The following is a 115,343-nucleotide window of genomic DNA, read 5'->3' as shown; positions in this document are numbered from 1 at the left end:
TGCAGTGAATGTTGTTATTACCGGTATTGGTCTGTGGACAGCTCTGGGGGAGAGCGCGATCGCCACATGGCGGCGCTACTGTCAAGGAAAAACGGCACTCATCGCCACGCCTAAAGGACTGGTGGGTGCAACGACCTTACCGATTGAGAAAATTATTGCTGCGACGACAACTCAAGCGCTCAACGACGCAAAATTAACGGTTCCCCTAGGCGATGCTGGAGTGGTGGTTGGCTCCAGTCGGGGCTTTCAAGCACAGTGGGAAACGTGGTTACGGCAGCCTTCTCTATCGCGAGAAACATGGTTACAAACCTTGCCAGCAACTGTCTCGCAGCAGGTAGCACAAATTGCAGGCATTCAGGGGATAGTGCTCAACCCCACAGCCGCCTGTGCCACGGGAATGTGGGCGATCGCCCAAGGGGCATTACTCATTGAGCAGAACCAGTGTGATCTGGTGTTGGCGGGAGGGGTCGAGTCCGCCGTCTCCCCCTTGACCTTGGCGGGATTTCGGCAGTTGGGGGTATTGGCTCAGGAGCGTGCGGCCCCCTTCGATCGCCAGCGGCAGGGATTTGGCTTAGCGGCCGGCGGTGCTATTGTCGTCCTAGAATCTGAGGCACGGGCGCGATCGCGAGGCATTGACCCCTATGCCCGAATTGCTGGAGTGGGTCTCAGTGCTGATGCCGAGCATATGGCTGCCCCCAGTGTCCACCAAACCGGTGCTTTCCTAGCCATTCAAAAGGCCTTGGCTCAGGCGGGGCTAACACCGCCACAGATCGACTGTATCCATAGTCACGGTACGGGCACACAGCGTAACGATGCCGCCGAAGCCACTTGGATGCAAACCCTTTTTGGTCAAGGGGTTGCGGTCACCAGTCACAAAGGGGCCCTTGGGCATACCCTAGGTGCTGCTGGCGCGATCGCGATCGCCCTCTCTTGCTTATCCTTACGGGAGCAGCAGATTCCTCCCTGTGTTGGCTGTGAGACTCCCGACTTTGACTTGGACATTGTCCAACAGACGCGTTCTGCCCCTCTAGAGCACATTCTCTGCTGTAGTTACGGCTTTGGGGGGCAAAATGCCGCGATTGTCCTCGCCCCTCCCTAGGAGGCAGTGACCACCCTTGGTTGAGCCACCCCAAACTTTTCCATGATCGTTTTAGCCATTTGTGGGGGTGTGAGTCCTAAGTCAGCCTTTGATTCTTCGGGACTAGCGTGCTCAACCAAGATATCCGGTACTCCTAAACGTAACACCGGCACCAAAATATCCGCCTCTTGGAGTACCTCGAGTACCGCCGAGCCAAAGCCCCCCATCAGGCAGCCTTCTTCTAAGGTGACCACGCGGCCAATTTGTTTCGCCAAAGGCAGAATCAACTCAGTATCTAGCGGTTTGGCAAAGCGGGCATTGATCACTGCGGCACTCATGCCGTGTTCCTTGAGGATTTCTGCCACTTGCATCGCCGGATAGACCATTGAGCCGTAGGCCACCAAGAGAATCTCTTCACCGGGGCGCAGGAGTTCCCCTTTGCCGATTTCGAGGGGTTCCCAGCCTTCCTCCATGAGGGCGACACCATAGCCATTGCCCCGGGGATAGCGTAGGGCGATCGGGCCATCGGTGTAGTTGATGCCCGTTACAATCATGCGTTGCAATTCCGCCTCATCCTTGGGTGCCATCAGCACCATATTGGGTAGGCAGCGCAAATAGGCAATGTCGTACATCCCTTGGTGGGTCGGGCCATCAGCACCGACAATCCCCGCCCGATCCATGCAGAAGAAGACGGGTAGCTTTTGGATGCAGACATCGTGAACAATTTGGTCGTAGGCGCGCTGCAAGAAGGTGGAGTAAATCGCCGCTACGGGGCGCATTCCTTGGGTGGCCATGCCGGCGGCCATTGTTACGGCGTGCTGCTCGGCAATGCCGACATCAATGTATTGGTTGGGCACCCGTTTTTGGAGGATATCTAGCCCTGTACCCGTGGCCATCGCCGCTGTAATGCCAACAATGCGCGGATCGTTTTCTGCGAGTTTAGTCAGGGTTTCGCCAAAGACTTTGGAGTAGCTGGGGGGCTTGGGTTTGCTGGAGGGTTTGGCCTTACCAGTGACGAGATCAAAGGGGTTTTGTGCATGGTAGCCCACTTGGTCTTTCTCGGCGATCGCGTAGCCTTTGCCCTTAACCGTTGCCACGTGAACCAAGACAGGACCGGAAATCGTATGGGCATGTTGGAATGTGGTAATGAGTTCTTCCAAATTGTGGCCATCCACCGGACCAACGTAAGTAAAGCCCAGTTCCTCAAAGACGGCGCCCACCTTAGGAACCGCAAGGCGTTTCATGCCCTCCTTGATGCGCTGCATCTCTGGGGTTAGGTTTTCACCAAAGAAGGGGATATGTTTGAACTGCTCTTCGAGGTTATCAGTAATAAATTGCACCTGCGGCGAGAGGCGGATTTTATTCAGATAGCGGGGAATCGCGCCCACATTGGGGGAAATGGACATCTCATTGTCGTTCAGCACCACCATCAGGTTGGTGTGGGGCAAGTGGCCGGCGTGGTTAATCGCTTCTAGCGCCATCCCCCCAGTTAAAGCACCATCACCAATAATGGCCACGACTTTGAACTTCTCTCCCTTGAGATCGCGGGCGATCGCCATCCCTAAGGCCGCGGAAATACTGGTGGAGGCATGACCGGCACCAAAGTGATCAAAGGGGCTTTCGCGGAGGTTGAGATAGCCAGCAATTCCTCCCTTTTGCCGCAGGGTATGGAAGTTGTTGTAGCGACCCGTCAACATTTTGTGGGGGTAGGCTTGGTGCCCCACATCCCAGACCACACGATCTCTGTCTAAGTCAAGGGTTTGGTAGAGTGCGAGGGTGAGTTCGACAACCCCCAAGCCCGGTCCAAGGTGTCCTCCCGTGGCCGCCACCGTTTCCAAATGTTTGTCGCGGATTTGGGCGGCAATTTGACTCAATTGGGCAATGGACAACCCATGCAACTGGTTGGGATGGGTGAGTTCACTTAAGTGCATAGAAACCCGACCTCGCAAGATACCTAGGAGCGATAGCCTACCGCTGACCACAGAAAAACTATCTGTTGACTGATTCTAGCAAAGTCCCCCACCGAAGTTGGGTATTATTTCGCCCCTAGACGCGGTGAAAAGCCGCAATAATCCCGAAACAGTTGATCATAAATTTCTAACGCTGTTTCATAGAGTTCGCTCAATTCACGAATTTCTTCCGTGGATTCATTGGTGTAATTTTCCACCAACCAAATCACCCATTGGTAAAATCGCTCCCGACCCCACTGTTGCCAATAGTTGGCGAGAATTCCCCGCGCAAGGTCAGTTCCCAACCGTTTGGGGTAACCGTGGCTTGTGGCCAAGTCTTGGAGATCCCCTAGGAAGCGTTCGGTCATCGCACTGAGGTGACTCAGGGACATCTGAGCACATTGACAAGCCCGCTCAAAGGCGGCGTTGGTCTCTAGGGAACTGGGCTTGACCGTTTCAGCCATCAAGCGACCATGACTATCTACCTGACGCTCGACAGCGCAGTGGGGAACTTTAGTGAGGGGGTAGCCTTCACAGGCGAGATACACCCGAAAGTTTTTCTCTAAACGATCCACTTCTTCGGGACTGAGGTGGATGTCGAGTTCAAGCAGGAGTTGACCAAAGGTACGCTCATCAGTGGTGGTGGTGGTTTGCGAGTAGGTCATCGCGAAGTCCCTCACAGGTCGTCAAAAGATTATCCTGTGATGTTTTTTCCGTTATGCACCTCAGCCAAGAAGGCAGCCTACAAAGCTCCCAACACCGTGTTCTCGAAAGTCATTAGTTCATCGCGGTGTCCCTCTAGGGTGACTTGGGTACCGATCGCATGGGGTTGCAAAGAGAGTTTGACGGTTTCGAGCCGTTGGGCACCTCGCCAATAGAACCACGGGGCAATGGGCGTCAGGCCAATCAGACCAAAGGCCAGAATGCCGCGATCGGGAAAGAGAACGGTCAACACAAGGGCGATCGCTGTGGCACCGGAGACGGCAAGGCCAAAAAGCAATGCGGCCAAAAAGGGACTAGCGGCAACATTTCCCTGAAACGTCACTTCACTGCCATCAGCACTGACGGTATGCAGGCGGTAGCCCCGCTGCTGGAAATACTGCTTGAGGCGGGGAGCAAGTTCAGCAATGGGCTGGGCAATGAGCCATTCTTTGGTTTCAATGCGTTCTTTGGTGGAAGCACGAATAAAAAACACAAATCCGACGGCCAAGAGACTCGTGAGTAAGAGAGTGGAAGGATAAATTAAATCGCTGGACATGGAGGTTAGGTAAATGGACTGTTTGTCTCTTATTGTCAAGGATTTATGGGGGTCTGCAAAGAGATATTGCACCGCGATCGCCCCTTGGGGTTCTGCGGAATACTAAACCCTAGCCATTGTTGTTGTGTTGCTCCATGATGCGGTCTCACACGTCTCCCCGCGATATTCGGGCACCCCGCTGCCGTCGGATGTGGTTACGCTCAGAAACGGCCTTTGCCCTGCTGCTATTGACCAGTGACCTCGTGGGGTTGGTGTTGGCTTGGAAGTTGGGCTTACAACTCAATCGCTTCTATGCGCCGTTGCCCCCTGATTTAGCAGCGTGGTACTGGCTGGGATTGCCCAGTGTCTTTTGGCTCTTTGCCACTGGTCTATTGTTTTTGATTGCTGTGAGTGGGCTGTATCACCCGCGCGGCCATTGGAAAAATTATCTGCGCCTTGCTAAGGTACTGAGCTTGGGCTATTTGTTGGCACTGGCGATCGCCTACTTCTATGATCCCAAGGTAGATTTGCCTCGCTCACTGTTTTTTAGTGCTTGGGGTCTCAGTGTGGTTTTCGCCGTGATCTTGCGCTTAGCCGTGAGTCTGGCGTTTAAAATTTGCACCCTACGGCAACCGATTCGCGCTTTTCTGGTGGCGCCCCCGGAGCGACAGGAGCATCTCAGCAGCCTACTAGAGCAACGCTCGAACTATAAGATTGTCGGCAGGGCGATCGCCACCATGGCCAATGAACCGGAAACCCTGACCGAGATTCTCAACTGTCAAGCCCAAGAGGTGATTGTAGAAGGCCTCCCCCCAGCCCATCTCGCTTCAGCCCTCTATTGGCAGCTACGCCAACATGGCATTGCCCTACGGTTGATCCCCTCCAGCTTGGAAATGCTCTACCGCCGCGGCACCCCGGAAATTGTGGCGGCTTTGCCCACCCTGCGGGTAGATATGACGTATCTCAATGGTTGGGAATATCGGCTGAAGCGCTATTTGGACGTGATTTTGGCACTCTTTGGCATCGTGGTGCTGGCACCCCTCTTTATCGTGGTGGCGATCGCCATCAAACTCACCTCCCCAGGGCCTGTCTTTTTCCGCCAAGAGCGGGTAGGACTCCACGGCCAAGTCTTTCAGATGTGGAAATTTCGCACCATGCGAGCCGATGCCCCGCAACTCCAAGCGCAGTTGGAAACACAAAATGAATCCGCCGATGGCATTCTCTTCAAGGTCAAAAACGACCCCCGCTGCACGCGCCTCGGCAGTTTCCTGCGCAAGACCAGCATTGATGAACTGCCGCAACTGTTTAATGTCCTCTGGGGAGACATGAGCTTAGTGGGGCCGCGTCCGCTACCCCTGCGGGATGTTGCCCGTTTTCATTCTTGGCACCATATTCGCCATCAGGTGATGCCAGGGATTACCGGGCTGTGGCAAATTTCTGGCCGCTCTGAGATTGGCAACTTTGATGAAGCGGCACGCCTTGACCTCTACTACATTGACAATTGGTCGCTCAATCTGGATTTGGAAATTTTAGTGGAGACGGTGCGTATTGTGCTTTTTGGCAGTGGGGCGTACTAGGTGCGGCAACAATTGGCTGGCAAATAACTGTTCCACCTGTTGAGCTGAGAGGGGGCGGGCAAAGAAATAACCTTGGCCATAGTTGCAGCCAAGCGCCTGAAGAACGCGATACTGATCGCGTGTTTCAATACCCTCCGCCACCACCTTCAACCGCAAAGAATGCGCCAGCATGAGAATCGTGTGCACAATTGTCGCCGAAGATTCCTCATTGTTGAGAGCGGAAATAAACGTGCGATCAATTTTTAGTGTGTCAATGGGAAAACGGTGCAAATAACTCAGGGAAGAATATCCTGTACCAAAGTCGTCCATATACACGCCAATGCCCATGGCGCGAATTTCCTCAAGGGTGGCGATCGCCACCTCCTTGTTGTCAATCAAGATGCCCTCGGTCACCTCAAGGCGCAGTCGCTCAGCGGGAAATTCTGTTTCTGACAAAATTGATCTTAAGTTGAGCAGCAGATCCGCTTGCTGGAAATGACGACCGCTGAGGTTGACACTAATGCTTAAACCGCGACTGCGGGGAAACACCTTTGACCAGCGTTGCATTTGCCGACAGGCTTCTGCCATCACCCACCAACTAATGGGTAGGATCAGACCCGTTTCTTCGGCGACAGTCATGAATTCACTAGGGGAGACGATTCCCCGTTCGGGATGTTGCCAGCGCAGCAGCGTTTCAAAGCCGACAATATTGAGCGTTGATAGATCAACAATCGGTTGATAGTACACCAAAAATTCATCGCGCTCTGCCGCCCGTCGCAGATCAGTTTCCATTTGCATCAGGGCAATGCTCTGGGCACGCATCGTCATGCTAAAGACTTCATAGCGAGCTTTGCCCAAGGATTTCGCGCGGTACATGGCGGTATCCGCATCTCGCAATAAGTCCTCAGCCGTTTTGCTTTCCTCGCTGGGGAAGGCAATGCCAATACTGGCACTGGTAAAGACTTCATGCCCCTCAAGGAGAAAGGGACGGCTCAGAGCCACTAGCACTCGTTCTGCCACTTCGATCGCTTGGGCGGGAGTCGTTAACTCCTCCAAGAGAATGGCAAATTCATCACCCCCAAGGCGGGCGATCGTGTCCTCAGCGCGGGTACAGGCCGTCAGTCGCTGGCCAATGCCAATCAGGAGTTGATCCCCAGCTAAGTGCCCCAAGCTATCGTTGATCACCTTAAAGCGATCCACATCTAAAAACAGCACCGCAAAGAGGGAGTTGGGACGTCGCACGCGGCGGGTAATGGCCTGCGTCAGCCGATCCATAAAGAGCACCCGGTTGGGTAGCCCCGTCATGGCATCGTGCAGCGCATCGTGGAGAATTTGCTCCTGAATCAAGTGGTACTCTGTGACATCGGTCATCGAACCGGCCATGCGATAGGGCTGCCCCTCTTCATTGCGCAGGGCTTTGCCTCGCGATCGCATCCAACGGTAACTGCCATCGGCGTGTTTAATCCGAAACTCACACTCAAAATGGGGACGGGTACTGAGAAGATGCTCCTTCATGCTCTGGCGTAGCTGCTCTAGGTCATCGGGGTGGACACGCCGCCACCATTCCTCGATGGTGGGTTGTAGGGTACCGGGGGTTTCGCCAACCAGCAGTTCCCAGCGGGGAGAATAATACATCGAGCGATCGCTAATTTGCCAATCCCAAAGGCCATCATTGGCGCCCTCAGCTGCCAGAGCATAGCGTTCTTCACTAATGCGCAGGGCGAGTTCAGAACGTTTGCGTTCAGTAATATCGGTAATGTAGCAGCGAATTAATTGGCTCTCCCGCAGCAGATGGATTGTCACTTCGTAGGTGCGATCGCCAACGTTGATTTCTTCAACAGAAAATCGCTTTTCCTGCAACGACCAGCTTTTGAGGCGCGATAGCAGCGGATGCTGCACATCTGGTTCCCCAAGATCGGGAAATTCCTGAATGGCCGCTGGGTTGAGATAGGTAATTTGGCCATTGGGAGCCAGTTCAATGATCGGATAGGGACTTAACTCTGGAAAAGAGGACAACCGCAGCAGTTGGATTTCGGTCACCTCAGACATTTCACTGCTGACGAAGGCACCCCCCAAAGAGGCCACGTCTTGATCTGAGATACTTGATGCTTCGAGGGCGCGGGTGTAGCGATTGAACCCGGAGTCAGAAATATTGGCGATCGCGTGGTAGCGGGCACGCACATCACCCCCAAAGACGATCAAATCCTTATGCTGGAGAATGTGGGATTGACAGGGCTTGCCATTGACCGTCAGACCATTGACACTGCGCTTCCCTTGTAGATCGCCATCAATGAGGCGAAAGAAAAAATTACCACTGCTGGGATCCAAAACCCGTAGCAAAACAGCGTGCTGACGGGAAACCATTGGCGACTTAAGAACAATCGTATTACTGGGATGTCGCCCAATTGTATAGGTACTGGCTTCCAAGGGAATGGTACGCCGACCCTCTTGATCCTCAATAACGAGAAGATGGCGCCACTTCTTCGGCGGATCAGACTTCACATCAATCGCCTCGGCAAATTCTCATGACGGAACGGTTTTCACTAGAAACTCCCCAATCAAGCCGGTATTGATGAAGAGACTCACTTGCTATTCTAGGACGTGAGATTTTATTCTGTTTACAGAAAATTTACTGGGTTGCAGTGCAGTCTTTATCCTGACAATACTTGGAATAAGTTAAGCATTTCTTAACAGTGTAATGTAATTTTCATGGGTGGCAGTCTTTTTCACATCGATGGAACACACTTAAAACTGTGAAAGCTGCTCTGGGAGAGGATGATATCCCCCTCACATATCCCATAATTTAGAAAACAGTTATATGTTGGCTTCATCCTATCGGATTATTTTTATTCTTTTTCTCTCGATGGCTGTCTGGCTCCAAAGACGCCGTCCAGTGGGGCGATCGCTTTGCCTTGGACTCGTAGTGGCTCTCCTGCTATGGTTGATCCCACCCCCTTTGGCAGCAGCCATGACCCCCAAGCACTACACTGAGCTGACATTTCCCCCCTTACCGGAAATTCAAGTGCCGGCCTATGAACGCCGTCAGTTGGCCAATGGGATGGTGGTCTATCTCCTAGAGGATCACGAGTGGCCCTTGGTGCGAGGCACCTTAATCTTTCGGGCAGGTAGTCGTTGGGATCCGCCGGCTCAGGTGGGTTTGGCAGAAGTCAGTGGCGACCTGATTCGCACGGGTGGCACCCAAGTTCATCGTGCCGCTGAAATTGACCAATGGCTTGAGGATCGAGCAGCAGCCATTGAATCGGGTGTCGGCAAAAGTTTAGGGCGGATTAATTTCAACAGCCTCAAGGAACACAGTGAAGCGGTTCTAAGCCAACTAGCGGAGATGCTCCAAGCGCCAGCAGTAGAACCAGAGCGATTTGAACTGGCGATTCGGCGGCGGCAAGGGATCATTCAACGCCGCGATGATCAACCCAATGCCCAAGCAGAACGGGAATTTTACAAGCTGATCTACGGTGCTGAGAGTCCCTATGCCCGCACCCAAGAGTTAGAGACCCTTGCCAAGATCACACCGGCGGATGTGCAGCAGTTTTACCGCAGGTACCTCGCTCCCTCCCGCTGTATTTTGGGCTTGGTGGGCGACTTTGATGCCTCGCAAATGGGCGATCGCCTTGAAGCAATTTTTGGCTCATGGCAAGATCCACCGAATTTACCTCCTTTGCCCCCCTTACCTAGGGTAACAGTTGATACGTCGCCAACAACGGTGGTGATTAATCGCCCCCATCTCTCCCAAAGCTATATCTACACGGGGCAATTGGGGGGGACGCTCAAAGATCCGGACGTGTTTAACTTCTATGTTCTCAATGGGGTTCTCAATGGCTTTGGTGGGCGTCTTTTCAATGAAGTGCGATCGCGCCAGGGCTTGGCCTATAGTGTTTATGCCGCTTGGAGTCCCGAATTTGACTATCCGGGGGTGTTTTATGGCGTTGGCCAAACGCAAACAGAAACCACAGCCAAGTTTCTCAGCGCCCTACGGCAGGAAATCCAGCGACTGCAACAGGAACCCGTTAGTGCCGCAGAACTGAACTACGCCAAAGACAGTATTCTCAACTCCTTTGTCTTTAATTTTCGCGATCGCCTGCAAATTCTCAATCGTCTCCTGCGCTACGAATACTACGATTTGCCCAAGGATTTTATCTTCCGCTATCAGCGAGCCGTTAAAGCCGCAACGGCAGCAGATCTGCAACGGGTGGCACAAACCCGCCTAAAACCAGAACAGTGGCGTACCCTGATTGTGGGCGATCGCATCCCCTGCCCTACGACAAATTGCCAGCAACGACAATCTCAATCCTAAGAGCAAGATGAGCTTTCGCATTCAGAATATTGCGCGGCTGTGCCAAATCAAGCAATCATCGTTAGACTAGCGATACAGACCTTTTCCAAAATCAAGTAACAAGTTGTGAGGAAACCCTATGTCAGCTTTGCGTCTCGCTCTTTTAGTCAGCCCTACCTTTTTGGGATCCGTCCTGAGCTTGGTCGCATTGATTGCACCTGCCCATGCCCAACTCAGTACCCCCATTCCCGTGCCACCTCCAGAAAGCAGTGAGTGTGTCACTAATCCCCACCAGAAGTTTCAACTGGTCTGTACTCGCCTAGGCGCTCAGGAAACAAAACTGCAAGCCAGTCGTGATAATGGTTCGCTGCCCCCTCCTGTACTAGAGTTTACTGAGGAAGAAAGTAATACCGCGATCGCGCTATTTGGCTGTGATTGTCCCCTGTGTCTAAATGCCTTACGGCAAATGCGTGGCCAGCCTCCCCTCAATCAATTGGGTTAATACTGGATACAAGGGAGTAGGATCCAAGTATGAGCCGCTGGATTAACCTGCTTGCCCTGCTCCCTAATACCATCCTCACGATTTTAGTCATCCCTCGCCCCACAAGCGAGAAGTGAGGTTGAGAACCGTAGGGTCAGCGTCGGGAGGATGTCACACAATCCCAATTTGGGTCTGTTGATCATTCCACATTTTCCATTTTTCGTAGATGCGGCGTAATGTGCCGTCCTTCTTGAGGATGTCGATGGCTTGATCAACTTCTGTTTTGAGGGTTTCTCCTTTGGGGTTGTTCTTATTAAAGGCAATCACATAGTTATTCAAAAAGATCGGGACACCAATTGGACGCAGGCTATTGTTCACTGTGCCCCCCGGACCGGCGCCAAGAACATAGTAGGCAACAATCGGATAGTCTAGCATCACGGCATCAATCCGCCCTTGGGCGAGATCATCAAAGGGCAGGTTGCCATCGTAGGCACGGGTTTTAATGTTTTTGTCCCTTTCAAGAATTTCTTGGGCTTTGTAGCCAATGCCAGTGCCGACAGTCATGCCAGCCAGATTGGCCAGTGTGACTTCACTCGTGGCAGTGTATTGCTCAAAACGGGGGTCATTGGCTCGGACAACGATCTGTTGGCCATAGCGATAGTAGGGCTGGGAAAAGAGTTGGGTGCGATCGCGATCGGTGGTGATCTCCCAACCGTTAAGAATCATGTCAAAGCGATTGGCGGCAAGGGCAGCGGACAGTTGATCGTAGGCAGTGGCAACGAATACGGCATTGACCCCCATTAGTTGGGCGATCGCGTCGGCAATTTCCACCTCAAAGCCAATCAACTTACCGGGATCAACTGGGTCGTAAAAAACGTAGGGAGCACCACTAATCGCCTCAGCCCCCCAAGCCAATGTACCGGGATTGAGGAGACCTTTGCTGGAGACAGTGCCCGTAGTTGACGTTCCAGAGGTCGAATCGACATTGCCGGCACAGGCCGTGAGTAGGGTTTTACTCCCTGTGGCGATCGCGATTGCCCCCATCCCCTGTGCCACACGGCGCAAAAACGTACGACGGTGCAGTCCCATAGCGCTCTCCTCACATCAGGTTGATCTTGAATTTAGAGTTATCAATTGATCAACTTTGACTCAGTTTAGTTTCTATCGCTACCGCTGCCAAGACTACGACGTTTTGTTACTGTTTGGAAGGCGTAAATAATATCTCCTTCCTGCCATTGTTGAAAATCATCCAAGCGCACACCACATTCGTAGCCCGCCGCAACTTCGCGGACATCGTCCTTCAGGCGTTTTAGCGAACTCAAGATGCCTGTGTGAATGACGCTTTGCTGGCGCAGCACCCGTACTTTGCAGTTGCGCACGAGCTTGCCATTGAGGACATAACAACCGGCCACAGCTCCTTTGCTGAGGGGGAAGATAGCTCGCACTTCGGCTTGACCCAGTTCTTCCTCGACCAGTTCGGGTTCCAGCATCCCCTCCATTGCCCCTTGAATATCATCGAGGAGCTTATAGATGATGTTGTATTCGCGGACATCAACATTGTGCTGCTCAGCCGCTTGGCGTGCCCCTGAGGCAAGGGTCGTATTAAAGCCAATGATGACGGCACTACTGGCGGCGGCAAGGTCAACATCGGTTTCAGTAATTTCGCCGGGGGCAGCCAACAAGACTCGCAACTGTACTTGATCTTGGGGCAGTTGGTTGAGGGCCGCCAAAATCGCCTCGACGGAACCTTGAACGTCGGCTTTGAGAATGAGATTGAGTTCCTTGAGTTCCCCTTCGCGGGCTTGACTGGACAACGAGGTAAGGGAGACCCGCCGGGCGGCTGCGGCTTGGGCAAGGCGGGATTGGCGTTGAGCGGCGGCTCGCTCCTCCACAAGGGCACGGGCGGCTTTTTCATCGCTGAGGACTTCAAATTCATCCCCGGCAGCAGGGACATCCGCCAGACCCAAGACTTCGACAGCAAAGGAGGGGGTTGCTGCCTCGACACGCTGCCCGCGATCGTCAATCATGGCGCGAACCCGACCAAAACAGGCACCTGCCACCAGAATATCGCCGACCCGCAGGGTACCGTTTTGTACCAGCAATGTGGCCACAGGTCCCCGTGCCCGATCCAAGTGGGCTTCAATGACGGTGCCTTTGGCAGGGCGATCGGGATTGGCGTAGAGATCCTCCACCTCAGCCACCAGCAGGATCATTTCTAGGAGCGTATCGAGATTTTGCTGTTGCAGGGCACTGACGGGAACCATAATCGTGTCGCCCCCCCACTCTTCGGGCACCAAGCCGTATTCGGTGAGTTCCTGCTTGACCCGCTCCGGTTGGGCAGACTCTTTGTCAATTTTGTTAATGGCGACAATGATCGGCACTTTAGCTGCTTTGGCGTGGCTAATGGCTTCAATGGTTTGAGGTTGCACCCCATCATCGGCAGCAACCACGAGAACAGCAATATCGGTGACCCGTGCCCCCCGTGCCCGCATGGCGGTAAAGGCTTCGTGACCGGGGGTATCGAGAAAGACGACCTGATGTTTTTCGCCGTTGTGTTCGACATCCACGTGGTAGGCGCCAATGTGTTGGGTGATGCCGCCTGCTTCCCCTTGGGCCACTTTGGCATTGCGAATGGCATCGAGAAGGCTGGTTTTGCCATGATCCACGTGACCCATAATCGTGACTACGGGTGGACGCCGTTGCAGGTGATCGAGGTCGCTCGACTCCAGCATTTCGGTGACTTTTGTGGCCTCGGCTTTCTGCTGTGCCGTTTCCACCGTAATCCCCAATTCCTTGGCCACGAGTTCAATTGTTTCCACCTCAAGGGTTTGGTTGATGGTGGCGGCAATTCCCTTAAAGAAGAGAATTTTAATGATTTCCGCTTCGGGGCGACGCACTAAACTGGCCAACTCCTGCACTGACATCGGGCCTTCAATCGTAATGTGATCGGGCGGTGGTGCTTCGGCTGGCTCTTCGTGACGGCGATCGCGATGGCGGGGTTGTTTTTTCTCGCTGCTTTTTTCGGTTTTCGCCGCTGGTGTAACGGGGCGGGCGGGACGAGGCGCCTTGGGCTTGGGTGGCCGTTGCAGCGATTGGCTGACATCAACGGTTACTTGGTGTGCCCCGACCAAACGGCTGGTAAGTTCTAGTTCTTCCTCTTCGTCAATGACTTCTTCACGCAACTTGACGACGCGGGAGGATTTCCGTTTGTTCTCCTCATCATCAAAGTCTTTGTGACGGTGGCGGTCTTTGATGACTTTGCTAACGGACTTGTCATCGAGTACCTCAACGGTTTCGGTGACGGGCTTGGGTGGATTTGGTGCCCGCAGGACTGGCGCAACGGGTTTGGGTGGCGGTTGTAGCTCTGGTAAAGCTGGCTTGGGCGCCATTTCCGGGGGCTTGACGGGTGCCGGGGGAACTGCCCGCTGGACAATTTCAATGCGATCTTGACTGCTGGGTTTCGCAGGAGCGATCGCCACCTTTTCTTTTTTGGGGGGTTCCTTTAGCTCTTTGCGGGGCGGGGGAGCCGCAGCGACTTTTTCCGCTTTCTTGGTGGGGCGGGCGGGCGGGGGGACTAAAGTAGGCGCTGGACGCGGTGGTGTCGGTTCGGGTTTTGCGGGAGGTGTAGGGGGTTTGGGCGCCACAGGTTCCACTGGCTTGGTGGCAACCGGCGCAGGGGGTGTGGGTCGCGCAGGGGGCTGCGGTGCTTGGGGACGAGCGGGAGGTTGTTGTAATTGAGGCTTGGGCGCTTCTGGTGTCTCAGAGCGGGGTTGAGTGTGGACAGCAACAATTTGCTGCGTTTTTGGAGGGGCTGCGGCTTTCTTCACAGGAGGAGGTGTTTTTGAAACTTTACGGGGAGAGGCACTATGGGGTTGATAGGTTTTGGCAGCTTCGCGAATGCGATCGGCATCGGCATCGGAAATTGTGCTGCTGTGACTTTTATAGGCAATTCCCAACTGTTCACAGATCGCCAATAAATCTCGATTATCTAGGTTGAGTTCTTTTGATAGGTCATAAATGCGAACTTTACCAATGCTCATGCTGTCTCTCAAAGGCTCTGAAATCTCTACAAAGGGGCAAACGGTAGGGCGATCGCGATCGCTCAAGTAAAGGCTACCGTCAAGGTGGAATTAATGGGTTTTAAGGGATGGGTTGGGGCAACTCACTCAACAACAATCTCAAGAGTCGGGGCTAAAAAAATAGAAGTATCCCTATTATTAACGATTTTGGTAGGGATTGATCAGGGCAACAGCCCCAAGGGGGGATCAATTTCAATTCTGCGGGCTGCTAGATCAACCAGCGGCACGATGGCTGGCACAAAAGGAATATACACTGATCGGCGGGCTTCTTGCGCTGGGTCGAGTAACTGCACTTCTAGTAGGTCATTGCCGGCATTGACCAAGCCCACCACTTCGCCAACTCGCTCACCGTGGTGATACACGGCGAGTCCAATCAAGTCCATGAGGTGGTATTCATTTGCAGCAAGGGGTGGGCGATCGCTGGCGGGGACTAAAATTTCTGCCCCCTTGAGTGCCTCCGCTGCGGTGCGATCGCTGACTTCGGCAAAGGTAACCACAAACTGTTCGACACGGGGTAAAAATCGCCCGCGCACAAGGGTAACCGCATAGGGTTGGGGCTGCCGGGGCGATCGCAACCAACGAGAACCCGCTACGGTAAAGCGTTCGGGAAAATCACTAAAGGGCTTGACCTTCACCTCCCCCCGCAGGCCGTGGGCACCGACAATTTGGCCGATACAGAGCCATTCACTTGTCTCAGGGAAGGGGGTCACCATAGGCCGTCCAAGCCAACTTGAGTAAACCGTTCATAATTGCTGTGGCAACGCTCACGCCCCCCTTGCAACCCTTAATGGAGATGTGGGGCACCCAAGACTTTTGCAGGCGATCCAAAATGGGGGGGAGAAAATTGGGGGCAGCGTCAATAATTAAGGCAGGGCGAATTTCCTGAGCCTCCACTAAAGTCAGGAGAGGTTCTAGGGCTGAATGATCACTACTGAGGACAAAAATAGCCGTGGGATGGCGTCGTGCCAAGGTTTCTATGCCAAAAGCAATGCGGGACTTTTCCTGCTGCGGACGGGTGAAGGTTTCTGCCCCACAGTAAATGGGATTGCCAAAGGTGTTTTGGGTGTAGGAGAGCACCCCCACCTGCACCATCGTCACATCCACCACAATCGGGGTATGAGCGGCAAGGGCAGCCACACCGGATTGCAGGGCCTGCTCTGAATAGACAATCAAATTCAGATATTCTAAATCCCCCGTCGCATAAATCACACGGCGCGTAATATCGTACTGTGCTGGACTCAGGTTGTGCCCGGCCAGCAACTGGTCAATAACCCGTAGTTGTGCAACGTCAGACTGGTGCCATTCCATCAAAGGTGCCGCAAGGGAGCTAGGGAATAATCAATATAGCAACAAAGTTTTCCCCCCACTAGACGCGGGGTAGGCGTGACACCCTCTAGTGTACGGGGCGATCGCCCGATTTCATGCATGGTGTGGCGATCCACGATTTCAGCGAGACTGGTATGCTGGAAACAGCGTCCTTGAACTTGTGCCACTGTGTCTCAGATTCTCTGTCCTGTCCCGGCAGATCAACGACCGATCAACGAATATCGTGACCTCAAAGCCTCTTGGTTTTTTGAATGGTCGAGTTGGCCGCGGCCACGCTTTCAACGGCGTTTGCTACTGCTGTGGGGGATGGCTTGGCTAGTCAGTGGACCGGTGGCGATCGCCAGCTTTTCTCTGAAAGAGGCACCCCTACATGTTTTCTTCGCTGGGGCGCTAGGAGCAAACTTCCTGCTGTTGCTGATTCTTTTGCGCCTTGTACTCGGTTGGGCCTACGTGGGCGATCGCCTGCACCGTCCCACCGTCATTTATGAGGAAACAGGCTGGTACGACGGTCAGGAGTGGCAAAAACCCGAAGCTGAATTGGCTCAAGATCGCCTGATCTATACCTACGAGTTGCGCCCGATTTTACAACGGTTACAGGTAACCCTTTTGGCGCTCGTGATCTTTTCTTTGGGACTGACCCTTGCTTGGGCACTCCTGTAGCTGCTGCTGATATTGTTGCTCATTGACCTGCATGACCGAACCTATGTCCAAACGCACCCAAGCCCCTCTCCTCGATGTTTGCTTACTGCGGGAAGGGATTGTTGAGTCGCGCCACCATGCCCATGCCGTGGTCTGTGACGCCCGGGGGCGAATTCTTGCCCTTGCAGGAAACGCTGAAACCGCTGCTTTTATCCGCTCTGCCCTCAAGCCCTTTCAAGCCTTGGCAGTGACCACCACGGGAACGATGGAGCGGTTTGACTTGAGCGATCGCGACCTCGCGATTATCTGTAGCTCTCACCAAGGTCGTATTGAGCAAGTGCGCCAAGTCTTTAACATCCTCTGGCGTGCCGATGTGGATCCCACCGCCTTGCAATGTCCCGTTCCCCCCGGCCGCCAAGGGGCACTGCAGCACAACTGTTCGGGTAAACATGCGGGGATGCTAGCGGTTTGTCAACAGCGTAATTGGCCATTGGCAAGTTATCTGCACAAAAATCACCCCGTTCAGGCTCTGATCCTCTCTAAGGTGGCGGAACTACTGAAGATGCCCGCCGCAGAATTTATCTGTGCCCACGACGACTGTGGGGCGCCCACGTATTTGATGCAACTGGTGCAGATGGCTACCCTTTACGGCCAACTGGCCTCGGGCAATGACTGGGCAATGGAGCGCGTCGTTCGTGCCATGACCCACCACCCTGATTTTGTTGCCGGTCCCGGTGCCTTTGATAGCGAGCTGATGCGCCTCACGGAGGGGGAAATCCTCAGTAAGTCCGGAGCTGAGGGGATTCAGTGTGTGGGTCGTGTGGGCGAAGGGATGGGATTGGCGATTAAGGTGAGTGATGGTGCGAAGCGTGCTAAGTATGCCGTTGCCATTCAACTGTTGAAGCAACTGGGCTGGATTACTCCCAGTGTGGCGGAAGCCTTGGGGGAGCAGTTTCTGATTCCCAACCAATTTACCCGTCTCGAGGTGAATGGTGAACTGACCTTTGCCTAGGGGGCTAGATTCTAGCCTGAATAGGCTCTCCCTTGGGTTATGATTTGTATTCAATTTTAGTGAGCACGGAGGCTGTTGTGGCTGTCACAGCAAATGTCGGAACCATCTTTCCTGTGGTGTGGGCGGGCAATCGCGTGCAGTTAATTGACCAAACCCGCTTGCCAGAACAGTATGAACTCAAGGACATCACCACCGCAGCGGAGATGGCCACCGCCATTCGGACGATGATTGTACGGGGTGCGCCAGCGATTGGTGTGGCAGCAGCTTTTGGTATGGTCTTAGGGGCACGGGAATACACAGGGAGCGATCGCGAGGGCTTCTTGGCTCACCTAGAGAATGTCGCTTCCGAATTGCGGCAAACCCGCCCCACGGCAGTGAATTTATTTTGGGCCATCGATCGCATGCTTGGGGCAGCCCAGCAAGCCACAGCCAGCCTTGAGGAACTCCAGCAGCACCTTCTTGAAACCGCCCAAACCATTGCCCGTGAAGATGTGCAAACCTGTCAAGCCATTGGTGAAAACGGCCTTAGTGTCCTGCCGAAAACACCCGAGAAGTTGCGCTTGCTTACCCACTGCAATGCCGGTGCCCTAGCGACAGCAGGCTATGGAACAGCGTTAGGGGTGGTGCGTGCGGCTTGGGCGGCGGGTCGCTTGGAGCGAGTCTATGCCGATGAAACTCGTCCTCGTCTTCAGGGAGCGAAATTAACCGCTTGGGAATGTGTGCAAGAGGGCATTCCTGTCACCCTGCTGGCGGATACGATGGCGGCGCACTGTATGCAGCGGGGGATGATTGATGCGGTGGTGGTGGGCGCCGATCGCATTGCCCTGAATGGGGACACCGCCAACAAAATTGGTACCTATAGTGTGGCTCTTGCCGCCAAAGCCCACAACATTCCCTTCTTTGTCGCTGCCCCCCTTTCTACAATTGATACTAAAATTGCCACTGGGGCGGAAATTCCCATTGAGGAGCGCCACCCCCAAGAAATTTATCAGGTGGGGTTTAGCCGCATTACACCCGCTGGGGTAGATTTTTACAACCCTGCCTTTGATGTCACCCCTGCCCATTTAATTAGTGGCATTATTACAGAGCTAGGGGTTTTTGCTCCCGCTGACCTTGCACGGGGTATTGGTGCAGCAGCAGGTTAACGGCGGCAGACTGCACGGGCAATATCACCCGCTATCGTACCGGGAGGATAGCTTTTGGTTCCCGTCCAATCCCAACCGTAATCATCACTCTTAACATCGTAGGGATTACAGGATGCTGTTGCCCGATGCCAGTAATCGTCGCCAAGGGTCGAGAGGCTAAAATCCACTTGGATAATGCCATTCCTATTTCTATAAAAGCGACGGGAATCCATATCCACAGTGTAAACACGGCCTTTACTGTCGCGAGCCACTTCCACTTCCATTTCTGCGAAACTAGGCGGGGCGATCGCCAGACTGAGGCTCAACGTTGCTGCCCCCACAAGGGCAACAGGTGTCCGAAACATGGTCAGAAACCTCTTTCTTTGGTAATACGATCGTAGCAATTGTGCTAGAACATCGTTATTCTTAGTTCAAAAAGCTTTATAGAAAAAATAGAAAAAATGATTTCCTCACCATCCTCTTTAAGTACAACCGACCTCAACGCCCTTGCTGAACGGATCCGTATCGCGGCTGAGCGAGCCAATGGAAATGTCCATGACCTGTTGGCATTGCTGCGGCTTTTAGAGCAATTGCATCGTGAAATTTGTAACAATCAGTTTCAAGCGGCCTTGCCCACCAACCGCCAAGCGCTCTATAAACTACTGCGGGATATTGAAACCAATGGCGGCTGGCCCTACATTCCCCGCAAACGCCTAGAGTCTTTTTTGGGGGCAATTCAAGAGGAATCGGATAGTCATGAATGTTGAACGCTGGCTGATCCGCCAAGAGCCGCAGTGGCTAGAGCTAGAACACCTCCTCAACCGTGCTGAGACAGAGGGGATTCAAGCGCTATCGGCAACGGAGATTTGCCGCCTCAGTCAGTTGTACCGCTTGGTTAGTGCGGATTTAGCGCGGGCAAAAACTCGCCGCTTGGGCAGTAGCATCGTCAACTATTTGCAGGGTCTCACCTTGCGGAGTTATAGCCAAGTCTATCAGGGTGAGCGCTCCCAAGATTGGCGCCAAGTTTGGTGGTTTTTCCAGCGGGGCTTCCCAGCGGTTGTCCAGCAAACATGGGTCTATACGGCCTTTGCCTTGGGGGTATTTCTGGTGGCGGCGGCGATCTCTTGGTGGTATGCGTGGAGCGATCGCCAATTTTTGGAGCTGGTGGTGCCCTCAGACATTCTGTCCCTCGTGGAAGAGGAGGGCAAGCTCTGGATGGGATCGATCGTGGGGGTTGAACCCCTAGCCTCCAGTGCCATTATGACCAATAACCTGAGTGTGGCTTTTACAATGCTAGCGGGCGGCATCCTAGGGGGACTAGGAACCCTCTATATCCTCTGGAATAACGGTCTGCATATCGGGGCGATCGCTGCCTTGGTGGCGCAAAACAACCTAGGGTATCCCTTTTGGGCGTTTGTCAGTTCCCATGGTGCTTTGGAGCTGCCTGCAATTTTTCTAGCCGGCGCTGCGGGTCTGTTGTTGGGGCAAGCGATTCTCTTGCCGGGGCGTTACCGTCGCCTGAGCGCACTCAAACGCAATGGCGCTTTGGCAGCACAACTGATGTTTGGCATTGTTCCCCTCTTGGTGATTGCGGGCATTATCGAGGGCTTCTGGTCGCCCAATCCCCTGATTCCCAACAGTGTGAAATATTTGTCTGGCCTAGGGTTGTTTGCGGCTTTAGGCTTTTATTTGGCTTGGCCGCTAGAGCGATCGCCCACGGGTGAGGGAAAATAGAAGGATGCTTTATTGACGTTTAGGCCGATCGCGAGAACACTATGGCAGAAAACTGGCGCAGTCGCATCATTACAGAAGGCGTTCAACGCACCCCCAACCGAGCCATGCTGCGAGCCGTGGGCTTTGGCGATGACGATTTCAACAAGCCGATTGTTGGGGTGGCCAGTGCCCACAGTACGATTACCCCTTGCAATATGGGGATTGCCGCCCTTGCCAGTCGCGCCGAAGCAGGCATTCGCGCAGCGGGGGGGATGCCGCAGTTGTTTGGCACAATTACGGTCAGCGATGGTATTTCCATGGGCACGGAGGGGATGAAATACTCCTTGGTCTCGCGGGATGTGATTGCTGATTCAATTGAAACCGCCTGTAATGCCCAAAGTATGGATGGGGTGCTGGCGATCGGTGGCTGCGACAAAAATATGCCCGGCGCGATGATTGCCATGGCACGGATGAACATTCCTGCCATTTTTGTCTATGGGGGCACGATTAAGCCCGGTCATTGGCAGGGTCAAGACCTGACGGTTGTTAGCGCCTTTGAAGCCGTGGGTCAGTTTAGTGCCGGCAAAATGGATGAGGCGACGCTCCATGCGATTGAACACCATGCCTGTCCGGGGGCGGGTTCCTGCGGCGGGATGTTCACGGCCAACACAATGTCCTCAGCCTTTGAAGCCATGGGCATGAGCCTGATGTACTCCTCAACAATGACAGCGGAGGATGCTGAAAAAGCCGACAATACAGAGTTAGCGGGCAAGGTGCTGGTGGAGGCGATTCGTAAGAATATTCGACCCCGCGATATTATCACCCGCAAATCCATTGAAAATGCCCTCAGTGTGATTATGGCGATCGGTGGCTCGACAAATGCCGTGCTGCACTTTCTGGCGATCGCCCACAGTGCCGAGGTTCCCCTCACCATTGATGACTTTGAAACCATTCGCCAGCGGGTGCCCGTTCTCTGCGATCTCAAGCCCTCGGGTAAATACGTGACTGCGGATCTACATCGGGCAGGGGGCATTCCCCAAGTAATGAAAATGCTCCTCAATGCTGGCTTGCTCCACGGGGATTGCCTCACGATTACGGGGGAAACCATTGCCGAGCGGCTGCGGGATGTGCCCAATACCCCCGACCCCAACCAAGAGGTGATTCGTCCGTTTGACAAGCCTCTCTACGCCACTGGCCACCTGACCATTCTCAAGGGTAATTTAGCCAGTGAGGGGGCTGTGGCCAAAATCTCCGGCGTGAAAAATCCCCAAATTACTGGGCCGGCCCGCGTCTTTGACTCCGAGGAAGCCTGTCTTGATGCCATTCTTGCCGGCAAGATCAACCCCGGCGATGTCATTGTCATTCGCTATGAAGGCCCTGTGGGTGGTCCGGGGATGCGAGAAATGCTGGCTCCCACCTCTGCCATTATTGGTGCCGGTTTAGGGGATAGTGTCGGCCTCATTACCGATGGTCGCTTCTCTGGTGGAACCTATGGCATGGTTGTGGGTCACGTGGCTCCGGAGGCGGCAGTGGGTGGGACGATCGCCCTTGTGGAGGAGGGAGACTCGATCACCATTGATGCCCATCAGCGGCTGCTGCAACTGAATGTCAGTGAGGAAGAACTGGCAGCGCGGCGGGCTAAATGGCAGCCCCCGGCACCTCGCTATACCCGTGGGGTATTGGCCAAGTATGCTAAGCTAGTGTCTTCTAGTAGTCTGGGGGCGGTGACTGATCGCTTTGTTTAGAGGTGGCTAATTCCTGCAAAAAGGCCTCGATACCAGCGCGATCGCTTGTTTGGCGCGGATAAACCATAGGCGGGCGTTGCAGTGTAATCAGCTTCACCCCCAGCTCACGGGCAATCGCCTGTTTGATCTGCTCACTCTCGGTACCCGAGGCCTTGGTCACCACCGTTGTAATCTGCCACTGTTGCCAGAGGGCGCGCTCTAACTCTCGCGATACGGGGGGGAAAATGGCAATTAAGCGCTGGCGATCGAACCCCGCCGCCAAGGCAGCCTCCAGTGCGCTTGTTGTGGGCAAAATCCGTGCAAAGAGGGTAGCCTGACGCTGGAGGGGCACAAAAGCTGCCAAATGTTTGACTCCTAGGGTCAGCAACACCCGCTCACCCATGAGGAGATTCCCTTGCAGCAGTGTTGGCAAATCAGTATAGATGCCAAGAACTGGCGGAAATGCTGGGCGTTCAAAGCGCAGGTAGGGCAAGCCAAATTCTTGGCTGATGGCAATGGCAAGGGCAGAGATTGCCACCGCAAAGGGATGGGACGCATCCACTACGGCTCGAATCGAATGTTGCTCGATAAACTCACGGGCACGCTCAGGGGTCAAGCGCTCGATATGGCAACTCAACAACGGATGCGCGTCATAAAGATGGCAGGCCGCCGCTGTGGTCACGCTCACCCAGCAGGGAAACCCTTGGCAGACAATTAATTGGGCAATCCAGCGACTCTCTTGGGTGCCGCCAATCAGCCAAATCGCCCCAGTCACCTAGCCCAGCAGTGCGCGGCGAAAGTTTTCCCGATAGGACTTATTCATGAGCAGCGGTAGCCACAGCACGCTGAGGACAAAGCGCGATTGTGTGTAGTACGTGCGGTGAAACCCTTGCCAAAAGCGCAGGGCAATTAAGAAGTAGAGAACAATTGCACCAAGACCAAGGAGTTCCATAAACACATTGGTGAATCTGAACTACCACTTCCACATTACTGGATTCTCCGAATCAAGGGTGGCGATGACTGGCTGGCTAATTTCATCGAGCATGGCCAAAATCGACTCATCCAAGTGGAGGTCAGCCGCTTTGATATTTTCTAGCACCTGCTCTGGATGGCGGGCACCAACAATGGCACAGGTTTGCGGTTGATGGAGTAGCCACGCCAAGGCTAAATTCCCTATCGTTGTGCCCAAGCTGGTGGCAATGGGCTTCATCAGTTCAATGGCTTCAAGGGCACGGGCGTAAGTTTCCCCCTGAAAAAGTTGGTTTTTGGCGCGGTTATCTTCGGGATCGAACTGGTGGCCGGGGCCAAAGCGACCCGTGAGTAACCCTTGAGCCAGAGAGGAGTAGGCCAAAACCGTAATCTCATGCTCAATACAGAAGGGGATGAGTTCTGTTTCTGCCCAACGCCAAAAGAGGGAATAGGGGGGCTGGACACTCTCAATGCGTCCGTACTGCATCGCCTCCGCCAGTTGAGCACGGGAAAAGTTGGAGACCCCAATGGCACGGATTTTGCCCGCCACTTGCAACTCCACCATTGCCTGCATGGTTTCCTCGATGGGCACGATTTCCGAGCCAAAGGAACCGGCGGGCCAGTGAATTTGGTAGAGGTCAATGTAATCAGTGTTCAGGTTGCGCAGCGATCGCTCGCAGGCGGCAATCACCTCCTTGTAGCGCAAGTGATTGGCAAAGACCTTCGTCGCATAGACACAGCGATCGCGCAAGTCTCCCACGGCGGCGGCCATAATCCGCTCTGAATGACCATCCCCATAGACCTCAGCCGTATCAATGGTGGTCATCCCTGCTTCGACAGCGGTACGAATCGTGCGAATGGACTCCTCATCTTCAATACCGACCCACCAGCGTTTGCCTGCTTGCCAAGTGCCAAGAATCAGCGGTGTAATTTGAATCTCTGTGCGGCCGAGGGGGCGAGTTTGCATAAGAAATCCCCATAAAGGAACCACTAACGAGGCACTGTGGGCGACTTGACAATGGGGCGGACAACAATGCGGTTGCGTTCTTGGCGTTTAGCATCGTAAAGCGCCTGATCCGCTGCGTTAAAAAGCTCTAAGGGAGAATCACTGCCCCCCGGAATCAGGGCTGCCACCCCAAAGCTGAGACTCACACAATGACTCGCTGAAGAATATTCATGGACAATGTACCGTGCCTGCATAGCCTCCTGCAACTGCCGTGCTACCAATTCAGCACCACCAATGTCTGTAAATGTCAATTTTTGTAACAAACCAAGAAGAGTACTGTTGTGCTGCCATAGGTTTTAATGCGTTGCTGCTGCCAGCCGATCGCTAGGATCGCCTCTAAATCTGGTGGATTTTTGGTGCGACACTCAACAGCAATTTCCCCCTTAGGGCTGAGACGCTTCTCCTGCCAAAGCAACTGGAGAACGGGTAGATATAAATCACCATTGTAGGGGGGGTCAAAGTAAATAAAGTCAAACTGCGGAATAGGGACTTGCGGCAATTTCTGGCGTACATCTCCCCGCAAAACCAGCGTGTGCTGATGGGGTTGGGCAACGGCTGACCAGTTGTCACGAATGACTTGGCAGGCTTGGGGAGACTGCTCAATACCCACTACCCACTGGGCACCCCGCAGCAGGGCTTCCGCTCCCATGGCACCGGTACCAGCACACAAATCCAGCCAGCAACATCCTTGGAGGCGACCCTGCCAGATATTGAAAATGGCTTGGCGGACTTTGGCACTGGTGGGTCGCGTACTGTGACCCGGCAGCGTTTTGAGCGATCGCTGGCCAGAAATTCGCAAAGGCATATTCTTTAACGTAACAGTTTTCGCCCAAAATAAAAAGCCCCGGGAGTCTTGCCGTGTTTCGACCCCGAGACTTTTGTTTGCGAATCACTCCTCACTACCTAAAAGATACTCTGAGTCCTTGGGCACTCCTATAGCGGCACATGACACTTTCTCAAGCGGCACCCTTTTGGCTTTAGGCTGCGGGTGTTGACTGCATTGTCGTGGTTCCTTTGGTTTGGGCAAGCCTGCCAATTTCCTGATCAATAAAGAAGAGTCCTTGCCCCTCCGTGCCAATCAGTTCAATTTTGTCAAGGATACTCTTGAACAAAAACTCTTCTTGGTGCTGCTCGGCCACATACCACTGCAAAAATTGCAACGTCGCATAGTCAGGCTCCGTATCCGCTAACTGCACTAACTCATTAATTTTGTGAGTCACAAACTGTTCATGCTCATAAACTTTACTGAACATCTCCTTCAGGGACTGAAATGTGTGTGGGGGAGCTTCCATACCGCCTAGGATTGCCAAGGCGCCGGTTTCATGCATGTAGTTCAAAAGCCGCCGCATGTGTGCCATTTCTTCATCAGCATGTTGACTAAGGAAGGCCGCACAACCCTCAAGGGCTTTGTGGGCACACCAAGAACTCATCTGCAAGTAGAGATGTGCTGAATAAATCTCAAGGTTGATTTGCTCATTGAGCCGGTTGGTCATTGCTTGGGATAGCATTGTTGATTCTCCATTCGTAAAGTTCAAGAGGGTAAGAGCCACACTGATAACAGCCGCCACAGTGGCTAGGGATGATTTTTTTCACCCGTCCTTTGCGGATGAGTTGGCTAAGGATCAGTTCAATCATCGCTGGCGGTACCTGAAAATGGGCAACCAATTCTTCCAAGGAAACCACGTGGTGCTTCTGAATATAGTCCTGTAGTTGTAAGAGCATAATCATGTCCCCTGTGGCGAGGAAAACCGCTGGCGATCGCCCCAATATTTCAAGGCCATGATTACCATCCCCATCACTGCCCCTAGAGCCAGTAACCAAATCAACGAGAACATCGGATGCGCCGCAAAGGTCATGAGTTGGTAGTAAGCAGTGGCGACCCAGTAGGCCAATCCCGTTGTCCAAGCCGCTACAAAGATGGTCCAGCCCAAATTGGTTTCTCGATAGACGGCGGCAGTGGCCGATACACAGGGAAAGTAGAGCAAAACAAAGAGCAGGAAGGCGATCGCTGCCGTTGTCGTGCCAAACCGTTGTGCCATCTGGCCAAATGTTGTGTAGTGCACGCTCTGAAGTTCAGCCGCTGCTTCGGGGTTATCTGCCTCTTGCAACACATGGAACCCTAAAGGATCAAGCACCCGTTGTCCCAGCTCACTGAGATTTTTGGGAATGCTGAGCACTGCTTCCTGCAATCCCCCCCAAACTGAAAAGGGTTCTTCTGGTGTATCCCCGGCTTCAGTGCTTTGAGCTTCTTGGCGAGCTAACTCTGTATAGAGGGCATCCATCGTTCCCACCATCACTTCCTTGGCAAAGATCCCCGTAAAGAGTCCCACGGTTGCTGGCCAGTTGTCGGACTGAATCCCCATTGGCGAGAAAATCGGCGTAATTTGGCGACTAAAGGCGCTCAAAATCGATTGAGTACTATCCTTTTGGCCAAAGCGACCATCGGTGCCGACAGAGTTGAGCAGTCCGAGGATGACGACAAGGACAACAATCATCTTGCCTGCTCGACTAAGAAAGGTTTTTAGCCGCTCCCAAGCCCGCAGCAGTACCCCTCTGAAGGTGGGTAAACGGTAGGGGGGCAACTCCATTACAAACGGAGCAATCTCTCCTTGAAAGAGGGTGCGCTTCATCAAGAATCCTGTGAAGATGGCTGCGGCAATTCCCACCACATAAAGCAAAAACACGATATTTTGGCCGTTGCGGGGGAAGAAAGCAGCAACAAACAGGGCATAGACCGGTAGGCGGGCACCACAGGACATAAAGGGATTCATCAAAATCGTCATCAGGCGATCGCGCCGATTCTCGAGTGTGCGGGTGGCCATAATGCCGGGGATATTGCAGCCAAAGGAAACCATCATCGGTACAAAGGACTTACCGGGTAAGCCCAGCCAGCGCATCAACCGATCCATGACAAAGGCCGCCCGTGCTAAATAACCAGAATCTTCAAGAAGTGTGAGAAAAATAAAGAGCAAGCCAATTTGAGGAATAAATGTTGCCGTTGTTTGGATACCGCCCCCCACCCCCTCTGCCAGAAGACCAATGAGCCAACCGGGGGCATTGAATGTTTCCAGCACTTGGGTTGGCCAACCCACAACCAGCGTTCCGACACCAATATCAAAAAAGTCAATAAAGGCACCCCCCACATTAATTGAGATGAGAAACATCAAGTACATGACGGCCAAGAAAATGGGAATTCCCAACCAGCGGTTGAGTACAATGCGGTCAATGCGATCGGAGACTGTTGTTGTCAGGCGATCGCCCTGTTCCAGAACCTCAGCCATTAGGTGCTGAATCCAGCCATAGCGACTATCGGCAATCACAAGGTCTATGTCTTCTCCTAGGGTCTGGTGAATCCGCTCTCGCCATTGGCGTAGTGGTGCTACAACATCATTGGGAACTGATTCAATATATTGCAGCCAAGCCAAGGCCTGTGCCCGATTTTTGAGGCCTTGAGTCAGCAAATCAGCAATAGCCTCTTCAATCACAGGGGGTTGGGGCACACTAACGCTGGAAACAGGTGGTGCTGCCAAGGCGGTGCGAATAGTTTGCCGCAGTTGAGCAAAATGCTGTTGTTGTTTGGCACAAAAAGGCAGCACCGGCAGACCTAAGCGCTGGCTCAAGGCTGGGATATCCATCTTGATTTTGGCGGCACGAGCCACATCCATCATGTTGAGGACAAGGATGAAGGGGACTCCTAGATCAAGCAATTGCGATGTGAGGTAAAAATTGCGCTCTAAGTTAGCGGCATCCAGAATATTCACTACCAAGTCATATTCCCCCGCCAATAGAAACTTGCGGGCAATCTGCTCGTCTAAGCCAGTGCTATCCTCGGCATCGAGGGCATAGACCCCCGGTAGATCCACAACTTGGACAGTGATGTCGCGATCGCGATAGCGGCCTTCCTTGCGCTCAACAGTAACTCCTGGCCAGTTTCCCACCCGCTGATTTGCCCCCGTAAGACCATTGAAAATTGTTGTTTTGCCACAATTTGGGTTACCAATTAACGCAATTGTTGCTGCCATGTCACACTCCTTTGCTAGAGCAGATGGACTTTGAGAGCATCAGCTTCATCCTTACGCAAGCTCAAATGAAAGCCTCGCACCTTAATATCTGTGGGATCACCCAAGGGGGCATGGCGGACAACCTCAACTTCGGTGCCGGGGGTTAAACCCATGGCTAATAATTTGCGTTTGTAACTGGGGGTCGTAGGGGCATAGCCGATAATGCGCAGGCGAGCACCAATGGGGGCACTGCGTAGGTTTACAGCTGCCAATTCCAGCTCTTTGAGCAAGATGTTTTGGGCTAGCTCGTGGTTCACACAAAACCGCTTTGAGTCAAGAGCCACCATGACTGCCCCGCGATCGCCCCGATGGAGGATGCTAATTATTGCCCCCGGTGCCAAGCCCATCCCCAACAGTTGCTGGGTATTGCTGCACATTAATTTCATAATGCAGTAGCGATCGCCCACCTTAGCTTCAGCAAGGGAAATCAGATTAGACATGCCTCGTCTCCATCGCTGTCTTCGAGAATGGGGGTCGGCGATATAAGTAAAGGGTGGCCACAAAAGTGATGACATATTGCATTTAATGATTTTTTGAAAGCTAGTTATTGCATATGATTCTCAATTTATAGCACAGCTTTGCAGTGGCATCGTGACTTTAGCAAGTCTTAACCTATCTCCAATCATCCTAAGAGCTGGGTCTATTTGAAAGTTTTGGTGTGAATTTTGTCTTAAGTGAGATATTGAGACTTACAGCAATTCTTTTCATGAGATACTTAATCTCATAAGAGATATCATAAAAGACTAGCTTGAATGGACGGGCAAAACTGCTGCAATGTCACCTCAGCGTTATGGCACGGGGATGAAAAACAAATGAACATGAACAGGCAAGCGAGGTCAGAGCTTCTGATTTTCAAGTAGCGTTTGAACTCATTGGGTTTTTCAGGTCAGTGGGGTAAGGTGTCATCCCCCGTTCCCAGCGCTTTGGCAGCAACGATTAAATCGTAGTAATCGGTGTACCACACCTGCGGATCGTCCATGTCGGGAAAAAGCCGAGCGTTGCCAATCAGGTAAAGAAGAGCGACTAGGATAGTTTTTCTGGTGCGGTAGAGCTGTCTCGGCGGGCAATGTTCTGCTGTGAGCAGATGAACAAGACGAATCAGGGCAAACACGCGACTTAAGGTGATCTCGAAGTCTGACCGTACTTGAGAGGGGGATGTTCTTCTCCTTAAGGTTTACAGTTGCCATCCCCAGAGACAAGCGTTGGTATCGAACCCTTGGAAAACCGCTCTACTGGACGGGTTCGGTTTGACCGATTGTGGGTGCCGCAATAAAGCAGATTCCTAAAACTGTCTCTTAGTGGGAGTTTTCAGTGCCCTAGTTTGGATGTTGGACTAAAATTGGCCTAAATTTCCTTGCCCTGTAACCCCCACATTTCCATTGAGGAAAAAGCCAGCAGATGCTATCTTAGATAAGTTATCGGGATGTAGCGCAGCTTGGTAGCGCACTTCGTTCGGGACGAAGGGGTCGCAGGTTCAAATCCTGTCATCCCGATTGGTCAGCCTTCAACTGTTAAGATAGGTAATACATACCCTAGGATTGTGTTGTGCTATGACCTCGGCTGCATCCTCAGTTGCCCGTTCTGACTTAGCAGAATTGCGTCGTCTCAAGTCTCTCTTGCCACCAGAGCTGCAAAGCTGGGTGATGATTGAACCAGCTAGTGGGGTGAATCCTCCCCTCATTACCTGTGAAGAAATTGGCAAGGATGAGGTGGAGATTCAAATTGATTTAGCCCGTTGGGATCAATTGGCCAAGGATCAGCGCAATCTCCTCTTTTGGCATGAGGTCGCCCGCATTCAAAATGACACGATTCCCCGCGATGGCTGGGAGATGGCAGCACTGGCGATTGGTTTAGGGGGTGCTGTGGGAGAACTCTGGGTGCAGGATGGCCTGTTGCTGCTGCTTGCCCTTGGGCTGTGTGGCTTTTCGGGCTGGCGGCTCTACCAGCGCAATAATGGTGAAAAGGTTCTCAAGGAAGCCATTGCTGCTGATGAGCGGGCGATCGCCCTTGCGACTCGTTTTGGCTATGAACTCCCCAACGCCTACAAAAGCCTTGGCAGTGCCCTCAAGCTCTTGATTGAGCAAGCCCCCAATCGCCGTCAACGCAAACGCTATGAACTGCGTCTGCAAGCACTGAAAAAGAGCGCAGCTAAAGCAAAAGCGCGCATGCAGGCCATGCAAAACGACACCCCAGCAGAATCTTAATCATGGCTCGCCTAAAACGCCAACTGCTGCTACCAACCCTCATTCTCCTATGGACAGTGGCCAGTCTAGGGTTTATGGCGCAGTGGGATTTACATCCTGTCCTGCGGTATTATGGCTGGGTCTTCACGGCGCAAGTTGCCTTTTTGATTTTCTTTGCGCCAGCGATCGCGCGACAGCTTAGGGGTACCAAACGTTCCCCAAAAAATGAAAGCCTGCCTTAAATTCATAAAAAACCCTCGATCGCTCTGACCGAGGGCAGCACCTATGGCTCAAGAGGGGAACTATTGCAATTAATTTTCAAGAGCTGGGTTCAGAAAATTTTCTAATTGCCTGAAATTAAATCCCATGGCGCGCAGGGCATGCCAAAGGTGACCCTGTAGGAAGAAAAAGGCAAGGAAGAAGTGGGCATTGGCCAACCAAGCCCGCGGGGTATGCTGCCCAAGGGGCAAGTCAATCGTGTCGGCAAAATAGGGAGCAACTCCCAGTTTCACTTCTAGGGGTGGCCCATAAAACTCTACGGGATAGGCGAGGGTATTCACCGCACAAAAATAGGCCGCTACAAATCCGGCGAGGGCAATGCCGCCAAGGGAGTAGGAAAGGATAGCTTCAGCATTAAACATCAGCACTTTTCGCGCCCAAGTCAGCGGTGGTACCAAAATATGCCAAATGCCCCCTCCAATGAGCAAAAGGGCGACGTAGATATGCCCGCCCACAAGGTCTTCCAAATTGTTAATACTGGCGAAGTGGGTTTGATAGCCATAGATGACAAAGGGATCCAAGGTGGGCTGGGTGACAAGGCGTACCGTTTGCAAATTGGCATCGTACAACCCGCCCCAGATTGTTGCTTTGAGCACCAGTAGCAGGGCACCGAACCCCAAGAAGAGCAAATGGTGTCCCAAAATGATTCCCAGTTGCTTTGGATCATCCCAGCGGAAGTGGAAACGGCGCGCCCGGCCACTGGCAGTACTCAGATCCTGAGGGGCACGAAAGGTATGAAAGAGTGCACCGGCACCCAGCACGGCTGAGGAAATGAGATGCACTGTGCCAATGACAAAGTAGGGGTACAAATCCACAACTTTACCGCCCTCGCCAATGCCAAACCCTAAGGTCGCCAGATGGGGCAGCAAAATCAAGCCCTGTTCCCCCATGGGTAGATCGGGTTTGTATTGGGAAATTTCGTAGAGCGTAAAGGCACCCGCCCAAAATACAGTTAGCGCTGCTTGCGCCACATGGGCGGCAATGAATAGGCCTGAGAGGTTCACAAATCGGGCATTGCCTGCCCACCAGTCGTACTTGACATTGGCTTGGCCATAGGTTTGTAAACCTGCACCTGTTGGTGGTGGTGTAGTCACAGAGGTTGGGGATTCACTGGCGATCGCCATACATTCCTCCTTCGATAAACGCATAATATCGACGCTGAACTTATTGAGGATAAATCTCAATAAAGCCTAGGCCTACTATAGCATCACTGTTGAGAATTATTAGCATCTGACAAGGATAAAATGTAAAGATATGTAACTACCCTCCAGCGGCAATCTGTATCTCCGAGAACTTGAGCAAGATCAAGCCAAGGCAGTAGGGTAATAGCAATAGGCTGTTGGCGGGCAATTATGGCCATTTTGCTTTATCACGACGACGTGGCAACGGCAGCAACGTTGGTCTCCATTTTGACCACTGCGGATCATCGGGTGGATGTCGTTGCTCGCTCTGAAGACCTCTGGGGACTATTGGCCAGTAGTCGCTATCACCTATTGATTGTGGATGAGTCCCATTTAGGCACGGCAGTTGAGGCCTTTTGCCAGCAGGTGCGCGATCGCGGGTTTCAGGAACCCATTTTGATCCTGACGCGCAAGGATTGGCCAACCCAGCCAGAAACCCAAGTGATTTATTACCACTACCCCTGCTCGCCCGCTGCCCTTCTTGAAATTGTCCAGCAACTCCTCAGCGCGATCGCCACCTCCAAACCTGACAATCATAACGACTCAGGCCTGCCCCTTGTCCTGCACATTGACAACGACGCCGAGTTAATTCGCTCCCTTGAGGAGCACTCCGTTGATGGTGGGTTCCGCTACGTCGCTATGGATAGCTGGCCGCTGGTCAACACCTTACTTGAGGAATGCTGGCCCAATGCTGTCATTCTCAATCCTGAAGTGATGCCTGATGAGGTAACCACCCGCGAGTTCTTGCAGCAGTTGCGGCAACATCGTCCCTCCATCCCCGCCCTAGTATTTACTGCCCGTGACACCTGGCGCGATCGCCTCGCCGCCATTCGCCTTGGCTCACGGATCACCTTGAGTAAGCCTGTTGATCTTGAGCGACTCTTGCAGACTCTCGAACAGTTACTGCAACCTCAAGAAATGACCTCCGCTAGTATCCTGACCGTGGATGATGACGCCGTCACCCTAGCCATCTTGAAACGGCTCTTGGAACCCTGGGGAATGAGTGTCACCTCCCTTCAGGATCCCGATCAATTTTGGGATGTCCTAGAGGCCACCAACCCCGAATTGGTCATTCTCGATGTCCAGATGCCCGGTATTAACGGCCTAGAACTCTGCCAAGTGGTGCGCAATGATCCCCACTGGAACCAGCTGCCAATTCTCTTTCTCACCGCAACCACCGATCCAGCCCTCGTCACCCAACTCTTTGCCGCTGGCGCCGATGATTTTGTTAGCAAGCCAATTGTCGGCCCTGAGCTAATGACGCGGATCATCAATCGCCTAGAGCGTACTCGCCTCCTGAAACGCTTGGCAGAGGTAGATCCCCTCACGGGATTGAGCAATCGTCGTAAAGCCACAGAAGAGATTGAACGCTTTTTGACCCTTGCCAACCGCCAACAACAAACCCTTTGCATTGCTGTTTTAGATTTAGACCATTTCAAACGTATTAATGACACCTATGGCCATGACGTTGGGGATCAGGTATTGGTAACCACTGCCCGCATGCTGCGACAGTCCCTACGGATGGAAGATGTGGTTGCTCGCTGGGGTGGCGAAGAATTTTTAATTGCCCTCTATGATATTTCCCTTGATGTGGCCAAACACCGCCTTGCCATCTGTTTACAGCGATTGCGGAATCACGCCTTCCACGCCCCCAACCATGACAGCTTCAAGGTGAGTTTTAGTGCCGGCATCAGTCAGTTTCCCACCCATGGACAGAGTTTACTGCAACTAGTGAAGATAGCGGATGACGCCCTCTATGCCGCTAAGGCAGCAGGACGTTCTCAGATTGTCATCGCACCAAAAGAGGCTGCCCCAGAATTTGCCAACGCTTCCTCCCCAGAGGAATAAGCTATCCTAAAGGAGCACACTCATTCTTAGTAAGACTTGGCGTCAGCACCGTTAACTGCTCTGAATGTATGAACCTTGAGGCGTCCCCTGCGCAAAATGCCACGATTTTACTGGTGGATGACGACCCTAATCTTGTCCTCTTGGTCAAGGATTACCTTGAGATGCAGGGGTATCGTGTACTGACGGCAGCCCATGGCAACGAAGGTCTGGCAATTCTGCAGCAGCAGACGCCCGACTTAATTATTTGTGATGTGATGATGCCCCAGATGGATGGCTATAGCTTTGTCAGTGCAGTGCGACAACAAACACACCTCAGTTGGTTACCGGTGCTCTTTCTCTCGGCCAAGGGGCAAACCCACGATCGCATTAAGGGGCTGCAAACGGGGGGGGATGTTTACTTGGTCAAGCCCTTTGAACCGGATGAACTCTTAGCCCAAATCCAAGCCCTCCTCAAACAAACCGCTCGCCTACGGGAAGCCCAAGGACTGCAATCGCCGCCTGTGCCCACCCCACCCCCCGGTGTCGAACTCACCCCCACAGAAACGCGAATTCTCCAATACGTCGCTCGGGGCATGTCGAATCGTGAAATTGCTGCTGAGCTACACGTGAGTCAGCGCACGGTGGAAAGCCACGTCAGCAATATGCTGGGGAAAACAGGCTGCCACAATCGTACTGAATTGGCTCGCTGGGCGATCGATTACCATTACGTGTAACATACTCTCGACGATCGCGGGGCTTCCCGCCTAGTCGCTAAACCCATATCACCGCTGCATGTGTTCTGCCAATAGGGCTTGGGCGCGGGGTTTATAGAGCAGATAGAAGAGTGCCTCCATATAGCGCATCATGTCTTCGCGGTTTTCTTGGGAAGAGAAGTTCCAGAAGCCGTAAATCTTGGCGAGGGAGAGCAGGCGTGTGCAGTGAATTTTCCAAGTGTAGGTGCTGTAGACCCGCTGGATACCCGCTTTGGAAATTCGTTGCCACTGCTGCGGATCGCGATCGCAAGCCTCTATAAAGCGGAGGATAGTCTCCGCCATTTCTTCTAGGTGGGTTGGGTTGATATAAAAACCATTCACCCCATCTTGGATAATTTCCAGAGGGCCACCAAAGCGGGTACCAAAGGTGGGCAGACCACTGATCATGGCTTCCAAAATCGTCAGGCCAAAAGCTTCAAACAACGCCGGCTGGACAAAAATCCCTTGGCGATCGGCAATGATGCGGTAAATTTCCCCCGAATCTGCTTTCGGTAAACGAATCCCCAGCCAGCGAATTTTGCCATGGAGATTGTACTCGTGGATGATTTGATAGAGCTTCTCAATTTCGGCGATTTCCTCGCGATCGCTGGAGTCTTCGGTACGCAATTTCCCTGCCACCAAAATTAAATTACACCGCTCTTGCAGTGCTTTGCTGCGGCCAAAGGCCTCTGCCAATCCTGTGAGGTTTTTAATCCGATCCAACCGTGCCATCGAAAAGAGAGGGCGTTTTTCGGGATACTCTAAGTAACCATAGATCTGCTGCGGATCCTCAAGGGTAAAGAGCAGTTCCTCCAACCGCTGGCGATCGCCCTCTAGCCGCTCCGTGTAGTGGTAGTAGGGAAAGTAAACCTGTTCATTCACCCCCGGTGGCACCACATTAAATTTCGGGCTAAAGAGTTCAATGCCATTCACCACATGGTACAGGTCAGGCATCGTAAAGGATTGATAGGACTCGTACTGGCCAATACTGTCGGGTGTGCCCACAATCTCTTGGTAGGTGCTGCTGATGATAAAGTTGGCAGCATTCATGGCAATCAGATCCGCCGTAAATTGCATCGAGAAGTGATATTTATCCTCTAAGTCCTGCCAGTAGAGGTTACTAAAGAGGTATTTAGATTTCTCGAGGGCATGGGCAATGTTGCATTGGGTCACCTTCATTCGCCGCGCCAGCAAAAAAGCCACCAAGTTGCCATCGGAATAGTTACCAATAATTAAATCGGGCACATGGCCAAATTCCGCCCGCAACTCCCGCTCCGCGTCAATGGCAAAGGTTTCCAAATAGGGCCAGATTTCAAAGCGAGAAATCCAGTTTTGGGTCACCTTGGGATTAAATTCCCGAAACGGCACCCGCAGGATCCAAGCGTTGTTGGTGCCGTAGATTTTCTCTAGGCGTTGGTTGCACAGCGTTCCTTCGGCATTGGGAATCAGGCGAGTCAGGACAATAATTTTAGGCCGTGCCTCCAGTACCCCCAGCCCTGCCAGTTCTAAATCCTCCCGCATTTGTTTTTCAAGGCTTTTCACTTGATCGAGGATATAGACCACCTGCCCGCCGGTGTCGGGTCGCCCCAGCACCCCCTCCTGGCCAAACCAGCCGTGGGGAGAAATGAGGGCAATGCGAAAGAGCATCGGAATCCGCGAGACAAAGGCCTCTAGCACTTGGTGATCGGGCGAATCCAAGAGTTGATCTAAAATTTCTAGGGTGTCGCGTACCCGTGCCGCCGTATTGCCCCAACCCGGTTCAAAGCCCAGATTTTGGAGTTCAAAGCGAAACTCACTGTAGGCCTCGTCGGAGGCGCGATCGCTCAAGGCCACAAGAGCTTGCTTCACCTGTTCTGAGAGGTGCTGAGGAGAGCGAATCCGCTCATTAATCAGGAGTTGATAGCCGTTGTAGCGGTGAATTTGCAAAAAGTTAAAGAGGTTCTGCTGCCACTGGCGCGGATCTTGGAAAAGTTTACTAGATAAGTAACGGTTGAGAAATTCCACCCCCTTACCGATATTCTTGGCATCACGGATGATCGGCGAGTAGTCATAGAAGGGCTGGACATCAATTTCAAAAACATCCCCCTCGTTGGGATGGTACCGATTCACTAGGCGATCGCGCAGATCCAGTAGCTCTGGAATCGTCATCGGCACGATCGTCAAATCCTCCACCAGCAGCCGACATACCTCCTGCTGGGCAATCCGTGGCCGAATAATCCAACACAGACTTTCGTTGTCAACAATGATCTCTTGGGTATAGAACACCAGCTTGCTGAGGCGGGATTCGAAGGGTGTGGGGACAGGGCGATCGAGGTCGCGACAGTAATCTGCAAAGGCGCCCAAAATATCATTGCGCAGGAGATAGCGTTTTTCCCCTAGTTGCAGGATGCGTGAAAATTGGCGCAGATCGGCACGTTCATCACTTTCAACAACGGATTCGAGGAGGACAGAGGTCATCGGCAAACTCACAACACGGCTTTTACCTGAGACGGCACAGCGGCTCAAGTCGTTTCTATTCTAGGTTTCTCCCTGAATGGGGTCAATTTTGCGCTAGCGATCGCCGGATTTGGCCATAGTTCCAAAAACCAAACCACAACGACAGCAACAATAGCGCACCTGTCAATCCCAGCAGTGGCACAAGGCCAAAATTACGGATCAAAATCGGTGCTGCCGCCGTAAATAAGCCACCGCCGACAATTGGCTCAAAGAGAATTTGCTTGTAGGCAAAACTTTCCAAGGCGCCCGATTGGTTGTGGGGATCCACCATACGAATCAGCAATAGCCCAGTAGATGTCACCCCCATCGATTGCCCCATGTCGCCAATTCCCCGCTCAAACCAGAACATGGGCAAAATTCGCGGCGCTAAATAGAGCATGACAAAGAGATTCCAAGCAATTCCCCCCACACTCAAGAGGAGAAAGGGAATGAGATTTTCACCAATGGCGGCTAAAGAGAGGGTGGCCAAGGCGGTAATAATCGTCACATCCAAGGCGACACCGCCAATACGGTTAATCAGTGGCCGGCTAATCAGGTACTGTTTGCGCCAACGGGTCAGGATGAGCTGCACAATAATGCCACCGATCAGCGCCAAGGGAAATAGGGGCACATAGGCCATGAGCTTCAAACCCGTTTGTCCCCAAGTGAGACGCTCTAGGAGTCGCAGCGCTTCAAGAATCACCCAGCCCACAATAATCGCCAAACCCACAAAACAGAAATTTAATGACAAAGGATCAATGAGTAACTCCCGCAGCAGTTGTCGCCGCCGTTGCCGTGTTTCTAGGTCATCGTGGGGATGAGGGTCGAGATTCTCCTCGGTTTCAGAGTCCACCAAGGGTTTGATCTGCAAGCGCCCTGTGCGCCGTGCCCAGTTGATCAGTGCTACTCCAAAAACCACCCCAGAGACTAAGCCCACAGTGGCCAAGCCCAAGGCCATATCAGCCCCAGCGGTAAAGTTTAACTCCCTAAAGGTATCGGCCATGCCGGCGGCAGTGCCATGCCCCCCCTCAAAGCTGATCTCAATCAGGGCACCAGCAATTGGATCCATGCCAAAGACAGGAGTGAGAACGAGCAACGTCAGCAGCAGCCCCACCACGTATTGCCCCCAAGCCAAAATCTGACCAAAGGCGACCTGCGGCGAAGCTTTCTGCCAAATTTCCCGAGGGCTAGGGATGATCTCCCCTAGAAATAGACAGGCAAAAACTATGTTGATGAAAATGCTGGGGGACTGCTGCCAAACTTCGAGGATGTCTTCGGCAAAAAGGCCGTTCCCTAAACCGGAGTTGGCAGCAATTTGACTGGCGATCGCCCCCAGCACACTAGGGCCAAGAATGAGTCCCAAAACGCCCGCAATCACTGAACTGGGCATATAGAGCGATCGCATCAGTACCCAACGCTGCCGCACGATTCGCCCCAAGAGTAGCAAAACACCAATAAAAATAAACGCCCAGAAAACCGTAATCAGCCTAAACATCCGCCATGCCAACTCTGAAGATTGTCGTGATCATAGAGCCTGCAACCGTAGGACTCAACCCCTTGCCAGTCTGTGGCTGCGCAACCAATCCAAAATCAGGCCATTGACGCGATCGGGCTGCTCATCGTGGGGGCAGTGACCGGTTTGATCTAGCTCCACCACTTGCATTCTTGGCTGTGCCTGTTGAAACCGTTGACTTAGCGCAGGCGGGATGAAGCGATCCTGTTTGCCCCAGATCAGCAATAGGGGTTGGGACACCGTTTTGAGCATCGTTTTAGCACTGGGGCCAAAGTCTGTACGACTCATGGCGCGGGTTATTTGCACAAAGGCGCGATCGCTACCATCGTCATAGGCAGGCGTGAGCAGGATTTCCAATAATTCATCATCCACACAATCAGGGTTGGCGTAGGCCAATTGTGCCCAACGCTTGACAATGAAGGGACGGCGAATCGCGTAAAAAAGGGTGCGCAGCAGCCAAGGAGCCGTAAAAATCTGTTCAATTCCGCTCACAAGGGGGGCGATCGCCCTCGGAATCAACTCCTCGCGCACCGCTGGATCCGGCAGACTCAGCATCACCACCCCTGCCGCCATCTGCGGATAGCGATAAGCACAGGTCAGGGCAATCAACGCCCCAATGGAGTTGCCAACAATCACCGCTGGCTGCCCGACAATCTTCTGCCAAAAGGCATGAACCTGAGCCGCCCAAAACTCAGCCCCATAGGCCGCAATGGGCTTTTCTGCTGCCCCCAACCCCATCAAATCAAGGGCATAGGTCGGCTGATGCTCTCCCAAGAGCCGCAAATTGTATCGCCAGTGCCCTAGAGAAGCCCCAAAGCCGTGGAGCAAGATCACTGGAGACCCCCCATGAGCGGGTCGCCAAAAACTATAGCGACTCTGCCATCCCCGCCAGCACCACTCCCGCTCGACGCCATAACGATAGGGGTCTACCAGTTGTCTCATGCACCTATTCGTCCAATAATGACTTCTATCTTAGTTATGAAGTTTTGCAACAGGTTCATCCAGCCCCAAAAAGGAGTTCGACCTTGAGTCCATCAGCAACAGTACAGACAAAGGATGCGATCGCCCCCCACGGCGGTATCCTCGTCAATCGGATTCTCTCCCCCGAACAAAAACAGGCGTGGCTCGCCCGTGCCGATCAATTGCCCCGCATTACCCTCGATGAACGCGCTGTCTCCGATTTAGAACTCATCGCCATTGGTGGCTTTAGTCCCCTGACCGGCTTTATGGGACAGGCCGACTACGAGCGGGTCGTTGAAGAAATGTACCTTGCCAATGGGTTGCCTTGGTCAGTTCCCATTACCCTCTCCGTCAGTGCGGAGGTGGCGGCTCCCCTAGAAATTGGCCAAACCATTCGCCTCGATAACGCAGCCGGTCAGTTTTTGGGAATTCTTGAACTCACCGAAAAATATACCTATGACAAACGCCGTGAGGCGCGCTGTGTCTATCGCACCGAAGATGACAAACACCCCGGTGTCAAGGTGGTCTATGAACAGGGAGAAGTCAACCTTGCAGGCCCGATTTGGCTCCTAGAGCGGCATCCCCATCCCCAATTTCCCAACTACTGCATTGATCCGGTGGATTCCCGTACCCTCTTCCGTGAAAAAGGTTGGCGCACGATCGTCGGTTTCCAGACCCGCAACCCGATCCACCGCGCCCATGAATATATCCAAAAATGTGCCCTTGAAATCGTCGATGGTCTCTTTTTGCATCCCCTCGTAGGTGCCACCAAGGAGGATGACATTCCCGCCGATGTGCGGATGCGCTGCTATGAAATCATGCTCGAGCACTACTTCCCCAAAGATCGGGTGATTCTGGCCATTAATCCGGCAGCGATGCGCTATGCAGGGCCACGGGAAGCCATTTTCCATGCCCTCGTCCGCAAGAACTACGGCTGTACCCATTTCATTGTTGGTCGCGATCACGCTGGTGTGGGGGACTACTACGGCACCTACGACGCCCAACATATCTTCGATGAATTTGATCCAGCGGCCTTGGGGATTATTCCCTTGAAATTTGAGCATGCCTTCTACTGCACCCGCACCCAGTCTATGGCCACCAGTAAAACCAGTCCCAGCAAACCCGAAGAGCGCATTCACCTCTCAGGGACAAAGGTACGGGAAATGCTGCGCCGGGGCGAATTGCCACCTCCAGAGTTTTCGCGTCCAGAAGTAGCAGCAGAACTGGCACGCGCCATGCGACAACCGCAACTCACGCCATAGCCTAAACATAAAACGAGGGGGTCAAGCTGACGGCAGCAAGACCCCTAACGAAGTTAGCAATGACGAAGTAACTCAACAACTAACGTGGACAAAACGTGGTTTTAGCTGGCGATCCAAACCCCCACTAGGCGATCTCAACCGATCAAGCTTGGAGCATGGACACTAGGTAATGAATTGCTGTCAACGTTGACGACCTTGGATACTGGGAGGTTACCTAGCTTTGCCTTAACTCCCATGGACGACAGGATGGGGACTTCGGCAGTAACCACACAAACGATAAGGCTGGATAAAGCGAGAAGACAACTATACAACGGTGAAGCTCAAAGGATTGGTTTTGATATTACTCGCAAGACAGGAGTGAGATTTATCTTGGAGTAACTTTGCTTTATCCCGAACTCAAGGACTGGGAGGCACAAGCCTTAAGTTCACTCTTATCGTTAACCTTTCTTTCTGTGCCTACTTTTAAGTTAGCATAGGCCTTTGGGAATGCTCAAATGTTAACGGAAAATTCAATATCTGAAATATTCCTTAACTGATTCTGAAATATGTCGTTAGATTCAGTGGTTGCAACCTTTTGGTGGTATCCTTAGCGCTGAGCGTTATCTCTAGGTTTTAACAGTTTGGGCGATCGCCCCAAGCTCATAAAAAAAACTAAAAAAACTGCACCAGCCCCCTAATTGCCGCTATGGCGGAGCTGATGCGGAAGGAATACTAGTTATTTTTACCTGTAAAGTCTCTACAGGGATTCTGCTTGCGGAAGACAGTAACTAACTCTTACGGGAGGGCGTTCCCGTGAAGGGCTGTGCTCCTGTAGAAGGATAGTGATCATTGCGAGGGGTGAAGATGCGCCCAAATGCCTCCATCAAAAAGACCATCATACTTTGCAGTTTCTCACGTAGTGCTTTTAACATAGGTCAACTCCTAAAGAAAGCGATTTAGGCTTCAGCCTTTGGCTTAATGATTGAACACCGCAGGAAAAACTTGAAACTTGCTCTCCCGAAGCAACGGAATCGGACTTCGCCTCAAGATCATTAGGTACAGCCCTTTTCACATGAATGGAACACACTCAAAACAAGTAAGGCTCCTATGTAAGGCTCCTATAGAGGAGGTTCATTTCCCCTTATGCAGCCCGTACTTAGAAAAGGGCTGTAAAGGCTGTACTTTTAGTATAAAAAATCAGACCAGTTACCTGAGAGGGTTTGAGACAATTTTTTATATGCTGAATAAGAAAGTTATTCATTTGTGAAATTTTGCTCTGAATGATATCACACCCATGACATTTATTCCCCCTCTTTCTGATCTTTCACTGCGGGCACAGGTGGCGCAGATGGTGGTTGTACGAGCCAGTGGCTACCTCTACGACAGCCAGATTCAGTATCCCGCTTGGGAGCCGCCCCAAAACACCTTAAAACACTGGATTAAAGACTGGGGAGTTGGTGGGGTGATTCTCTTGGGGGGCAGTGCCGTCGAAGTGGCAGAACGCTGTCGGCAACTCCAATCTTGGGCCACGATTCCACTGTTACTAGCGGCGGATATTGAGGAGGGGGTTGGTCAACGCTTCAGTGGTGCCACACAATTTCCCCCGCCAGCAGCTTTAGGTGCCATTGCCCAAAAGAACCAAAAACGGGCGGTTGACCTTGCAAAGGAAATGGGGGCATACACCGCAGCCGAAGCTTTAGCCATTGGCTTGAATTGGGTTCTCGCCCCGGTGGTGGACGTGAATAATAATCCCGCAAACCCAGTGATTAACGTGCGTGCCTTTGGCGAGGAGCCAGACATTGTGAGTACCCTTGCAACCGCGTTTATTCAAGGGGCACGTGCCTATCCAGTGCTCACAACGGCAAAGCACTTTCCCGGCCATGGGGATACAGCCACGGATTCGCATTTGGAACTGCCCGTGATTCCCCACGATCGCGATCGCCTGCAAGCCATTGAATGGCCGCCCTTTGTTGCTGCCATTGCCGCCGGGGTGGATACCGTCATGAGCGCCCATGTCCACCTACCCACCTTGGATGCCGAGCGACCCGCCACCCTGTCTCCCCCGATTCTCACGGGAATCCTGCGCCAAGAGATGGGGTTTAAGGGTCTAATTGTGACCGATGCTTTGGTCATGGGGGCGATCGCCAACACCTACGGTACCGCCGAAGCTGCCGTCAAAGCCGTAGAAGCAGGTGCCGATATTCTGCTCATGCCCTTGGATCCGCCGGCAGCCATTGAAGCGGTGGTTGCCGCCGTTGAGTCAGGGCGGATTCCTCCTGAGCGCATTCAGGCCGCTGTAGCCCGCATTCAAGCCGCGAAGGCTCGCCTTCAGCCTCTAGCATTACAGTTGGACTATTTCCAAACGACACCAGCCGTTGAGGTGGCCACCACCATTGCCCAAGACAGTCTCGAGCGGGCTGGCCAAGCCTTGCAACCTGTGCCCTTAGGGGTGAATTGTCTGATCGTGGATGATGCTCTACACGCTAGCTTTTTGAACCGTACTTGTCCCGCATTGACACTGCCCCCCACTTGGGGCTTTGACCAACGGGTGGTGATTGATCAGCAAACGCCCCTCACCATGATTGAGGGCTTCCCCAAGGCACCGACCTTAGTGCAGGTGTTTAGTCGTGGCAATCCCTTCCGAGGCAAAGCGGGTTTAAGTGCGCCAGCGATCGCCACCCTCGAACGACTGCAAGCCCAAAATCAACTGGCGGGTCTGGTGGTCTATGGCAGTCCCTACGCCTACCGCGAAATTGCCCAGCATCTGCACTCCGACGTGCCCCGCGTTTTTAGCTATGGGCACTACAGCATCGCCCAAGGTCTGGCTCTAGCGTACTTGCTAAAGGTTTCTTGATCTTTTGCGAGGGAATCGATAGGGAACCCCTATACTCTCTGTACGTCCCTAGAGATACCCCCATAGAGCTTGGTCTTTCATCACCATGATTCAGTTTCCCACTGCGGTTGGCTTGGCAACGCTCTACACAGTCACCACAACGCTGGCGATCGCCCCCCTGAGTTTCGCCGCCCCTCAGTCTTGGCTCGATCAACCGCCGCGCAACTGGAATCCCAACCTTCCTATCCTAGATATTCCCCCACGGGGCAATCCTGATCCCAGTGAGTTGAACCGCTGTCGCAGCACCCTACGTTCTCCCCAATCCATGGCCGATCGCCTGATCCAACAGCGAGGCTGGTATCTCGTGGGCACCCCGATTCGCCATCAGAATGTGGAAATTATTCTTGGCAATAGTCGCTTTGATGGCATGTGTCGCCCGATGGGGTATCAGGCCTTTGTTTTTTCCGGAGGACGTTACTTGGGAACGCTATCGCCGAATCTCATGGATTCCCGCGCTGATGGCTCATTCCTAGGCGAGGTCAAGTTCCAAAACGATGGCACCTTCACCGCAGACTTTGCCCGCTACACGCCCAATGATCCCCTCTGTTGCCCCAGTCGCATCAGTACTGTCACCTATCGCCTCGCAGGGGGACTCCTACCCCTGCCGCGCTTGGTGCCTGTGGCGGTTTCCACACAAGCAACAGCAAATAACCCTCCCTCCCAACCCCCAGAACTGAGCCTCAGCGGTCAACGCTGGCGTCTCAGACGCATTGGCAATCAAGCCGTGCCAGTGGATACCGCCTTTATTGAGTTTGATAGTGCTAACCGCCGTGCCAATGGTTTTACGGGCTGTAATAGCTTTAATGGTGGCTACACCGCCAACGGCCCGCGTCTGCTTTTTGCCCCCTTAGCCACCACCCAACGCCTCTGCGGCCAAGAACCCCTTCAGAGTGTGGAAACCCAGATGCTACAGGGGCTAAGTCGCACCAATCGCTACCGCGTTCAAGGAAATACGCTGCAACTCTTTGAGGGCAATCGCCTGCTATTGACCTTTGAAGCGGGTGCGACGGAAAGTCCCCTCAGTGGCCGCTGGCAACTGCAGCGCCTAGCCAATATGCCGATGCCACCGCGCAATCCCATGAATACGGCGTTTATTGAGTTTGATAGCAATGCCCAGCGAGCAACGGGCTTTAGTGGCTGCAATAACTTTAACGGTGGTTACAGCGTCAATGGCCAGCAATTGCGGTTTTCGGCAGTGGCGACAACGCGGCGCGCCTGTATTGGCCAACGGGCACAAAGGATGGAGATGTCGTTTTTACAGACCCTTGAGCAAACGAACCGCTACCGCATTGAGGGAAATACATTGACGTTCTATGATGGCGATCGCCCCCTTGCGATGTTCCAGCGAACACCCTAGGGAAGATCTGCAATCTTAGTGACTTTTCATGACTGAGAAACCTCGTCCCCGCAAAAAAAACCGACCGATCGCGACCCGCCCTCCTCGCCCCCAGCGACGCACCCCAGCTCAACCAATTCGGAAAGCACCCCCAACTGCCGAGGATGCCCCCGAACTCCTCTATGGCCGCCATGCCGTGCTCTCAGCCCTTGAAAGTGGCCGCCCCTGCAACCGTATTTGGGTGATTCCCTCGCTGCGCTACGATCCACGTTTTCATCAACGCTTGAATGAAGCTAAACAGCAGGGGGCGATTATTGATACCGTGACCCCCGAACGCCTCGATCAACTGTGCCAGGGGGGGCGCCATCAGGGGATCGCCCTTCAGGTGGCTGCCTATCACTACTGGTCCCTTGAGGATCTCTTGGCCAAGGCCGCAACCGTGAATCAACCAGTACTCTTGGCTGCCGATGGTATTACGGATCCGCAAAATCTTGGTGCCATGATCCGCACTGCGGAAGCCCTGGGCATGCAAGGGGTGATTATTCCTCAACGGCGAGCCGTGGGCATTACTGCAACAGTGGCCAAAGCCGCCGCCGGCGCCCTAGAGTATTTGCCGGTGGCACGGGTGATTAACCTCAACCAAGCCCTTGAAACCCTTAAAGAAGCCGGCTACTGGATCTATGGCCTCTCGGAACGTGGCGCGGTGCCCCTACCGAAAATTACCTTCGAGCGCCCCACGGTCTTTGTGGTTGGTAGTGAAGGGGAAGGAATTAGCCTGCAAACGCAAAAGCACTGCGATGAAATTGTCGCCATTCCCTTGGCGGGGCGCACCAATAGCCTAAATGCCTCAGTGGCGGTGGGCATTGCCCTCTACGAGATCAGTTGTCAGCGATCGCCCGCTTGGGATTTGACCCAAGCATTAGAGGCCTAGGAAACCGCTACCACAGACCGCAGGGCAAAAATTTTATTGAGAACCGCCTCGACCACCTTATCGGGAGTGGAGGCACCGGACGTAATGCCAATGGTGATTGGGCGATCGGGCAGCCAGTTCTCGGTAACAGTGAGAGCGTGATGCAGCGGTTTGTGTTCAATGCGATTCCCCGGCCCAATGCGATCGGCAGAATCAATGTGGTAGGAAGGAATCCCATGTTCAATGGCAATTTCTTGGAGATGGGTGGTATTTGATGAGTTGTAGCCACCGATCACCACCATCAGATCTAAGGGTTCCTTGACCAAGTTCAGCATTGCATCTTGGCGTTCTTGGGTGGCATCGCAAATCGTGTTGAAGCTCATGAAGTGCTCATTGAGGCGATCGGGACCATACTTTTGGATCATCGTGCGTTCAAAGAGTTTGCCAATTTGTTCGGTTTCCCCCTTGAGCATCGTTGTTTGATTGGCAATGCCGACCCGCACCAGATCGCGATCGGGGTCAAAGCCCGCAGAACAGGCCTTGGCAAATTTGGCCATGAAGGCCTCGCGATCGCCTCCCTTGAGGATGTAATCGCAGACATAGCGGGCTTCTTCGAGGTTGAGGACAATCAAATAGGTGCCCGCAAAGGAACTGGTGGCGATCGTTTCTTCGTGGTTGTACTTACCGTGAATGATCGAGGTGAAGCTCACCTTTTTGTGCTTTTCAACACTGTGCCACACTTTCGAGACCCACGGGCAAGTGGTATCGACAATCGTGCAGCCCCGCTCATTCAGCAGTTGCATTTCTTGGACACTGGCACCAAAAGCGGGCAAAATCACCACATCCCCTTGGCGCACCTCACTAAAGTCCTTTGCCCCATTGACCACCGGAATAAATTCCACGGCCATTTGCCGCAGGCGCTCATTCACCGAGGGATTATGGATAATTTCATTCGTGATCCAGATGCGCTCCGTGGGAAAGTGGGTGCGGGTTTCATAGGCCAAGGCAACGGCACGTTCTACCCCCCAACAAAAGCCAAAGGCCTCCGCCAAGCGAATCGTTACATCCCCCTCCTGCCAGCGATAGCCATTGGCGCGGATTTGCTGAATCAGCGAACTTTGATACTCCCCTTGCAGCTGCTGGTTCACCTCCTCGCCGTGGCCAAAGCCTTTGCGGTGGTAGTTTTCGGAACTATGTAGCGATCGCTTGAATGCGCGGGTATCCATTGGCTTTCCTCTGAAGCAATCTGTATGGTATTTTGACACACTCTATAGCGCAACCATGGGGCTAACTCCCCGTTGTGCCAACTCCTGTACCGTTTCTCGCGCCCAGCGATCGGCGGCCAAAATGTCCTCTAGGGTAGGGTTGTTAATGTTTTGGGCAGAGTAGCGATCGCAGGTCATCTCAATCAGACGGGGAATCTCAAGGAACGAAATCGCCTCGGCAATAAAGAGCGCCACCGCCTGTTCATTGGCAGCGTTCAGCACCGCTGGCATTGCCCCACCAGCGCGACCCGCAGCATAGGCCAGCCCCATACAGGGATACTTTTGGTGATCCGGCGATCGAAAGGTTAAATCTCCTGCCTTTACCAAGTCCAGTGATGACCAGTTGGTGGGAATTCGCTCTGGCCACGAGAGGGCATACAACAGCGGCAACCGCATATCTGGCCAGCCCAACTGCGCCAGCACGGAGGTATCCTGCAACTCAATCAGCGAGTGGATAATGCTTTGGGGATGGATCACAATCTCGATATTGTCGTAGTCCATGCCAAAGAGGTAGTGGGCTTCAATCACCTCTAGGCCTTTATTCATCAGGGTTGCCGAGTCCACAGTAATTTTGGGTCCCATTGACCAGTTGGGGTGTTTGAGGGCATCGGCCACCGTCACTTGCGAGAGTTTCTCCACCGGCCAATCACGAAAAGCGCCTCCGGAAGCAGTGAGAATAATTTTCCGCAGTCCTCCCTCGGGCACCCCTTGCAAACACTGAAAAATCGCCGAGTGCTCAGAATCAGCGGGCAAGAGCTTGACACCGTACTCCTGAAGCAGCGGCAAAACCACGGGTCCACCGGCAATCAGCGTTTCCTTATTGGCCAAGGCAATATCTTTACCCGCTTTAATGGCGGCGATCGTCGGCACCAGACCGGCACAACCAACAATGCCGGTGACCACAACATCGGCATCCCCATAGGCCGCTACCGTCGCAATACCGGATTCCCCCGCCACCAGTTGCGGTTTTTGGGGCAGATCGGCCAGTGCCGCCTCTAACTCTGGCAGTTGCTTGGCATCGGCAATACTGACAATCTCCGGCTGAAATTGGCGAATTTGCGGAATCAGTCGCTCCAAGTTACGACCCGCCGCAAGGCCAACGACACGAAAGCGATCGGGATATTGGGCAACAATGTCAAGGGTTTGGGTACCAATGGAGCCAGTGGAGCCAAGGAGAGTGAGTGCCTTCACAGTTTTTGGGGGAGGGTCAGTGGACACCTTAATATCTACCGCAGGAGGGGACACAAGGCAAACCCATACCTATTCCGTTGAGAATAGCAACAGGCGTTTCTCTAGTCTTTCCCAGTCATGGTGTTACCCCTTTCCCAACTGGTGCAGCAACTAAATCATAAAAAGGCCGAATTTCTCAGCTATGACACCGCCCTAGCTCAGGTGCGACAGGCCTATCAACAGGCTCTCAAGACATGGCAGCAACAAACCATTGCCGACATCACCGCTGCCATTGATCCCCAGATCCCAGATTGGGGGGCACGTCCCATTGAACCGTGGCATCAGGGGTGGCGCATTCCCTTGGAGATCCAGTGGCCCCATCGTCAGGCGGCGCAGGAGTGGGCAATGACTCAACTCATGGATGTCACCACTGTGGCGGTGGATGGTTCCCAGATTGTGCCCAGTGAAGAGCTATTTTTGCCCGTGGGTGTGGTACAGGCGGGGTGGTTTCTCAATCCCCATCGGCGCGATCGCCCCTACGCCAAGGAAATTGTCCTTGAACTAATTACACCAGCGGAACTGCGCCAAGCGGAAGAACAGTTGCGACAGCCGCAAATTTATCGCTTCCACGAACGCTATATCCATCTGCGCCGCTTTGAACTGGAATTAAAAACCCTACGGGAGCGCATGGCCGAGGTAACCGCACCCGCATTACTATTGTTTGATGGCTCCTTTGTGGCCACGTTTGCCGAGTCCTATGCCCCCGAGTGGCAGAGGCGATATGTGGCGGCACTGTGCCAAACCCTTGCCGCGAGCCGGCAACACCAGATTCCCTTGGTGGCCTATATTGATAGCTCTCAGGCACGGGATTTGGTGACTCTTTTAGGACATCTGGAGCAGCTGGCGCCGAGTCCCCACCTCTCGGATGCCCAACTGTTGAGCACGGTGTTGACCCAATGGGGCGATCGCTCCCCTGTGTTTATCTGCGATCGCGGGGGCATCCTCGAACGGTATGGCCCTTGGGCTAAGAACATTGGCTTTTGCTACCTCAAGGCCCATCAGGGCTATCCTGTGCGCCTCGAACTCCCCCTGTGGCTCTACGAAGCGGGCTTACTGGATCAGGTGATTCGCTGGCTCTGCGGTGAACTGATTACGGGTCAAGGGTACCCCTACGCCCTCGAAGCGGCGGATCAATTGGCCGTTCTCCAAGGGAGCGATCGCCAAGCCTTCCTCAAGCAATTGCAAGTCTGGGCAGAGGGCGTCGGCATGGAACTGCGCTTTAGTCGCAAATGGGTAAGTAAGCAGCAGCGGCGTTAGCTCTATTGGGACGAATTTTGCAGCGCCTTCAGTGCCTGTTCCAATTCCCCTTGCGACCTCGGCATCCAGTCTTTGCCCCGCAATCGCCGCAACATTTCTAGGGCTTCCTCACGGGTTTGACCAGTATTTTGTTGGTGCCGTTGCCAGAAGTCGTCCCACCAGCCGGGGGGTTGCTGCTTGCTGCCTGTGTATTCCGTGGGGCGCCCAGTGTCACCATCAATGACGAGGCTGCCGACATAATCGGCATTGCTATAGACCTTGGCAATTTGATCCTTGATGTGGCGCATATCCTCGGCAGCAACAACGCCATTATCGGTGGCTTTATAAAATTGCACCGTGACGCGGATGGGGAAGCGGGGATCCCGCTCGATCGGCAGGTTATCAATTTCAGTGAAGGGGCCTTCCACCTTGCCATAACTAATGACTGCCGCCTCCACATTGGAACGACCAGCGCTAGGTGCTGCCTCCATGAGGGCGGGGGCGGGCATCGAGAAAGGGGGCATAACCGATCGGGGCCGAGGGGCTTGCTTCAGGGGCACTTGGATCAGCATCACCATATTCATCCCCGCCGCTTCCGCTTGGGCAGAGGTAATCTCACCACCACCAGTTCTCACCCCAAAATCACTGGCGCGTTGTCCCACTAGGCTCGCCCGTTCGCCATTCTTATTGAAAAACAGTCGCTGCCCCCACGTCTGCCCCGCTTCAAAGGCATCCCGCTTGTTGTCAATAACGGTGGCGCTGGTACCTTGGCGAGTGACGAGAATTGCTAAAACCGCTGGATTTTTTTCGTAGCTCTGGTAATTAAACAGCACAGGGTTAAAGGTGGCTTCCCCTTGGGGTGGAATGGGTAGGAAACAGGCTTGGGCACTCACCAGCACATGGCTATCGCGATCGGCCAAAAGGGAGCGACGATTCCCTGCCCAGGAGCGGGGATTGTGGAGATACTTGCGGAAGTTACCGAGAAATTCCTTGAGGTTGACCCGTTGAAGCGGCTTGCCCTTTTCATTGCCCACCAAGATAAAGAAGCGTTCGAGGGGAATATCCGCTGTGCGATCGCTAAAATTGGGAAAGCGAATCACGGGCATCAGACTCAGTTCATAACCCTTGGTGCGTGGGTTGTACTGCTGAATTTGAATCGTCATGTCACTGATATTAGGGCCGACGGCAGAGTTGTGGTAGCGAGCGGTGTCCTCCCATGTGATGTCAAGAATGTTCAAGCCATATTGCTCGGCAAGCCGCCGCGCTTCTGAGTTGTGGATCATGCTGCGGGTGCGCTCAATGACTTGGCGGTAGCGATCGTAGTCAGCCACAGAAACGCGCGGTGGCGGTTCAGGTTTAGGGAGTGGCGAGGGGTTTGACTCAATTCCCCAATTGGGCTGACCTTGGGCAGAGGACATAAAGTTTTCTCCTGGGGAGAGCAACTTCCCCGCTAAAAGGGTACCGAGAGCGAGTAAACCAATGAGGCCAAGGGAGAGTTTGAGGGGCACAGCCATAGCAGCGTTCTGAATCCTACCCTCTAGCCTAGTCAAGGAAACTCAAAATCCTGCCATGGTTTCACTTTTTGCAACAGGGTTTTAGGATCAAAAAGCATCCTTGCCCGCAAATTGCCTGTGTTATCCGCTGCTGAAATTCGCGATCGCGCCACCCACCTCAAATCAACACTTCCCCCCCATGTCCGCCTCATTGCCGTGAGTAAGTTTATGCCAGCGGCCGCGATTCGGGCTGCCTACGAGGCCGGCATTCGGGATTTTGGCGAAAGTCGCGTCCAGGAAGCGGCCAGTAAACGCACTGAATTGGCTGACCTCACGGATATTACCTGGCATCTCATTGGCCATCTGCAAACCAATAAAGTGCGGCAGGCGCTGCAACTCTTTGACTGGATTCACACCGTTGACCGCTGGAAATTAGCTGAGCGCATCAATGCCATTCTCAGGGAAACCGACGCCCCCAGTCCCCACTGTCTACTGCAGGTGAAGCTCCGCCCCGACCCCCAAAAACACGGCTGGGAAAGATCCGAACTGGAAGCAGCCCTTCCCCAACTCGATGCCCTCTCCCATCTGCGCTGCTGTGGCCTGATGACGATTCTGCCCTTGGGGTTGCCCCCCGCAGAGCAATTGCAAGTCTTTCAGGAATTGCGGGCTTGGGGCGAGGAACTGCGTACAAAACCGTGGCAGCAGCTGCAGTGGCAGGAGTATTCCATGGGTATGACGCAGGACTATCCCCTTGCGGTGCAAGCTGGGGCAACCATGGTGCGCATTGGCACGGCTATTTTTGGCGATCGCCAAGCAACGCTAGAAATTCACCACGAGTAATGCCCTTGGAAGGGGTTGGTTCGGGAATCATCACCGGTGGCGGAAAGAGGGGACTGCCCGGCGACCAAAGTTCAACGCTATCGCAGTGCTGATCGTAGTACTCAGGATCAGTGGTGACCCGCACCGCTTGGGGTAGGCCGGAGGCAAGGTAGGCCACATCCACGCGATCGCCCGCTGGGGAATGACGCGGCGCATCATACAGATAATGCCAAACCAAAGCACGGGGCGAACAGGTCAGAACTGGTTCAGGGGTGGGGGCAGCTTTTGCGACTTGAGGGGTATAGAGCGTTGGGGTTTCCCGCAGGCGGCGGGCTTGCAGGGGCAAAGGGCAGTAACTTTTCCTCTAGGGCAGCCGGCACACTCAGCACGCGGGCACGGCGCGATCGCCCCTGCCACCCTGTCATTGCTTGAACCCTATCTAAAACCACGTCTTCCGCTTAAAAAGCAACACCACCCTATTGGGGCGCACATTGGGCTGCAAACCTGTTACGTATTCCTCGTTGCCAAAATTGGGATGCACCGTTTCATCCTCCACAAAAGAATCCACTAGCTCCCAACCCTGCTTACCCAGCTTTTCTACCTCACTCTCCAACTCCATCAGGGAAACTTCTTTTGCGGAAAATTTTGGGTACGCACCTAAAGATACTGTTTTTGCCGTAACATATACTGTCTTGTACTCCCACTTGCTATTCGGGAAAAGTCCCCCTAGCAACAGCATGAGGAAGATCGCAAGGGCTGATGTCGCCGTAATGGTTTGATTATAGAACTGAAACCGCTGCCCAAATTCCGAGAGACCTGTTTGCAGTGTTTCCTGAATAACCGCTTGCGGGGGTGGGGGGGATAGCGGTTCGGCATATTCCCATTCAGGGGTTCCCCCAGTTTTGCGCCCATAAAATTTCACGAAGTTGATCCGTCCCAAGGGTTGCCGATTTAGGATATCCACAGTTTGATCCGCTAGAGCCGTAAAGTCCACTGTTTTGTCCCTAGGGCGATTGAAAATCACTGTGAGTTGAGAGCCTGTTTGTGAAACTTCAACCGTCACTGCTTCACTGGCGATCGCGCCTTGGATCGCTTGCTTGATAGCCTCAAGATTCGTTTTCATCACTGCTCATCCCACAATATCTTTGCCTAAGTTTTATCCATTGGAGTAAGGATGCAATATGCACCGCTACGCCTTTTTTCTCCGTCCAGTCAAAGCCAAAAGCTACACTAAAAGAGCGATGCCGCAGGAACCAAGCAACAGACTGCAAGATGACTAGACCTGCTATTTTCTAGCCCGCACAGTCCTATACCTTTCGATAACTACGCTCAACTGCGCATCGAGTATCCCCTCACCGTCAGTGACCAGCTTAAAGGCTCCCTCGACTACTACCTTTACGCTGTCGGCAAGCTGCTGGTGGTTGAAGCCCAAAATGCTGACCTTGCCAAAGGCTTTACCCAACTGGCCGTTGAACTGATTGCCCTCGACCAATAGACAGAGAGTCCGCAGCCCATCCTGCAAGGGGCAGTTTCCACCGGGGATATTTGGCAATTTGGCCTCCTGCATCGAGCGCAAAAGCAAATTCAACAAAGCCTAACCCTGTACCGCGTTCCCGACGACGATCTTGAGACTTTGATGCGGATTCTTGTTAAGATTTTGGAGCCAAATTAATTTTTATTCCTGCAACAACAATCGTAGTGCTGCCAAGACCCGCCGAGGATTCTGGTGATGCAGTGCCATGCCCAACCAATAGGCCGCTTCCTCCTGTCCCATTTCCTCAATCCCCATCACACAGGCCATCATTTTGTCGCGACTGCGCATCGGCGCCAACACCCGAAAAATTAACCCTAGCCGTAGTGCCACCTCTTCTGTCAGGGAATACACCTGAGGTTCATGGGGCAGTACTTTCCCCAGCTTCACGCGCGATCGCGCCAATTGCCGTAGCACCCGCTCTTCAATGAGGGCAAGATGTCGTCCTCCTAAGCCCCCCAAACGCAAGGGCTTCACCAGATCGGGCGTTGCCACCGCAGGTAGTTGCCACACCTCCATGTGCAGATCACTGGCACGGCTATAGGTCACCCGCAGTTGATAATTCGGCTGGCCAAGGGCAGACTCTAGGCTGGGAAGGGGAGCCGCTGTCGTTGTTGGGGTCATGCTACATCTCTAAGGTCTCAGGATCAATGCTCAGTTCTTGCAGTTTAGCTGCTGCCCGTGGCCACTGATGAAAATCTGCACTACCCAAACGGCAATCTTAGGCCCAGTCTCGACTTAAGATCAATTTAATAGAGGAATGAGCAGGCGATCGCATGCGCTTAACACCTGAACAAGTGACTGGCATTCGCTCTATTGTCAGCGAATTGGCGGGCGAAGAAGCCACCGTTCGCCTTTTTGGTTCTCGTATCTACGATGATCTGCGGGGCGGCGATGTCGATCTACTCGTGGAACTGCCCTATCCAGTGGTATCGCCTGCTCTACTGGCTGCCCGCCTTGCTGGCCGAATCAGCCGCTTTTTGGATGAACGCAATGTTGATGTGGTTTTAGCGGCACCCAATCTCCTCCGTTCGCCCATCCACGAGGTTGCCCGTCAAGAGGGGATTCTTCTGTGATGCTCGATTCGCGACTTGCTGCCCGCTGGCAGTATCTCTCCCAGTTGGTAGAGCGGGAAATTCTACGCTTGGAAGCCACTGACCGGCGTTTGTTTGACCAGCCTTTTACACCAGAGCGTGCTCGTCAATTGACTGAGGATGAGGATTTAGCCGAGCGAGTGGATGCTTTTGTCTGCCGCTTTAGTCGTCTCCAAGATACCGTTGGCGATAAGCTATTGCCGACCTATTTGGCTGTGCACGGCGAGCGTACGGCAACGTTTGCCCAGAATCTGGATCGGGCTGAAAAACTGGGTCTGATCCTCGATGCCCAAGCCTAGATAGATATGCGTAAGCTGCGCAATCAAATGGTGCATGAATAGGTTGAAGATGCGGCAATTTTAGCTTCAGCGCTTGAGGCGGCTCATGGGTTTGTACCGGTATTGATTGCAACTGCTCGCCGTTTGCTCATAAACGCGACGTGAATTCCTCCTAGGTCGCAATTGAGGCACTTGCCTGCACATGGGCTGCCCCCACCCCTTGGCGACAGAGGCGTTCTGTGACCTGCTCTGGGGTATTGCCCGCCAACTCTAATCCTTTGAAAAACTCGATCGCGTAGGTGGCATGAAGTTCTTTCTCACTGGCTGCTCGCATCTGTGCTGCCCAAAAGTCCTTCACAGGTCCTAGATCATTGAGATCGCCCTCGTACTCAAATTCGAGGTGACTGCCCGCCACTGTCTGATAGTTACCCTGCCACGAGACGGTTGTTTTCGTCTCAGGGAGTTGACAGACATAGGCCAGAATCACAAAGGCATCATTTCCCTCCTGTCCCGCCAACGCCCATGCAATTTCTCCCCAAGGAGTGCGTGCCAAAATGCCTGGTGCCAACTGGCGACCGTTGAGCGGATCCGCATTTTCACCATCAAAGGCAGCAACCCCCACCTTTTGCCGAGGCAGTAAGGCTGGATCAATAAACTCATTGAGGTGACTAGCATTTGCAAGATTGCCTAGGATATGTCACAGGGCGATAAGGGCATGGGTTTTCCCGCCGCCATAGCTGGTATCAAGGCGAAAAATTGCTCCCACCTGCTCATGGCTGCCCTGAAGTCGCTGGCAAACACTGGTGAGTAATTGCCGCAATCCCCGCGTGGGATGGGTATGGGCAAAAAATTGCTGTGGGTCTTGATAGGCGGGTGGTGCTTGACCGCGAATCACCTGCGCTAAATCTGCCGCGAAATCTGAGTCGACGATCTGCCCTTGACGGACATCCGCACGGGGCGTACACACTTGAAACAGGGACGGTAAACCCGCCTCCATGAATTGGGGTCTCCTAATTTAGCTTACTTAGAAGCCTCACAGTCTTTTGCCCTCACTTTACAGCTCTTTTCGCAATAATGGCACCTGCTCAACACAGCAGAAGCTGGCCTAGGATAGCTTCCCATTTCCTTCGATGTACCCCGTATTTGAGAAAAGCACTGTGGTGTCGTCACTGAATGTATCCCGAATTTATTTCGATAAAGAACTTATTAATACCAATTCAATTTGAAGATACCGCTAATGGTGGACTCGTTGCGATTTTATTAGGCTTAATGTTACAAAGAGCTGGTCTGAGGCCGTGGCCACCCATTTTGAACGGCAACTACAACGTCTGCGCAGTGACTTGCTGCGACTGGGGACACTGGTGGAAAGTGCCTGTCAGTTGGCCTATGGTGTCTTGATTGAGCGACATCTCCTCAGTGTCGAGCAGTTGATCCAAAGGGAGCGGGACATTGACCGCAGCGCCCAAGAACTCAATCGTGAGGCGATCGCCCTGCTGACATTGCAAGCCCCTGTGGCCGAGGATCTCCGATTTTTGGTCATGCTCTCGCACCTCTGCCGCGATCTAGAGCGGATCGGCGATTATGCCCTTGAAATTGGCCGTGCGGGTCAAACGCTGCTGCGCTATCCACCCCCACCCTGCCTTGAGGACATCCGCGTGATGTTCCAGCGATCGCAACTGTTACTATCGGAAGCCCTATCCGCCATTGCTAATTTGGATCCTGAGGTCGGGCTAGCCCTTGCCAACTGCGATGATGCCGTCGATGCCGACTATCAACGTCTTTATGAGCGACTCTGCACCCCTTTGGATCCGCAAGAACCAGTGGAATTGCGCTTAATCCTCCTGCTGCTGATTCGCAACCTAGAGCGCATTGGTGATCATGCGGTAACCATTGGCCAGCGCGTCTGCTTCATTGTGCGGGGGGAAGACCCCTAGGAAAAATTGACGTTTTATGCTCGCTGTGCGCTGAATTGCGTCCACAACCTTTGAGAATAGAACTAGTCCTAATTCATAAGTGTTGTCGTGCCTGTGCTCGAATCTGAGGATGGGCCTGTTGGGAGGTAAGGCATGAGGTTAAGCCGTCGTTCTTTTTTGTACGGTGCTGCGGCACTGACACTGATGCCGTGGGTTTGGCAAACGGCAGGCGGCTCCTTGGCAGACTCTCTTCGTCCGTGGCGAGCACTCCTGATTGGCATTAACCACTATCCCCAGTTGGTGGGTGTGCCCCCTTTAGGCGGTTGTCTAACGGATGTTGAGCTAGTGAAAAACCTATTGCTAGATGGCTGGGGGCTAGCGGACAGTGACATTACGCTACTGACGGAACAGGCGGCAACCCTCGATGCGGTTCAAGAAACCCTAGGGGTGCTGGAGCACGCTGGTCAGCCCCTGTTAGTTTACTTTAGTGGCTACGGCACGCTTTGGCAGCAACAACCAGCACTGGTTTTCGCCGATGCCACAGCAGCAGGTGAGGGCATCTTACCGCTTGCTGAATTACTGCGTACCAAAGGGGTACAGGTATGGCTCGACACCCGCTTTAGCCCGCCACCCATTGAGGGGGAGATGTTGCGCTGGCGATTTGTGCCGTTGCAACCTGTAGAGAGCCGTGGCACAGGCCAAGTTCCCAAGGATCATCTGCTCTGGGTCGATTTGGGGGTAGAAACGCACCTGAATGGCGTTCCTATGGGACTCTTTACTGCTAGTTTGAGCCATTATCTAGCGGCTTTGGGGGGCGATCGCCCCTTGGCGACCAGCCTGATGTACACCGCCGATGAACTGCGCTGGCAAACTGGGGCAGAAATTCATCTCGTCAGCGATGGATTGCCGGGGAATGTCCCCCTATCCCACGGCTTTGATGGTGTGGTGCAAAGTACCGGTCACGATCGCGCCCTTCAAATCTGGTGTGGCGGCCTCAGTCCTTGGCTATTAGCCCATTGTCATCCCCACAGTCGTTGGAGCACTGCCGATGGTGCCACGGTCGTTGACATGGTTAGTTTTAATGGCATCATGGCTCAGGGGGTAAGTGGTCAGCCCCTGCAAGTGGGCGATCGCCTCTATGAGCAACAACGGCGCCTAGGGAAAAATCTGCAGCTACAAGTGGCACTAGACCCCAAGCTGAGCAAGATTGAGCGGGTAGATGCCATCAATGCGCTGACCAACGAAGAGAACGTTGCTGTGCTCAACGGCAGTGAATCGCTGCCAGATGTGGTTCTCACTAGAAGTGCCACAGGGGGTAGCTATGGATTGGAATGGCCGGTGGGAACGTTGCTCCAACACAGTTGCACAGGTACCAATGAAGCCGCCAAAGCCAGCATCCGTCGCTTGAACCCCCTGCTGAATGTCCTGCTGGCTCAAAAATGGCTGACACTGACCTTGAACCCCACCTCTAGTCAGGTGGCTGTGTGTACAACCCTTGAGCAACTATCGCCAACGGCAAAACTCCTGAGCCGCCAATCCCCCCCCCGCAGCCCCAATCCCCTGCCGGAGGTTCTGAGCACCAAGCTGCCAGCCACGAACTTAGACACGCCCCTCACCTTGGCCAAGGGGGATACTTGCCGCTGGAGCCTCTACAACTATGGCGATCGCCCCCTCAACATTGTTGCCGTTGCTTGGGATAGCAGTCAGGGGATTCTCCTGCTGCCACTGCAAACGCAGTCGTGGCAGTTGGTGGTTGCGCCGGGCTTGAATATTCCCCTTTATACGTGGACGCTGAATCGCCCTTGCCAATGGCTGAAGGTTTTTATCATCAGCAGCGCCCGCCCCCTGACTCGTTTTAGCCAACTGAGTAGCCACCCTAGCCATTCAGAGCCATTGCTAATTTCTGGTGAGGATAGTCTTGCCTTGGTTCTCGGTCTGCTAGGGGATCTCAGCAGTGAACCGGAGGGGAATGAGTTTTCCTTGGATGTGCGGGAGTGGTGTACCCAAGGCTTCACGCTGCGGGTGGTCTAGGCCAAGCGCCGCCGCAACAGGGGTTGAATGAGTAGGCTCATCCCTACGGCAACCGCCAAAAGAATCAGCAGCGCTGCTCCCAAGCTTAGGGATCCCCAAGGCGCCACCATGACCACATCACTAAACTGCCAGTCAGGATGTAAATAGACATAGCGAATTGGTTCAATCGCCAAACTGAGGGGATTGAGGCTGGCAATCCACTGCAACCAGCGCGGCATAAACGACAGGGGCACCAAGGCAGTACTGGCAAAGAGTAACGGCAGGTTGATCACAAAAATCACCGCCAACAGTTCAATGTGACCGGGCAAGGCAAAGGTGAGTCCGAGACTTAGGGCTGTCACACCAAAAACCAAGATTAGTACGGTGGCCAAAACAACCCCAATGCCCGCTAAATTCGGTAGCCCGGTCCCTAGCAGCACCCCTAGGCTGGCGATCGCCACCACCTGAATCAAACTCAGGGTTGTGATGAACAAAGCCGAGGCCAACACAATTGAAAACCGCGAAGCCAATGGCGCCACCAACAGCCGATTCAAAAAGCCAAACTCACGGTCAAACATCACCGGCAGCCCCGCATTGAGGGCGCCACTAAAGGCGGTAAAGACAATAATACCGGCACAGAGAAACTGACCATAATTGGTACTCTCGCCAAACAGACCCTGCGGCACATTCTGGAAGAGAGCCCCAAAGAGGATCAGCCAAATCAAGGGTTGTACCACCCCCGCCACCAGTGTTGAAGGGCGCCGTTGCAGTTGGATAAACAGGCGACGGGTCAAAGCGAGCGTTTCCTGAATGAATTCACCTGAGAAAATACCGGGAACAGCCCTTGCTGAAGCAGTGGTCATAACGCAACTCCGAGATCAAACCCGTTTTCTAGGGTAGCAAGGCCTCTAAACCTTGGCGGCGCCTTTCTTTTCGCTCTTTTTCGGTTTTGCTGGTGCCACCTGCATTGCCCAGTTGCGGGTGAGGATCATGCGGGGGTGAATTAAACGGTGCTGGTCAACCAACCACAACAGCGTGCGATCGCACACCCGCCACACCGCCTCCTGTAAATTTTGGTGAGCCACCTTGCGCAATTCCTCTAGCTCCACCGTCTGGCCTCGCCCCGGCTCCAAGCTATCCGCGAGAAACACAACACAACTCAAGGCATCCATTCCCGGTTGACCCAAGGTATGGTTGGCAACGGCTGCTAAGACCTGTTCATCGGTAATGCCAAATTGCTGTCGCGCCACAAGGGCACTCACATCCGCGTGAAGCAGGTGGGGATCCGCCTCATCCACCTCCGTAATCGGCAGCCCCGCCTCCCGTGCCATGCTCAATAGCCGCTCCGGCGGAAAGTACTTTGCCAAATCGTGTAATAACCCCGCCCAAGCAGCGCGATCCACATCCAAACCGTGGTGTAGGGCTAGCTCCGCTGCCATCGTTTCTACCCGCAGGATATGTTGGAGTCGGGGTGCAGGCACATTCTCCGTCAACCACGCCAAAACCTGCTGGCGATCGCACAGCGAATCTTTAGCATCAGTTGTCACAAGCGGGGTCATAGCCAAAGCCACAGCAGGGATGATGAAGTGCTACCCTTGTATCATACCGAAGGCGCTTTTCACAAGGTTGGGAAACCCTTAAAACAGTCAAAGCTACTGTCGAGCAGGATCAGCTTCGTCCCTATGCATCCCATATTTTAGGAAAGGGCTGTAAGCGTTTTGTCCAACTTCCGTAATTTCACGGATAGGGTGAGGCAAAGAAAAAAGAGTATCGTAAAAGTACGGAGTCGTCCTGTGGAAGCTATTGAATCATACTAGCGGTGGGGGCACATTCCTGTGAGCTGTGACTTGAAAACAGGTCACCCTATCACCCTTCCCCCTGTTGAACGTGCTATTCATCCCCTTGGCTGCCTATGAGTTACTGCCTAAACCCAAACTGTGTCAAGCCAGAAAACCCCGATCATGTAGAGGTTTGCCAATCCTGTGGCAGCAAATTGTTGCTCAACGATCAATACAAAGCCATTAAGGTGCTGGGGCGGGGAGGGTTTGGTACTACCTTTTTGGCCGTGGATACAAAACTGCCCGGCAACCCCAGTTGTGTGATTAAACAATTACGGCCAGCCGCCACTGCTCCCCATATCTTGGCCATGGCGCGGGAACTCTTTTTGCGGGAAGCGACCACCCTCGGCAAAGTTGGCAACCATCCACAACTGCCGCGTTTGCTTGGCTACTTTGAAAATGAAAATGAGTTCTATCTCATCCAAGAATATGTGGGTGGCCTCACCCTGCAACAGGAGGTCAAACGCTTTGGCCCCAAAAGCGAAGAAGAGGTGAAGCAGGTTTTGCAGGAAGTGCTGCCCATCCTTGATTACCTACACAAAAATGGTGTGATCCACCGTGACATTAAGCCTGCCAACTTGATCCGCCGTGATATTGACAACAAGCTAGTGCTCATTGACTTTGGTGCAGTCAAAGACAAAGTCACCCAGGCGATGGTGGAAAATGCCCCAGAGCTATCCACATTTACCAGCTTTGCCGTGGGAACACCGATGTATGCGCCGCCGGAGCAAATGGCCATGCGTCCCATCTATGCCAGCGATATTTACGCTCTGGGTGTCACCTGTGTTTATCTCCTCACTGGTAAATCACCCAAAGAGATTGAGCGAGATCCGCACACGGGGGAATGGCATTGGAAGCGGTACGTCAAAAATATCTCCCCTAGGTTTGCCGCTCTCCTCGACAAAATGCTGGAGGATAGCGTTAAAAACCGTTACCAAAGCGCGATCGATGTCCTAGCCGATCTCCAGCTCCTTGATTGCCAAGAAACACCTGCGCTGGCTGCCCCTACCGTTACAGCAGAGGATGATGACCTCAGTAATGCCCTTGCAGCCCCTCCCAGCCAAGGCCGACCCCGTGGATCAGCTCAGTCCTCTAGTTATGCCTCCTCTGTGCGTCAAAATGCTGCAGCAGCTCGGTTGCGGCAATCGCGGATGACAGGATCTCCATGGGGTGGGCCGCCAGTTGTGGGGGCAGGCTCGGGTCAGCATCTGCGCCCCAAAGTCACCGTACGGATGACGGCTGCCCAAGTGCTAACGGCCTATAAGCGGGGAGAACGGGATTTTGTGGATGTCGACCTCTCCAATGTGGTATTGCGCAATGCCGATCTCTCCGGTGCCAATTTTGCCAATGCCAATTTTACCAATGCTGATTTGAAGGGTTGTATCCTCACCAATGTGGTCTTGCGGGAAGCCAATCTTCAAGGAGCTAACCTGAGTGATGCCAATCTCTGCGGTGCCTATCTGGTGCAAGCCAACTTTGAGCGGGCAAATTTGAAGGGAGCAAAATTGCAGGATGCCTCGATCTCAGGAGCCAACTTTACCGGTGCCGATATTTCTGGGGCAGACTTCAGTATGGTCTCTGGAATGGTTCAAGGCCAACTCGATCGCGCCAAGAAGAACTGGTTTACAAAGTTGCCTAAATAGAGGGGCGAGTTTGCCCCCTTTTCCTAGGACATTAGACACTTATCGGAGTCGCAGCCCGCAGGTCCTGCTTCCATGAGGGGTTGGGTATAGCGGGAGAGGGCTTCATGGAAATCATGGATCCGCTTGCGCCGAGCAACCGCAGTGACTTCCTGCTCGTACCGTTCTTTGCTAATGGGTTCAAAGGGCAGACGCGGGAATGTTTCATGGGCATCAAAGCGTGCCAAGAGCGCCGCAGAGATATACCCTTGATCCTGCTGAATCGCCGTGTAAATTGCCGTGGCAAGGGGTTCGACTTCAGGTTCCCGTAGCTCAATGGTGGCACTGGTGTTGTGGGTGGTGTAGTGCTGCTGCACCTGCATATAGAAGTCAAACTGCGCCAAGGCCGAAAACTGGCTAATATCAATCGTGTCTGCCCCCGGCAGATCTGCCCAAGAGACGGCAACGGGAATTTCCACTAGCCACTCGGTACACCGTGGATCAAAGGGATCATCAAGAAGTTTCCCTGTCTCATCCTTATCGGACTGGGAGGGAATGATATTGTAGCCAAAGTCATAGCAGGCCATGGCCACGGGGTCGCCCTTGCGGAAGGTAATCCGTCGAATAAAGCGTTGGGCTTTGGGGGGATGCCAGCCGGGAGAGGCACCCGTCAACAGGGATTTGGTACCGGAGGGTTGGACGGTGGTACAGCGATTGGGGCGCTTGAGGCCGTGGCGATCGCAATACTCCCAGACGGTCTCATGGACAATTTGCCGCCAGCGTTGCAGGAAGGCTGCCTCTTGGGCTTTGAATTCGCGCCCTTGGGGGGTATCCGGTCGTCCCGCGGCCCACCATTCCAGCCAAGGCACACCAAAGGCATGAACACAGAAGTCAAATAGCCCCGTAAAACTGACGCCAACAATGGGATCAATAGCGCGGGAGTATTGATAGCGATCGACAACAAAGCGATGGTTCAATAGCGCTGCCACTGAGAGCGCACCAGCCTTGAAGGCTTTTTCCTGTGTGATCGTATCCGCTGGATCAATTTGATTCAGGTGGATTTCCGCAAGGTTGCAGTGGAAATCAGCACCAATAATTTCACCGCAATTGTGAGCAACAAAGCCATTGGCATCAAAGCAATTCGGGCCGGGCACGGTACAGTCATACACTGGCTCAATGCCATCGGGAGTAATTGACTCAACGACAACTGTAAAGCGTTCGGGAGGTAAGGAGTCATTATGGGCGATCGCCCCCAATTCCAGAACCCGAGCCAGCGTTGTGAGATTATCCCCTTGGATAACTAGGGATGATTCTGCAACCACCGAAACGATTCCCAAACGCAGTAGCATGCGCTGAATAAGTGAAGCTAGTTGTCGATCCCCCAGTGTGACATGCAGCCGTGGTATTGATGTTAACTGAGTCGTAACGAAAATCTCTCGGAGGAACCCGCAGTAGAATGCATAGCTGCCTTCTTCGATGGTGATTAGGCGAAAGTTCTTTTCTAAGGTATGGGGGAGTACAGCTATCCAGTCGTTTTGGCGGTGCTCAATCCCTGTGAAACAGCCTGCTGCTTGGGTTTGCACAGCAGCGCTTCCTGTGGCAACTTGATAAAGGGCTTGAGCGGTGTAACGGCCTTCTTCCCAAGTTCCCTTACCACCCCAAGGGGTTAGATCACGGTGATTGTGCAAAAGAAGGCGATCGCCTGCGTGCAATTGACCTGCTTCTACCCATTCCGTGTATTGTCTTTTCGGGGTTTGGGCGGTCACTTTCAGCAAACGATGGTTCGCGGTGAGCCGTAGGGTATAGCCTTCACGGGTGGTAAGTTTGAGAACTGGCTGGATACCACTCAGGAAAAAGCCAGCGGCGGTGGTACTAAACAATTCGCCATTGACATAGGTGCCGTGCTGTTGGCCGATCAAATCTTTGACTTGGCGCGGCCCTACTTCTGTGAGTACCCACGTATCGCTTGTAACGCAGGGATTGAGGCCATAACGACCCAAGCGGTGAGCCAGCTCCCGTTGATCGATAGTGGGCAACAGTTGCCGCAAAAACGCCTCCCCCTGTTGATTTTCATAGGCACGGAGGAAGGCCTGCTTGAGATCCGCTGTAGTCAAAAGATCGGCATTGGCGCGGGCAACGGCTTCCCCGGCCCATTGAATGGCACCTTCTCCTGAATAGAACTGACTGCGCACGGCATTGATACATTCCTCGAGACTGGGCTTGGTGTGAAAGACACGGGTGTGGTTGGCCATCCGCAGCGCATCCCGCTTGGGATCAATTCGCCAATTGCCTTGCTCATCCTGTTGCCAGAGATTTTGTTTAGCCTGGGCAAAAGCTTCATCCTCACTTGCCCCCTGACGCATACCAGCGCTGTTGTGCATCAGATAACCATCACAGTAAAAACAGTGGGCATCTTTGACCTCAATATCATAGGTCTGAACATAGTCATAGCTGCCTAGTTCTTTTACTGTTACGGGAATATCAAGACTAACTTCAGCTTCAGCAATATACCTCTCGTAATTGGCATCCACGCTTCGGAAACCTTCAAAACCCATTTCCCGCATTTGGCTATAGGTATAGGTTTCCCGCATCATGGTTGCAGGAATTGTAAAGCCATGGGCTTCCTGTCCTTGATGAATTTTGCCTTTCAAGGAATACGGTGCAATGAGACTGTTGTAGCGAGCCTTAAAAGCTGGTAGTTTGAGGTGATATTTGAGTTGCCAATGCTCTTTTTGGGGGAGTGTGACACCGATTCGAACAGCAATTCCCAAACTAGATAAAAGAGCGCTAACTTGACGAGCAAATTTAGGATATACAGTCGTTAATAGGTAAGGTGGCCGCCCACAGGCAGAACCGTCACTATCCACTAGACCTGCTAAGTAAGCACAACGCACCTCAACCGTTCCCTGCAAGATAAAGCTAGGGACTTCTAACGGTTGTTTAGGTTGCTTAATATAGCGGTGAAAGTATTCTGCAAGATGAATAGAGGTTACTCGCGATCGCAAGGTATTCTCACCTTCAATACACTCTTGTCTGGCTTGTACACCGAAGAGAGTAAGAGCACAGTTGATTTTAGTATGAATCTGCTGAGCAAGCTTGGAATCTGAACTGTTGTAAACCCAACAAATGCTACCAAAGGGTTTGTTGTACTTGTTGCGTCCCAAGCTAACATAACCATCCCCGTGGGTAAAACCAATTAACCAAGCAACATCAGCCGTCAGTTCTGGAATAGTGATTGCTTGAGAAGTATGACTACCGCGTGGTCGAGAATCAGTAAAGTCTGATGGCAAATGAGTAACTGTACCGGGTAAAACTTGAGTATTGTGAAGCAGGCGATCGCCCGGGTTTAAGGCATTGACAAATTTCCAGTGAATTCCCCCTGAAACATCCGCAAGAGTTGCAATCCGATGGTTTAGGGTAGCTCGCAGCAAGGGACCATTTGTTATTACTTCATAAGCCTCTTGGTAGCCTTGGTCAAATTTCTGGGTTACTTGCCGAAACCCTAAGGGCGTTTGCACCCAGTCCCCCACTTGGATGTCTTTGATAGGGATCAGTCCCTTGCTTGTGTGTACCAAAGCATCCTCAGGCAAACAACGCCTCACATTGCCAGCAACAACCACAACGGCTGCCTCATCAATCAGCAGACAACACTCCACAGAAGTCAACTGGCGACCCACCGCCGCATTCAACAGTGCCGCGCAGCGATGGTAGAGGTCTGGCAGCTTTACTGGATTGGCAACTCCCCCAAACCCCTTGAGCCGCTCGCCCGTAGGACGCACATCACTAATGTCAATCGTCACCTGAACTGAACCAGCGAGTTGAGGATTGCTGGCGAGTTCAAGCAGCGTTTGGTAGGACTTCACCCACCCTTGGCGGCTATCCCCCACTTTGATTTGACAGGTCTGCCCCGTGAGTATTACAGTTGTTTGCTCTTGACGCGCTTCCTTGGGGGTTTGACCAATTTGACCAATGACAGTCACCTCAAGGCGATTGCAAATCGGCGGCAACTGGGAGATGTATTTCTGCTCTAGAATCGCCCCTGTGCCACAGCCCTGCATGGCCAAGTCCATCATCAGGCCAAAGGAATCCCAATCCACGACATTGGTGCTGGTGCAGTTGTAGGCACCGGAAAAGTTCTCGGGCTGGCGCACCCAATCCGTTCCTCCCACCCACAACCAACGGCCAGAGGGCAGTGCCTTCAAGTCCTGCTGCATTTCCCGGAGAAGGGCAACTTCTGCTGCGGTGAGGTGCCCCACTTCCTGTAGTCCTTGCAGGGTGCGATCGCACACCTGTTGCCAACTCTCCCGCTCGCCCGCTTCATTTTGGCGGCTGTAGGTGCGGTAAAACACGGGATAGGCTGTGGGAGCCGTAGCGGGGAAGCTGGTTTGAGGACGGGGAGGATTTTGCACCATAGGGGCAGGACTCAATGGCGGAATACTAGGTGTAGTGTACCGAAGCAATCCTTGGGGGTCAATAAGCACTAATTCTAGAGAGACCTGTAACTCCCCTGCCACAGCGAGAGGGAGATGCTAAGATAGCAGGAAGTTTTTGCTTTGAGTCCAGAGTCAATGGTTGCTGCTCTCCCAACGTCCTTCAGTACCGATGCCTTTGACCAAGTGGTGATGACCACCTATAGCCGCTTTCCCATTACGCTCGTGCGCGGTGAAGGCTGCCGTGTTTGGGATGATCAAGGCCGCAGCTATCTGGACTTTGTGGCGGGAATTGCCACCTGTACCCTCGGTCATGCCCATCCGGCTTTGGTGGAGACAGTCAGCCGCCAAATGCAAACGCTACACCACGTCTCAAATCTGTATTACATTCCCCAACAGGGGGCACTGGCGCAGTGGTTGGTGGCTCACTCCTGCGGCGATCGCGTCTTTTTCTGCAATTCCGGGGCTGAAGCCAACGAAGCCGCCATTAAACTGGCCCGTAAATACGCCCATACCGTTCGCCACATTGCCAACCCGATCATCATTACGGCACAGGCTAGCTTCCACGGGCGTACCCTCGCCACGATTACCGCTACGGGTCAACCCAAATACCAACAACACTTTGACCCCCTAGTGCCCGGCTTCGCCTATGTTCCCTACAACGATTTTGCGGCATTGCAGACTCTTGTTGAGCAGCTAGATCGATCCCAGCCCCAAGTGGCCGCTATTCTGTTGGAACCGTTACAGGGAGAAGGGGGAGTCCGTCCTGGCGATCGCCCCTACTTTGAGCAGGTACGCCAACTCTGTACCGAAAAAGGCATTCTCCTGATTTTTGATGAAGTGCAAGTGGGCATTGGTCGCACCGGATTCCTGTGGGGCTATGAAACCCTCGGTGTCGAACCCGATATTTTCACCTCCGCCAAAGGCCTTGCTGGCGGCGTTCCCATTGGTGCCATGATTGCCAAGGAGTTTTGTGCTGTCTTTCAGCCGGGGGATCATGCCAGTACCTTTGGCGGTAACCCCTTGGCCACGGCAGCAGCGCTCACGGTTTGTGAAATCCTTGAAAAAGAGAATCTCCTCGAAAATGTGCGCGATCGCGGGCAGCAACTGCGGACAGGACTACGCGAACTAGCAGCAACCTATCCCCAGCTCATTGCTGAGGTGCGCGGCTGGGGACTGATCAACGGTCTGGAACTGCAACCCGACACCCCCCTCACCGCTGCTGAAGTCGTCAAAGCTGCCCTTGCTGAGGGGCTATTGCTGGTGCCCGCGGGGCCGCAGGTGGTGCGCTTTGTCCCTCCTCTCATTGTCAGTGCTGCCGAGATTGATATGGCCTTAGGGGCAGTGAGCCGAGCCTTTGCCCACTTAACAGCCTAAAGCACATCCTTGCGTTTTTGAAAAACCCCCACTAGTCCCAGCATGAGGGCAATAATGCCCCCTAAGCGCAGGTTATTGACGGTGACATTGGCGTTGAACGTGTGCCTCTGAAGACTCCAAAAGCGATCAATAAGAGCTTCACCGCTGGCGATCGCCCGCCCCCGCTGCTCTTTCCAGAGGGCAAATTGGTCTTGCCAGCGCTCCATGGCCGCCTGATAGTCTTTGACCCGTTGATTGTACTCCTCGACGCGATCGCGATAGGCCTGATCAAACTCTAAGACCGAATTGGGCAGTGGCGGTGGATCACCCGGTTCCGGAGGTTGTGGGGGTTCGGGTTCATCTACAGCGGGGTGGTACTCCTTGCGCACGCCGGGAAAGCGGCAACGTTGAAAGAGGTTATCATCAAAACACGGACATTGCTCTAGGGCTTCAGGACTGAGTTTCTCCCGTTCAGATTTGGATTGCTGCCAGCAGGCATCCCGCGCCACATCCTGACCAAAACCGAAGAGGGACACCACATTGGCATAACTCCAGCGGGTCAACGTCACATCACTGATTAGATTGCCCACGCCCCCCAGATCCTTCAGAGGAATAATTGCTCCAGCAAAGGTAATCTGCGGTACCAAAAAGAGAATCGTTAACAAGGGAGCCACGGTTTGCGTCGGCGAGAGGGCAGAGACCAGTAACCCCATCACCATGCCACCAAAGGTGGCCAGAAACAGCGTTAGATACAAGCCAGCGATCGCCCCAATACCGAGGCTCAGATCGATCGCCAAAAACTTCACCGCCAAAAAAACCGCTGCTTGGTACAGTGCCAGCACCACTGCTGGGCCAAGCTTGGAGAAAATATAGGGCCACAGCCCCAACCCCACCATCCGTTCGCGGCGATAGATCTCCAGTTCCTTAACAATTTCCCGCATCGTCGCTAGGCTGCCCACCATCACCGCAATCAGCACAGTAACAAAGGCCATCGTAAATGCCTGCCCCGCATCCCCCTGATCCGGATCGAGAATCGTTGGCTTCCAGAGGACAAAATCCAAGGCTCCCAAAATCGGCGCGAGGGAGAGCATGAGAATGAGTGCCGCCCGATCCTGTCGCAAAATGGCCAAGTTTCGCTGGGTGAGGATCCACCACTGCCGCCACGGTGCCACTGGGGGCAAGGTTGTTTTGGGGCGTTGCGGTTGAACTTGACGGGTTGCTCCCGTATCCACATTCAGGGGACGCTGCCGCTCCACCACATAGGTTTGATACAGATGAGACTGGCGATAGCGCTGCTGCCACACCGCCGGATTGGGCTCGCTCTCAATCTTGAGGTAAATTTCATCAAAATCTTGGACATCAAAATAGCTAAGGGCTTGATCCGGTGGCCCAAAATAGGCAAGGTGGCCGCCCCGTGCCAAAAACACCACCAAATCGCAGAGCATGACATTCTTAGTCGCATGGGTAATCAGTAAAATCGTTCGCCCCTGATCTGCCAACTGCCGCAACAGCCGCATCATCTGGGTTTCTGTGCCCGGATCCAAGCCAGAAGTGGCTTCATCCAAGAAAAATAAACTGGGGCGGGTGAGCAATTCCACACCAATCGACACCCGTTTGCGCTGACCGCCACTCAGTTGTTTCACCAGTACATTGCGACGAGATGTTAACTCCAATTCCGCAAGGACGCGGTTCACCTGTTCCTGTCGCTCTTGATCGCTAAAATCAGCAGGTAAGCGCAGTCGTGCCGCATAGTCCAAGGCCTGAGCCACCGTTAGCTCGCTGTGGATAATGTCATCCTGAGGCACATAGCCAATCTGGGTGCGATAGGTGCCAAAGTAGCGGTATAGGTCGTAGCCATTGACCAGTACCGTGCCCGCCGTCGCCGGGCGAAAGCCATTGAGGGCATCGAGGAGTGTTGATTTACCGGCACCACTGCCGCCAACAATCGCGACAAACTCGCGGGGCAAAATTGAAAGGGAAATGTCTTGCAGCAGCTTTGCCCCCTTGGCGGTGGTTTTGCTGAGGTGGATGGCATCGAGGCGCAGATTGCCACTGTCGTTGTGGGGAACAATGGTTTCGTCGGGGGTAAACAGCGAGCTATAGGGGCCAATGCGCACCAAAGCCCCCGTGGGTAAAGGCACGGGTTTGCGGGGTTCAAGGCGCTGGTTATTGATGAAGGTGCCGTTGGCAGAGTCGAGATCGACAATGTACCACTGTCCTTCCTGAAGGTAGAGGCGGGCATGAAACCGCGAGACGACCGGATGATCCAGCACCATATCATTGCTGGGATCTCGGCCAATCCGCACCTGCTGGCGATCGCGCAGTTGGAGGGGGCGCGTTTGCTCCACAACCTCCGTGGCGGGCATCAACAAGTAGGTCAGCCGCAGGAATTCCCCCACATGGATCACATCCCCCGGTGCCAAGGCATGTTCGCTAATCGTTGTGCCTCGCCAGTGAAGGCCATTCTTGCTGCCCAAGTCAATAATTTTGTAATGCTCTCCCGATCGCACCAGCTTGGCATGGTGAAAGGACACAAAGGGATGGTCAATGGTGATGTCCGCCTTCGGATCCCGACCGAGAACCAGTTCCTCCTTCAGCAGCGGAAATTCCTGCAACCACTGGGGCGTTGCCACCTGCAAGATCGGCGTACTGGCAGCCCCCATCACCACCGTGCCCGGCAGTTCCGTTGTTGCCATGCCATCTGGATCAAAAATGGCTTCAAAGTCACCGATTTGTAGGCGATCGCCCGCCTTTAGAGCCACAGGGGTGCGTGGCCGCAGCTTCGTACCATTCAAAAAAGTGCCGCTGGCGCTCCCAAGATCCGCCACTTGATAACCCGTCTCCGTGGGAATAATCAAGGCATGGTGGCGGGAAATCCCCTCACCGACGAGAATCACTTGGCTTTGGGGGTCGGTACCGATAAGCAGGCGATCGCGCCCCAGTTGAATTTGCTGTCGTGAACCATCAGCCGCTAAAAGGTTGAGAATGGGCACTGCCATACCGCTTGTTTAGAAACCCCACTTCATTTTGTCACTAGAGCCAGAGTAAGAATTTTCTATTACAGGAACAAGAAAAAACCCTAAAGTATTAGTCGTTACGAAATCATTGGGATTAAATTTGCTAAATTAGCATCCAATTCATCCAGACATTGCCACTCTGTTGCACCCTCTCCCAGACATGTAGAAGAAATCTCTTTTTCCTGTACTCCGCCGTTGTTGTGGGGATGTATTCATGTTGATGCACGTTGAAATTATTGAAAGTAACCCCCACCTGCGTTCCCTCCTTGGCTGGCACCTACAGCAAGTGGGGCACATCGTTCATCTTGCCAGTGGTTGTCAACAGGGGCAGGAAGTATTTCAACTGCGACATCCCGATTTGGTTGTTCTCGATCTGGACTTGAATGAGGGCAATGGTTTGGAATTATGCCGCTGGCTTCACTACCAAAACACTGTTTTGATTTTAGTTCTTTCCGCCCATGAGGATGAAGCGGATGTGGTGACGGCGCTGCGGGTGGGTGCCGATGATTACTTGGCCAAACCCTTTGGGATGCAGGAATTTCTTGCCCGAGTCGAGGCCTTGGCACGGCGAGCACGCCCCTGTTTACCCAGTGTCCTGAACTTGGGTGAGTTACAAGTCGATTTAGTGCAGCGGCGAGTGGTGGTACGCAATGTGCCAGTGGATTTGACACCGCAGGAATTTAGCCTACTCTATGTTCTGACGCAAATGGGGGGCACGCCTTTGAGTCGTCAGGAGTTGCTGCGGCGAGCTTGGCCAGAGAGCATTGACAACCCCCGCACCGTGGATACGCATATCTTATCTTTGCGTAAGAAAATCGAAGTGGATCCGCAGCAGCCGCGCCTCATTCAAACCGTGCGCAATGTGGGCTATCGGCTGCACCTAGAGCCATTGAATGGGCGCTACCAGCAGAATGGCAATAAACCCCATTCCCGTCCCCCGCGATCGCCCCGCCACGTATTGGTTTAGACTTTGTCCAGTCTTCCTAAAATATTCTCAAGTTTCTCAAATGAGCGATCCCTTTGCGTGGCTAGAACCTGCCCTAGATGCCCTGCACCGTGCCCATTGGTATCGCCAACCCCTTCTCAGTAGCGCACCGGGGGCAGTGGTGAGTGTTGGCGAGCCACCCCGCCCATTGATTAACTTTTGCAGCAATGACTACTTGGGTCTGGCCAACCATCCGCAGGTGAAAGCAGCCGCCATTAAGGCGATTGACGAATGGGGTACTGGGGCGACCGGGTCTCGCCTTCTCAGTGGTCAACGTTGTCTTCATGAACAACTAGAGCGGGCGATCGCCCAGTGGAAAGGTACAGAGGCTGCCTTAGTCTTTAGTTCCGGTACTGCCGCCAATCTCGGTACCATTGCTGCCCTTGTGGATCAACGGGACTTGGTACTAGGGGATGCCTACAACCATGCCTGCCTCAAAAAAGGTGCTCGCCTCAGTCGGGCCGTCTTCTACGAATATCCCCACAACAACGTCGCCATCCTTGCCCAACTTCTAGAAACCCATCGCTGCCAATACCGCCGCTGTCTTATCCTCACCGATGGTGTCTTTAGTATGGATGGGGATGTTGCCCCCCTAGAGGAGATATTGGCGCTAGCCGAAGCCTACACAGCCATGGTACTGGTGGACGATGCCCACGGCACAGGGGTGTTGGGAACTAATGGTGCCGGTACCTTAGCCGCCTTGAAGCAATCGAGTCCGACCGTCATTCAAATGGGTACCCTCAGCAAAGCCCTTGGCAGTTTAGGGGGATACATTGCCGGCCCTCAAGCCCTGATCACCTATTTGCAACACCGTGCCAGCACATGGAGCTATAGCACGGGACTTTCACCTGCCGATACCGCTGCTGCCCTTGCCGCCCTTGAGCAACTACAAGCAGAGCCTGCCCTGCGCCAAGCCCTTGAGGAGCGCATTCAACAACTCGAAGAAGGACTGCAAGAATTGGGTTGCCCCGTTTTGCCCCGTCCGCTACCGACCCCCATCTTTTGCCTGCCTGCTCCCGATCCAGTCACTGTTCTCCAATGGAGTCAGAAATTACAAGAGGCTGGATGTTGGGTGGCGGCGGTACGGCCACCGACCGTGCCCTTTAGTCGTCTGCGCATCACCCTAAGAGCCGATCACACTTCTGAGCACATTGGGCAATTGTTGGCAGCGTTGGGAGCCTTATTAAAGGGCTGTTAAGAATCGCTGACGATCACTCTCTATTTCGCCTAGGCTGTAGATAGTTCCGTGCCATCGGCAAACTGTGCCAAGGAGTGAGTGATGAGGACGATTTGGGTGAGCGAGCAAATTGATCCCTCTGGCCTGCTTTATGCCTGTATTGCCTGTCGTGATGAAGCACAGGCGAGGGAGTGTGTGCAGTCTTTTGAGAAAAACTTGACGACAGAACAAAAAGCCGCCGGTTGGCAAGTGCGCCTGCGTACCGTGGCCTCTTGGGATGAGGTTCCCAGTACTGCCCTCAAGCTCTGCTAATCTTTTGGCTCAGCCCTGCATAAGAATCTTAGTGGAGCGATTAAGCCAGTGGGGACGTTGCCCTCCCTGCACCTTTGCTATGATGGGTGCGATGTGCTGATCATTTCTTTTCCTTTGGAGGATGCCGCAGAATGGAGTTTGAAGCCCTGTTACTTGGTTTAGAACCACTTACCGTGCTTGCCCTTGGGGTGGGTGCTGTTGCTGTTGCCCCCGTTGTGGGTGCCGTTGACTCAATGACCGGTCACAACTTGGCAGAGCAAGCTCGCAATGCGGCAAAATCAGGCTTGATGTGGGCGTTTGAAGCCTATGAAAAGGCACAGACGGCTGTCGCTGAAGCCAGTGAGTCTTTCCAAGACTTGGTTGCCGAAGCCCGCTCAGAAATGATGGAGCAAAAAGCAGCAAAGGCCGCCGCGCCTGAGGAACCCCGCCAAGTGACGATTAGCTAAGTTTTAGTGCCTAATTGAAATGCCTTTGGGGTAGTTCTGCTGCCCCCTCTTTATTTTTTTTAATTAGCGACCAGCGGGCGGGAAATAGATCACGGGAAAGACGCAACGGCGAATGATCTCCCCGGCAAAGCTAGGGATTGATAACTCCCAAATTTTACCGACGGAACCAGAGGAAACGGCAATCCCATAGATGTCGCGATCGTGGGCAGCGAGTTGGGCTTCAACGACAGGGCTACCAAAGCGAATCTCAGTTTCGACGTTGAGGCCATAGCCTGTGAATTCTTGCTTTAGCTCGGCAAGAATTTTTTCAGCCTTCGGACGTTGCTCGCCAACTCCCAGTTCCCCTTTGCCGGCATCGCTGATAATCCAGCAGAAGGTCAGTGCAGCAATGCTGGTTTGATCGCGCTTTTGCACGCCTTCCCGCAGTTTTTGAACAAGGTGTTGGGCAGAGGGGCTGTGGTCGTAGGGCACCAGTAGGTGGCGAAAGAGATTTTGACAGCGGAGATTCAGTTCTGCGGTTGTCATCACCCACAACACTTGCGGGCGCATAATCATCACTGGCACTTTAATCCGTTGCAGCACCTCAATGGTTGTACTGCCGAAGAGCTTCTCGTCCAAGAGATTGCGAATGGGACGGCTGGCCAGCACCAAGTCAATTTGATGCTTTTCAACGGTGTCCAGAATGGCATCGGCGGGGCGGCGGTTTTCGATGATCACTTCTGCTTTAAGATCCGCTGGAACTTTTGCGGCATCGATTTTGAGTAATTCGCGTGCCTGTTGCAGCTTTTTTTCCCGCAGCCGAGGCTTATCGCCATCCTCGTCAATGGGGCGGGCATGGAAGAAGATCAACCTGCGAGCACCCGCTGTTTTCAGTGCCTCAAGGTAGTGGGTCAGTTTGGGGAGACCATCATGGAGATCTGTTGGAATCAATATGTTCTTGAACATGCTGTTGCTCCCCGATGCCAGACTCTAATTGCAGATTAGCTTAGGAAGGGGGACGTGCGCTACTGTGGGGGCAACTTTTCGGAAAACCCCATCGTCAAGTTCAGTGGAACTCACTAGAATAAGGATGGATACAGGATCAGCATTAAATTCAACAATGTATCCACTACTACTAAATCCCTGTGAAGCAAGGAGATTGTCTATCGTGATGCGATTTTCATTAAGATTTCTCTGGGATGTTGCGCCTTGCTAAGGGCGATCCAAAGTGAATCACAACGCTCCTTTTGCCATAAAATGCAGCGATAAATTTGCCCTTCTGAGGACATTGTTTTAACTGATTGCAATTACCTTCTTAAAAAGGCGAGGAAGGAGATTTTTCGCTGCTAACTTCAATGATTGAGTTGAGGTGTTGAGTTGATGACAATTTTGACGTTGGGGCAGCGCATGCTCCGCACAATTTTGTGGCCTGTCCGGCAGTGGCTAGAGCATCTAGAAGTGCACGATCGCCAGCTAGCGCATCGTCTATGCCGCTTGATCCCCGCCCAGTGTCCCTTTGAACGCGATATCGTGGTTGCAAAATGGCATATTCACATTCCGCCCCTGTGCCACCTCAATCCCCTTTACGAGGAGCTCATGCTGTTGCGCTACCGTGCCCTCTGCTATTTGGCGGATGAGTGCCATGAGGATATTAGTGCCTACTGTTAGTACCTAGGGGGTGTGCTGGTGTGGCGATCGCTCACCTCCTTTTTGGGGCAACAGCCCTGTTCCTGTTGCGGTCGAGCCAGTCCCCAAACGATCTGTAGGGATTGTGAACGGCGGCTAAGGTCATGGGAAGTGCACCAACGCCAACGCTACTGGCGAGGCAGTCTCCCCCTTTTTCCTTGGGGGTATTATCAGCAAGACCTCAAGCGGGCGATCGCCACCATGAAATACAACAATCACCCCGAACTGGCTGCCCTGTTTGGCCAATGGTTAGCCCTGAGTTGGTTGGAAGCGAAGATCGCCCAACGCCTCCCGTTGCAGATTGTGCCCATTCCCCTCCATCGCGATAAATTGCAGAGCCGGGGCTTTAATCAAGCAGCGCTCATTGCTGAGGGGTTTTGCCGTGCCCTTGAGCTACCCCTTGCCCCAGTGGGATTAATCCGCCAAAGAGCAACCCAGTCCATGTTTCAGCTTTCACTCACAGAACGCCAAGCCAATCTTGACAATGCCTTTCGCCTTGGGCGGGGTCTGCAACGCCAGCGCTGGCTCCTTTTGTGCGATGACATTTATACCACGGGGACAACGGCACGAACTGCAGCCGCAGTATTACGGGGGGCTGGCTACAAGGTCTTGGGGATCATCACCGTGGCCGTGGCGCTGCCGGATCAATTGACCGATCCCACCGTCAAGGCAACCAACATCAAGGCTTCCGTCCACTCAACAACCGCACCATAGGTATCCCCCGTGTGACCGCCCAACTGCCACTGCAACCATGCCGGGATCAAGAGAATCAAGAGCAAACCAAAAAGTAATTGCCCGAGGGGAAGCGGCAGCAGGAAGCTGAGTAATAGCACAAGTAAACCACTCGGCCAAAAATCGCGGGGAAAGACGCCACTGGCTTTATGGATCTGACCCGTGCCTTGGGGTTTCAAATAGGGATAGCGGGCGATCGCCCACACCTGAGCAAGGCGCCCGATCACCAATACCCACACCAAGACCTGACCCCTCTCTAAACTGCTCAAGGCCGCTACTTTTAAGAGCAAAATGACGAGTCCTGCCATGACGCCAAAGGCCCCCGCTCGACTGTCCGCCATCACCTCAAGGCGCCGCTGTTGATCCCTGACGGCTAAACCATCGGCCGTGTCCATGGCACCATCCAAGTGCAATCCCCCAGTTAATCCTAGCCAAAGTGCCACAACCAAGACACTGGCCACGAGGGGGGGAACGTGCAAAAATGCCAGCAGCCACTGCGCCCCCCAGAGAAGCATTGCCAACAGTAGCCCCACCCAAGGACACCACTTGGCAGCTCCCGCCAATTGCATGGGGCAGTTAGGGGGAATGGGCAAACAGGTATAGAAGGCGATCGCCCCCAGCCATTCCATCCAAATGGACTTCATGGGCGAGTTTGAATCTGTGCCACGGTTCGCTGCTGCGGTTGCAGGGATTGAGCCACCCGCTGAATATCGGCAGGGGTAATGTCATTAATGGCCTCTAAACGGGCAAAGAGTTGCTGCCAGCCGCCGGCTTTTACAGCATACTCCGCCAAGAGTTTGGCCATGCCCTCATTGGACATCAGATTTTGCAGCAGTTCCATCCGCAGTTGGGTTTTCACCCGCTCCAATTCGGCTGGGGTCACGGGGGCAGTTTGCAGTGCTTTCAGTTCTTGGGCAATGCCTGCGGCAAGGGCAGCGGTTGTTTGACCCGGCGCCGGCGCCCCATAAATGAGAAAGCGATTGGGGTATTTGTTGCCGGGGAAGCCCACATAGGTTTGGACATTGAGGGCGAGTTTTTGCTCTAGGACAAGGGAACGGTAGAGACGGGAGGTGCGACCGCCACTGAGGAGACGTGCCAAAATTTCATAGGTGAGGTACGCGGGATCCCCCAAAGGTGGACAGGGATAGGCTTCAATATAGAGGGGTTGACTGGCCAATTCGAGGGTAATCTGCCGAGGTTCCGTTTGCGGCGGTTCGGGGGGAATCGTTGGGGTCTTGGCGGCGCCTTTGGGATAGCGACCAAAATAAACCTTGGCTAATTTCTTAACCTCTTGAGGATCCACGTCTCCCACCAGCACCATGGTCATTTTGTCGGGGGTGTAATACTGGCGAAAGAACCGTTCCACATCGGCGCGGCGCAGGTTTTGAATATCCTCACGGTAGCCAATGACGGGTCGGCGGTAGGGATGCTGACGAAAGCTGGTGGCCAAAAAGGCCTCAAAGAGTTGGCCGGTGGGGGAATTTTCAGTGCGCAACCGCCGCTCCTCAAGGATGACTTCCTTTTCTTGATAGAAGTCGCGAAAGACGGGTTCCAAAAAGCGTTCCGACTCTAGGGACATCCACAGTTCCAATTTGTTGGCGGGAAAACTGTAGAAGTAACGGGTGGCATCGGCAGATGTGGTTGCATTGAGACCCACGCCCCCGGCCTGCTGGACAATTTGGCCATATTGATTGCGAATCACATAGCGATCGGCAGCCTGCTGCACAGCGGCAAATTCCGTAATCAATGCCTGACGTTGCCGCTCATCCGTCGTGGCTTGCAGTTGCTCAAAGAGGCGATCCAGTTGGGCAAGTTTTTCCTTTTCAGCGGTATAATCCGTCGTCCCAATGCGGCGGGTGCCCTTAAAGGCCAAGTGTTCCAGATAGTGCGCCACACCGGTCTGGCCTTCCGGTTCATCAACGCCCCCCACATCCACGTAGGTGAGAAATGACACTATCGGGGCTTGGTGTTGCTCCATGACAATGAAGTGCATCCCATTGTCAAGATAGAATTCACTAATTTGATCCATGGCACGGTCAATGTAGGGGCGAATCGTTTGGGCGTCGGCCGGCAAGGAGAGGGCGATCGCCCCCAAAACAAGGCAGAGGAGAATTTGCCAGAAATAAACTTGCCAGTGGCGTTGCTGCCGCATCAACAAACCTAGTTGGCCTCCAGCCAGTTGGCCGCCGCGTAAATGTCCACCGCAAGGGGCACACTCAGGGGTACTGCTGTACTCATAACTTCGGGAATCGTAGTTTGCAGTTGTTCCCACGCCTCAGGGGTCATCTCCAACACCAATTCATCGTGGACTTGGAGCAGCAGGCGGGCTTCTTCAGGGGAAAGTAGGGGAGCCAGTTTCACCATCGCACACTTAATAATATCGGCACTGGACCCTTGAATCGGGGCATTGGCTGCCGCCCGCAATAGCCCCCGCTCGTAATTGCTCATTTTTAGTTTACTGGGATCGACATCGGCTAGCACCTCTAAAGGCTTGCCCCGCAGGACTTGCAGTTCAGAACTCTGAAATTCAAAATAGCGCCGCCGTCCCAAAATGGTTTCCACATAGCCTTGGCTGAGGGCAAGCCGTTCCATTTGCCGCAAATAGTCAAAGACCCGTGGATAGCGATCGTAAAACCGCTGAATAAACACCTTAGCATCGGCCACACTCACCCCGGCCTCACGGGCAAACCGCGGCGCTCCCATCCCGTAAATGACGCCAAAGTTAATAATTTTGCCCAAGCGTCGCTCACTGGAACTAATGTCGGTTTTTTCTAAGAGAAACTGAGCTGTGAGATGATGGACATCCTCTCCTTTTTGGTAGGCCTCTAGCAGGGCAGGCTCTTGACTCAGATGAGCAAGGATGCGCAACTCAATTTGGGAATAGTCCGCTGCCACCAGCAACCAGCCCGGCTCGGGAATAAAGGCGCGGCGAATTTGCCGACTAAACTCGGTGCGAATGGGGATATTTTGCAGATTGGGATTAGAGGAGGAAAGGCGCCCCGTAGCGGTCACCGCTTGGTTGAATTCCGTATGTACACGGCCTGTGTCCGGACGCACCAAGGTGGGCAACACATCCACATAGGTGGATTTGAGCTTGGCGAGGGTGCGATGGTTCAAAATGAGTTCAATCACAGGATGATCTCCCCGCAGTTTTTCGAGGGTTGCGGCATCGGTGGAGTAGCCCAGTTTCGTTTTATGGGTCTTTTTCGGATCTAACCCCAAGGTGCCAAAGAGCAGTTCACTCAGTTGCTTGGGGGAGGCCAAGTTAAAGGGTTGTCCCACGGCATCCCATGCTTGTTGTTGCAGGGCTGCCAGTTGCTGTTCCAGTTCTTGGGAGAGTTGCCGCAAATAGTCACTGTCAATACGAATCCCCGTGGCTTCCATTTCCGCCAGAATGGGTTCGAGGGGCAATTCTATCTCTAGGAGGAGTTGCCGCAGGCGGGGGGTCAAGTCGGCCTCTAGTTTGTCCTTGAGAAGATAGGTGGTATAGACATCGAGGCCGCAGTATTGTGCCACCGTGGCCGGAGACAGATCCGCAAGGGTTTGATCTTTGCCGACAAGACTGCGGTAGGTTTGGGCTTGGAGGGGCAGATAGCGTTGACACAGATCCTTGAGGTTGTGACTGGCTTCGGGATTAATCACATAGCTCGCCAGCATCGTGTCAAATACGACACCTTGTAATTGAATCCCCTGAAACCGCAGCACCAAGCGGTCAAACTTGGCATTTTGCAAGACTTTGGGGTAGCGATCGCCCTCAAGAATCGGTCGCAAAGCGGCGAGGGTCTCTGGTAGGGGTAGGTTCTGCCCCTCTTTGTGCCCCAAGGGCAGATAGGCCACCTGATCAGGCGCTGCGCCCCAACAGCAGCCCAAGCCCACCAAGGCAGCATCACGGGGGTTCAAGGCCGTGGTTTCCGTGTCCCAAGCCACGGGATGGTTCGCATCGGTACAGGTTTCTAACTGGGCGATCAGCCATTGCAGTTGCTCTGGCGTTTCAATGAGTTGCACATTCACTGGATCGGGGGTGTCCGTCGGGGCAAAAAACCATGTTGCATCCGCATCGCTCTCTACATCCGGCAGTGTCCCCCCCAAGCGGAGGTGCCAGTCCTGAAGTTGCATCCGCAGGGCACGAAACTCCAACTGATCCAATAGCTGATCCAGCGTTGGCCAGTCAAAGGGACTCAGATGCAATTCCTCTAGGGGGAGTTCCAAGGGGACATCGAGGATAATTTGAGCTAGGGTGCGGGAATGGCGGGCATCGGCCTCCCCATTGATCAGCTTCGTTCTCAGGCCGGGGGGCGTAATCTCACTAATGTGGGCGTAAATATCTTCAAAGGTAGGGTACTGACTCAGTAATTGCACCGCTGTTTTCGGGCCAATCCCCTTAATACCGGGAATGCGATCGCTGACATCGCCACAGAGGGCTTTATAGTCCACAATTTGCTCGGGCCAAACCCCCATTTTTTCCTTGACCTTGAGGGCATCAAAGGCCTCCAGACCCTGCTTGCGTTGGCCAAGGGTATTCCCCAGATACAAGACTTGTACTTGACCTTCGCGATCAATCAATTGAAAGAGGTCGCGATCGCCACTGACAATGGACACCTGCCATCCTTGGGGTCGCAGGCGATGGACCACCGTACCAATCACATCATCGGCTTCATAGCCCGGCTGACTCAACAGGGGTAGACGCAGTGCCCGCAGCAACGCCTGCAAATTGGCAATATCGGTAATAAAGTCCTCGGGCGTTTCTGCCCGCCCCGCCTTGTAGTTTTCGTCGGCTGTGTGGCGAAATGTCGGCTCCCCCAAGTCAAAAGCAATGGCCACATGATCCGGCTGCTGCTGCTCCAGAATCTCCAGCAGCGTCTTAAGAAAGCCAAAACACACACTAGTGGGAATCCCCGTGGAGGTACGCAACCCCCCCTCTCGCCCCTTACTAAAGGCGTAGTAGGCACGAAAGGCCAAGGAATGGCCATCAATAAGCAAGAGATTGGGGGTGGACATGGGAGCGTGAAGAGGACAGCTTTTCCATTATTCAAAAAATTGCTCCAAAACCCCACCCCTGAAAATGCCAGCGTATCAACGGCTAAAGTCACGGCGTTTTTGGCAGAAGGGCAAAGCCACTAGCATTGCCAAGATGAGAATGCTTTGATCGCGCCAATGGCGTTGCACATCTACGGTAAACATGTAGCCTTGATCTCGTTGGAAGCGGCTGATAATCCCTTGGGCTTCATTGATGGCACGACTGCGTTGGCGGTTCCACTCAGAATATTTTAGTTCCCACTCATCCATGGCTGCCTGATAGGCTTGCAGCCGTTGCAGATAGTCTTGGAGCGCCGCTGGATCATTGGGGGGATCGCCGGGAGACGCCGGTCGAGGGGGGGCGGGTTCATCCACTGCCGGTACATATTTGGCGCGAATACCCGGAAAGTTGCAGGTTTGAAACAGACCCGGACCATAGCAAAGACAAAAATCCCGCTGCATCTCCTCGGTCATTTTTTCCCGCTCTTCCTCTGGCTCCAGCCAACAGGGGTCATTGGCAATGTCATCCCCCATACCCGTGAGCTTCACCATCGCCTCAAAGGGCCACTTAATCACCGTCAGATGGTTAATAATCTGCCCCGGTAACCCGAAGGAAGAAACGGGCTGAATCCCGCCACTAAAGATAATTTGGGGCACTAAAAACATCAGCACCAGTAGCGGCACAATGTTCTGGCTAGGGGCAAAGGCAGAGACCAAAAGACCCATCGCCATACCGCCAAAAATGGCAAGGGCAAGGGTGACGTACATGGCAAAAGTAACCCCCCAATCTCCCGGTAAATCCACCGCCAGCTTTGTCACCGCAAGGTAAGTGGCCGCTTGATAAAGGGCTAGCCCAAGGGCGATCGCCACCTTGGAGCCAATGTAGGGCAACAGCCGCAGGCCAATCATCCGCTCCCGCCGATAAACCTCCACCTCCTTAACCAATTCCCGCATCGTTGTCATCGCACCAATCATCACAGCAATCAGACTGGTGACAAAAATCATCGTCAGGGCTTGACCCCCATTCCCCGTTTCCGGATTAAAGAGATCCCGCTGCCAAGAAACAAAACTCAAACTCCCCAAGAGGGGGGCTATTAAGAGGGTCAGCAGCAGGTTACTACGATCTTGGCCAAGAATTGTGAGATTGCGGCGGGTGAGAATGAGAAATTGTTGCCAAGGGGAGATTTTCGACTTGGTTTCACTGCTGCGACGGGATTTGCCCTTGGTGCGCCGTTGACTTTCATCGGGCATGTGAGCTAGCACCTGCTGTCGCCCGACCACATATTCCTGATAGAGGCGCGATCGCCGGTAGGCTTCCTCTAGTTCTGCCGAAGTGGGAGCATTGGGGTTTTTCTCTTTGTCTAGGGCACGATAAATACCAGAGAAATCCTCAAGCTTAATGCCACTAAAGCGATCGCCAAAGGTAGCCCGAAAGTAGGGCAGCAGTTGATCAGGAGGACCAAAGTAGGCCAGCCGGCCGCCCGCCGCTAGATAGATCACCAGATCACACTCCCGGATATTTTGGGTGGCGTGGGTAATGATGAGAATCGTTCGCCCCTGATCCGCCAACTGCCGCAGCAAAAACATCAGGTCAGCTTCCGTGCCCGGATCTAAGCCAGAGGTGGCCTCATCGAGGAAGAAGAGACTGGGTTGCGTGAGCAATTCGGCCCCAATACATACCCGTCGCTGCTGACCGCCACTGAGGCGGGAAATGGGTACATCGCGACGATGGTTCAGTCCCAATTCTGTTAACACCTCGGTCACCCGCTGTTGGCGTTCCGCTGGGGTTGTATCGGGAGGCATGCGTAGTTTTGCCGCGTATTCCAAGGCTTGGGCGATCGTCAGTTCCTCGTGGATGATATTCTTCTGCGGCACATAGCCCAATTGCGCTTGAAAGGCCTGATAGTTGCGGTAGAAATTTGTGCCATTCACCAGTACGGTGCCGGTTGTTGCTGGCCGCAGTCCATTGAGGGCATCGAGGAGCGTTGACTTGCCGCTACCACTAGGTCCCAAGATGGCCACAAACTCCTTGGGCATGATCGATAGCGAAATATCGTGGAGAATTTGCGTTCCCTTGCCCACCACCTTACTGAGGTTGATGGCATCTAGGCGCATGTGACCCGATTCGGCATATTGGGTCAGGGTTTCATCAACATTGAGGACAAGGCGATCGCTACCAATGCGAATACTGTCCCCCACCCGCAGCAGTGTGGGTTCCTCCACCTCACGGCCATTGACAAACGTGCCATTACTCGACCCCAGATCCGTGAGCAGGAAATCGCCATTGCGGCGCTCAATTTTGGCGTGGTGACGGGACACCGTTGGATGCTCAATCACCAGATCATTGCTTGGATCGCGGCCAATCGTGAACGTGTTGTATCCCACCACCGAAATCGTCTTCACGGGGACGGTGGATGTCGCATCGGCCTCAGGAATCGCCAGTACTGTTGCTGTGCTCAACTCCGTCGCGGGGCTAAAGACAACGGCATGACGCTCTGTGTCAATGCGATCGGGCAACTGCTGCCCCACATAGGTCAGTGTGACAAATTCCGTCAGGGCATAACTCTCCCCGATTCCCAAATGCACATTCATTGCCGGTTGCGGGTCACTGAGATCTACCACCTGCAAATGCTGATCCGCAAAGCGTAATTTCAAGTGGCAGGGCAAAAGTTCAGGGGTATCCACCACCACATCGCAGGCGGGATGGGTTCCCAAAAGCGTCGTTTGCTCCTGTAGCCCCCAGCGTTGTCGCCATGTTTTGGTGCGCACTTCAATCACAGGGACTTCAGTCTCTTTGCTGACCTCAGTGGCACGGAGTTGATAGTCGTGGTAGTGCCAGATGAGGCGAAAGCGCACAGCAGAGTTGCCCAGTGTAATCAGGTCGCCATCTTCGAGGGGAATGGGGGTATTGGGCACAACCGGTTGGCCATTGAGATGGGTGCCCGCTGTACTGCCGAGATCCACGAGGTGAACTTTCCCTTCTTGCCACTCCAAGAAAGCGTGGTAGCGGGACACGGAAAGATCATTGAGGACAATGTCATTATCGGGGGCACGGCCAATTTTGAGGCCGCTGGCGGGTAGCTGAACCCCCTGCTCACTGACGGATTTGACAAGTTCTAACCATGCTGTTTGAGTCATGACCTTGGGGCAAAGGGGCTTGATGCCGGTCAGTTTACTGGATTCTGGCCGATCTGACAAAAGACGCCCGCCAAAGCTCAACCGGCGCAGAAACCTATCATTATTGCGAGGATGGCAAGGAAGGCATCGGCAAATAACTCGCCACCTGTGACCATAGAAACTGCGCTTGCTCCCACAGGCGATCGGGACCAATGCCAAAAAAGAGTTGCAATAGGAAGACAATTAGGGCAATCCTCAAGGCAGTACCCACGGTCACCTTCAGCACCCTGATCAACCAGTGCAGCACCAACCCACTGATGGCGATCGCCCCTAAGGTGATCAGGATTTCAGTCACCGTCATCGCCGCACCAAAATATCTTGGCCATGGGTATCCGTGCCGCAGGTCTCCAGCAACTGGTGTTCAACGGCCAAAGCATGCACAAGGGCTGTTGTTTCAGGGGTGGGTTCCCACACATCGGGATTGCTGTAACAGTAGTAGGTTTCCACCCCATCAATCCCCCGCGCCACAGCTGCGGGAATCAATTGTTCAGCGGGCAGCCGATAACGTGCCGGGTGCGCCAAAATTGCCAGACCCCCCGCCTCATGGAGAGCCGCAATCACCCGTTCTGCTTGTGCCAATTCTCCTTCGGGAGCAGTTCCCAAGGCGTAGGGATGCAAAACCCAGGCATGGGGGTCAAAGCCATAGCCCAGAATATGCACCTCAGTACCCAAGAGTTGAGCCGTAATTTCAATGCCCGTGTAAATTTGGGGGCGATCCGTTCCTGGATAGGCTTCTACGTAGATGCGAGCCTGAAAATAGCCCTCTAGGGCATGGTGATCGGTAATGGCAAATCCCTTGAGGCCATGGATCATTGCCTGCTGTGCCACTTGCTGCGGTGTCAGCTGGCCATCGGAGCAGATGGTATGGAGATGAAAGTTATAGCGATAGGGACAACTGGTTGCCGTCAATGTCCGAAAGAGACCTTTGAGGGTCTCCGCCTGCGTCACCATCAGTGCAGCAAGGGTCATAGGCATTACCAAATCTTACGCTGTTACCTCTTTAATATAAACTTTCTTTAAGAAACGAGAGATAAAGATTCCTAATAGGGCGATTTATGTACCTCGATGGGGTGTGCTAGGATACAAGTTGGCTCGGAATCATGCGATCGCAACGCCTCAACCTTGTCAGGTCCGGAAGGAAGCAGCAATACGGGATGCTTGCGGTAGGCGTGATCTCCGGGTCACCCTCTTGAGACCTGCGAACGATTCATGCCTGCCACTACCCTTAGCCTCCCCCTCGATGAGATTCGCTACGATGAACGGGGTTTAGTGCCAGCAATTATCCAAGACTATTTGGACGGCACCGTGTTGATGCTGGCGTGGATGAATCGGGAATCGCTACAGAAAACCCTTGAAACCGGTCGTACGTGGTTTTGGAGTCGTTCGCGCCAAGAACTGTGGCCCAAGGGCGAAACCTCTGGCCATGTCCAGTGGGTCAAAAGTATCCGCTACGACTGCGATAGTGATGCCCTGTTGTTAACAGTAGAGCAAGTGGGCCAAGTCGCTTGCCACACGGGGCAGCGCAGTTGTTTCCACCGCCATGGGGAGGCCGGACAACGGGTAGAAGACCCACCAGCAGATACCCTTTCGCAAGTGTATAACGTGGTCTGTCAGCGGCGCGACTTTCCACAGCTACAGTCCTACACTTCCAGCCTGTTCACAGCCGGTGATAATAAAATTCTCAAGAAGCTGGGCGAAGAAACCGTAGAAGTGGTGATGGCCTGCAAAGACGATGACCCCGAGGCGATCGCCGGTGAGGTGGCGGACTTGTTTTACCACACGCTAGTTGCCCTTGCCTATCATGGGGTGTCCCTGCGGCAGGTCTATGAGCAGCTTCAGTTGCGGCGGCGCTAGTTGCTTGCCGTTTTCCTTGTCAGCACTGGCTCAACGTCGTTAAAGTGCTAGATACAGGTAATTTACATAACTATACAAATGGCAAAGCAGGTGGTCGTCATTGGCGGCGGCATTGGGGGTCTGACCACAGCGGCATTGTTGGCACGACGGGGCTATCGCGTTCAGCTGTTTGAGCAGGCAGCCCAACTGGGGGGCTGTGCCTCCACATTTCAGCGGCGGGGCTTTACCTTCGATGTTGGCGCCACCCAAGTGGCTGGCCTTGAGCCGGGGGGGATTCACGCGGCAATTTTTGCTGAATTGGAGATGCCTCTGCCGGCAGCAACCCCCTGCGATCCTGCCTGTGCGGTGTATCTGCCGCAGGAAACAACGCCCATCAATGTTTGGCGCGATCGCGATCGCTGGCAACAGGAACGTCAACGCCACTTTCCCCACAGTGAGCGGTTTTGGCAAGGCCTCGAACACCTCTTTGCCATTAGTTGGCGATTTCAGCAGCGGCAGCCCATTTTGCCCCCGCGCAATGGCTTTGATCTGTGGCAATTGGTGCAAGCCCTGCGTCCGGAGACGCTTCTCACGTTGCCCTTTAGCCTGATGACGGTGACCGATTGGATGACTCTCTGTGGTGTCGGGGGCGATCGCCGGCTGCGGCAATTTCTGGATTTGCAACTCAAGCTCTACTCCCAAGTGGATGCCAGTGAAACTGCACTCCTCTATGCCGCCACCGCCCTCTGTCTGTCCCAAGACCCCCACGGCCTCTACCATCTCCACGGCAGTATGCAGGTTCTCAGTGATTTACTCGCCAATGCCTTGCAGCGCGATGGCGGTCAAATTTACACCCGGCATTTGGTGCGTTACATTGAAGTCGAGCGGGGGCGTGCCGTTGCTGTACAGGTGGAGAACTTAAAAACAAAAACCCTTCAGCGGGTCGAAGCCGATCACATTGTGGCCAATGTCCCTGCCCAAAACCTACCCCAACTCCTAGGGGATGCCCTTCCCGCGGGCTATGCTCGCCGTCTAAAAACCCTGCCCCCAGCCTCCGGTGCCTTTGTGATTTACCTTGGCGTTAAAGAGGCGGCCATTCCCACAGCCTGTCCGCCCCACTTGCAATTTCTCTACGATCCTGCAGGCCCCATTGGCGAAAACAACTCCCTCTTTGTCTCCGTCAGTCAGCCGCGGGATGGCCGTGCCCCTGTTGGCTATCGCACCCTGATTGCTTCGAGCTTCACCGAAGTGAATTTTTGGCGTCAGCCTGACTTAGACTATGCCGCCACCAAGGCGCAATACACCCAAACAGCTCTTGAACACCTCGGGGAATTCTTTGATCTGCGGCCTGAGCACATTGTCCACTGTGAAGCGGCGACCCCCCGCACCTTCTGGCGCTATACCGCGCGGCTAGATGGCATTGTCGGGGGCATGAGTCAACGCCTGAGCACCTTTGGCCCCTTTGGCTTAGCAACCCGCACCCCGATTCCTCACCTGTGGTTAGTGGGAGATTCCGTGCATCCGGGGGAAGGTACGGCCGGTGTCAGCTATGGTGCCCGTGCCCTTGTGCAGCAACTGCTCGCCAATGATGCCTAAGGGATTCCTATTTTGGTGAAAATCACTATAATAGAGAGACTCGTTACCAATTGCGAAAGGAACCCACTGCCTGTGTTTGCGACTCTCGCTGCCCCTCAACCGTCCCTGCCGTTGGATTTAATTGCGGCCATCCAAGACCTGAAGCGGGAACTGAATGCAGTGATTCTAGCCCACTACTACCAAGACCCCGCCATTCAAGATGTAGCCGATTACATTGGTGATTCCCTTGGGCTGTCGCGGCAGGCCGCCAGTACCAATGCCGATGTCATTGTTTTTGCTGGGGTGCATTTCATGGCCGAAACCGCCAAGATTCTCAACCCCGATAAGCTGGTGTTGCTGCCGGATTTGGCGGCGGGCTGTTCTTTGGCAGACAGTTGTCCTGCGGACGCCTTTGCTGCTTTTAAGGCGCAGTATCCTGACCATTGGGTGATTTCCTACATTAACTGCACTGCTGAAATCAAAGCCCTGAGTGACATTATTTGCACCAGTTCTAATGCAGTGAAAATTGTGCAGCAGTTGCCTGCGGATCAGCCCCTGATTTTTGCCCCCGATCGCAACCTTGGTCGCTATGTCATGGCACAAACCGGACGGCAGATGGTGCTGTGGGACGGCAGTTGCATTGTCCATGAAACCTTCTCCGAGCGACGCATCCTCGAACTCAAGGCCGCCTACCCCACGGCCCAGGTGATTGCCCACCCCGAATGTGAAGAAGCCGTACTCCGCCATGCCGATTTTATTGGTTCGACAACGGCTTTGCTCAACTATAGCCAACGCCAAGATCACGATACCTTTATCGTTGTCACCGAGCCGGGGATTCTCCACCAGATGCAGCGGCGCAACCCAGAGAAAACCTTTATCCCTGCGCCCCCTCAGGATCAGACCTGCAATTGTAATGAGTGCCCCTTTATGCGCCTGAATACCCTAGAAAAACTCTATTGGTGTATGCGCGATCGCCAGCCCCAGATTGAACTACCAGAAGACATCCGCCTTGCAGCGCTCAAACCCATCCAACGCATGCTGGAAATGTCCTAAACCAAGGGTGTCAGCTCCCTTAAATCTCAGCAACTGCTCGCTCAATCAGGCGACGAGCGAGGGTCTGAACGCCCGTATGGTAGTAGTAGTTGGTGCTCATGTCCAAAAAGGCTCCCAAGTAGTCGAGGTTATCCTTCGAGAGTTCAATAAAGCTTTGCAGACTATTGATCACCTTTTGCGGCGTTAACTCGTGGCTGCTGACAAATTGATGCATCCACCCCTGCACGGCATTAAAACTTTCGACAATAAAGCCCAATTGACCGCTGGGATTGCCCCCCGGCACGACACTGCCAATTGCTTTGAAGGTGGGGTTTTCCTGGAGATCATTGGGTTGCAAGCTTTGCAGTGTGCCCAAGCATTTGAGAAGAAAGTCAGGCCCTAGGGGAATCAGGCCATCAAAGCAGATGAGGGCGGCCATCCGCATCAGGGATTCACCACTGTAGTCGGCAAGGGCACGCAGGAAGTCGCCGAGGCTGTCACCGGGAATGCCATTGATTTGACAAAAGGCCAGAATTTCCACAATCAGCTTAATGCTGAGGTCAATGGACTGCGCCCGCTCTGGCTTGGGCGTCATTTTATCCAAGAAGCCGAGGAAGGAAATTTTCTCGCCCACTTTGTTGGCAAGGGCAGCCGCTCCTAAGAGAGCATCGGTGTTGTCCACGGTTTGATAGAGCCACAGTGCCCGCTGATAGCCTTGGGATTTGTCATTAAAGAGCCGCACGGCGCGATCGCCAATTTGGCGAATCAAGGCAGGATCCGTTTCCCCAGTCACATGGCGGATTGTGTTATCAAAACCAACGATATTTTGCCACTGGCCGGGAATGATGAAATCCAAGGACTTGAGGGCCATAACGGTGATGCCCCCAGTGGGGAGTTGATCAACAATTTTGTAGATAGCTTCGCTCACGGTGGTCTCCTTAGGGGGCAAGTTGGGCTAAACCAGCAAGATCAAATTTTTCAATCCATTCGCGGCGATCGCTGGCGGTAAAGCTGGGATCACGGGAGAGTACCTTCACCTGATAGCGGTTGGCCACCAGAATGGCTGTTTGTGTGGTTCCCACCTCTACTGCTGGATAGCCGGCAATCTGCATCGTACTGTTTCGAAACTTGGCGGCAGCCTCAGGGGTGCTAATCGTATCGGAAATGGCCAGCATCGCCAGTTCTTTGCCATCTTTTTTCAGCTTAGCCTCGGCAAAGCCCTTTTTCTCTTGGACATAGATGCGCTCAAAGCCATTCCCCTCGGGCGGAAAGAAGCGATTAAATTCACTGCCTTGGGTGGCTTCACGACTCACTGCCGGGGGTGCATTGCGCTGGGTGCTTTCCTGTTGCACCTGCTCATAGGGAGAGGGCGGGGTAGGGGCGCAACCGGTAATGAGAAGCGTCAGGGCTAAAACAAGCGCAGTCAGCCAGCGTGCCATGTGAATCCCCAAGACAACAAGCCAATCATAGCCTAGAAGGCGAAGCCACAGCCCTAGTTTGATACTTTGTTAATTTCTGCATTAATCTCTTGCCACTCGCGATCGCTCAAGGGTTCCGGGGTCAGTTTCACTTGCCACTGCGCCTCAAAGGCGTCCAAGAGAGCCGTTTGCACCACCTCTAAAGGGGGAAGGGACTGCCGATGGGGAACACTGCCAAATACCTGCTGCCATAGATCGAGGTCAGGAGTCAGGACAATTGAACCATGTTGCAGAACGCGATCGCCCCGCCAGGCTTGGGCACTACCAATAACTTTCTCGCCCGTAGGTAAAACCAAATCGGCCACGGTGGCTTGGGCAAAGCAATTGATCGGCGCTTGAGAGGAATAGGGGTCTTGTCCCAACTGCAGAGGCCATCCTAGGCGCTCAAACCCTACCCTCAGGAATTGACACAGATCGGTATAAACCTGTCGCCGCCGTTGCCCCAACCCCCACACCACTAGACTGTAGGTGAGATCCCCTTGGTGCAAAACAGCCCGCCCCCCCGTGGGTCGCTGCACCAGTTCGATGGGTTGCCCCTGCCAGTGCAGGTGTTGCCAGTGCTCTGGAATTTGCCGCTGACTATAGCCAAGGGAGATGGCGGGCGGTGACCAAGTGTAAAACCGCAGACAGGGGCGATCGCTAGACTGCCACAACCACCGATCCACCGCCATTTGCACCCTCCCCGGTGCTGCCAAGGGGGGCAGATAACGCCACATCAACTCGACGTTGCTTCCGCTGGATGGTAGGCTGCCGCATCCCGCCGACACCCCATATAGGCAAGGATATACAACTCCTTCAGGTCCTGAATCAGCGGATAGCGAGGATTTGCCCCCGTGCACTGATCGTCAAAGGCGAGTTCGGCCATGCTTTGCACCTGTTCATAGAAGGCTTGATCCTCACTGTTGAGGGCTTCCTTAATGGTGGCTGGAATCTCTAACTGCGCCTTCAGGTCTTCAATGGCGGCAATCAGGCGCTCCACTTTTTCCTCTGGAGTGCTACCACCCAATTCAAGAAAGTCGGCAATTTGGGCATAGCGTTCCTTGGCTTGTGGATACTTGTACTGTGGAAAGATTGCCTGTTTCAGAGGGGCATCCGTGGCGTTATAGCGGATGACATGGCAAATCATCAGCGCATTGGCAAGGCCGTGGGGCAAATGGAAGGTGGAGCCAAGTTTGTGGGCCATCGAGTGGCAAACCCCCAAGAAGGCATTCGCAAAGGCCATGCCGGCGATCGTGGCGGCATAGTGAACTTTCTCGCGAGCTTCTGGGTCAGCCGCCCCCAAGCGATAGGCACGGGGTAAGTACGTAAACAGCAGTTTGATTGCCTCCAATGCCAGTCCCTCAGTAAACTCCGTCGAGAGCACCGATACATAGGACTCCAAGGCATGGGTTAGGGCATCAATGCCGCCATAGGCCGTGAGTTTCTTGGGCATGTGCAGCACCAAGTCGGGATCCACAATCGCCATGGTGGGCGTGAGGGCATAGTCCGCCAAGGGGTATTTAATCCCCACGCGATCGTCGGTAACCACTGCAAAGGGCGTTACTTCGGAACCCGTCCCCGAGGTCGTGGGAATTGCCACCATCATGGCTTTTTGACCTAAGGGGGGCAGTTGATACACCCGCTTGCGAATATCCATGAAGCGCATGGCCAAGCCGTCAAACTCCACCTCTGGATGCTCATACAACAGCCACATCACCTTGGCCGCATCCATGGGTGAGCCACCCCCCACGGCAATAATCACATCGGGCTGATAGTCTCGCAGCAGTTCTAGGCCGCGATTCACCGTACTCAGGGTCGGGTCTGGCTCCACTTCATGGAAGATGTCGTGCTTGATGCCCAGTTCTTCGAGGGTGTGCACAATCGGGTCAGTGATCCCCAAGTCAAAGAGGGGTTTATCGGTGACGAGGAAGGCGCGTTTTTTCCCTTCCAGATCCCGCAGGGCAATGGGTAGGCAGCCGGGTTTGAAGTAAATTTTCGGCGGCACGCGGAACCAGAGCATATTTTCGCGGCGATCGCTCACCGTTTTGATATTCAACAGGTGATGGGGACCGACATTTTCCGACGTGACATTACCGCCCCACGTACCACACCCCAAGGTCAGCGAGGGATCCAACTTGAAGTTGTAGAGATCCCCGATCGCCCCTTGGGAAGAAGGTGTATTAATCAGAACCCGCGCCGTTTGCATGCGGTATTTGAAATAGGCAATATCATCTTGATTGCGGGGATCGGTGTAGAGCACAGAGGTATGCCCCATGCCGCCAAAATTCACCAACTGTGCGGCAATCTCCACCCCTTTGTGGAACTGGGGTGCCCGATACAAGGCCAATACCGGACAGAGTTTCTCATAGGAAAATGGCTCCTGCGACCCGACTTCACTCACTTCGCCAATGAGTACCCGCGTCTCGGGCGGCACTTGGATATTGGCCATTGCAGCAATGGTGGCTGCCGATTGACCAACAATGGCGGCATTGAGACGACCATCTTTCAGGAGGAGTTGTGCCACCCGCTGCCGTTCCTCAGGGGAGAGAATGTAGCCCCCCCGCCGTTGAAACTCGGCCTTGACCGCATCATAGATCTCATCAACAACAATCACCGCCTGCTCCGAGGCACAGATCATGCCATTGTCAAAGGCCTTACTCAGGAGAATCGAACTCACTGCTGTGGGAATATCGGCTGTGGCATCAATGAGCACTGGGGTATTCCCCGCCCCGACCCCGATCGCCGGATGGCCAGAGGAATAGGCCGCCTTCACCATGCCCGGCCCTCCTGTAGCCAAAATCAATTTAATTTGGGGGTGCTGCATCAGGGCTTGGGAGAGTTCAATGGTGGGTTCATCAATCCAGCCAATAATATCTGGGGGCGCCCCGGCAGCAACCGCTGCATCCAACACCACCTTGGCTGCGGCCACCGTACAGCCCTTGGCTCGGGGGTGGGGCGAAAAGATAATGCCATTGCGGGTTTTCAGGGCAATCAATGCCTTAAAGATGGTCGTCGAAGTTGGGTTCGTCACCGGCACCACACCGGCAATGATCCCCACGGGTTCAGCAATTTTTTGAATGCCAAAAATGGGATCATCCTCAATTACGCCGCAGGTTTTCTCATGTTTGTACTTGTTGTAGATATATTCCGAGGCAAAGTGATTTTTAATGACTTTATCTTCGACAACCCCCATGCCCGTTTCGGCAACGGCTTGTTTGGCAAGGGGAATCCGCGCTTGGTTGGCCGCCATGGCCGCTTGGTGGAAAATGTGATCCACCTGCTCTTGGGTAAACTGGGCATACTGGGTTTGTGCCCTTTGGACGCGCTCAATGAGTGCTTCGAGATCGGCAATGGTTTGAACGGGTTGAGAATGAGTTAAGGCTTGGGCAGTCATGGGCGACTCCTTAGGAAAGAAATTTCTTAAATGGGCAAGTTAATGAACGTTGAGATCGTATTCACGGAAGAGGGCGATCGCCCGCTGGACATCCTCTGGACTCGCCGCCGGCGTATCAAACAGTTCATAGGGCAGCCCTAATTGCTGCCATTTGTATTCCCCCATTTTGTGAAAGGGCAACACCTCCACTTTCTCCACGTTACGCAGACCCGACACAAATTGCGCCAATCCCCGGATATTTTCGGGATCATCCGTCAGCCCCGGTACCAAGACAAAGCGGATCCACGTCGGTTTATGGATCTCATCTAGGTACTTGGCCAACTCCAAGGTGGGGGTAATCGTGACACTGGTGACCCGCCGATAGGTCTCGGGCAGAAAGGATTTAATGTCGAGCAACACCAGATCCGTTGCCGCCACCACCGGCTTGGCCGCCTCCAAAACCACATAACCTGAGGTATCTAGGGCAGTGTGCAATCCCAACTCGTGACAACGCTCAAAAATTTCGCGGACAAATTCTGGCTGCATCAGGGGTTCACCGCCGCTGGCTGTTACGCCCCCTTGGCGCAGATAGGATTGGTAGCGCTGAATATCGGCAATCAGTTCATCCACGGTTACGAGCTTGCCCTGATGGGGTTCACGACAGTCGGGATTGTGGCAGTACAGACAGCGCAGCGGACACCCTTGGGTAAAAATCACATAGCGGATACCAGGGCCGTCGACTGTGCCACAGGTTTCAACGGAGTGAATGTAACCTGTCACCTTTTGTTTTTCGGGTTGTTTTTCAGGGAGTGTAGAAACCATCATTGGAACCTCGGTGACAATAGATCGCTTGAGATAGCGTTTATAGGGTTGAAGAGCACCTCTCTAAGAATTCGCTAAAATTTTAATCGCTTAAGAAAGTATCCCGGTAACAAAAACTCCGTTTTCAATTGCTCTCTACATCTTGCCTACGGCCTAGGGGGTACATCTGTTATGTAGCCATTTTGAACGTGCTCCATTCTTGGGAAAAGAGCAGTACAGTGCTGCGCTTGGTAAAACTATAATTTCAGCATAAAAGCAGAGGCACAATTTGCCCGCTGTCTTAATTAACTTTTAGGATTGGTGGTTGTTTCGCAACGTTGCCTAACTTAATAAAGAGTCTTTAAGTACACCCCTATTGATGGGCGATCGCTCGCTCAAAGCTTGGAAAATATCAAGATTGAGGCTTTTGAGGACTTGTTCAATCTTGTCTTTATTCTACAAAATTCTCTTGATCTAGGCCAATTGCGTGATTAGTGACAAAGTAGCTCTACTCGCCCTGCGATCGCGCACATTTGCGGGCCTCAAGCACGGCTGCATGTAAGGCTGCTTCCAGTTGCTGCGTTAATTCCATAGCCTGTTGTTTGAGGTTGCCCTCGCGCTCAGCGGGCGTCCACAGGGGCGCTCCAATCCAAAGGGCTACCCGCGCACGAAACTGCGGCTGTGGATCGTAGGCAATACCAACGGGAAAAATCGGCAGGGGGCGATCGGCCTGCAAGACAAGACGGGCAAGACCGGGCTTCAGGGGACGTACTACCTGATCCGGCACAATCCCACCCTCGGGAAAGATCACTAGGGGCTGACCTGCATTGAGAATCTCCAGCACATGGCGCAAACTACTGGGCTGAGGACGGTTGAGGTTCACAGCAAAGGCACCCAGACGACGGATAAACCAGCCCTGCACCCCGCCAAACTCGATCGCATTGGTCATAAAGCGTAGCGGATAAGGCCACACCAAGGGCAAAATCACCGGATCCCAACGGCTACAGTGCTTGGGGGCAAGCAAGAAATGACCCTCCTTGGGCAACTGCTCGCGACCGACAATCGTAATCCGCGAAAAGTAAAGGGGCAAAAATAGGCGATGAATTGGCCACAACCCCCAATAGAGCCACGGTGAGATATGAGATGTGGTGGGTGCCGTTTTTTTATGGCGCATCCGTTCTCCTCTGTAGCTGCCCCCACTACAATAGTAGGCCTGTAGCCCCTTGCCACTGTCGAGGAACAAGCCAATGTCGCAGCCGACCCATCGCTTTAATCTCCGTGTTTGGGGGCAGTTTCTGCGGATTGCCCAACCCTATTTCTTTCCCCGCGATCGCTGGGGCAGCAGTGTGATCTTTATCCTGCTGCTTTTTCTAGTCATTGCCCTCATGTTTGGCTTCCTCTTCGGTCTGACGGCAGCCGTGACCTTTGGCCTTAATGCCCTTGCCCCCGAACTGATGGGACAAATTGCTGGCGGCCTCATGGAGATGATGCAATCCCTGTGGGCACAGCCCCTCAGCCGTAGTATTCTGCTGGGGACGGTGATTGTCCCCTTGGGCGTTTTTGCGCTGCTGCGGCAACCCCTGCTGCCGCGGTGGCAAGCGTGGGCACTCTTGGGGTTACTGCTGATGCTTTCCCTCTCTGTGAGTGGCCTCAACGTGATCATTAGCTTTGTCGGGCGCTTCTTCCAGACGGCACTGGCGGAGAAAAATGCTGAAACCTACTGGCGATTCCTCTTGGTGTATGCTGGCGTTTTTGTGGTGGGGACGCCGATTGTCGTCATTTATCGCTACGTGCGCGAATATCTAGGGCTGCGCTGGCGGGATTGGCTCACCCGTCATTTTTTGGATCGCTATTTCCAGAATCGAGCCTACTACACCATCGAAAACCAAGGCGAGATTGATAACCCTGATCAACGGATCACCGAGGATATCCGCTCATTTACCCAAACCTCACTCCAGTTTCTACTAATCATTCTGGGCGAAATTATTGACCTCATTGCCTTTAGTGGCATTCTCTGGAGTATCTCCCAAACCCTAACGCTGACCTTGGTTGGCTATGCCATTGTCGGTACGATTGTGACCGTTTTGATTGGGCAACGCCTGATTTGGCTGAATTTTAACCAACTGCGACGGGAAGCAGACTTTCGTTATGGCCTTGTCCATGTGCGCGATAATGCCGAGTCCATTGCCTTTTATCGCGGTGAAGGCCAAGAGTCGGTACAGGTGCGTCAACGCTTTCTCGAGGTGCTGCGGAACTTTAACCTCTTGATTGGCTGGCAGCGCAATCTGGAGTTTTTCACCACGGCCTACAACTACTTTGTGGTGATTGTGCCAGCAGCTGTGGTTGCTCCCCGCTACTTTGCTGGTGAGATTGACTTTGGTGCTATTAGCCAAGCCAGCTTTGCTTTCTCGCAGGTGCTGGGGGCACTCTCAATCATTGTGAACCAGTTTACGAACCTCACGGGCTTTATTGCGGGTATTGAGCGTTTGGCAGAGTTTGATGAGGTTTTGACAACGCCCCCAGTGCCCCCCCAATCCCAAATTCAATTGGTGGAGAAGTCCTACATTGCCCTAGAACACGTGGCTGTGGATACACCGAACTTGGCACGGCGGCTGGTGGAAGATGTCACATTTGCCCTTGAGGCGGGGGAAAGTGTGGTGATTATGGGGCCGAGTGGGGTGGGTAAAAGTTCGCTCCTGCGGGCGATCGCTGGACTCTGGCAAAGTGGCAGTGGCCGTATTATTCGTCCCCCCGTAGATGAAGTGCTCTTTTTGCCCCAACGCCCCTATATGGTGCTGGGTACGTTGCGCACCCAACTGCTCTACCCCAGTGGCGATCGCCAGACCCCGGACGATGTGCTTTTGCACGCCCTTAACGAAGTCAACTTGGCACATTTGCCGGATCGCGTCGGTGGCCTCGATGTGGAATTAGCGTGGGATGATGTGCTGTCGCTTGGGGAGCAACAACGACTGGCGATCGCCCGCCTGCTGCTAAATCACCGCCCCTACGCCATTTTGGACGAAGCCACCAGCGCCCTAGACTTAGCCAACGAAAAACGGGTCTATGAGCACATTCAGCGCACCACCCGCAACTACATTAGTGTTGGCCATCGTGAGAGCCTGATGCAGTACCACAAGTACGTTTTAGAACTCAAAGGCGATCGCGAATGGAAATTTTATGCCCTCAGTTAGGTATCGCCGTAGCGGCACACTGTTTTAATATTGACAAACTCCAACAGTCCTGCCCGTCCCAGTTCACGGCCATAGCCAGAGGTCTTGATCCCGCCAAAGGGCAAACGTGGATCTGACTTGACCATCGCGTTAATGAAGACAGCACCCGCTTCGAGATCCCGCACGAGGATCTCCGCTTCATCGCTCTCCTGTGTCCAAGCACTGGCGCCTAAACCAAAGGGTGTGGCATTGGCCAGTTCGATTGCCGCAGTTAGGGACGGTACCCGAAAGAGCATTGCCACAGGCCCAAATAGCTCTTGGGTAAACACGGGGTTATCTGGAGTGACCTCTGCCAACATCGTCGGCGCAAAGAAATACCCCTGCTGACAATGGCTCGGCAGATCAAGGTTGCGGCGGTAAAAGACCTTGGCACCATGGGCAAGGGCAAGTTCAACCTGGGCGTGGAGTTCATCACGGATGGCGGCAGTAGCAAGAGGCCCCAGTTGTGTGGTGGGTTCCAAGGGATCGCCAATCACCCACGTCTCGAAGGCGGCTTTCATGCCCTCGGCAAAGGTGTCATAGACAGCCTCATGGACAATAAAGCGTTTAGCCGCAATGCAGGATTGGCCATTGTTAATCATGCGGGCTTGGACAGCGGTGGCAATTGCTTGGGGGATATTGGCACTGGGCATGACAATAAAAGGATCACTTCCCCCCAGTTCCAGAACGGTTTTCTTGAGGTGCTGACCTGCTGCTTGGGCTAAACTTTTGCCCGCTGCTTCGCTGCCCGTGAGAGTCGCTGCCTTAATACGCGGATCCGCCACCAGATCAGCAACGGCACTGCCAAGAATCAGCAGGGTTTGAAAGACCCCCGCAGGAAAGCCCGCTTCCCTCAAGAGCTGGGCGATCGCCAGCGCGCACTGAGGCACATTAGAAGCATGCTTGAGCAGAACCACATTCCCCGCCATCAAGGCCGGTGCCGCAAAGCGAAACACCTGCCAAAAGGGAAAATTCCACGGCATCACGGCCAAAATAATGCCAAGGGGCTGGTAATGAATCCCGCTGTAGCTTGCCTCTGTGGGAATTAATTCAGGCCGCAGGAAAGCTGTCCCCTGCTCGGCATAGTAACGACACACCCACGCACATTTGTCAATTTCAGCCCGCGCCTCTGTCATTGGTTTACCCATCTCAAGGGTCATGAGGCGAGCAACCGCATCCCGCTGCTGTTGCAGGAGATTTGCTGTGTTTTCTAGCCACTGGGCACGCTGCTCAAAGGCTGTCAGACGATAGGTCTCAAAGGTCGTCGCCCCTTGGGCAATCGCCCTCTCCACTTCCTCAGCCCCTAAGGGGGAAAAAGTTTTTAAGACCTCAGCCGTTGTGGGATTAACCGACGCGATTGCCATGATTAAATTTCCCTATCTGGCTGACGCCAGCGATCGCTAGCGCCTAGGACGTGGGTTCAGTATGCTAATTCTAGCGTTTGTTACAGTCCCTATCCTCTTGATGAATGGGGCGATCGCAAACCATCGTTGTGCATTTTCATCGCAGTTTTGGGGCACGCTTTTATGGCAACCATTGTTGATGTTGCAGTGAATACTCCTGGCTTTTCCACACTAGTGACTGCTGTCAAGGTGGCCAATCTGGTGGAAGCCCTGCAATCGCCGGGGCCTTTTACGGTGTTTGCCCCCAATGATGATGCCTTTGCCAAGTTGCCCGATGGCACCATTACCTCCCTTGTGCAAAATCCTCCCCAGTTAGCGCGGATTCTCAAATACCATGTGGTTGCCGGTGCCTACAAAGCCGCCGACCTGAAAAAGATGGGAATTGTCACTTCCCTCGAAGGTTCCACTATTCCGATTCATGGCGATCATCCCTTGGAAGTCAAAAACGCCACTGTCCTTGCCGCTGATATTGAAGCGGAGAACGGTATTATCCATGTCATTGACACCGTGATCTTGATGGGGCTGAATCCAGCCCACTCCTTTCAGGACACCAACATCCCCTACAAAGTCTAGGGCGTTAGCGAATTTCCCGCACCAAAAGCCCTTGGCGGATTTTCTCCTCCACAAACTGGCGGTAAAGCTCTAGCTCTTCATAGGTGACTTTGCCATCGGCGCGAATTTGTCGCTTGATTTGCGCCATTTCGTCGACAGTCAATACGCCGTCGGCGATCGCTCGCTCTAGCAGTTGTTTGAGTTGGGCTAGTTCTGCTTTATCGGCCTCTGAGAGAGGGGTTCCATTTGGCTGATAACGTTCCATAGCACTCTTGCCTCAACAACCTCTCTACCCTATTCTCACCCTGCAACGTTGGTGTCGAGGGGCTAGGAACTTAAATCTTGATAAACTTTAGTTATGGTCTAAAAAGAATCTCTGAGTCGTTCTCAAGCTGTTGGAACCAAACAATGCAAGTATCAGAAATGAAGTACGGCGAACGCGCCATTCAAGAAGGGCAACTGATTACATTTCCCAATCCACGTCCCGGTCGGCAATACACCATTGAGATTACCCTGCCGGAGTTTACCTGTAAGTGTCCATTTTCTGGCTATCCTGACTTTGCCACGCTTTACGTTAGCTATATTCCCCATGAAAAGGTGGTGGAACTGAAAGCGATTAAGCTTTACATCAACAGTTATCGCGATCGCTACATTTCCCACGAAGAAGCGGTGAATCAAGTCCTCGATGATCTCGTGGCCGCCTGCGACCCCCTCTACATGAAAATCAAAGGGGACTTTGCCCCCCGTGGCAATGTGCATACCGTTATTACAGTCGAACACCATCGCCAGCCGGACAGTTCGTGCTAAAATTATAGACTGCAAGACTGCGGACGTAATTCAGTGGTAGAATGTCAGCTTCCCAAGCTGAACGTCGTGGGTTCGAGTCCCATCGTCCGCTTTCCCTAAAAACCACCAAAATACGGTACTCTAGGACATTTCAGAGATTCAAAGCTGCCCTTTCGCGCTAGCGTGGCGGAGCCATGAAGGGCGGGGCTTTACCCAATTGTTTGGTCACCAACCCCCTCTATCAGCAGGTATAATCTAATGATGTTCTGCCCCTGCGGTTTCACTGATTATGCCCTTCGAGATCAATCACGGTCTGGGTCGCTTTAACTCCAAACGGGATCTCCATGCTGCCCTAGGCATTCCATTGTCGGCAGCACCCGGGGAAATTCGCAAGCGGTATCTCAAAATTGCCAAGACACTGCACCCCGACAGCCGTGATGATGAATCGGGCAAAAAAATGGCCAGTGATTTGCTCTCCAAGTTTGTGAATCCTGCCTATGAGGTGCTTTCCCAAGAAAAAGAGCGGGAAGAATATCAAGTCATTTTGCGCTTGCTTGAAAAGCAACTGCTAACGGCCAATATTGTGCCAACGCCCACCTTTGATTTGGCACAGGAAGTCTTTAACGCCGCCAATATTGAAGAAGCCTATCAAAAGGCGCTCAATACCCTTGCCCAAGATCAGTACAAAGACTTAAACAATGCCCTGAAAATTAGCGAACAAATTAGTGAACTCAATTTGATTTACTTGTGGCGATCGGCGGGCGGCAAGGCAACCGCAGCCACACCCACCGTTTCTACGCCTGCACCCCCACCCAAATCAGATGAAACCCAAGTGCGTGCCACACCAGCAGCCGCCACAGGGACGACACCGCCGACAGAGGCTCCCAAAACAGAGCAATTTACAGAGCAATACCTCCGACGGGCAGAGGAACTCTTTAATAAAGGCATTTATCTGGAAGCCATCAAAGAATTGAAGGATGCCCTGAAAATTGACCCCCGCAGTGCCCGCTGCAATGCTCTCCTAGGCAAGGTGTACCTGCAACAAGGCTCCCTCAGTATGGCCAAAATTCACTTTAATCAAGCCCTGAAGCTGAATCCTCAAGAGGTGACGGCCATACAGGGACTCGAAGCAATTAGCAAGAGGGAGCGCAAAGCCCAGCAACAGCAAAAAAATACTGAGCCGCCAAAACCGGAGAAAAAGAAATCTTCCTTCTTTGGTCTTTTTGGGAAAAAATAATTCACTATGGTGTATCAACCTGCCTGTGGTGCCCGCGATATTTTGCCCCTTGATGTGGCACGGCAACGGTGGCTAGAGCAGCGCTTGGAGCGCGTCTTTCAAAGCTGGGGGTATCAAGAAATTATTACGCCGACGATCGAGACCCTAGCAACCCTCACAGCAGGGGGAACGGTTCATCCCGAGACGGTCATTCAAGTCCAAGGCAGTGGTGATGAACCCTTGGGATTGCGGCCAGAATTAACGGCTTCGATCGCTCGTGCCGCTGTAACTCGTATGGCAGGCAGGCAACTGCCCCAACGGCTCTATTACAAAACCAATGTCTTTCGGCGGACAACCGTGGCAGAGTTGGGCAACCAGCAGGAATTTTTCCAAGCGGGAGTGGAGCTACTGGGGGCAACAGGTTTAGCGGCGGATGCAGAAATTCTCTGGCTGGTGCAGGAGTGCCTTGGGGCGTTAGCGGTTGAGGAGGCCTATCTCTTGGTGGGGGATGCCCACCTGACGCAACAGTTGCTCAGTCCCTTTCCAGCGGAGCTGCAAAAAACGGTGCGCCAGTGCTTGGCTAATTTAGACCGCGTGAGTTTGCAGGCTCTCCCCGCTCCTTGGCGCGATCGCGCCCTTGCCCTCTTTGATCTACGGGGCACTCCAAGGGAAGTGGGGGAACGCTTGGCGCAGTGGTCTGACGTGGCAGGGGTGGCCGATCGCTTTGGGGAATTGCAACAGTTGTTGGGCTTGGTGGCTGAGTCTTTGGCGATTACCCTTGATCTCAGCCTTGTGCAGTCCTTTGATTACTACACGGGGATTATCTTTGAGGTTTTAATTCCCACGGAAACGGAACTGCGGTTGGTGGCTCAAGGGGGGCGCTATGATCAACTGCTCAGTATCTATCATCCAGACGGTGCCACGGTGCCGGGGATTGGTTTTGTCTTTAATGTCGAGGCGCTCTTGCAGGCGATCGCCATTCCCCCAGCGGCTCTCTTAGCTCCCCGTAGTCAGTGGCTGGTGGTTCCCCGCACAAGCAACGCCCTCGCTGCTGCCCTCCACCATGCCCAAACCCTACGCTTGGATGGCTCGACTCGGGTGGAGTTGGCACTTCTAGATCTGACGCCAGAACAAATCCGCGCCTATGCCCGCGATCGCCAGATTCCCTATATTGCTTGGATTGAGCGTGATGCGCCACCGCAGATCGAAGCCCTCAGTGATGGGGCAACCTATTTGCAGATTCAGAGTGTCTAGGCCATGCTAACGATCGCCCTACCCAAAGGTGCCCTACTCAAAGATAGTATTGCCTACTTCCAACGGGTGGGCTTAAATTTTGCAGCGCTCCTCGAGCCGGGAAATCGCCAACTACAAGTGCTTTCTGAGGATGGCCGTGCCCGTGCCCTTTTGGTACGTGCCCAAGATGTCCCGGTTTATGTGCAGTATGGTCAAGCGCAGTTGGGCATTGTGGGCTACGATGTGCTGCGGGAAAAAAATCCCCACGTGGCCAAGCTAGCGGATTTAGGTTTTGGTCAGTGTCGGCTGTCGGTGGCCGTCAAAGCCTCTAGCCCCTACCGCAGTGCCCGCGATTTGCCCCCCCATTGCCGCGTCGCCTCAAAGTTTGTCCGCTGTGCCGATGCCTTTTTCCAGCAGTTGGATTTGCCCGTGGATATAGTGCCGCTCTATGGTTCGGTGGAACTGGGACCGATTACGGGGATGGCAGAGGCGATTGTGGATTTGGTGTCAACGGGGCGCACCCTCAAGGAAAATGGCCTTGTGGAGTTAGAGCAAATTTTTAGCAGCACCGCCTACTTGATTGCCCATCCCCGCAGCTATCGCCTCAACCTCAATGGGCTTGGACACTATGTTCCGCAGTTAACAGGAGCGATCGCCTGATCTCATTTTTGGCCGTGCACAACCATGGCTGGCAGGGGTTCATTGATCGACCCCCGGCAGTTGCCATTGGCGCGATTGAGTTCCTGAATCTTGTGGTGGGCCCGCTGCCATGCTTCGACAAAACGGCTGACACGAATGGGGTCAATGGGTTGTTCAATCTGGCCATTGCGCTTCAGAGAACTGGCAACAATGACGCCGTTGACGTAGGGCACTAATTGCTCCACATTGTCCCAAGAGGCACCACTGCCAATAAAGAGGGGTTGTCCCTTGGCGGCACTGGCGGCGACGGATAGATCTTCCTCAGTGGGCGGATGTCCCGTTGCCCAACCCGAGAGAATCACCCCATCGGCGAGTCCCCGTTCAAAGGTGTCCCGTACCGCAGTGGCGAGGTTCGGACTGTGGAGCGGCTGGGCGTGCTTTACCATCACATCGGCAAAAATTTTGATGTCTTGCCCCAGTTCGCGGCGGTAGCGCAAGAGTTGATGGGCTTGGCCTTCAATAATGCCTTGATCTGTCGCCATTACCCCAGTGAGCACATTAACGCGGATAAATTGTGCCCCGGTACAGGCAGCGATCGCCAGACCACTGAAGGCATCATTGCGCAGCACATTCAGGCCAATGGGCAAGGCCACCAGATTCTTTAACCGCTGCACCACCAAGGTCATGGCACTAACGACGGCGGCATCCACCCGATCTTTGGTGAAGGGAGCATCAAAGAAATTCTCAACAATAATGGCATTGGCTCCCCCTGAGGCGAGGGCTGTGGCTTCCTGTTCTGCGCGGTCAATAACGGCCTTCAGGCTCCCCCCCCAACGGGCAGAGGTGGGTAAGGGAAGGAGGTGGACAACACCAATGACGGGGGTTGCAGTGTGAAAGAGAGTCTGGAGATCCACAACGATTTCGGCAATAGGTGAACAGTGCAGGTATAACAGGAGGAGTGGCAGGCACTCTACACAGGCACAATGGCAGAATGCACTGACTTAAGTATATCCCCGTCTGACCCCCCCCTCGTGGCGATCGCCCTCGGAAGCAACCTTGGTGAGCCATTGCTGCAACTGCGCTCAGCCGTCCAAGTGCTTGCCCAAACGCCGGGGATTCATGTCTTAGCCTGCTCGCCGTGGTATCGCACGACCCCCGTAGGCCCCCTGCAACCGGACTACTGGAATGGCTGTCTTATTGCCCGAACGCAACTTTCCCCTTGGGCACTTCTGCAAACGCTGCAAAGGATTGAGACGCAGTTTGGTCGCCAACGGCAAGAGCATTGGGGATCCCGCACGCTTGATCTGGATCTGCTGCTCTATGGCGATCGCGTCATGACCACTGCCGAACTCACCCTGCCCCATCCCCGCTTGGCCGAGCGACCCTTTGTCCTTGTGCCCCTTGCAGCGATCGCCCCCCACTGGCGACACCCCCTACTGGGTGAAACCATCCAAACCCTACGGGAGCGGGTGGGGGATGCGGGCATTATTGCCGTTCTTTCTGACGATGCTGGCGAAACCACGTTTGCAACTGCTGCCGACAGGCCGCCGCCTGAACCCCGCTAATCACCTGAAGCCGGTGGAACACCGCTGGGCTTTGCGGAAGTTGCAGCACTGAATCAATGGCCCCTGCTTTTGGATCGGTCGTCCCGTAGATGAGGGTGTGAATGCGGGCTTGAACAATGGCAGCGGCACACATCGGGCAGGGTTCTAGGGTCACATAGAGGCGGCAGCCCGTTAAATACCACGTACCTAGACGTTGACCCGCGCGGCGGAGGGCAATGATTTCCGCATGGGCAGTGGGGTCATGATCTCGCTGGCGGCGATTTTCCCCCGTGGCAATGAGTTCATTCTCGGCACTGACAATCACCGCGCCTACGGGCACTTCATCGGCGGCTCCTGCCTGTGCTGCGAGGGCGATCGCCTGTTGCATCCAAAAGTCATGCGGGTCTGTTTCGGATAAAGGGAGAATGTCTGGCATGGCGATCCCGTTGCCGCAGTGGCTATGGTACTATTTTTTCAGTTCTCTTGCGATCGCTGAATTCTTTTAGGAAAACACCATGATTGATTCTTTAGTTTTGGTTGCTAAACTCCCGGAAGCCTACGCCATTTTTGATCCCCTCGTGGATGTACTGCCGGTAATTCCTGTGCTCTTTTTGGCCTTGGCCTTTGTTTGGCAAGCCGCTGTCGGTTTCCGTTAAAGATAGCTTCGATCAAAATAACCCTGTTGACTTGCCCCGTTGATTTCAGCGGGGTTCTTCTTGACTTTTGGCATGTGTTTCCCCTATGGCAGGTCACAGTAAGTGGGCAAACATTAAACGGCAAAAGGCGCGGGTGGATGCCCAAAAGGGCAAGACCTTTGCGCGGCTATCGCGAGCGATTATTATTGCGGCGCGGCATGGGGGAGGGGATCCAGCGGGCAACTTTCAACTGCGCAGTGCGATTGAGAAGGCAAAAGCCGCGGGGATTCCCAGTGAAAATATTGAGCGGGCGATCGCCAAGGGCACCGGTACCCTCGACAGTGATGCTCCCCTAGAGGAAATTCGCTACGAAGGCTATGGGCCGGGGGGTGTGGCGTTTTTGATTGAGGCCCTCACGGATAATCGCAATCGCACGGCAGCGGATCTGCGGGCAGCCTTTAATAAACAGGGGGGCAACCTCGGCGAAACCGGCTGTGTGGGCTGGATGTTTGAGCAGTGGGGCATTGTTACTGTTACCGCCCCTACAGATGAGGAAGCCTTCCTTGAGGCACTACTGGCGGCGGATGTGGAAACCTACGAGATCCTAGAGGGGGTGGCTGAAGTGCGCTGTCCCGTGCCTGCCCTAGAAACCGTCAGCGAAACCCTGAAAGAACACGGCTACACTGTTCTCGACACCGAAAGCCGCTGGGTCTCAATGAATACGGTAGAAATCACCGATGAAGATACCGCGCGGCGCGTCCTTAAGCTTATGGATGCCCTCGAAAATCTCGATGATATTCAAAGTGTGGCCACCAACGTCACGATGAGCGATGCCCTCATGGAGGCGATGTACGTCTAGGCATCCGTGGTTTTACGGGATTTTGGCAAAGATTTCTGCGCTGCTGAGACTCAAAAAATTGAGTGGAAACACGGTAGGCAGCCAAAGGCAGCCGTGGGAGCATAAAAGTACGGTTGCAGGCATTGCACCGAGGCACGTTGTGTGTAACCAGACTGAGGCTCTCCTGAGAGCGATCGCTCTTCTTCTCTCAATCAACGTTGATTGCCCGTGTGTTCCCGCCTTTGTGTGTTTCCCCTGTCGGCTCGTGTGTGTTCCTCAGGTTCCCTGCTGAAAAAAGTTGTAGCCAGTTTTTAATGTGTTTCCTGAAGCGCTGGGAGGGGGGCGGCAGCGAAATAGCGACGACGGAAATTTTCCTCGGCGATCGCTGCTGTGAAGGTCTCTAAGGCCACCGCCGTATGGGGGGAAGACTTCACTTCAGGTGGCCATTCACACCAAAACTCTTCTCCGCTCTGCATAACTTGAACCCCCAGTGTCTCCAGCACATTGAGGGCATAGTTCAAGGTGGCCGCTTCAATGCCAAGGTGTTCCCGCAACTCCTCGCGTTGTAAAGATGTTCCCTGTTGACTGGCTTGTTGGCATAACGTCAAAAATACCTGCCAGACTTTTAGGGCGTCCTGCTCTGGGGGGAGAGAGTAGGCCAGAATTAAAGGTTGCTGTTCCCTTTTCGCTCGCTGAATCCACTGGCGCCAGCTTTCCCGTGATGTCGGGCAAGTTTCGACGCGCAGACCCTTGCCGCTTGCCTCGTGGGGGCGATCGCGATAATCCATGAGGGACTGAAAAGAGGCCGATTGGATGACATTCGTTGCACTGGGTCGCAGCTCTTTAATGACGGCTGATAGGGACTTTTGCCACTGCTCTAGCTCAATCACCAGATCACAGCGTTCTTTGGGACAATCCGCCACTTGATGATCCCACCACTTGGCAGGAAAGGAGGACTTCCCTTGGGGATCGCGAAGCAGCATTGAGACGTATTTTCTGATGTTCTGATTCCCCCTGTTCTGGTTATCTTTGAGGTCAGTAAGTTCCACATTGCGCACCAGCAATCGCGGCAAGGGATGGTGAGTTGAATCAAAGGGAGCCAACACTTCCAGTTCCTTGAGCAATCGCTCATTGAGTTGATCCAAGGTCACTTCCAAGTCAATCCGCAAGGGTTGCGGTGTGGCGCTAGCTGTGCCCTCCTGCTGTGCCAAGAATTGGTTGAGGGCGGCTTCCAAAAGGGGAATATGCGCCACCTTCAGCCGAAAGCCCGCTGCATAGGGATGCCCGCCAAACCCCTCAAATAAGTGCCGTTGGCTATAGAGTGCCTCATAGAGGTCCACAAAGCCATCAGACCGCGCTGAACCTGCTGCCATTCCCGTTTCTGGATTTGTCTGAAGCAAAATGGCGGGGCGGCCATAGGTTTTGACAATCTCGTTTGCCACTAGCCCCAAAAGACTCAAGGGCCAACTGTTATCGGTGAGGAGAATCACCCGCGATGCTGAGAGGTCCAACTGAGCGACTTTGGCATGAGCCATCTGAGCAATCTCTTTTTGGCGTCGCTGCCGTTCTGCATTCACTTTTTCAATGTGCTGTGCCAACTGCCGTGCTTGACGCCAATCTTGGGTGGTCAACAGCGTAATCAAAGGCCGCACATCTCCCTCTACACGACTGACAGCATTGAGGCGGGGTGCGACGGTAAAACTAATCTGCCGTTGCCGAGCCGTGTCTTTGGACGCGCCCTGCAAAAGGACAGCAATACCCGGGCGGAGGGGCTGACGCTTGCCGAGTTGTTCTAGGCCGCGCTGGGCAAGGTAGCGGCACTCATCCCTCAATTCAACCAAGTCGGCAATCAGGCCAATGGCCACCAAATCAAGGAGGTTTTCGAGGGCATACCCTTGGGTTTTCTCTGGCCATGTTGCGTAAACGGCTTCCAAGAACTTGTAGGCAACGCCAACCCCGGATAAATGGCGCAGGGGATGCTCCCAAGGCAACTGCCGCGGATTGATCAGCGCCACAGCCCCCAAGGGTGTGGGTTCAAGGGTGTGGTGATCGGTAACAATCACCTCCATCCCCAACTGACGGGCAAAGGCAATTTCAGCACCATTGGTACAGCCCGTATCACAGGTAATGATCAGGGAAACTCCTTTTTGCTGAAGCTCCTCAAGGCCATGGGGCGAGAGACCATGGGAATCTTGCTGGCGATTTGGAATATAAAAGTCCACCAATTGCGCCCCCAAAAGCGGTTTTAGCCCTTCCCAGAGAACGGCGGTGGCCGTGACCCCATCGGTGTCAAAGTCTCCCCAAATGGCAACGTTTTCTTGATTGTTTAGGGCTTTCTGCAAACGGGCTAGGGCAGCTTGCATTTCTGGAAACTCAAAGGGAGAGGCAGGTTGGTAGTGTCGCCAATTTAAAAAAGCGGGCACTTGCCGATGAAGATCGCGATAGCCCCGCTGCCAAAGCAACTGGGCAGTGATTGCCCCCGCATCGGGGTGGAGGCTCTTGACTTGCTCGATAAAGTCTAAGGGGGCAGGGTGAGCAGAACAGGATTGCCAAGGACGCTGCATGGAAGTTCAGTTTCTAGGGAAGGGCAGCAGAGATATTCTTTGACTATTCCTTTAATCATAGCGATCGCCCGCGCAAGCTGGAGAAACCAACAAGAATTTCTGCTGATCTCTACCCCTACCCATAGGGTAACGATACAATCAGGACAGCCATTGGGGATATGAGAAACGTGAATCATACGTTTTTAGTTGATGGGGGGCGGTGGCTGCTCAAGGGAATGTGGTTAGAGGCCAATCAGGAACCCATTCCCGTGACGGGGAGGATTCTTGTCTCCTACGGCCAAGATGACTGGTTTTCAATGGCCGCCAAGATCACCTTTCCCGATCAAGTCAAGCCAGAATTAGTGTTGCAGTCGCGGGGGAAGTTGGAATTGGATGAGCAGGTGTTTACCTATGTGCTCCAACACAGCCTCTTTGGTCGGCTGGAGGGAGAGGGATGGATTACGCCCCATGCGATCGTGCAGCAGTTTATTTTGCTGGGGGATGCCAACCGCTGTACAGGCTTCGAGCACTACTGGCAACTGGATGCCAATCATTACACACTGCTGAGTGGGATTCACAACAGCCATAAGCTCAAACATTTGCTCGAGGCAACGCTTGAACGGGTTTAGCGGCCTGCACGGATGCGCTGGCAATGGCGGGTGTACGAGGAACTCCTTCGAGAACCCTTGGCAACGGCGCAGCGGGTCTGGCGATCGCGCTCAGGGATTTATCTGCGCCTCGAAGATGAACAAGGTCAAGTCGGCTACGGTGAAATTGCCCCCCTTCCCGGCTGGGGCAGCGAAACCCTCAGTGCCGCTATTGCCCTGTGTCAGCAACTGCCCACCCACCTCACCCCAGAGATCATTGCCGCAATTCCTGAGGACTTACCCGCCGCCCAGTTTGGTTTTGCCACGGCATGGCAAAGTGTGAGCCAACTTCCCTATCGGCTACGCCCTTGGCCAATCTGCGCCCTTTTAGGCAGTGGTCGAGCCGCCCTTGAGCAGTGGCAGCAGCCTTGGCAGCAGGGGCAAACTACCTTCAAATGGAAAGTCGGTGTCCTGTCCCCAGAGGAGGAGCAAGGGATCCTCAGGGAGCTACTGGCCGCACTGCCTCAGGGGGCTAAATTACGCCTTGATGCCAATGGGGGTTGGGATTTGGCAACTGCAGAGCGGTGGTTTGCTTGGCTCGATCGCCATGGGAACGGCAAAATTGAGTATGTGGAGCAACCGCTACCCCCTGACCAATGGCAAGCCCTATTGACCCTAGCCCAGAGGGTGACAACACCAATTGCCCTCGATGAAAGTGTGGTCAGTGCCACTGAATTGCAGCGTTGGTTAGAGCGCGGCTGGCCGGGACGCTTTGTGATTAAGCCAGCGCTTTTTGGCTCTCCAGAACGCTTGAGTGTCCTGTTGCGTCAAGGTTTAGAACCGCAACGGTTGGTCTTTTCCTCTGCCCTCGAAGGGGCGATCGCCCGCACGGCAATTTTTCAGCTCTTTGAAACATGGCAGCCCTGTCATGCCCTTGGCTTTGGCGTCGAACGCTGGCGATCGGCTCCCCTACTGACCACTCTTGCGGATTACACAGCGATATGGGATTGCCTTGACAATTATGGTAAAAATTACTATAAATAAAACATCCTTCACCTCTCAAAGCCATGACAGGTTTCACCTTGGCCGCCAGTGATTACAGTTTGCTGACGGATCTCTACCAACTGACAATGGTAGCCACCTACGCAGGTGAGGATTTGGCTGGGACGCCCGCCAGCTTTGAACTCAGTGTGCGGCGACTGCCCCGGGGATGCACCTATTTGGTGGCCATGGGGTTGGCTCAGGTACTGGAATACCTACAACAGGTGCAATTCACCCCCCAGCAAATTGATTACTTGAAAAGTCTAGCGGTTTTTGAGCGGGCACCTGCAGCATTTTGGGACCTGTTGAGCCACAGTGAGTTTCGTGGGGATGTCTGGGCGGTTCCGGAAGGGACAGTGGTGTTTGCCCAAGAACCCCTGCTGCGGATTGAAGCCCCCCTCTGGCAAGCCCAGTGGCTAGAAACTTGTCTGCTCAATATCGTGAACTACCAAACCCTTGTGGCCACCCGCGCTTCTCGGCTGCGCCAGTTGGTGGGGGCAGAGATTGATCTGTTGGAATTTGGTACGCGCCGTGCCTTTAGTCCCCAAGCGTCCCTGTGGGCAGCACGCTCAGCCCTCGCCGCCGGATTTACAGCCACCTCGAATGTCTTAGCAGCACAGCAGTTGGGGGTTTCCCCCACAGGCACGATGGCGCATTCTCTGGTGATGGCGATCGCCACCCTCGCTGGTACAGAACAGGATGCCTTTACGGTTTTCCTGCGTTACTACCCGGAAGGGGCACTCTTGGTAGACACCTATGACACCCTCGCCGCCGTTGCTACTTTGGCCGATCGCCAAGCGGCCGGGGAAATTATCGTCAAGGCCGTGCGCATTGATTCAGGGGATCTCCTCAGCCTCTCCCAAAAAATTCGCCAGCTCTTGCCCCAAACAAAAATTATTGCCAGTGGGGATCTTGATGAAGCCGAAATTCGGCGCTTGAAAGCAGCCAACGCCCCCATTGATGCCTATGGCATTGGCACCAAGCTGGTCAGCGGCGAAACCGTCAACGGGGTCTATAAGCTAGTCGAGATCAATGGTCAGGGGGTGATGAAGACCTCCAGTGGCAAAATGACGTTGCCAGGACGCAAGCAAATTTATCGCCGTCCCAGTGGGGATTGCCTTGCCCTTGCCAGCGAGGAAAATGTTTGGGGCAGACCGCTCCTCGAACCCGTCATGAAGGCAGGGCGCCCCCTCTCTCCCCCGGAGTCTTTGGCGACAATTCGCGATCGCCACCGTGCCAGCCTAGCAGAGTTGCCCGAGACCCTCTTGGATGTGACCCAGCCCGTGGTTTATTCCCCTGCCCTTGACACCCTGATTCAACAATTACGCCACCGCCCATGACGATCGCCCTTTTTGGTACCAGTGCTGATCCACCCACCGCCGCCCACGGGGATATTCTCCAGTGGTTGAGCGATCGCTATGACCGCGTCCTAGTGTGGGCAGCCGATAACCCCTTCAAAGGGCAGCAAACCCCCTTGCCCTATCGCCAAGCCATGCTCAATCTCTTGGTGCGCAGCCTCAACCGCCCCAACGTCGAACACCACCCCGAACTCAGCCACCCCTACACCATCCATTCCGTTGAGCAGGTGAAACAACAGTGGCCCGATGAACCCCTCACCCTTGTGGTGGGCAGTGATGTTCTCGCTAAGCTGCCCCAGTGGTATCAGGCGGCGCAGCTCCTTAAACAGGTGAAGCTCTTGGTCTTGCAGCGTCCCGGCGTCATCATTGACCCCAAGGATTGGCAAGCTGTGCGGCAATTGTGTCCCCAGATGGAACTGGCAAACTATCGGGGGCCAGCGGTCTCCTCGACGACCTATCGGCAACAGCGGGATGAACAACAACTTCTGCCGGCGATCGCCCAGTATATTCAGCAGCAAGGACTCTACTCCCAGCCATGAGCGCCTCCCCTTTGCCCCTTGCGGAATTTGTTGTCGGTGTGGACAACGTCATTTTCTCCGTGGATACAGATCAAAATCGCCTCCTTGTACTCTTGGTGCAGCGACAACAGGTGCCCTTTGCCGGGTATTGGAGTCTCCCCGGTACCCTCGTGCGGCAGGGGGAATCCCTCGAAGCGGCTGCCTATCGCACCCTCGCGGAAAAAATTCGCGTCAGTAACCTCTATCTGGAGCAACTGTACACCTTTGGCGAACCGGCGCGGGATCCCCGCGAGACCACCTATGGCAAGCGCTATCTGTCGGTGAGTTACTTTGCCTTGGTGCGCTTTGCCGATGCGGAACTGATTGCGGTGGGCGAATCTCCAGTGCAGTGGTTTGCCCTAAGTGCCTGTCCAGAACTGGCCTTTGACCATAGCAAAATCTTGGCCTACGGTCACCGCCGCCTCTGCAATAAGCTGGAGTACAGCCCTGTGGCTTTTGATGTGTTGCCTGAGTATTTCACCCTCAATGATCTTTACCAGTTTTACAGCACCGTTTTGGGAGCCAACTTCTCCGACTACTCCAATTTCCGCTCACGGCTTTTGAAACTCGGCATTTTGCAGGATACGCACCAAAAAGTGATCCGCGGCGCGGGCCGACCGGCAACGCTCTACCGCTTCGATCGCGAGGCCTTTGCGCCCCTTAAGGATAAGCCCCTAGTTTTTGTCTAACCTTTGAGGAATTTCTATGGCTGTGCATCTGTGGATTGCGCAACTGAACCCCACCGTCGGCAGTCTCAAGGCCAATGCCCAAGCAATTCTCACCGCAGTCCAAGAGATCCGCAGCCAGCACCCTCTGGATTTGCTGATCACCTCTGAACTCGCCCTCTGTGGCTACCCCCCCAAGGATCTGCTCCTCAACCGCTACTTTGTTGAAGCGATTCAAGCAGAACTGCACCGCCTTGCCGCTGCCTTACCCGCTGAGGTTGCCGTCCTCGTGGGAACTGTCCTGCCCAATCCTGCCGCTGGCATCAAGGGCGAAAAGCCCCTCTACAATGGCGCAGCCCTCCTGAAGGGGGGACAGGTGCAACAGGTCTTTGCGAAGCAGTTATTGCCCACCTACGATGTCTTTGATGAATGTCGCTATTTTGCCCCCGGCGGTACGGAGAATCTCTTTACGCTGACGACGGCCAGCGATCAACTCAAAATTGGCGTCACCATCTGTGAAGACCTCTGGAACAATGAGCAGTTTTGGGGAGAGCGGCACTACCAGCGCAATCCGGTTGCTGCATTGGTGGCCCAGGGAGCAGATCTGATTGTGAATCTTTCGGCATCGCCCTACTGTGTGGGGAAACCGAAGTTACGGCAGGCGTTGATTGAACATACGGCTCGCCAATATGGCTGTCCCTTAATCTACGCCAATCAGGTGGGAGGCAATGATGATTTGATTTTTGATGGCAGCAGCTTAGCGGTGAATCGTCAGGGGCAGATCGTTAGCCAAGCCAAGGGGTTTCGTGAGGACTACCTAGCCGTGCGCTGGGAAAAGGGAGACCTCGAACCAACGGCGATCGCCCCTGCAGCCACGGGCGAACCTGAGGAAATTTGGCAAGCCTTGGTTTTAGGGGTGCGCGACTATGCTCGCAAATGTGGCTTTCAACAGGTGGTGATTGGTCTCAGTGGGGGGATTGATTCCGCCTTGGTGGCGGCGATCGCGACGGCAGCCTTGGGCAACCAACAGGTGCTGGGGGTGTTGATGCCCTCTCCCTACAGTTCCGATCACTCGATAACCGATGCTAAGGACTTGGCCGCAAATCTGGGCATTGCCACGCAGATCTTACCGATTGCGCCCCTGATGCAGACCTACAGTGAGGTGCTGGCGCCTCTATTTGCTGGTACCCCCAGTGGAGTTGCCGAGGAAAATATCCAAGCCCGTATTCGCGGTACGCTGCTGATGGCGATCGCCAACAAGTTTGGCCACTTGCTCATTTCCACCGGCAATAAATCCGAACTGGCGGTGGGCTACTGCACCCTCTATGGCGATATGAATGGTGGCCTTGCAGCCATTGCCGATGTGCCCAAAACCCGTGTCTATGAACTCTGCCATTGGTTGAATCAGCAGGCCGCTCAGGGGCATCCGATTCCCGAGCTGGCGATCGCTGGTGCCGTTGTCATTCCCCCCCACATTCTCACCAAAGCCCCCAGTGCCGAACTCAAGCCCGGTCAAACGGATCAGGATAGCCTACCGCCCTACGACATTCTCGATGGCATTTTGGTACGAATGATCGATCGCCACCAGTCAGATCAGGAAATTGCCGCTGCGGGATACGACCTAGACTTGGTGCAGCGGGTGCGCCGCATGGTTCAACGGGCAGAATTCAAACGTCAGCAGGCGGCACCGGGGTTGAAAGTGACCGATCGCGCCTTTGGTTCCGGTTGGCGGATGCCGATTGCCGCCCAGTGGTAAGCTACAGCAGTCCCATGGCTTGCAGTTCTTGGCTGAGGCGTTGCGCTTCTTGGGGATTTTGAACCTGCAGTAAATGAATGGCTTGCCGCAGTTTGTCAAGGGCCGGTCTGAGTTGTCCTAAACGCAGCAGCAGGGCTCCCTGATTTTGATAGGCTAAGGCACAGGTGGGATCCACGGCTTGCAGGCGATCGTAGGTGGCAAGGGCATCGCCCCAGCGTTTCAATTGCTTTTGGGCCTCCGCCAGCCGCAGATAGGTTGCCAGATGCATCACCGCAG

At 53.8% G+C, this 115,343-nt stretch carries 105 protein-coding genes, 2 tRNA genes, 1 other RNA gene and 1 pseudogene (1 of these 109 cut by a window edge); 54 read left to right on the top strand and 55 right to left on the bottom strand.

The window, feature by feature from the left end:
• The first annotated feature begins 4 nt into the window (after window positions 1-4).
• On the top strand, window positions 5-1,099 hold the full coding sequence (locus M0646_RS11735) for a beta-ketoacyl-ACP synthase (RefSeq protein WP_286625827.1): 1,095 nt from the start codon (window positions 5-7) through the stop codon (window positions 1,097-1,099).
• Here M0646_RS11735 and dxs read toward each other — a convergent pair.
• The 3 genes from dxs to M0646_RS11720 form a co-directional block, all read right to left on the bottom strand.
• Window positions 1,096-3,009, bottom strand: coding sequence for a 1-deoxy-D-xylulose-5-phosphate synthase (dxs, locus tag M0646_RS11730; RefSeq protein ID WP_286625826.1), 1,914 nt, complete (start codon window positions 3,007-3,009; stop codon window positions 1,096-1,098). The two genes, M0646_RS11735 and dxs, sit on opposite strands and share 4 nt — an antisense overlap.
• A gap of 104 nt (window positions 3,010-3,113) precedes the next feature.
• Entirely contained in the window at window positions 3,114-3,692 is a 579-nt protein-coding gene (locus tag M0646_RS11725; RefSeq protein WP_190278090.1) for a hypothetical protein, read from the bottom strand.
• 77 nt (window positions 3,693-3,769) lie between these two features.
• Window positions 3,770-4,285, bottom strand: coding sequence for a cofactor assembly of complex C subunit B (locus M0646_RS11720; RefSeq protein ID WP_149821060.1), 516 nt, complete (start codon window positions 4,283-4,285; stop codon window positions 3,770-3,772).
• A 137-nt stretch (window positions 4,286-4,422) separates the two neighbouring features.
• Here M0646_RS11720 and M0646_RS11715 point away from each other — a divergent pair, with 137 nt between their 5' ends.
• Window positions 4,423-5,841 (top strand): sugar transferase, encoded by a 1,419-nt coding sequence (locus M0646_RS11715; protein WP_399374392.1) that lies wholly within the window; start codon window positions 4,423-4,425, stop codon window positions 5,839-5,841.
• Here the strand turns inward: M0646_RS11715 and M0646_RS11710 are convergent.
• Complete coding sequence (locus tag M0646_RS11710; RefSeq protein WP_286625823.1) at window positions 5,794-8,322, bottom strand: EAL domain-containing protein; 2,529 nt, start codon at window positions 8,320-8,322, stop codon at window positions 5,794-5,796. The two genes, M0646_RS11715 and M0646_RS11710, sit on opposite strands and share 48 nt — an antisense overlap.
• Window positions 8,323-8,638: 316 nt before the next feature.
• Between M0646_RS11710 and M0646_RS11705 the strand changes: the two genes are divergently transcribed.
• Both M0646_RS11705 and M0646_RS11700 read left to right on the top strand, forming a co-directional pair.
• Complete coding sequence (locus tag M0646_RS11705) at window positions 8,639-10,132, top strand: pitrilysin family protein (RefSeq protein WP_226971963.1); 1,494 nt, start codon at window positions 8,639-8,641, stop codon at window positions 10,130-10,132.
• Window positions 10,133-10,250: 118 nt separating this feature from the next.
• The gene (locus M0646_RS11700) at window positions 10,251-10,613 is read left to right on the top strand and encodes a hypothetical protein (protein ID WP_190278089.1); all 363 of its coding nucleotides are present in this window, start codon (window positions 10,251-10,253) and stop codon (window positions 10,611-10,613) included.
• Window positions 10,614-10,763: 150 nt separating this feature from the next.
• On the opposite strand, the gene M0646_RS11695 is transcribed toward M0646_RS11700, so the two are convergent.
• The 4 genes from M0646_RS11695 to M0646_RS11680 form a co-directional block, all read right to left on the bottom strand.
• On the bottom strand, window positions 10,764-11,681 hold the full coding sequence (locus tag M0646_RS11695) for an ABC transporter substrate-binding protein (protein WP_149821056.1): 918 nt from the start codon (window positions 11,679-11,681) through the stop codon (window positions 10,764-10,766).
• Between the two features lie 65 nt (window positions 11,682-11,746).
• Entirely contained in the window at window positions 11,747-14,632 is a 2,886-nt protein-coding gene (gene infB / locus M0646_RS11690) for a translation initiation factor IF-2 (protein ID WP_286649672.1), read from the bottom strand.
• A gap of 200 nt (window positions 14,633-14,832) precedes the next feature.
• The gene (gene rimM / locus M0646_RS11685) at window positions 14,833-15,384 is read right to left on the bottom strand and encodes a ribosome maturation factor RimM (protein WP_286649671.1); all 552 of its coding nucleotides are present in this window, start codon (window positions 15,382-15,384) and stop codon (window positions 14,833-14,835) included.
• Complete coding sequence (locus tag M0646_RS11680; RefSeq protein ID WP_149821050.1) at window positions 15,365-15,979, bottom strand: precorrin-8X methylmutase; 615 nt, start codon at window positions 15,977-15,979, stop codon at window positions 15,365-15,367. Before M0646_RS11680 ends, rimM begins: the two co-directional genes overlap by 20 nt.
• A 186-nt stretch (window positions 15,980-16,165) precedes the next feature.
• Here M0646_RS11680 and M0646_RS11675 point away from each other — a divergent pair, with 186 nt between their 5' ends.
• The 3 genes from M0646_RS11675 (at window position 16,166) to mtnA (ending at window position 18,793) form a co-directional block, all read left to right on the top strand.
• Window positions 16,166-16,657 (top strand): CGLD27 family protein, encoded by a 492-nt coding sequence (locus tag M0646_RS11675; protein WP_149821048.1) that lies wholly within the window; start codon window positions 16,166-16,168, stop codon window positions 16,655-16,657.
• A gap of 43 nt (window positions 16,658-16,700) precedes the next feature.
• Window positions 16,701-17,648, top strand: coding sequence for an asparaginase (locus M0646_RS11670; RefSeq protein WP_255451666.1), 948 nt, complete (start codon window positions 16,701-16,703; stop codon window positions 17,646-17,648).
• Between the two features lie 77 nt (window positions 17,649-17,725).
• Window positions 17,726-18,793: an S-methyl-5-thioribose-1-phosphate isomerase gene (mtnA, locus tag M0646_RS11665; protein ID WP_286625817.1), complete on the top strand. Its 1,068-nt coding sequence runs from the start codon at window positions 17,726-17,728 to the stop codon at window positions 18,791-18,793.
• On the opposite strand, the gene M0646_RS11660 is transcribed toward mtnA, so the two are convergent.
• A complete protein-coding gene (locus tag M0646_RS11660; RefSeq protein ID WP_286649670.1) occupies window positions 18,790-19,137 on the bottom strand; it encodes a hypothetical protein in 348 nt (115 codons plus the stop codon). The two genes, mtnA and M0646_RS11660, sit on opposite strands and share 4 nt — an antisense overlap.
• A 96-nt stretch (window positions 19,138-19,233) precedes the next feature.
• Between M0646_RS11660 and M0646_RS11655 the strand changes: the two genes are divergently transcribed.
• From M0646_RS11655 to ilvD, 3 genes are read left to right on the top strand one after another with little or no spacing between them, the layout of a single operon-like run.
• Entirely contained in the window at window positions 19,234-19,539 is a 306-nt protein-coding gene (locus M0646_RS11655; RefSeq protein WP_286625814.1) for a hypothetical protein, read from the top strand.
• A complete protein-coding gene (locus M0646_RS11650) occupies window positions 19,529-20,506 on the top strand; it encodes a stage II sporulation protein M (RefSeq protein WP_286649669.1) in 978 nt (325 codons plus the stop codon). Before M0646_RS11655 ends, M0646_RS11650 begins: the two co-directional genes overlap by 11 nt.
• 41 nt (window positions 20,507-20,547) lie before the next feature.
• Window positions 20,548-22,230: a dihydroxy-acid dehydratase gene (gene ilvD, locus M0646_RS11645; protein WP_149821036.1), complete on the top strand. Its 1,683-nt coding sequence runs from the start codon at window positions 20,548-20,550 to the stop codon at window positions 22,228-22,230.
• On the opposite strand, the gene M0646_RS11640 is transcribed toward ilvD, so the two are convergent.
• The 10 genes from M0646_RS11640 to M0646_RS11595 all read right to left on the bottom strand — a co-directional run bounded on the left by M0646_RS11640 (window position 22,193) and on the right by M0646_RS11595 (window position 29,356).
• Complete coding sequence (locus tag M0646_RS11640; protein WP_286625812.1) at window positions 22,193-22,984, bottom strand: cobalt-precorrin-6A reductase; 792 nt, start codon at window positions 22,982-22,984, stop codon at window positions 22,193-22,195. The two genes, ilvD and M0646_RS11640, sit on opposite strands and share 38 nt — an antisense overlap.
• On the bottom strand, window positions 22,985-23,161 hold the full coding sequence (locus tag M0646_RS11635; protein WP_206200825.1) for a hypothetical protein: 177 nt from the start codon (window positions 23,159-23,161) through the stop codon (window positions 22,985-22,987). It lies immediately after the preceding gene.
• Window positions 23,162-23,182: 21 nt separating this feature from the next.
• Window positions 23,183-24,145 (bottom strand): aldo/keto reductase, encoded by a 963-nt coding sequence (locus M0646_RS11630; RefSeq protein WP_286649668.1) that lies wholly within the window; start codon window positions 24,143-24,145, stop codon window positions 23,183-23,185.
• 23 nt (window positions 24,146-24,168) lie between these two features.
• Entirely contained in the window at window positions 24,169-24,435 is a 267-nt protein-coding gene (locus M0646_RS11625; protein WP_149821028.1) for a diguanylate cyclase, read from the bottom strand.
• Window positions 24,432-24,989 carry a 16S rRNA (guanine(966)-N(2))-methyltransferase RsmD gene (rsmD, locus tag M0646_RS11620; RefSeq protein ID WP_286649667.1) on the bottom strand — a complete coding sequence of 186 codons (558 nt, stop codon included), beginning with the start codon at window positions 24,987-24,989 and terminating at the stop codon, window positions 24,432-24,434. The genes M0646_RS11625 and rsmD overlap by 4 nt, the downstream gene beginning before the upstream one ends.
• A gap of 172 nt (window positions 24,990-25,161) precedes the next feature.
• Window positions 25,162-25,692: a non-heme ferritin gene (gene ftnA, locus M0646_RS11615; protein ID WP_149821024.1), complete on the bottom strand. Its 531-nt coding sequence runs from the start codon at window positions 25,690-25,692 to the stop codon at window positions 25,162-25,164.
• A complete protein-coding gene (locus M0646_RS11610) occupies window positions 25,658-25,906 on the bottom strand; it encodes a FeoC-like transcriptional regulator (RefSeq protein WP_190278088.1) in 249 nt (82 codons plus the stop codon). The genes ftnA and M0646_RS11610 overlap by 35 nt, the downstream gene beginning before the upstream one ends.
• Window positions 25,907-25,908: 2 nt before the next feature.
• Window positions 25,909-28,206, bottom strand: a complete 2,298-nt coding sequence (gene feoB, locus M0646_RS11605; protein WP_286625807.1) for a Fe(2+) transporter permease subunit FeoB — start codon at window positions 28,204-28,206, stop codon at window positions 25,909-25,911.
• 14 nt (window positions 28,207-28,220) lie between these two features.
• Complete coding sequence (locus M0646_RS11600) at window positions 28,221-28,685, bottom strand: ferrous iron transport protein A (RefSeq protein ID WP_286625804.1); 465 nt, start codon at window positions 28,683-28,685, stop codon at window positions 28,221-28,223.
• 446 nt (window positions 28,686-29,131) lie between these two features.
• Window positions 29,132-29,356, bottom strand: a complete 225-nt coding sequence (locus M0646_RS11595) for a hypothetical protein (protein ID WP_286649666.1) — start codon at window positions 29,354-29,356, stop codon at window positions 29,132-29,134.
• Window positions 29,357-29,664: 308 nt separating this feature from the next.
• Between M0646_RS11595 and M0646_RS11590 the strand changes: the two genes are divergently transcribed.
• From M0646_RS11590 to M0646_RS11580, 3 genes are all read left to right on the top strand, one after another.
• Window positions 29,665-29,738, top strand: a tRNA-Pro gene (locus tag M0646_RS11590).
• A 57-nt stretch (window positions 29,739-29,795) separates the two neighbouring features.
• A complete protein-coding gene (locus M0646_RS11585) occupies window positions 29,796-30,449 on the top strand; it encodes a DUF3318 domain-containing protein (RefSeq protein WP_286625803.1) in 654 nt (217 codons plus the stop codon).
• A 2-nt stretch (window positions 30,450-30,451) separates the two neighbouring features.
• On the top strand, window positions 30,452-30,670 hold the full coding sequence (locus tag M0646_RS11580; protein WP_149821014.1) for a hypothetical protein: 219 nt from the start codon (window positions 30,452-30,454) through the stop codon (window positions 30,668-30,670).
• Between the two features lie 69 nt (window positions 30,671-30,739).
• Here M0646_RS11580 and M0646_RS11575 read toward each other — a convergent pair whose 3' ends face one another.
• Complete coding sequence (locus M0646_RS11575) at window positions 30,740-31,831, bottom strand: chlorophyll a/b binding light-harvesting protein (RefSeq protein WP_286627193.1); 1,092 nt, start codon at window positions 31,829-31,831, stop codon at window positions 30,740-30,742.
• 228 nt (window positions 31,832-32,059) lie between these two features.
• Between M0646_RS11575 and M0646_RS11570 the strand changes: the two genes are divergently transcribed.
• Window positions 32,060-33,736 carry a diguanylate cyclase gene (locus M0646_RS11570; RefSeq protein WP_286649665.1) on the top strand — a complete coding sequence of 559 codons (1,677 nt, stop codon included), beginning with the start codon at window positions 32,060-32,062 and terminating at the stop codon, window positions 33,734-33,736.
• Window positions 33,737-33,804: 68 nt separating this feature from the next.
• Window positions 33,805-34,449: a response regulator transcription factor gene (locus M0646_RS11565; protein WP_149821010.1), complete on the top strand. Its 645-nt coding sequence runs from the start codon at window positions 33,805-33,807 to the stop codon at window positions 34,447-34,449.
• 48 nt (window positions 34,450-34,497) lie between these two features.
• On the opposite strand, the gene M0646_RS11560 is transcribed toward M0646_RS11565, so the two are convergent.
• From M0646_RS11560 to M0646_RS11550, 3 genes are all read right to left on the bottom strand, one after another.
• Window positions 34,498-36,924 (bottom strand): sucrose synthase, encoded by a 2,427-nt coding sequence (locus M0646_RS11560; protein WP_286649664.1) that lies wholly within the window; start codon window positions 36,922-36,924, stop codon window positions 34,498-34,500.
• A gap of 82 nt (window positions 36,925-37,006) precedes the next feature.
• Window positions 37,007-38,437: a sodium/glutamate symporter gene (locus M0646_RS11555; RefSeq protein ID WP_286625799.1), complete on the bottom strand. Its 1,431-nt coding sequence runs from the start codon at window positions 38,435-38,437 to the stop codon at window positions 37,007-37,009.
• Window positions 38,438-38,491: 54 nt separating this feature from the next.
• Entirely contained in the window at window positions 38,492-39,397 is a 906-nt protein-coding gene (locus M0646_RS11550) for an alpha/beta fold hydrolase (protein ID WP_149821004.1), read from the bottom strand.
• 83 nt (window positions 39,398-39,480) lie between these two features.
• On the opposite strand from M0646_RS11550, the gene sat reads away from it, so the two are divergent.
• Window positions 39,481-40,677, top strand: a complete 1,197-nt coding sequence (sat, locus tag M0646_RS11545) for a sulfate adenylyltransferase (RefSeq protein WP_149821001.1) — start codon at window positions 39,481-39,483, stop codon at window positions 40,675-40,677.
• Between the two features lie 767 nt (window positions 40,678-41,444).
• On the opposite strand, the gene M0646_RS11540 is transcribed toward sat, so the two are convergent.
• Complete coding sequence (locus M0646_RS11540) at window positions 41,445-41,588, bottom strand: hypothetical protein (protein WP_181495457.1); 144 nt, start codon at window positions 41,586-41,588, stop codon at window positions 41,445-41,447.
• Between the two features lie 362 nt (window positions 41,589-41,950).
• Here M0646_RS11540 and M0646_RS11535 point away from each other — a divergent pair, with 362 nt between their 5' ends.
• From M0646_RS11535 to rlmB, 3 genes are all read left to right on the top strand, one after another.
• Entirely contained in the window at window positions 41,951-43,510 is a 1,560-nt protein-coding gene (locus M0646_RS11535; RefSeq protein WP_286649663.1) for a glycoside hydrolase family 3 N-terminal domain-containing protein, read from the top strand.
• Between the two features lie 85 nt (window positions 43,511-43,595).
• Window positions 43,596-44,906 carry an META domain-containing protein gene (locus tag M0646_RS11530; RefSeq protein WP_149820997.1) on the top strand — a complete coding sequence of 437 codons (1,311 nt, stop codon included), beginning with the start codon at window positions 43,596-43,598 and terminating at the stop codon, window positions 44,904-44,906.
• 28 nt (window positions 44,907-44,934) lie between these two features.
• Window positions 44,935-45,816, top strand: coding sequence for a 23S rRNA (guanosine(2251)-2'-O)-methyltransferase RlmB (gene rlmB / locus M0646_RS11525; RefSeq protein WP_286649662.1), 882 nt, complete (start codon window positions 44,935-44,937; stop codon window positions 45,814-45,816).
• Here the strand turns inward: rlmB and M0646_RS11520 are convergent.
• Together M0646_RS11520 and M0646_RS11515 are read right to left on the bottom strand one after the other, a co-directional pair.
• The gene (locus tag M0646_RS11520; RefSeq protein ID WP_286625794.1) at window positions 45,813-47,021 is read right to left on the bottom strand and encodes a 4-hydroxy-3-methylbut-2-enyl diphosphate reductase; all 1,209 of its coding nucleotides are present in this window, start codon (window positions 47,019-47,021) and stop codon (window positions 45,813-45,815) included. The two genes, rlmB and M0646_RS11520, sit on opposite strands and share 4 nt — an antisense overlap.
• A gap of 42 nt (window positions 47,022-47,063) precedes the next feature.
• Window positions 47,064-48,251: a 1-deoxy-D-xylulose-5-phosphate reductoisomerase gene (locus M0646_RS11515; protein WP_286649661.1), complete on the bottom strand. Its 1,188-nt coding sequence runs from the start codon at window positions 48,249-48,251 to the stop codon at window positions 47,064-47,066.
• Window positions 48,252-48,368: 117 nt separating this feature from the next.
• Here M0646_RS11515 and M0646_RS11510 point away from each other — a divergent pair, with 117 nt between their 5' ends.
• Entirely contained in the window at window positions 48,369-49,547 is a 1,179-nt protein-coding gene (locus M0646_RS11510; protein WP_286649660.1) for a DNA double-strand break repair nuclease NurA, read from the top strand.
• A 2-nt stretch (window positions 49,548-49,549) separates the two neighbouring features.
• Here M0646_RS11510 and M0646_RS11505 read toward each other — a convergent pair whose 3' ends face one another.
• Window positions 49,550-51,040, bottom strand: coding sequence for a hypothetical protein (locus tag M0646_RS11505; protein WP_286649659.1), 1,491 nt, complete (start codon window positions 51,038-51,040; stop codon window positions 49,550-49,552).
• Window positions 51,041-51,157: 117 nt separating this feature from the next.
• Here M0646_RS11505 and M0646_RS11500 point away from each other — a divergent pair, with 117 nt between their 5' ends.
• Window positions 51,158-51,859, top strand: coding sequence for a YggS family pyridoxal phosphate-dependent enzyme (locus M0646_RS11500; protein ID WP_149820987.1), 702 nt, complete (start codon window positions 51,158-51,160; stop codon window positions 51,857-51,859).
• Here the strand turns inward: M0646_RS11500 and M0646_RS11495 are convergent.
• Both M0646_RS11495 and M0646_RS11490 read right to left on the bottom strand, forming a co-directional pair.
• Window positions 51,813-52,184 carry a hypothetical protein gene (locus tag M0646_RS11495; protein ID WP_286649658.1) on the bottom strand — a complete coding sequence of 124 codons (372 nt, stop codon included), beginning with the start codon at window positions 52,182-52,184 and terminating at the stop codon, window positions 51,813-51,815. The genes M0646_RS11500 and M0646_RS11495 overlap by 47 nt on opposite strands.
• 93 nt (window positions 52,185-52,277) lie before the next feature.
• Window positions 52,278-52,961 carry a DUF4177 domain-containing protein gene (locus M0646_RS11490; RefSeq protein ID WP_149820983.1) on the bottom strand — a complete coding sequence of 228 codons (684 nt, stop codon included), beginning with the start codon at window positions 52,959-52,961 and terminating at the stop codon, window positions 52,278-52,280.
• Window positions 52,962-53,162: 201 nt separating this feature from the next.
• On the opposite strand from M0646_RS11490, the pseudogene M0646_RS13170 reads away from it, so the two are divergent.
• A pseudogene (locus M0646_RS13170) lies at window positions 53,163-53,510 on the top strand (hypothetical protein); the annotation flags it as partial.
• A 3-nt stretch (window positions 53,511-53,513) separates the two neighbouring features.
• On the opposite strand, the gene M0646_RS11480 reads toward M0646_RS13170, so the two are convergent.
• Complete coding sequence (locus tag M0646_RS11480) at window positions 53,514-53,993, bottom strand: hypothetical protein (RefSeq protein ID WP_286625785.1); 480 nt, start codon at window positions 53,991-53,993, stop codon at window positions 53,514-53,516.
• A gap of 152 nt (window positions 53,994-54,145) precedes the next feature.
• Here M0646_RS11480 and M0646_RS11475 point away from each other — a divergent pair, with 152 nt between their 5' ends.
• A complete protein-coding gene (locus tag M0646_RS11475) occupies window positions 54,146-54,445 on the top strand; it encodes a nucleotidyltransferase domain-containing protein (protein ID WP_286625784.1) in 300 nt (99 codons plus the stop codon).
• The gene (locus M0646_RS11470; protein WP_149820979.1) at window positions 54,445-54,762 is read left to right on the top strand and encodes a hypothetical protein; all 318 of its coding nucleotides are present in this window, start codon (window positions 54,445-54,447) and stop codon (window positions 54,760-54,762) included. The genes M0646_RS11475 and M0646_RS11470 overlap by 1 nt, the downstream gene beginning before the upstream one ends.
• Before the next feature lie 151 nt (window positions 54,763-54,913).
• On the opposite strand, the gene M0646_RS11465 is transcribed toward M0646_RS11470, so the two are convergent.
• Both M0646_RS11465 and M0646_RS11460 read right to left on the bottom strand, forming a co-directional pair.
• A complete protein-coding gene (locus tag M0646_RS11465) occupies window positions 54,914-55,363 on the bottom strand; it encodes a hypothetical protein (protein ID WP_286625783.1) in 450 nt (149 codons plus the stop codon).
• Between the two features lie 75 nt (window positions 55,364-55,438).
• On the bottom strand, window positions 55,439-55,738 hold the full coding sequence (locus tag M0646_RS11460; RefSeq protein ID WP_286625782.1) for a hypothetical protein: 300 nt from the start codon (window positions 55,736-55,738) through the stop codon (window positions 55,439-55,441).
• 298 nt (window positions 55,739-56,036) lie between these two features.
• Between M0646_RS11460 and phoU the strand changes: the two genes are divergently transcribed.
• Entirely contained in the window at window positions 56,037-56,675 is a 639-nt protein-coding gene (phoU, locus tag M0646_RS11455; protein ID WP_190278084.1) for a phosphate signaling complex protein PhoU, read from the top strand.
• Window positions 56,676-56,807: 132 nt separating this feature from the next.
• Window positions 56,808-58,685, top strand: coding sequence for a caspase family protein (locus tag M0646_RS11450; protein WP_286649656.1), 1,878 nt, complete (start codon window positions 56,808-56,810; stop codon window positions 58,683-58,685).
• Here M0646_RS11450 and M0646_RS11445 read toward each other — a convergent pair.
• Together M0646_RS11445 and yqeK are read right to left on the bottom strand one after the other, a co-directional pair.
• On the bottom strand, window positions 58,682-59,527 hold the full coding sequence (locus tag M0646_RS11445) for an ABC transporter permease (RefSeq protein ID WP_149820969.1): 846 nt from the start codon (window positions 59,525-59,527) through the stop codon (window positions 58,682-58,684). The two genes, M0646_RS11450 and M0646_RS11445, sit on opposite strands and share 4 nt — an antisense overlap.
• A gap of 45 nt (window positions 59,528-59,572) precedes the next feature.
• Window positions 59,573-60,223, bottom strand: a complete 651-nt coding sequence (yqeK, locus tag M0646_RS11440; RefSeq protein WP_149820967.1) for a bis(5'-nucleosyl)-tetraphosphatase (symmetrical) YqeK — start codon at window positions 60,221-60,223, stop codon at window positions 59,573-59,575.
• A 353-nt stretch (window positions 60,224-60,576) separates the two neighbouring features.
• Between yqeK and M0646_RS11435 the strand changes: the two genes are divergently transcribed.
• Window positions 60,577-62,145 (top strand): serine/threonine-protein kinase, encoded by a 1,569-nt coding sequence (locus M0646_RS11435; RefSeq protein ID WP_286625780.1) that lies wholly within the window; start codon window positions 60,577-60,579, stop codon window positions 62,143-62,145.
• Window positions 62,146-62,168: 23 nt separating this feature from the next.
• Here M0646_RS11435 and nrdJ read toward each other — a convergent pair whose 3' ends face one another.
• Complete coding sequence (gene nrdJ / locus M0646_RS11430; protein WP_286650001.1) at window positions 62,169-66,533, bottom strand: ribonucleoside-triphosphate reductase, adenosylcobalamin-dependent; 4,365 nt, start codon at window positions 66,531-66,533, stop codon at window positions 62,169-62,171.
• Window positions 66,534-66,689: 156 nt separating this feature from the next.
• On the opposite strand from nrdJ, the gene M0646_RS11425 reads away from it, so the two are divergent.
• The gene (locus M0646_RS11425) at window positions 66,690-67,928 is read left to right on the top strand and encodes an aspartate aminotransferase family protein (protein WP_286625778.1); all 1,239 of its coding nucleotides are present in this window, start codon (window positions 66,690-66,692) and stop codon (window positions 67,926-67,928) included.
• Here the strand turns inward: M0646_RS11425 and M0646_RS11420 are convergent.
• The gene (locus M0646_RS11420) at window positions 67,925-70,906 is read right to left on the bottom strand and encodes an FHA domain-containing protein (RefSeq protein ID WP_286625777.1); all 2,982 of its coding nucleotides are present in this window, start codon (window positions 70,904-70,906) and stop codon (window positions 67,925-67,927) included. The two genes, M0646_RS11425 and M0646_RS11420, sit on opposite strands and share 4 nt — an antisense overlap.
• Window positions 70,907-71,138: 232 nt before the next feature.
• Here M0646_RS11420 and M0646_RS11415 point away from each other — a divergent pair, with 232 nt between their 5' ends.
• From M0646_RS11415 to M0646_RS11400, 4 genes are all read left to right on the top strand, one after another.
• On the top strand, window positions 71,139-71,891 hold the full coding sequence (locus tag M0646_RS11415) for a response regulator transcription factor (protein ID WP_286625775.1): 753 nt from the start codon (window positions 71,139-71,141) through the stop codon (window positions 71,889-71,891).
• 40 nt (window positions 71,892-71,931) lie between these two features.
• Window positions 71,932-73,107 carry an 8-amino-7-oxononanoate synthase gene (bioF, locus tag M0646_RS11410; RefSeq protein ID WP_286625774.1) on the top strand — a complete coding sequence of 392 codons (1,176 nt, stop codon included), beginning with the start codon at window positions 71,932-71,934 and terminating at the stop codon, window positions 73,105-73,107.
• 81 nt (window positions 73,108-73,188) lie between these two features.
• Window positions 73,189-73,398, top strand: coding sequence for a glycogen debranching protein (locus M0646_RS11405; protein WP_149820955.1), 210 nt, complete (start codon window positions 73,189-73,191; stop codon window positions 73,396-73,398).
• A gap of 131 nt (window positions 73,399-73,529) precedes the next feature.
• Window positions 73,530-73,844: a DUF5132 domain-containing protein gene (locus M0646_RS11400; RefSeq protein WP_190278082.1), complete on the top strand. Its 315-nt coding sequence runs from the start codon at window positions 73,530-73,532 to the stop codon at window positions 73,842-73,844.
• A gap of 63 nt (window positions 73,845-73,907) precedes the next feature.
• Here M0646_RS11400 and M0646_RS11395 read toward each other — a convergent pair whose 3' ends face one another.
• Complete coding sequence (locus M0646_RS11395; RefSeq protein ID WP_149820951.1) at window positions 73,908-74,789, bottom strand: universal stress protein; 882 nt, start codon at window positions 74,787-74,789, stop codon at window positions 73,908-73,910.
• 414 nt (window positions 74,790-75,203) lie between these two features.
• Here M0646_RS11395 and M0646_RS11390 point away from each other — a divergent pair, with 414 nt between their 5' ends.
• Both M0646_RS11390 and M0646_RS11385 read left to right on the top strand, forming a co-directional pair.
• Window positions 75,204-75,491, top strand: coding sequence for a Mo-dependent nitrogenase C-terminal domain-containing protein (locus M0646_RS11390; protein WP_149820949.1), 288 nt, complete (start codon window positions 75,204-75,206; stop codon window positions 75,489-75,491).
• 18 nt (window positions 75,492-75,509) lie between these two features.
• A complete protein-coding gene (locus M0646_RS11385) occupies window positions 75,510-76,223 on the top strand; it encodes a ComF family protein (protein WP_286649655.1) in 714 nt (237 codons plus the stop codon).
• On the opposite strand, the gene cobS is transcribed toward M0646_RS11385, so the two are convergent.
• The 6 genes from cobS to M0646_RS11355 form a co-directional block, all read right to left on the bottom strand.
• Window positions 76,154-76,885: an adenosylcobinamide-GDP ribazoletransferase gene (gene cobS, locus M0646_RS11380; RefSeq protein WP_286649654.1), complete on the bottom strand. Its 732-nt coding sequence runs from the start codon at window positions 76,883-76,885 to the stop codon at window positions 76,154-76,156. The genes M0646_RS11385 and cobS overlap by 70 nt on opposite strands.
• A complete protein-coding gene (locus M0646_RS11375) occupies window positions 76,882-78,393 on the bottom strand; it encodes a pitrilysin family protein (protein ID WP_286649653.1) in 1,512 nt (503 codons plus the stop codon). Before M0646_RS11375 ends, cobS begins: the two co-directional genes overlap by 4 nt.
• Before the next feature lie 8 nt (window positions 78,394-78,401).
• Window positions 78,402-81,239 carry a DNA polymerase I gene (gene polA / locus M0646_RS11370; RefSeq protein WP_149820941.1) on the bottom strand — a complete coding sequence of 946 codons (2,838 nt, stop codon included), beginning with the start codon at window positions 81,237-81,239 and terminating at the stop codon, window positions 78,402-78,404.
• A 75-nt stretch (window positions 81,240-81,314) separates the two neighbouring features.
• Window positions 81,315-84,395 (bottom strand): FHA domain-containing protein, encoded by a 3,081-nt coding sequence (locus M0646_RS11365; RefSeq protein ID WP_286649652.1) that lies wholly within the window; start codon window positions 84,393-84,395, stop codon window positions 81,315-81,317.
• Between the two features lie 100 nt (window positions 84,396-84,495).
• Window positions 84,496-84,735 carry a hypothetical protein gene (locus M0646_RS11360; RefSeq protein ID WP_149820936.1) on the bottom strand — a complete coding sequence of 80 codons (240 nt, stop codon included), beginning with the start codon at window positions 84,733-84,735 and terminating at the stop codon, window positions 84,496-84,498.
• Complete coding sequence (locus M0646_RS11355; protein ID WP_286625769.1) at window positions 84,732-85,403, bottom strand: PHP domain-containing protein; 672 nt, start codon at window positions 85,401-85,403, stop codon at window positions 84,732-84,734. The genes M0646_RS11360 and M0646_RS11355 overlap by 4 nt, the downstream gene beginning before the upstream one ends.
• Before the next feature lie 120 nt (window positions 85,404-85,523).
• Between M0646_RS11355 and ffs the strand changes: the two genes are divergently transcribed.
• From ffs to nadA, 4 genes are all read left to right on the top strand, one after another.
• Window positions 85,524-85,620: signal recognition particle sRNA small type (gene ffs, locus M0646_RS11350), an RNA gene on the top strand.
• A gap of 23 nt (window positions 85,621-85,643) precedes the next feature.
• Window positions 85,644-86,288 carry a bifunctional phosphoribosyl-AMP cyclohydrolase/phosphoribosyl-ATP diphosphatase HisIE gene (gene hisIE / locus M0646_RS11345; RefSeq protein ID WP_286625767.1) on the top strand — a complete coding sequence of 215 codons (645 nt, stop codon included), beginning with the start codon at window positions 85,644-85,646 and terminating at the stop codon, window positions 86,286-86,288.
• Window positions 86,289-86,366: 78 nt separating this feature from the next.
• Window positions 86,367-87,863, top strand: coding sequence for a C-3',4' desaturase CrtD (gene crtD / locus M0646_RS11340; RefSeq protein ID WP_286625766.1), 1,497 nt, complete (start codon window positions 86,367-86,369; stop codon window positions 87,861-87,863).
• Between the two features lie 72 nt (window positions 87,864-87,935).
• Window positions 87,936-88,895 carry a quinolinate synthase NadA gene (nadA, locus tag M0646_RS11335; RefSeq protein ID WP_286625764.1) on the top strand — a complete coding sequence of 320 codons (960 nt, stop codon included), beginning with the start codon at window positions 87,936-87,938 and terminating at the stop codon, window positions 88,893-88,895.
• A gap of 19 nt (window positions 88,896-88,914) precedes the next feature.
• Here nadA and M0646_RS11330 read toward each other — a convergent pair whose 3' ends face one another.
• The 6 genes from M0646_RS11330 to M0646_RS11305 form a co-directional block, all read right to left on the bottom strand.
• Window positions 88,915-89,802 carry a hypothetical protein gene (locus M0646_RS11330; RefSeq protein WP_286625763.1) on the bottom strand — a complete coding sequence of 296 codons (888 nt, stop codon included), beginning with the start codon at window positions 89,800-89,802 and terminating at the stop codon, window positions 88,915-88,917.
• Window positions 89,803-89,812: 10 nt separating this feature from the next.
• Window positions 89,813-90,313 (bottom strand): hypothetical protein, encoded by a 501-nt coding sequence (locus M0646_RS11325; protein ID WP_286625761.1) that lies wholly within the window; start codon window positions 90,311-90,313, stop codon window positions 89,813-89,815.
• A gap of 53 nt (window positions 90,314-90,366) precedes the next feature.
• Window positions 90,367-91,068: a lipoate--protein ligase family protein gene (locus M0646_RS11320; RefSeq protein WP_286625760.1), complete on the bottom strand. Its 702-nt coding sequence runs from the start codon at window positions 91,066-91,068 to the stop codon at window positions 90,367-90,369.
• Window positions 91,068-93,725 carry a bifunctional acetaldehyde-CoA/alcohol dehydrogenase gene (gene adhE / locus M0646_RS11315; protein ID WP_286625759.1) on the bottom strand — a complete coding sequence of 886 codons (2,658 nt, stop codon included), beginning with the start codon at window positions 93,723-93,725 and terminating at the stop codon, window positions 91,068-91,070. Before adhE ends, M0646_RS11320 begins: the two co-directional genes overlap by 1 nt.
• Window positions 93,726-93,764: 39 nt before the next feature.
• Entirely contained in the window at window positions 93,765-94,529 is a 765-nt protein-coding gene (pflA, locus tag M0646_RS11310) for a pyruvate formate-lyase-activating protein (protein ID WP_286625758.1), read from the bottom strand.
• A 484-nt stretch (window positions 94,530-95,013) separates the two neighbouring features.
• On the bottom strand, window positions 95,014-95,679 hold the full coding sequence (locus tag M0646_RS11305; protein ID WP_286625757.1) for a 1-acyl-sn-glycerol-3-phosphate acyltransferase: 666 nt from the start codon (window positions 95,677-95,679) through the stop codon (window positions 95,014-95,016).
• A gap of 73 nt (window positions 95,680-95,752) precedes the next feature.
• On the opposite strand from M0646_RS11305, the gene M0646_RS11300 reads away from it, so the two are divergent.
• Entirely contained in the window at window positions 95,753-97,696 is a 1,944-nt protein-coding gene (locus tag M0646_RS11300; RefSeq protein WP_286625756.1) for an ABC transporter ATP-binding protein/permease, read from the top strand.
• Here the strand turns inward: M0646_RS11300 and M0646_RS11295 are convergent.
• Complete coding sequence (locus M0646_RS11295) at window positions 97,693-99,078, bottom strand: NAD-dependent succinate-semialdehyde dehydrogenase (RefSeq protein ID WP_286625755.1); 1,386 nt, start codon at window positions 99,076-99,078, stop codon at window positions 97,693-97,695. The genes M0646_RS11300 and M0646_RS11295 overlap by 4 nt on opposite strands.
• A gap of 162 nt (window positions 99,079-99,240) precedes the next feature.
• Between M0646_RS11295 and M0646_RS11290 the strand changes: the two genes are divergently transcribed.
• Window positions 99,241-99,690 (top strand): fasciclin domain-containing protein, encoded by a 450-nt coding sequence (locus M0646_RS11290; RefSeq protein WP_149820912.1) that lies wholly within the window; start codon window positions 99,241-99,243, stop codon window positions 99,688-99,690.
• Between the two features lie 4 nt (window positions 99,691-99,694).
• Here the strand turns inward: M0646_RS11290 and M0646_RS11285 are convergent, their stop codons facing one another.
• Window positions 99,695-99,934 carry a hypothetical protein gene (locus M0646_RS11285; protein WP_149820910.1) on the bottom strand — a complete coding sequence of 80 codons (240 nt, stop codon included), beginning with the start codon at window positions 99,932-99,934 and terminating at the stop codon, window positions 99,695-99,697.
• 143 nt (window positions 99,935-100,077) lie between these two features.
• Here M0646_RS11285 and queF point away from each other — a divergent pair, with 143 nt between their 5' ends.
• From queF to hisG, 5 genes are all read left to right on the top strand, one after another.
• A complete protein-coding gene (queF, locus tag M0646_RS11280) occupies window positions 100,078-100,476 on the top strand; it encodes a preQ(1) synthase (protein WP_149820908.1) in 399 nt (132 codons plus the stop codon).
• Window positions 100,477-100,495: 19 nt separating this feature from the next.
• A tRNA-Gly gene (locus M0646_RS11275) sits at window positions 100,496-100,567 on the top strand.
• 177 nt (window positions 100,568-100,744) lie between these two features.
• Complete coding sequence (locus M0646_RS11270; RefSeq protein WP_286625753.1) at window positions 100,745-101,692, top strand: DnaJ domain-containing protein; 948 nt, start codon at window positions 100,745-100,747, stop codon at window positions 101,690-101,692.
• A gap of 6 nt (window positions 101,693-101,698) precedes the next feature.
• Complete coding sequence (locus M0646_RS11265) at window positions 101,699-102,925, top strand: ATP phosphoribosyltransferase regulatory subunit (RefSeq protein WP_149820904.1); 1,227 nt, start codon at window positions 101,699-101,701, stop codon at window positions 102,923-102,925.
• A gap of 3 nt (window positions 102,926-102,928) precedes the next feature.
• Window positions 102,929-103,564, top strand: a complete 636-nt coding sequence (hisG, locus tag M0646_RS11260) for an ATP phosphoribosyltransferase (RefSeq protein ID WP_149820902.1) — start codon at window positions 102,929-102,931, stop codon at window positions 103,562-103,564.
• Window positions 103,565-103,566: 2 nt separating this feature from the next.
• Here hisG and btpA read toward each other — a convergent pair whose 3' ends face one another.
• Window positions 103,567-104,457, bottom strand: coding sequence for a photosystem I biogenesis protein BtpA (gene btpA, locus M0646_RS11255; RefSeq protein WP_149820900.1), 891 nt, complete (start codon window positions 104,455-104,457; stop codon window positions 103,567-103,569).
• Window positions 104,458-104,526: 69 nt separating this feature from the next.
• Here btpA and folK point away from each other — a divergent pair, with 69 nt between their 5' ends.
• Window positions 104,527-105,108 (top strand): 2-amino-4-hydroxy-6-hydroxymethyldihydropteridine diphosphokinase, encoded by a 582-nt coding sequence (gene folK / locus M0646_RS11250; protein WP_286625750.1) that lies wholly within the window; start codon window positions 104,527-104,529, stop codon window positions 105,106-105,108.
• On the opposite strand, the gene tadA is transcribed toward folK, so the two are convergent.
• Window positions 105,029-105,523, bottom strand: coding sequence for a tRNA adenosine(34) deaminase TadA (gene tadA, locus M0646_RS11245; RefSeq protein ID WP_149820895.1), 495 nt, complete (start codon window positions 105,521-105,523; stop codon window positions 105,029-105,031). The two genes, folK and tadA, sit on opposite strands and share 80 nt — an antisense overlap.
• A gap of 79 nt (window positions 105,524-105,602) precedes the next feature.
• Between tadA and M0646_RS11240 the strand changes: the two genes are divergently transcribed.
• Both M0646_RS11240 and M0646_RS11235 read left to right on the top strand, forming a co-directional pair.
• Window positions 105,603-105,743 carry a photosystem II reaction center protein K gene (locus M0646_RS11240; RefSeq protein ID WP_399373920.1) on the top strand — a complete coding sequence of 47 codons (141 nt, stop codon included), beginning with the start codon at window positions 105,603-105,605 and terminating at the stop codon, window positions 105,741-105,743.
• Window positions 105,744-105,828: 85 nt separating this feature from the next.
• Entirely contained in the window at window positions 105,829-106,581 is a 753-nt protein-coding gene (locus M0646_RS11235; RefSeq protein ID WP_149820893.1) for a YebC/PmpR family DNA-binding transcriptional regulator, read from the top strand.
• A 290-nt stretch (window positions 106,582-106,871) separates the two neighbouring features.
• Here M0646_RS11235 and recJ read toward each other — a convergent pair whose 3' ends face one another.
• Window positions 106,872-109,124 carry a single-stranded-DNA-specific exonuclease RecJ gene (gene recJ, locus M0646_RS11230; RefSeq protein WP_286649651.1) on the bottom strand — a complete coding sequence of 751 codons (2,253 nt, stop codon included), beginning with the start codon at window positions 109,122-109,124 and terminating at the stop codon, window positions 106,872-106,874.
• 158 nt (window positions 109,125-109,282) lie between these two features.
• On the opposite strand from recJ, the gene M0646_RS11225 reads away from it, so the two are divergent.
• From M0646_RS11225 to M0646_RS11200, 6 genes are read left to right on the top strand one after another with little or no spacing between them, the layout of a single operon-like run.
• On the top strand, window positions 109,283-109,732 hold the full coding sequence (locus M0646_RS11225; protein WP_149820889.1) for a hypothetical protein: 450 nt from the start codon (window positions 109,283-109,285) through the stop codon (window positions 109,730-109,732).
• 12 nt (window positions 109,733-109,744) lie between these two features.
• Window positions 109,745-110,734 (top strand): o-succinylbenzoate synthase, encoded by a 990-nt coding sequence (locus tag M0646_RS11220; RefSeq protein WP_286625748.1) that lies wholly within the window; start codon window positions 109,745-109,747, stop codon window positions 110,732-110,734.
• Between the two features lie 23 nt (window positions 110,735-110,757).
• Window positions 110,758-112,071, top strand: a complete 1,314-nt coding sequence (locus M0646_RS11215; RefSeq protein WP_286649650.1) for a nicotinate phosphoribosyltransferase — start codon at window positions 110,758-110,760, stop codon at window positions 112,069-112,071.
• A complete protein-coding gene (locus tag M0646_RS11210; protein ID WP_149820883.1) occupies window positions 112,068-112,628 on the top strand; it encodes a nicotinate-nucleotide adenylyltransferase in 561 nt (186 codons plus the stop codon). The genes M0646_RS11215 and M0646_RS11210 overlap by 4 nt, the downstream gene beginning before the upstream one ends.
• Complete coding sequence (locus M0646_RS11205; protein WP_286649649.1) at window positions 112,625-113,335, top strand: NrtR DNA-binding winged helix domain-containing protein; 711 nt, start codon at window positions 112,625-112,627, stop codon at window positions 113,333-113,335. The genes M0646_RS11210 and M0646_RS11205 overlap by 4 nt, the downstream gene beginning before the upstream one ends.
• A gap of 16 nt (window positions 113,336-113,351) precedes the next feature.
• The gene (locus M0646_RS11200) at window positions 113,352-115,067 is read left to right on the top strand and encodes an NAD+ synthase (protein ID WP_286649648.1); all 1,716 of its coding nucleotides are present in this window, start codon (window positions 113,352-113,354) and stop codon (window positions 115,065-115,067) included.
• A 1-nt stretch (window position 115,068) separates the two neighbouring features.
• Here the strand turns inward: M0646_RS11200 and M0646_RS11195 are convergent, their stop codons facing one another.
• Window positions 115,069-115,343, bottom strand: partial view of a TPR domain-containing glycosyltransferase gene (locus M0646_RS11195; protein WP_286649647.1) — the end only. Its footprint extends 802 nt past the window's final position; the window shows 275 of its 1,077 coding nt (coding positions 803-1,077); the start codon falls outside the window, past its right edge — the gene reads right to left on this strand; the stop codon is at window positions 115,069-115,071.

Origin of the sequence: Thermosynechococcus sp. B3 (genome assembly GCF_030323045.1) — a bacterium.
Lineage (GTDB): Bacteria > Cyanobacteriota > Cyanobacteriia > Thermosynechococcales > Thermosynechococcaceae > Thermosynechococcus.
The sequence above is the reverse complement of the archived record's forward strand: the minus strand, read 5'-3'. Positions and strand labels throughout refer to the sequence as shown.

Bases quoted from the DNA above. Each gene is read 5' to 3' on its own strand.
- M0646_RS11695 (WP_149821056.1), bottom strand. From the start codon at position 11,681: ATGGGACTGCACCGTCGTACGTTTTTGCGCCGTGTGGCACAGGGGATG.
- M0646_RS11320 (WP_286625760.1), bottom strand. From the start codon at position 91,068: ATGTGGCGTTATCTGCCCCCCTTGGCAGCACCGGGGAGGGTGCAAATG.
- M0646_RS11700 (WP_190278089.1), top strand. From the start codon at position 10,251: ATGTCAGCTTTGCGTCTCGCTCTTTTAGTCAGCCCTACCTTTTTGGGA.
- M0646_RS11425 (WP_286625778.1), top strand. From the start codon at position 66,690: ATGGTTGCTGCTCTCCCAACGTCCTTCAGTACCGATGCCTTTGACCAA.
- M0646_RS11240 (WP_399373920.1), top strand. From the start codon at position 105,603: ATGATTGATTCTTTAGTTTTGGTTGCTAAACTCCCGGAAGCCTACGCC.
- M0646_RS11510 (WP_286649660.1), top strand. From the start codon at position 48,369: ATGGTGTTACCCCTTTCCCAACTGGTGCAGCAACTAAATCATAAAAAG.
- M0646_RS11670 (WP_255451666.1), top strand. From the start codon at position 16,701: ATGTCCAAACGCACCCAAGCCCCTCTCCTCGATGTTTGCTTACTGCGG.
- M0646_RS11205 (WP_286649649.1), top strand. From the start codon at position 112,625: ATGAGCGCCTCCCCTTTGCCCCTTGCGGAATTTGTTGTCGGTGTGGAC.
- M0646_RS11575 (WP_286627193.1), bottom strand. From the start codon at position 31,831: ATGGCGATCGCCAGTGAATCCCCAACCTCTGTGACTACACCACCACCA.
- M0646_RS11720 (WP_149821060.1), bottom strand. From the start codon at position 4,285: ATGTCCAGCGATTTAATTTATCCTTCCACTCTCTTACTCACGAGTCTC.
- M0646_RS11270 (WP_286625753.1), top strand. From the start codon at position 100,745: ATGCCCTTCGAGATCAATCACGGTCTGGGTCGCTTTAACTCCAAACGG.
- nrdJ (WP_286650001.1), bottom strand. From the start codon at position 66,533: ATGGTGCAAAATCCTCCCCGTCCTCAAACCAGCTTCCCCGCTACGGCT.
- adhE (WP_286625759.1), bottom strand. From the start codon at position 93,725: ATGACTGCCCAAGCCTTAACTCATTCTCAACCCGTTCAAACCATTGCC.
- M0646_RS11435 (WP_286625780.1), top strand. From the start codon at position 60,577: ATGAGTTACTGCCTAAACCCAAACTGTGTCAAGCCAGAAAACCCCGAT.
- M0646_RS11450 (WP_286649656.1), top strand. From the start codon at position 56,808: ATGAGGTTAAGCCGTCGTTCTTTTTTGTACGGTGCTGCGGCACTGACA.
- yqeK (WP_149820967.1), bottom strand. From the start codon at position 60,223: ATGACCCCGCTTGTGACAACTGATGCTAAAGATTCGCTGTGCGATCGC.
- M0646_RS11290 (WP_149820912.1), top strand. From the start codon at position 99,241: ATGGCAACCATTGTTGATGTTGCAGTGAATACTCCTGGCTTTTCCACA.
- M0646_RS11225 (WP_149820889.1), top strand. From the start codon at position 109,283: ATGAGAAACGTGAATCATACGTTTTTAGTTGATGGGGGGCGGTGGCTG.
- M0646_RS11480 (WP_286625785.1), bottom strand. From the start codon at position 53,993: ATGACCCCAACAACGACAGCGGCTCCCCTTCCCAGCCTAGAGTCTGCC.
- M0646_RS11705 (WP_226971963.1), top strand. From the start codon at position 8,639: ATGTTGGCTTCATCCTATCGGATTATTTTTATTCTTTTTCTCTCGATG.
- M0646_RS11680 (WP_149821050.1), bottom strand. From the start codon at position 15,979: ATGGAATGGCACCAGTCTGACGTTGCACAACTACGGGTTATTGACCAG.
- M0646_RS11400 (WP_190278082.1), top strand. From the start codon at position 73,530: ATGGAGTTTGAAGCCCTGTTACTTGGTTTAGAACCACTTACCGTGCTT.
- M0646_RS11415 (WP_286625775.1), top strand. From the start codon at position 71,139: ATGTTGATGCACGTTGAAATTATTGAAAGTAACCCCCACCTGCGTTCC.
- pflA (WP_286625758.1), bottom strand. From the start codon at position 94,529: ATGATGGTTTCTACACTCCCTGAAAAACAACCCGAAAAACAAAAGGTG.
- hisG (WP_149820902.1), top strand. From the start codon at position 102,929: ATGCTAACGATCGCCCTACCCAAAGGTGCCCTACTCAAAGATAGTATT.
- M0646_RS11235 (WP_149820893.1), top strand. From the start codon at position 105,829: ATGGCAGGTCACAGTAAGTGGGCAAACATTAAACGGCAAAAGGCGCGG.
- M0646_RS11565 (WP_149821010.1), top strand. From the start codon at position 33,805: ATGAACCTTGAGGCGTCCCCTGCGCAAAATGCCACGATTTTACTGGTG.
- M0646_RS11475 (WP_286625784.1), top strand. From the start codon at position 54,146: ATGCGCTTAACACCTGAACAAGTGACTGGCATTCGCTCTATTGTCAGC.
- M0646_RS11300 (WP_286625756.1), top strand. From the start codon at position 95,753: ATGTCGCAGCCGACCCATCGCTTTAATCTCCGTGTTTGGGGGCAGTTT.
- bioF (WP_286625774.1), top strand. From the start codon at position 71,932: ATGAGCGATCCCTTTGCGTGGCTAGAACCTGCCCTAGATGCCCTGCAC.
- feoB (WP_286625807.1), bottom strand. From the start codon at position 28,206: ATGGCAGCAACAATTGCGTTAATTGGTAACCCAAATTGTGGCAAAACA.
- infB (WP_286649672.1), bottom strand. From the start codon at position 14,632: ATGAGCATTGGTAAAGTTCGCATTTATGACCTATCAAAAGAACTCAAC.
- M0646_RS11655 (WP_286625814.1), top strand. From the start codon at position 19,234: ATGATTTCCTCACCATCCTCTTTAAGTACAACCGACCTCAACGCCCTT.
- M0646_RS11530 (WP_149820997.1), top strand. From the start codon at position 43,596: ATGATTCAGTTTCCCACTGCGGTTGGCTTGGCAACGCTCTACACAGTC.
- M0646_RS11600 (WP_286625804.1), bottom strand. From the start codon at position 28,685: ATGTCTAATCTGATTTCCCTTGCTGAAGCTAAGGTGGGCGATCGCTAC.
- M0646_RS11445 (WP_149820969.1), bottom strand. From the start codon at position 59,527: ATGACCACTGCTTCAGCAAGGGCTGTTCCCGGTATTTTCTCAGGTGAA.
- M0646_RS11220 (WP_286625748.1), top strand. From the start codon at position 109,745: ATGCGCTGGCAATGGCGGGTGTACGAGGAACTCCTTCGAGAACCCTTG.
- M0646_RS11630 (WP_286649668.1), bottom strand. From the start codon at position 24,145: ATGCAAACTCGCCCCCTCGGCCGCACAGAGATTCAAATTACACCGCTG.
- M0646_RS11585 (WP_286625803.1), top strand. From the start codon at position 29,796: ATGACCTCGGCTGCATCCTCAGTTGCCCGTTCTGACTTAGCAGAATTG.
- rimM (WP_286649671.1), bottom strand. From the start codon at position 15,384: ATGGTGACCCCCTTCCCTGAGACAAGTGAATGGCTCTGTATCGGCCAA.
- crtD (WP_286625766.1), top strand. From the start codon at position 86,367: ATGGCAAAGCAGGTGGTCGTCATTGGCGGCGGCATTGGGGGTCTGACC.
- M0646_RS11420 (WP_286625777.1), bottom strand. From the start codon at position 70,906: ATGGCAGTGCCCATTCTCAACCTTTTAGCGGCTGATGGTTCACGACAG.
- M0646_RS11505 (WP_286649659.1), bottom strand. From the start codon at position 51,040: ATGGCTGTGCCCCTCAAACTCTCCCTTGGCCTCATTGGTTTACTCGCT.
- rsmD (WP_286649667.1), bottom strand. From the start codon at position 24,989: ATGCCTTTGCGAATTTCTGGCCAGCGATCGCTCAAAACGCTGCCGGGT.
- M0646_RS11635 (WP_206200825.1), bottom strand. From the start codon at position 23,161: ATGGAACTCCTTGGTCTTGGTGCAATTGTTCTCTACTTCTTAATTGCC.
- folK (WP_286625750.1), top strand. From the start codon at position 104,527: ATGGCAGAATGCACTGACTTAAGTATATCCCCGTCTGACCCCCCCCTC.
- M0646_RS11520 (WP_286625794.1), bottom strand. From the start codon at position 47,021: ATGGATACCCGCGCATTCAAGCGATCGCTACATAGTTCCGAAAACTAC.
- M0646_RS11560 (WP_286649664.1), bottom strand. From the start codon at position 36,924: ATGACCTCTGTCCTCCTCGAATCCGTTGTTGAAAGTGATGAACGTGCC.
- M0646_RS11390 (WP_149820949.1), top strand. From the start codon at position 75,204: ATGACAATTTTGACGTTGGGGCAGCGCATGCTCCGCACAATTTTGTGG.
- tadA (WP_149820895.1), bottom strand. From the start codon at position 105,523: ATGCCAGACATTCTCCCTTTATCCGAAACAGACCCGCATGACTTTTGG.
- M0646_RS11395 (WP_149820951.1), bottom strand. From the start codon at position 74,789: ATGTTCAAGAACATATTGATTCCAACAGATCTCCATGATGGTCTCCCC.
- M0646_RS11360 (WP_149820936.1), bottom strand. From the start codon at position 84,735: ATGACGGTGACTGAAATCCTGATCACCTTAGGGGCGATCGCCATCAGT.
- M0646_RS11610 (WP_190278088.1), bottom strand. From the start codon at position 25,906: ATGCTCTTACAACTACAGGACTATATTCAGAAGCACCACGTGGTTTCC.
- queF (WP_149820908.1), top strand. From the start codon at position 100,078: ATGCAAGTATCAGAAATGAAGTACGGCGAACGCGCCATTCAAGAAGGG.
- dxs (WP_286625826.1), bottom strand. From the start codon at position 3,009: ATGCACTTAAGTGAACTCACCCATCCCAACCAGTTGCATGGGTTGTCC.
- M0646_RS11555 (WP_286625799.1), bottom strand. From the start codon at position 38,437: ATGTTTAGGCTGATTACGGTTTTCTGGGCGTTTATTTTTATTGGTGTT.
- M0646_RS11580 (WP_149821014.1), top strand. From the start codon at position 30,452: ATGGCTCGCCTAAAACGCCAACTGCTGCTACCAACCCTCATTCTCCTA.
- M0646_RS11405 (WP_149820955.1), top strand. From the start codon at position 73,189: ATGAGGACGATTTGGGTGAGCGAGCAAATTGATCCCTCTGGCCTGCTT.
- M0646_RS11470 (WP_149820979.1), top strand. From the start codon at position 54,445: ATGCTCGATTCGCGACTTGCTGCCCGCTGGCAGTATCTCTCCCAGTTG.
- M0646_RS11540 (WP_181495457.1), bottom strand. From the start codon at position 41,588: ATGTTAAAAGCACTACGTGAGAAACTGCAAAGTATGATGGTCTTTTTG.
- M0646_RS11355 (WP_286625769.1), bottom strand. From the start codon at position 85,403: ATGACCCTTGCTGCACTGATGGTGACGCAGGCGGAGACCCTCAAAGGT.
- M0646_RS11210 (WP_149820883.1), top strand. From the start codon at position 112,068: ATGACGATCGCCCTTTTTGGTACCAGTGCTGATCCACCCACCGCCGCC.
- M0646_RS11715 (WP_399374392.1), top strand. From the start codon at position 4,423: ATGCGGTCTCACACGTCTCCCCGCGATATTCGGGCACCCCGCTGCCGT.
- M0646_RS11660 (WP_286649670.1), bottom strand. From the start codon at position 19,137: ATGTTTCGGACACCTGTTGCCCTTGTGGGGGCAGCAACGTTGAGCCTC.
- cobS (WP_286649654.1), bottom strand. From the start codon at position 76,885: ATGAAGTCCATTTGGATGGAATGGCTGGGGGCGATCGCCTTCTATACC.
- M0646_RS11570 (WP_286649665.1), top strand. From the start codon at position 32,060: ATGGCCATTTTGCTTTATCACGACGACGTGGCAACGGCAGCAACGTTG.
- M0646_RS11725 (WP_190278090.1), bottom strand. From the start codon at position 3,692: ATGACCTACTCGCAAACCACCACCACCACTGATGAGCGTACCTTTGGT.
- polA (WP_149820941.1), bottom strand. From the start codon at position 81,239: ATGTCCACCCCCAATCTCTTGCTTATTGATGGCCATTCCTTGGCCTTT.
- ftnA (WP_149821024.1), bottom strand. From the start codon at position 25,692: ATGCTATCCCAAGCAATGACCAACCGGCTCAATGAGCAAATCAACCTT.
- M0646_RS11285 (WP_149820910.1), bottom strand. From the start codon at position 99,934: ATGGAACGTTATCAGCCAAATGGAACCCCTCTCTCAGAGGCCGATAAA.
- M0646_RS11200 (WP_286649648.1), top strand. From the start codon at position 113,352: ATGGCTGTGCATCTGTGGATTGCGCAACTGAACCCCACCGTCGGCAGT.
- M0646_RS11295 (WP_286625755.1), bottom strand. From the start codon at position 99,078: ATGGCAATCGCGTCGGTTAATCCCACAACGGCTGAGGTCTTAAAAACT.
- rlmB (WP_286649662.1), top strand. From the start codon at position 44,935: ATGACTGAGAAACCTCGTCCCCGCAAAAAAAACCGACCGATCGCGACC.
- M0646_RS11375 (WP_286649653.1), bottom strand. From the start codon at position 78,393: ATGCGGCAGCAACGCCACTGGCAAGTTTATTTCTGGCAAATTCTCCTC.
- M0646_RS11215 (WP_286649650.1), top strand. From the start codon at position 110,758: ATGACAGGTTTCACCTTGGCCGCCAGTGATTACAGTTTGCTGACGGAT.
- M0646_RS11365 (WP_286649652.1), bottom strand. From the start codon at position 84,395: ATGACTCAAACAGCATGGTTAGAACTTGTCAAATCCGTCAGTGAGCAG.
- M0646_RS11265 (WP_149820904.1), top strand. From the start codon at position 101,699: ATGGTGTATCAACCTGCCTGTGGTGCCCGCGATATTTTGCCCCTTGAT.
- M0646_RS11305 (WP_286625757.1), bottom strand. From the start codon at position 95,679: ATGCGCCATAAAAAAACGGCACCCACCACATCTCATATCTCACCGTGG.
- M0646_RS11460 (WP_286625782.1), bottom strand. From the start codon at position 55,738: ATGGAGGCGGGTTTACCGTCCCTGTTTCAAGTGTGTACGCCCCGTGCG.
- hisIE (WP_286625767.1), top strand. From the start codon at position 85,644: ATGCCTGCCACTACCCTTAGCCTCCCCCTCGATGAGATTCGCTACGAT.
- M0646_RS11650 (WP_286649669.1), top strand. From the start codon at position 19,529: ATGAATGTTGAACGCTGGCTGATCCGCCAAGAGCCGCAGTGGCTAGAG.
- M0646_RS11490 (WP_149820983.1), bottom strand. From the start codon at position 52,961: ATGAAAACGAATCTTGAGGCTATCAAGCAAGCGATCCAAGGCGCGATC.
- ilvD (WP_149821036.1), top strand. From the start codon at position 20,548: ATGGCAGAAAACTGGCGCAGTCGCATCATTACAGAAGGCGTTCAACGC.
- M0646_RS11325 (WP_286625761.1), bottom strand. From the start codon at position 90,313: ATGGCACGCTGGCTGACTGCGCTTGTTTTAGCCCTGACGCTTCTCATT.
- M0646_RS11535 (WP_286649663.1), top strand. From the start codon at position 41,951: ATGACATTTATTCCCCCTCTTTCTGATCTTTCACTGCGGGCACAGGTG.
- M0646_RS11550 (WP_149821004.1), bottom strand. From the start codon at position 39,397: ATGAGACAACTGGTAGACCCCTATCGTTATGGCGTCGAGCGGGAGTGG.
- recJ (WP_286649651.1), bottom strand. From the start codon at position 109,124: ATGCAGCGTCCTTGGCAATCCTGTTCTGCTCACCCTGCCCCCTTAGAC.